General features: G+C 52.0%; 105 protein-coding genes, 1 other RNA gene and 1 other annotated feature (2 of these 107 cut by a window edge). Of the genes, 52 read left to right on the top strand and 54 right to left on the bottom strand.

Going from position 1 to position 115,343, the window contains the following annotated elements; genetic code table 11:
- A protein-coding gene (gene cysS / locus HGO41_RS05700) for a cysteine--tRNA ligase (RefSeq protein WP_013576574.1) crosses the window boundary here: on the bottom strand, positions 1-1,196 show its 5' portion. The gene continues 196 nt to the left of window position 1, outside the view; only the first 1,196 of its 1,392 coding nucleotides appear in the window; its start codon is at positions 1,194-1,196; the stop codon falls past the left edge of the window.
- Positions 1,197-1,423: 227 nt separating this feature from the next.
- Between cysS and ppiB the strand changes: the two genes are divergently transcribed.
- A complete protein-coding gene (gene ppiB, locus HGO41_RS05695; protein ID WP_013576575.1) occupies positions 1,424-1,918 on the top strand; it encodes a peptidylprolyl isomerase B in 495 nt (164 codons plus the stop codon).
- Positions 1,919-1,929: 11 nt separating this feature from the next.
- Positions 1,930-2,652: a UDP-2,3-diacylglucosamine diphosphatase gene (gene lpxH / locus HGO41_RS05690; protein ID WP_013576576.1), complete on the top strand. Its 723-nt coding sequence runs from the start codon at positions 1,930-1,932 to the stop codon at positions 2,650-2,652.
- A 111-nt stretch (positions 2,653-2,763) separates the two neighbouring features.
- Here the strand turns inward: lpxH and HGO41_RS05685 are convergent, their stop codons facing one another.
- Positions 2,764-3,396, bottom strand: a complete 633-nt coding sequence (locus HGO41_RS05685; protein ID WP_013576577.1) for a MiaE family protein — start codon at positions 3,394-3,396, stop codon at positions 2,764-2,766.
- Positions 3,397-3,576: 180 nt separating this feature from the next.
- Between HGO41_RS05685 and purE the strand changes: the two genes are divergently transcribed.
- Both purE and purK read left to right on the top strand, forming a co-directional pair.
- Positions 3,577-4,086 carry a 5-(carboxyamino)imidazole ribonucleotide mutase gene (purE, locus tag HGO41_RS05680; protein ID WP_013576579.1) on the top strand — a complete coding sequence of 170 codons (510 nt, stop codon included), beginning with the start codon at positions 3,577-3,579 and terminating at the stop codon, positions 4,084-4,086.
- A complete protein-coding gene (gene purK / locus HGO41_RS05675) occupies positions 4,083-5,147 on the top strand; it encodes a 5-(carboxyamino)imidazole ribonucleotide synthase (protein ID WP_250980849.1) in 1,065 nt (354 codons plus the stop codon). Before purE ends, purK begins: the two co-directional genes overlap by 4 nt.
- Before the next feature lie 145 nt (positions 5,148-5,292).
- Here the strand turns inward: purK and ybbP are convergent, their stop codons facing one another.
- Both ybbP and ybbA read right to left on the bottom strand, forming a co-directional pair.
- Positions 5,293-7,725: a putative ABC transporter permease subunit YbbP gene (gene ybbP / locus HGO41_RS05670; protein ID WP_250980862.1), complete on the bottom strand. Its 2,433-nt coding sequence runs from the start codon at positions 7,723-7,725 to the stop codon at positions 5,293-5,295.
- A complete protein-coding gene (gene ybbA, locus HGO41_RS05665; protein WP_015690299.1) occupies positions 7,722-8,408 on the bottom strand; it encodes a putative ABC transporter ATP-binding protein YbbA in 687 nt (228 codons plus the stop codon). Before ybbA ends, ybbP begins: the two co-directional genes overlap by 4 nt.
- On the opposite strand from ybbA, the gene tesA reads away from it, so the two are divergent.
- The 5 genes from tesA (at position 8,379) to HGO41_RS05640 (ending at position 12,585) form a co-directional block, all read left to right on the top strand.
- Positions 8,379-9,008: a multifunctional acyl-CoA thioesterase I/protease I/lysophospholipase L1 gene (gene tesA / locus HGO41_RS05660; RefSeq protein WP_015690300.1), complete on the top strand. Its 630-nt coding sequence runs from the start codon at positions 8,379-8,381 to the stop codon at positions 9,006-9,008. The two genes, ybbA and tesA, sit on opposite strands and share 30 nt — an antisense overlap.
- Before the next feature lie 122 nt (positions 9,009-9,130).
- Positions 9,131-9,907 (top strand): SDR family oxidoreductase, encoded by a 777-nt coding sequence (locus tag HGO41_RS05655; RefSeq protein ID WP_037036898.1) that lies wholly within the window; start codon positions 9,131-9,133, stop codon positions 9,905-9,907.
- A gap of 208 nt (positions 9,908-10,115) precedes the next feature.
- On the top strand, positions 10,116-10,973 hold the full coding sequence (locus HGO41_RS05650; RefSeq protein ID WP_217244361.1) for a co-chaperone YbbN: 858 nt from the start codon (positions 10,116-10,118) through the stop codon (positions 10,971-10,973).
- Positions 10,974-11,209: 236 nt separating this feature from the next.
- The gene (locus tag HGO41_RS05645) at positions 11,210-12,130 is read left to right on the top strand and encodes an SPFH domain-containing protein (RefSeq protein ID WP_037036893.1); all 921 of its coding nucleotides are present in this window, start codon (positions 11,210-11,212) and stop codon (positions 12,128-12,130) included.
- Entirely contained in the window at positions 12,130-12,585 is a 456-nt protein-coding gene (locus HGO41_RS05640) for an NfeD family protein (RefSeq protein WP_013576587.1), read from the top strand. The genes HGO41_RS05645 and HGO41_RS05640 overlap by 1 nt, the downstream gene beginning before the upstream one ends.
- Here HGO41_RS05640 and cueR read toward each other — a convergent pair.
- On the bottom strand, positions 12,582-12,986 hold the full coding sequence (gene cueR, locus HGO41_RS05635) for a Cu(I)-responsive transcriptional regulator (protein ID WP_013576588.1): 405 nt from the start codon (positions 12,984-12,986) through the stop codon (positions 12,582-12,584). The genes HGO41_RS05640 and cueR overlap by 4 nt on opposite strands.
- Positions 12,987-13,077: 91 nt before the next feature.
- Here cueR and copA point away from each other — a divergent pair, with 91 nt between their 5' ends.
- The 5 genes from copA (at position 13,078) to ybaL (ending at position 20,419) form a co-directional block, all read left to right on the top strand.
- Complete coding sequence (gene copA, locus HGO41_RS05630) at positions 13,078-15,621, top strand: copper-exporting P-type ATPase CopA (protein WP_250980848.1); 2,544 nt, start codon at positions 13,078-13,080, stop codon at positions 15,619-15,621.
- Positions 15,622-15,670: 49 nt separating this feature from the next.
- Positions 15,671-16,477, top strand: coding sequence for a TraB/GumN family protein (locus HGO41_RS05625; RefSeq protein WP_013576590.1), 807 nt, complete (start codon positions 15,671-15,673; stop codon positions 16,475-16,477).
- A gap of 276 nt (positions 16,478-16,753) precedes the next feature.
- On the top strand, positions 16,754-17,233 hold the full coding sequence (gene ybaK, locus HGO41_RS05620; RefSeq protein ID WP_013576591.1) for a Cys-tRNA(Pro)/Cys-tRNA(Cys) deacylase YbaK: 480 nt from the start codon (positions 16,754-16,756) through the stop codon (positions 17,231-17,233).
- A gap of 45 nt (positions 17,234-17,278) precedes the next feature.
- Entirely contained in the window at positions 17,279-18,490 is a 1,212-nt protein-coding gene (locus HGO41_RS05615) for an MFS transporter (RefSeq protein ID WP_013576592.1), read from the top strand.
- A 237-nt stretch (positions 18,491-18,727) separates the two neighbouring features.
- On the top strand, positions 18,728-20,419 hold the full coding sequence (gene ybaL, locus HGO41_RS05610) for a YbaL family putative K(+) efflux transporter (protein ID WP_013576593.1): 1,692 nt from the start codon (positions 18,728-18,730) through the stop codon (positions 20,417-20,419).
- 130 nt (positions 20,420-20,549) lie between these two features.
- Here ybaL and HGO41_RS05605 read toward each other — a convergent pair whose 3' ends face one another.
- The 7 genes from HGO41_RS05605 to dnaX all read right to left on the bottom strand — a co-directional run bounded on the left by HGO41_RS05605 (position 20,550) and on the right by dnaX (position 29,032).
- Entirely contained in the window at positions 20,550-21,869 is a 1,320-nt protein-coding gene (locus HGO41_RS05605) for an inosine/guanosine kinase (RefSeq protein ID WP_037036883.1), read from the bottom strand.
- Between the two features lie 38 nt (positions 21,870-21,907).
- Positions 21,908-22,870: a ferrochelatase gene (hemH, locus tag HGO41_RS05600; RefSeq protein WP_037036882.1), complete on the bottom strand. Its 963-nt coding sequence runs from the start codon at positions 22,868-22,870 to the stop codon at positions 21,908-21,910.
- Between the two features lie 271 nt (positions 22,871-23,141).
- Positions 23,142-23,786, bottom strand: a complete 645-nt coding sequence (gene adk / locus HGO41_RS05595; protein WP_013576596.1) for an adenylate kinase — start codon at positions 23,784-23,786, stop codon at positions 23,142-23,144.
- Between the two features lie 287 nt (positions 23,787-24,073).
- Positions 24,074-25,939 carry a molecular chaperone HtpG gene (htpG, locus tag HGO41_RS05590; RefSeq protein ID WP_250980861.1) on the bottom strand — a complete coding sequence of 622 codons (1,866 nt, stop codon included), beginning with the start codon at positions 25,937-25,939 and terminating at the stop codon, positions 24,074-24,076.
- A gap of 167 nt (positions 25,940-26,106) precedes the next feature.
- Complete coding sequence (recR, locus tag HGO41_RS05585; protein ID WP_112197396.1) at positions 26,107-26,712, bottom strand: recombination mediator RecR; 606 nt, start codon at positions 26,710-26,712, stop codon at positions 26,107-26,109.
- The gene (locus tag HGO41_RS05580) at positions 26,712-27,041 is read right to left on the bottom strand and encodes a YbaB/EbfC family nucleoid-associated protein (protein WP_013576599.1); all 330 of its coding nucleotides are present in this window, start codon (positions 27,039-27,041) and stop codon (positions 26,712-26,714) included. The genes recR and HGO41_RS05580 overlap by 1 nt, the downstream gene beginning before the upstream one ends.
- A 41-nt stretch (positions 27,042-27,082) precedes the next feature.
- Positions 27,083-29,032, bottom strand: a complete 1,950-nt coding sequence (gene dnaX / locus HGO41_RS05575) for a DNA polymerase III subunit gamma/tau (protein ID WP_119261882.1) — start codon at positions 29,030-29,032, stop codon at positions 27,083-27,085.
- Positions 27,683-27,747: a sequence feature (DnaX frameshifting element), on the bottom strand. Its footprint overlaps the gene before it by 65 nt.
- A gap of 322 nt (positions 29,033-29,354) precedes the next feature.
- Here dnaX and HGO41_RS05570 point away from each other — a divergent pair.
- On the top strand, positions 29,355-31,418 hold the full coding sequence (locus HGO41_RS05570) for an alpha-amylase (RefSeq protein WP_250980847.1): 2,064 nt from the start codon (positions 29,355-29,357) through the stop codon (positions 31,416-31,418).
- 62 nt (positions 31,419-31,480) lie between these two features.
- On the opposite strand, the gene apt is transcribed toward HGO41_RS05570, so the two are convergent.
- Complete coding sequence (gene apt / locus HGO41_RS05565; RefSeq protein WP_013576602.1) at positions 31,481-32,032, bottom strand: adenine phosphoribosyltransferase; 552 nt, start codon at positions 32,030-32,032, stop codon at positions 31,481-31,483.
- Between the two features lie 183 nt (positions 32,033-32,215).
- Entirely contained in the window at positions 32,216-32,584 is a 369-nt protein-coding gene (locus HGO41_RS05560) for a DUF454 family protein (protein WP_121019778.1), read from the bottom strand.
- A gap of 114 nt (positions 32,585-32,698) precedes the next feature.
- Here HGO41_RS05560 and priC point away from each other — a divergent pair, with 114 nt between their 5' ends.
- Positions 32,699-33,235, top strand: a complete 537-nt coding sequence (gene priC / locus HGO41_RS05555; RefSeq protein ID WP_013576604.1) for a primosomal replication protein PriC — start codon at positions 32,699-32,701, stop codon at positions 33,233-33,235.
- 95 nt (positions 33,236-33,330) lie between these two features.
- Complete coding sequence (gene rsmS, locus HGO41_RS05550) at positions 33,331-33,504, top strand: pleiotropic regulatory protein RsmS (protein WP_015690305.1); 174 nt, start codon at positions 33,331-33,333, stop codon at positions 33,502-33,504.
- A gap of 60 nt (positions 33,505-33,564) precedes the next feature.
- On the opposite strand, the gene mscK is transcribed toward rsmS, so the two are convergent.
- Complete coding sequence (gene mscK, locus HGO41_RS05545; protein WP_013576606.1) at positions 33,565-36,960, bottom strand: mechanosensitive channel MscK; 3,396 nt, start codon at positions 36,958-36,960, stop codon at positions 33,565-33,567.
- A 169-nt stretch (positions 36,961-37,129) separates the two neighbouring features.
- Positions 37,130-37,768, bottom strand: coding sequence for a multidrug efflux transporter transcriptional repressor AcrR (gene acrR / locus HGO41_RS05540; RefSeq protein WP_013576607.1), 639 nt, complete (start codon positions 37,766-37,768; stop codon positions 37,130-37,132).
- 141 nt (positions 37,769-37,909) lie between these two features.
- On the opposite strand from acrR, the gene HGO41_RS05535 reads away from it, so the two are divergent.
- The 4 genes from HGO41_RS05535 to ykgO all read left to right on the top strand — a co-directional run bounded on the left by HGO41_RS05535 (position 37,910) and on the right by ykgO (position 42,791).
- Positions 37,910-39,085 carry an efflux RND transporter periplasmic adaptor subunit gene (locus HGO41_RS05535; RefSeq protein WP_250980846.1) on the top strand — a complete coding sequence of 392 codons (1,176 nt, stop codon included), beginning with the start codon at positions 37,910-37,912 and terminating at the stop codon, positions 39,083-39,085.
- A 16-nt stretch (positions 39,086-39,101) separates the two neighbouring features.
- Positions 39,102-42,254 carry a multidrug efflux RND transporter permease subunit AcrB gene (acrB, locus tag HGO41_RS05530; RefSeq protein ID WP_013576609.1) on the top strand — a complete coding sequence of 1,051 codons (3,153 nt, stop codon included), beginning with the start codon at positions 39,102-39,104 and terminating at the stop codon, positions 42,252-42,254.
- 121 nt (positions 42,255-42,375) lie between these two features.
- Positions 42,376-42,630, top strand: coding sequence for a type B 50S ribosomal protein L31 (locus tag HGO41_RS05525; RefSeq protein ID WP_013576610.1), 255 nt, complete (start codon positions 42,376-42,378; stop codon positions 42,628-42,630).
- Positions 42,631-42,650: 20 nt separating this feature from the next.
- Positions 42,651-42,791 (top strand): type B 50S ribosomal protein L36, encoded by a 141-nt coding sequence (gene ykgO, locus HGO41_RS05520; RefSeq protein WP_013576611.1) that lies wholly within the window; start codon positions 42,651-42,653, stop codon positions 42,789-42,791.
- 124 nt (positions 42,792-42,915) lie between these two features.
- Here the strand turns inward: ykgO and HGO41_RS05515 are convergent, their stop codons facing one another.
- The 3 genes from HGO41_RS05515 to HGO41_RS05505 are packed head-to-tail and all read right to left on the bottom strand — an operon-like array spanning position 42,916 to position 45,420.
- Positions 42,916-43,794 (bottom strand): metal ABC transporter substrate-binding protein, encoded by an 879-nt coding sequence (locus HGO41_RS05515; RefSeq protein ID WP_013576612.1) that lies wholly within the window; start codon positions 43,792-43,794, stop codon positions 42,916-42,918.
- A gap of 43 nt (positions 43,795-43,837) precedes the next feature.
- The gene (locus HGO41_RS05510) at positions 43,838-44,695 is read right to left on the bottom strand and encodes a metal ABC transporter permease (RefSeq protein ID WP_013576613.1); all 858 of its coding nucleotides are present in this window, start codon (positions 44,693-44,695) and stop codon (positions 43,838-43,840) included.
- Positions 44,692-45,420 (bottom strand): metal ABC transporter ATP-binding protein, encoded by a 729-nt coding sequence (locus tag HGO41_RS05505; protein WP_173362112.1) that lies wholly within the window; start codon positions 45,418-45,420, stop codon positions 44,692-44,694. Before HGO41_RS05505 ends, HGO41_RS05510 begins: the two co-directional genes overlap by 4 nt.
- A 376-nt stretch (positions 45,421-45,796) precedes the next feature.
- Here HGO41_RS05505 and HGO41_RS05500 point away from each other — a divergent pair, with 376 nt between their 5' ends.
- The 3 genes from HGO41_RS05500 to hha all read left to right on the top strand — a co-directional run bounded on the left by HGO41_RS05500 (position 45,797) and on the right by hha (position 47,003).
- Positions 45,797-46,156 carry a hypothetical protein gene (locus tag HGO41_RS05500; RefSeq protein WP_015690306.1) on the top strand — a complete coding sequence of 120 codons (360 nt, stop codon included), beginning with the start codon at positions 45,797-45,799 and terminating at the stop codon, positions 46,154-46,156.
- A gap of 229 nt (positions 46,157-46,385) precedes the next feature.
- Positions 46,386-46,754 carry an Hha toxicity modulator TomB gene (gene tomB / locus HGO41_RS05495; RefSeq protein ID WP_013576616.1) on the top strand — a complete coding sequence of 123 codons (369 nt, stop codon included), beginning with the start codon at positions 46,386-46,388 and terminating at the stop codon, positions 46,752-46,754.
- Positions 46,755-46,799: 45 nt separating this feature from the next.
- A complete protein-coding gene (gene hha, locus HGO41_RS05490; RefSeq protein WP_013576617.1) occupies positions 46,800-47,003 on the top strand; it encodes a hemolysin expression-modulating protein Hha in 204 nt (67 codons plus the stop codon).
- A gap of 75 nt (positions 47,004-47,078) precedes the next feature.
- Here hha and HGO41_RS05485 read toward each other — a convergent pair whose 3' ends face one another.
- Positions 47,079-48,035, bottom strand: a complete 957-nt coding sequence (locus HGO41_RS05485; protein ID WP_217192332.1) for a LysR family transcriptional regulator — start codon at positions 48,033-48,035, stop codon at positions 47,079-47,081.
- A 139-nt stretch (positions 48,036-48,174) separates the two neighbouring features.
- On the opposite strand from HGO41_RS05485, the gene HGO41_RS05480 reads away from it, so the two are divergent.
- Together HGO41_RS05480 and HGO41_RS05475 are read left to right on the top strand one after the other, a co-directional pair.
- Positions 48,175-49,962: an adenine deaminase gene (locus HGO41_RS05480; RefSeq protein ID WP_121019776.1), complete on the top strand. Its 1,788-nt coding sequence runs from the start codon at positions 48,175-48,177 to the stop codon at positions 49,960-49,962.
- Positions 49,963-50,038: 76 nt separating this feature from the next.
- Complete coding sequence (locus HGO41_RS05475) at positions 50,039-51,388, top strand: NCS2 family permease (RefSeq protein WP_250980845.1); 1,350 nt, start codon at positions 50,039-50,041, stop codon at positions 51,386-51,388.
- A 126-nt stretch (positions 51,389-51,514) separates the two neighbouring features.
- Here the strand turns inward: HGO41_RS05475 and ffs are convergent.
- An RNA gene (gene ffs, locus HGO41_RS05470) (signal recognition particle sRNA small type) lies at positions 51,515-51,611 on the bottom strand.
- Between the two features lie 192 nt (positions 51,612-51,803).
- On the opposite strand from ffs, the gene HGO41_RS05465 reads away from it, so the two are divergent.
- Complete coding sequence (locus HGO41_RS05465) at positions 51,804-52,112, top strand: MGMT family protein (RefSeq protein ID WP_037036827.1); 309 nt, start codon at positions 51,804-51,806, stop codon at positions 52,110-52,112.
- A gap of 68 nt (positions 52,113-52,180) precedes the next feature.
- Here HGO41_RS05465 and HGO41_RS05460 read toward each other — a convergent pair whose 3' ends face one another.
- Complete coding sequence (locus HGO41_RS05460) at positions 52,181-52,762, bottom strand: YbaY family lipoprotein (protein ID WP_250980844.1); 582 nt, start codon at positions 52,760-52,762, stop codon at positions 52,181-52,183.
- Between the two features lie 271 nt (positions 52,763-53,033).
- On the opposite strand from HGO41_RS05460, the gene tesB reads away from it, so the two are divergent.
- Complete coding sequence (tesB, locus tag HGO41_RS05455; protein ID WP_013576623.1) at positions 53,034-53,900, top strand: acyl-CoA thioesterase II; 867 nt, start codon at positions 53,034-53,036, stop codon at positions 53,898-53,900.
- Positions 53,901-54,040: 140 nt separating this feature from the next.
- On the opposite strand, the gene amtB is transcribed toward tesB, so the two are convergent.
- The 5 genes from amtB to HGO41_RS05430 all read right to left on the bottom strand — a co-directional run bounded on the left by amtB (position 54,041) and on the right by HGO41_RS05430 (position 60,252).
- The gene (gene amtB / locus HGO41_RS05450) at positions 54,041-55,330 is read right to left on the bottom strand and encodes an ammonium transporter AmtB (RefSeq protein ID WP_013576624.1); all 1,290 of its coding nucleotides are present in this window, start codon (positions 55,328-55,330) and stop codon (positions 54,041-54,043) included.
- An 85-nt stretch (positions 55,331-55,415) separates the two neighbouring features.
- Positions 55,416-55,754: a P-II family nitrogen regulator gene (glnK, locus tag HGO41_RS05445; protein WP_009639071.1), complete on the bottom strand. Its 339-nt coding sequence runs from the start codon at positions 55,752-55,754 to the stop codon at positions 55,416-55,418.
- A gap of 341 nt (positions 55,755-56,095) precedes the next feature.
- Positions 56,096-57,928 carry a SmdB family multidrug efflux ABC transporter permease/ATP-binding protein gene (locus HGO41_RS05440; protein ID WP_370447488.1) on the bottom strand — a complete coding sequence of 611 codons (1,833 nt, stop codon included), beginning with the start codon at positions 57,926-57,928 and terminating at the stop codon, positions 56,096-56,098.
- Entirely contained in the window at positions 57,888-59,660 is a 1,773-nt protein-coding gene (locus tag HGO41_RS05435; RefSeq protein WP_013576628.1) for a SmdA family multidrug ABC transporter permease/ATP-binding protein, read from the bottom strand. The genes HGO41_RS05440 and HGO41_RS05435 overlap by 41 nt, the downstream gene beginning before the upstream one ends.
- Positions 59,661-59,796: 136 nt before the next feature.
- Positions 59,797-60,252, bottom strand: a complete 456-nt coding sequence (locus tag HGO41_RS05430) for an Lrp/AsnC family transcriptional regulator (protein WP_013576629.1) — start codon at positions 60,250-60,252, stop codon at positions 59,797-59,799.
- Positions 60,253-60,372: 120 nt separating this feature from the next.
- Between HGO41_RS05430 and HGO41_RS05425 the strand changes: the two genes are divergently transcribed.
- The gene (locus tag HGO41_RS05425; protein ID WP_013576630.1) at positions 60,373-61,416 is read left to right on the top strand and encodes a PLP-dependent cysteine synthase family protein; all 1,044 of its coding nucleotides are present in this window, start codon (positions 60,373-60,375) and stop codon (positions 61,414-61,416) included.
- A gap of 170 nt (positions 61,417-61,586) precedes the next feature.
- Here HGO41_RS05425 and cof read toward each other — a convergent pair whose 3' ends face one another.
- On the bottom strand, positions 61,587-62,408 hold the full coding sequence (cof, locus tag HGO41_RS05420; RefSeq protein ID WP_013576631.1) for an HMP-PP phosphatase: 822 nt from the start codon (positions 62,406-62,408) through the stop codon (positions 61,587-61,589).
- Positions 62,409-62,600: 192 nt separating this feature from the next.
- Between cof and HGO41_RS05415 the strand changes: the two genes are divergently transcribed.
- The gene (locus HGO41_RS05415; protein WP_250980843.1) at positions 62,601-64,313 is read left to right on the top strand and encodes an SgrR family transcriptional regulator; all 1,713 of its coding nucleotides are present in this window, start codon (positions 62,601-62,603) and stop codon (positions 64,311-64,313) included.
- A 110-nt stretch (positions 64,314-64,423) separates the two neighbouring features.
- Positions 64,424-65,122 (top strand): 7-cyano-7-deazaguanine synthase QueC, encoded by a 699-nt coding sequence (gene queC / locus HGO41_RS05410; RefSeq protein ID WP_112151714.1) that lies wholly within the window; start codon positions 64,424-64,426, stop codon positions 65,120-65,122.
- A 97-nt stretch (positions 65,123-65,219) separates the two neighbouring features.
- Here queC and HGO41_RS05405 read toward each other — a convergent pair whose 3' ends face one another.
- From HGO41_RS05405 to bolA, 9 genes are all read right to left on the bottom strand, one after another.
- On the bottom strand, positions 65,220-65,609 hold the full coding sequence (locus HGO41_RS05405) for a YbgC/FadM family acyl-CoA thioesterase (protein ID WP_112151715.1): 390 nt from the start codon (positions 65,607-65,609) through the stop codon (positions 65,220-65,222).
- A 118-nt stretch (positions 65,610-65,727) separates the two neighbouring features.
- The gene (locus HGO41_RS05400) at positions 65,728-66,111 is read right to left on the bottom strand and encodes a ComEA family DNA-binding protein (RefSeq protein WP_112151716.1); all 384 of its coding nucleotides are present in this window, start codon (positions 66,109-66,111) and stop codon (positions 65,728-65,730) included.
- Between the two features lie 139 nt (positions 66,112-66,250).
- Positions 66,251-68,131, bottom strand: coding sequence for a peptidylprolyl isomerase (ppiD, locus tag HGO41_RS05395; protein WP_153374577.1), 1,881 nt, complete (start codon positions 68,129-68,131; stop codon positions 66,251-66,253).
- Positions 68,132-68,295: 164 nt separating this feature from the next.
- Positions 68,296-68,571, bottom strand: a complete 276-nt coding sequence (hupB, locus tag HGO41_RS05390) for a nucleoid-associated protein HU-beta (RefSeq protein ID WP_013576637.1) — start codon at positions 68,569-68,571, stop codon at positions 68,296-68,298.
- Positions 68,572-68,787: 216 nt separating this feature from the next.
- Positions 68,788-71,142 (bottom strand): endopeptidase La, encoded by a 2,355-nt coding sequence (gene lon, locus HGO41_RS05385; RefSeq protein WP_013576638.1) that lies wholly within the window; start codon positions 71,140-71,142, stop codon positions 68,788-68,790.
- Between the two features lie 191 nt (positions 71,143-71,333).
- The gene (clpX, locus tag HGO41_RS05380) at positions 71,334-72,608 is read right to left on the bottom strand and encodes an ATP-dependent protease ATP-binding subunit ClpX (RefSeq protein WP_013576639.1); all 1,275 of its coding nucleotides are present in this window, start codon (positions 72,606-72,608) and stop codon (positions 71,334-71,336) included.
- 205 nt (positions 72,609-72,813) lie between these two features.
- Complete coding sequence (clpP, locus tag HGO41_RS05375; RefSeq protein WP_013576640.1) at positions 72,814-73,437, bottom strand: ATP-dependent Clp endopeptidase proteolytic subunit ClpP; 624 nt, start codon at positions 73,435-73,437, stop codon at positions 72,814-72,816.
- A 413-nt stretch (positions 73,438-73,850) separates the two neighbouring features.
- The gene (gene tig, locus HGO41_RS05370) at positions 73,851-75,155 is read right to left on the bottom strand and encodes a trigger factor (RefSeq protein ID WP_013576641.1); all 1,305 of its coding nucleotides are present in this window, start codon (positions 75,153-75,155) and stop codon (positions 73,851-73,853) included.
- A 432-nt stretch (positions 75,156-75,587) separates the two neighbouring features.
- Positions 75,588-75,902: a transcriptional regulator BolA gene (bolA, locus tag HGO41_RS05365; protein WP_112151718.1), complete on the bottom strand. Its 315-nt coding sequence runs from the start codon at positions 75,900-75,902 to the stop codon at positions 75,588-75,590.
- 328 nt (positions 75,903-76,230) lie between these two features.
- Here bolA and HGO41_RS05360 point away from each other — a divergent pair, with 328 nt between their 5' ends.
- The 9 genes from HGO41_RS05360 (at position 76,231) to HGO41_RS05320 (ending at position 86,668) form a co-directional block, all read left to right on the top strand.
- On the top strand, positions 76,231-76,809 hold the full coding sequence (locus HGO41_RS05360) for a lipoprotein (RefSeq protein ID WP_013576643.1): 579 nt from the start codon (positions 76,231-76,233) through the stop codon (positions 76,807-76,809).
- A 148-nt stretch (positions 76,810-76,957) separates the two neighbouring features.
- Positions 76,958-78,436: a muropeptide MFS transporter AmpG gene (gene ampG / locus HGO41_RS05355; protein ID WP_037036815.1), complete on the top strand. Its 1,479-nt coding sequence runs from the start codon at positions 76,958-76,960 to the stop codon at positions 78,434-78,436.
- A gap of 433 nt (positions 78,437-78,869) precedes the next feature.
- On the top strand, positions 78,870-79,829 hold the full coding sequence (gene cyoA / locus HGO41_RS05350) for a cytochrome o ubiquinol oxidase subunit II (protein ID WP_013576645.1): 960 nt from the start codon (positions 78,870-78,872) through the stop codon (positions 79,827-79,829).
- Between the two features lie 3 nt (positions 79,830-79,832).
- The gene (gene cyoB, locus HGO41_RS05345; protein WP_013576646.1) at positions 79,833-81,824 is read left to right on the top strand and encodes a cytochrome o ubiquinol oxidase subunit I; all 1,992 of its coding nucleotides are present in this window, start codon (positions 79,833-79,835) and stop codon (positions 81,822-81,824) included.
- Positions 81,814-82,428, top strand: a complete 615-nt coding sequence (locus HGO41_RS05340; RefSeq protein WP_013576647.1) for a cytochrome o ubiquinol oxidase subunit III — start codon at positions 81,814-81,816, stop codon at positions 82,426-82,428. The genes cyoB and HGO41_RS05340 overlap by 11 nt, the downstream gene beginning before the upstream one ends.
- The gene (locus tag HGO41_RS05335) at positions 82,428-82,760 is read left to right on the top strand and encodes a cytochrome o ubiquinol oxidase subunit IV (RefSeq protein ID WP_013576648.1); all 333 of its coding nucleotides are present in this window, start codon (positions 82,428-82,430) and stop codon (positions 82,758-82,760) included. Before HGO41_RS05340 ends, HGO41_RS05335 begins: the two co-directional genes overlap by 1 nt.
- Positions 82,761-82,778: 18 nt before the next feature.
- Entirely contained in the window at positions 82,779-83,663 is an 885-nt protein-coding gene (gene cyoE, locus HGO41_RS05330; protein ID WP_013576649.1) for a heme o synthase, read from the top strand.
- Between the two features lie 172 nt (positions 83,664-83,835).
- Complete coding sequence (locus tag HGO41_RS05325; protein ID WP_013576650.1) at positions 83,836-85,200, top strand: MFS transporter; 1,365 nt, start codon at positions 83,836-83,838, stop codon at positions 85,198-85,200.
- Positions 85,201-85,369: 169 nt separating this feature from the next.
- Entirely contained in the window at positions 85,370-86,668 is a 1,299-nt protein-coding gene (locus tag HGO41_RS05320; protein ID WP_015690310.1) for a Gfo/Idh/MocA family protein, read from the top strand.
- Positions 86,669-86,726: 58 nt separating this feature from the next.
- Here the strand turns inward: HGO41_RS05320 and HGO41_RS05315 are convergent, their stop codons facing one another.
- Positions 86,727-87,218 (bottom strand): YajQ family cyclic di-GMP-binding protein, encoded by a 492-nt coding sequence (locus HGO41_RS05315; protein ID WP_013576652.1) that lies wholly within the window; start codon positions 87,216-87,218, stop codon positions 86,727-86,729.
- Between the two features lie 240 nt (positions 87,219-87,458).
- Here HGO41_RS05315 and panE point away from each other — a divergent pair, with 240 nt between their 5' ends.
- Both panE and yajL read left to right on the top strand, forming a co-directional pair.
- On the top strand, positions 87,459-88,370 hold the full coding sequence (gene panE, locus HGO41_RS05310) for a 2-dehydropantoate 2-reductase (RefSeq protein WP_112151721.1): 912 nt from the start codon (positions 87,459-87,461) through the stop codon (positions 88,368-88,370).
- Complete coding sequence (yajL, locus tag HGO41_RS05305; protein WP_013576655.1) at positions 88,333-88,941, top strand: protein deglycase YajL; 609 nt, start codon at positions 88,333-88,335, stop codon at positions 88,939-88,941. The genes panE and yajL overlap by 38 nt, the downstream gene beginning before the upstream one ends.
- 66 nt (positions 88,942-89,007) lie before the next feature.
- Here the strand turns inward: yajL and thiI are convergent, their stop codons facing one another.
- The gene (thiI, locus tag HGO41_RS05300; RefSeq protein ID WP_013576656.1) at positions 89,008-90,456 is read right to left on the bottom strand and encodes a tRNA uracil 4-sulfurtransferase ThiI; all 1,449 of its coding nucleotides are present in this window, start codon (positions 90,454-90,456) and stop codon (positions 89,008-89,010) included.
- 276 nt (positions 90,457-90,732) lie between these two features.
- Here thiI and xseB point away from each other — a divergent pair, with 276 nt between their 5' ends.
- From xseB to HGO41_RS05280, 4 genes are all read left to right on the top strand, one after another.
- Positions 90,733-90,975 (top strand): exodeoxyribonuclease VII small subunit, encoded by a 243-nt coding sequence (gene xseB, locus HGO41_RS05295; RefSeq protein ID WP_013576657.1) that lies wholly within the window; start codon positions 90,733-90,735, stop codon positions 90,973-90,975.
- A gap of 5 nt (positions 90,976-90,980) precedes the next feature.
- Positions 90,981-91,910 carry a (2E,6E)-farnesyl diphosphate synthase gene (gene ispA / locus HGO41_RS05290; RefSeq protein WP_112151723.1) on the top strand — a complete coding sequence of 310 codons (930 nt, stop codon included), beginning with the start codon at positions 90,981-90,983 and terminating at the stop codon, positions 91,908-91,910.
- 18 nt (positions 91,911-91,928) lie between these two features.
- The gene (dxs, locus tag HGO41_RS05285) at positions 91,929-93,791 is read left to right on the top strand and encodes a 1-deoxy-D-xylulose-5-phosphate synthase (RefSeq protein WP_250980842.1); all 1,863 of its coding nucleotides are present in this window, start codon (positions 91,929-91,931) and stop codon (positions 93,789-93,791) included.
- A 152-nt stretch (positions 93,792-93,943) separates the two neighbouring features.
- Positions 93,944-94,918, top strand: a complete 975-nt coding sequence (locus HGO41_RS05280; protein ID WP_013576660.1) for an aldo/keto reductase — start codon at positions 93,944-93,946, stop codon at positions 94,916-94,918.
- A gap of 69 nt (positions 94,919-94,987) precedes the next feature.
- On the opposite strand, the gene pgpA is transcribed toward HGO41_RS05280, so the two are convergent.
- From pgpA to nrdR, 6 genes are all read right to left on the bottom strand, one after another.
- Positions 94,988-95,482: a phosphatidylglycerophosphatase A gene (gene pgpA / locus HGO41_RS05275; protein WP_015690311.1), complete on the bottom strand. Its 495-nt coding sequence runs from the start codon at positions 95,480-95,482 to the stop codon at positions 94,988-94,990.
- Between the two features lie 62 nt (positions 95,483-95,544).
- Positions 95,545-96,531 (bottom strand): thiamine-phosphate kinase, encoded by a 987-nt coding sequence (thiL, locus tag HGO41_RS05270; RefSeq protein WP_013576662.1) that lies wholly within the window; start codon positions 96,529-96,531, stop codon positions 95,545-95,547.
- A gap of 165 nt (positions 96,532-96,696) precedes the next feature.
- Positions 96,697-97,110: a transcription antitermination factor NusB gene (gene nusB, locus HGO41_RS05265; RefSeq protein ID WP_013576663.1), complete on the bottom strand. Its 414-nt coding sequence runs from the start codon at positions 97,108-97,110 to the stop codon at positions 96,697-96,699.
- A gap of 20 nt (positions 97,111-97,130) precedes the next feature.
- On the bottom strand, positions 97,131-97,601 hold the full coding sequence (ribH, locus tag HGO41_RS05260; RefSeq protein WP_013576664.1) for a 6,7-dimethyl-8-ribityllumazine synthase: 471 nt from the start codon (positions 97,599-97,601) through the stop codon (positions 97,131-97,133).
- 123 nt (positions 97,602-97,724) lie between these two features.
- Entirely contained in the window at positions 97,725-98,861 is a 1,137-nt protein-coding gene (ribD, locus tag HGO41_RS05255; protein WP_013576665.1) for a bifunctional diaminohydroxyphosphoribosylaminopyrimidine deaminase/5-amino-6-(5-phosphoribosylamino)uracil reductase RibD, read from the bottom strand.
- Positions 98,862-98,870: 9 nt separating this feature from the next.
- Positions 98,871-99,320 carry a transcriptional regulator NrdR gene (gene nrdR, locus HGO41_RS05250; protein WP_013576666.1) on the bottom strand — a complete coding sequence of 150 codons (450 nt, stop codon included), beginning with the start codon at positions 99,318-99,320 and terminating at the stop codon, positions 98,871-98,873.
- A 160-nt stretch (positions 99,321-99,480) separates the two neighbouring features.
- Between nrdR and HGO41_RS05245 the strand changes: the two genes are divergently transcribed.
- Entirely contained in the window at positions 99,481-100,044 is a 564-nt protein-coding gene (locus HGO41_RS05245; protein WP_013576667.1) for a DUF3251 domain-containing protein, read from the top strand.
- Positions 100,045-100,125: 81 nt separating this feature from the next.
- Here HGO41_RS05245 and secF read toward each other — a convergent pair whose 3' ends face one another.
- The 5 genes from secF to queA form a co-directional block, all read right to left on the bottom strand.
- The gene (gene secF, locus HGO41_RS05240) at positions 100,126-101,037 is read right to left on the bottom strand and encodes a protein translocase subunit SecF (RefSeq protein ID WP_049804364.1); all 912 of its coding nucleotides are present in this window, start codon (positions 101,035-101,037) and stop codon (positions 100,126-100,128) included.
- A gap of 73 nt (positions 101,038-101,110) precedes the next feature.
- Complete coding sequence (gene secD, locus HGO41_RS05235; protein WP_015690312.1) at positions 101,111-102,958, bottom strand: protein translocase subunit SecD; 1,848 nt, start codon at positions 102,956-102,958, stop codon at positions 101,111-101,113.
- Between the two features lie 27 nt (positions 102,959-102,985).
- On the bottom strand, positions 102,986-103,318 hold the full coding sequence (yajC, locus tag HGO41_RS05230) for a preprotein translocase subunit YajC (protein ID WP_013576670.1): 333 nt from the start codon (positions 103,316-103,318) through the stop codon (positions 102,986-102,988).
- 161 nt (positions 103,319-103,479) lie between these two features.
- Positions 103,480-104,604 carry a tRNA guanosine(34) transglycosylase Tgt gene (tgt, locus tag HGO41_RS05225; RefSeq protein ID WP_013576671.1) on the bottom strand — a complete coding sequence of 375 codons (1,125 nt, stop codon included), beginning with the start codon at positions 104,602-104,604 and terminating at the stop codon, positions 103,480-103,482.
- 114 nt (positions 104,605-104,718) lie between these two features.
- Positions 104,719-105,789 carry a tRNA preQ1(34) S-adenosylmethionine ribosyltransferase-isomerase QueA gene (gene queA / locus HGO41_RS05220; protein WP_112198140.1) on the bottom strand — a complete coding sequence of 357 codons (1,071 nt, stop codon included), beginning with the start codon at positions 105,787-105,789 and terminating at the stop codon, positions 104,719-104,721.
- Between the two features lie 134 nt (positions 105,790-105,923).
- Between queA and HGO41_RS05215 the strand changes: the two genes are divergently transcribed.
- From HGO41_RS05215 to ggt, 3 genes are all read left to right on the top strand, one after another.
- Entirely contained in the window at positions 105,924-106,505 is a 582-nt protein-coding gene (locus HGO41_RS05215; protein WP_013576673.1) for an ACP phosphodiesterase, read from the top strand.
- Positions 106,506-106,729: 224 nt separating this feature from the next.
- Positions 106,730-107,332: a peroxiredoxin C gene (locus HGO41_RS05210; protein ID WP_013576674.1), complete on the top strand. Its 603-nt coding sequence runs from the start codon at positions 106,730-106,732 to the stop codon at positions 107,330-107,332.
- A gap of 257 nt (positions 107,333-107,589) precedes the next feature.
- On the top strand, positions 107,590-109,341 hold the full coding sequence (gene ggt / locus HGO41_RS05205; RefSeq protein ID WP_250980841.1) for a gamma-glutamyltransferase: 1,752 nt from the start codon (positions 107,590-107,592) through the stop codon (positions 109,339-109,341).
- Between the two features lie 127 nt (positions 109,342-109,468).
- Here ggt and proY read toward each other — a convergent pair whose 3' ends face one another.
- The 3 genes from proY to HGO41_RS05190 all read right to left on the bottom strand — a co-directional run bounded on the left by proY (position 109,469) and on the right by HGO41_RS05190 (position 113,923).
- Complete coding sequence (gene proY / locus HGO41_RS05200) at positions 109,469-110,893, bottom strand: proline-specific permease ProY (protein ID WP_015690313.1); 1,425 nt, start codon at positions 110,891-110,893, stop codon at positions 109,469-109,471.
- A gap of 162 nt (positions 110,894-111,055) precedes the next feature.
- Positions 111,056-112,375 (bottom strand): branched-chain amino acid transport system II carrier protein, encoded by a 1,320-nt coding sequence (gene brnQ / locus HGO41_RS05195; RefSeq protein ID WP_013576677.1) that lies wholly within the window; start codon positions 112,373-112,375, stop codon positions 111,056-111,058.
- A gap of 444 nt (positions 112,376-112,819) precedes the next feature.
- Positions 112,820-113,923, bottom strand: coding sequence for a cobalamin-independent methionine synthase II family protein (locus HGO41_RS05190; RefSeq protein WP_013576678.1), 1,104 nt, complete (start codon positions 113,921-113,923; stop codon positions 112,820-112,822).
- A gap of 270 nt (positions 113,924-114,193) precedes the next feature.
- On the opposite strand from HGO41_RS05190, the gene HGO41_RS05185 reads away from it, so the two are divergent.
- Entirely contained in the window at positions 114,194-114,589 is a 396-nt protein-coding gene (locus HGO41_RS05185) for a type II toxin-antitoxin system RelE/ParE family toxin (protein WP_037036797.1), read from the top strand.
- Positions 114,582-114,914 (top strand): helix-turn-helix domain-containing protein, encoded by a 333-nt coding sequence (locus HGO41_RS05180; protein WP_013576680.1) that lies wholly within the window; start codon positions 114,582-114,584, stop codon positions 114,912-114,914. Before HGO41_RS05185 ends, HGO41_RS05180 begins: the two co-directional genes overlap by 8 nt.
- A gap of 33 nt (positions 114,915-114,947) precedes the next feature.
- Here HGO41_RS05180 and phoR read toward each other — a convergent pair whose 3' ends face one another.
- Positions 114,948-115,343: the final stretch of a phosphate regulon sensor histidine kinase PhoR gene (gene phoR / locus HGO41_RS05175; protein WP_112151727.1), read on the bottom strand. Its footprint extends 924 nt past the window's final position; 396 of the gene's 1,320 nt are visible here — the last part of the coding sequence; its start codon lies beyond the right edge, outside the window; its stop codon occupies positions 114,948-114,950.

Raw genomic sequence — 115,343 nt, 5'->3', positions numbered from 1 at the left:
GGATCCTGCTCCAGCAGGCCAAGTACACCTGCCAGTTGCCGCAGTTCCGCTGCCAGACCGTTGGCCGCAGACAGGTCTTCCGTTTTCAGACGGTTGATGTCACGTGCCATATCGAACAACACGGAATAAGCTTCCGGTGTGTTGAAATCATCGTCCATAGCCGCACGGAAGCGCGTAACGAAAGCCTCACCACCGGCTGGCGTTGCAGCGGCGTCAGTGCCACGCAGTGCGGTGTACAGACGCTCCATTGAGGTACGCGCCAGTTTCAGGTTCTCTTCGCTGTAGTTTAGCTGGCTGCGATAGTGACCCGACATCAGGAAGTAACGCACGCTTTCAGCGTCATAATATTTCAGCACATCGCGCACGGTGAAGAAGTTATCCAGTGATTTGGACATCTTTTCGCGGTCGATCATCACCATGCCGGAGTGCATCCAGGTATTCACATACGGGCCGTCATGGGCACAGCTTGACTGCGCAATTTCGTTCTCGTGGTGCGGGAACATCAGGTCAGAACCGCCACCGTGAATATCGAAATGCGCACCGAGCTGTTTGCAGTTCATCGCAGAACATTCGATATGCCAGCCCGGGCGACCTTCGCCCCACGGAGATGTCCAGCTCGGTTCGCCCGGCTTGGACATTTTCCACAGTACGAAATCCATCGGATTGCGTTTCACGTTGGCTTCGACTTCGACGCGCGCACCCGCCTGTAACTGATCCAGATCCTGACGGGACAACAGTCCGTAATCCGGATCACTTTCCACCCAGAACATCACATCACCGTTCGACGCGACATAGGCGTGGTCACGGTCAATCAGCTTCTGCACGATATCGATAATTTCGTGAATGTGCTGCGTGGCGCGCGGTTCGGAGTCCGGCGGCAGAATGTTCAGTGAAGCAAAATCAGCATGCATCTCGGCGATCATACGGTCGGTCAGCGCCATAAACGTTTCGCCATTTTCAGCGGCACGTTTAATGATTTTATCGTCGATATCGGTGATATTGCGCACGTATTTCAGGTCATAACCGAGGTAACGCAGGTAACGCGACACCACGTCGAAAGACACAAAGGTGCGACCGTGGCCGATATGACACAGGTCGTAAACAGTGATCCCACACACGTACATCCCGACTTTACCGGCATGAATTGGCTTGAATTCCTCTTTTTGGCGACTCAGGGTATTAAAAATCTTCAGCATCAGGCTATTCCGTGTGTTGGGCGTAGAAAATGACGTTGGCGCGTTTAAGCGACACTAACGCGTATAATATAACGAAAATGATTTCACCGAAACGGCATAAGGCCGCCGGACGGGCTTTAGTCGTCACAAAGCCGCTGCTGACGGCAACTTTTGAGTTATGGTATAAGAAAAGGCTATAGTAGCCGCTCTTACTAAGAGCACACATCAACATTAGCAGGATGATAATTATGGTCACTTTCCACACCAACCACGGCGACATCGTCATTAAAACTTTCGCTGACAAAGCGCCAGCCACGGTTGAAAACTTCCTGAACTATTGCCGTAAAGGCTTCTACGACAACACAATTTTCCACCGTGTGATTAACGGTTTCATGATCCAGGGCGGCGGTTTTGAGCCAGGCATGAACCAGAAAAACACCGATGCGCCTATCAATAACGAAGCAGACAACGGCCTGAAAAACACCAAAGGCACGCTGGCGATGGCGCGTACCAACGATCCGCATTCCGCCACGGCACAGTTCTTCATCAACGTAACTGACAACGACTTCCTGAACCACAGTGGCAAAAACGCACAGGGTTGGGGCTACTGCGTATTCGCAGAAGTGGTTGAAGGTCAGGACGTGGTTGACGCGATCAAAGCCGTCAAAACCGGCCGCAGCGGTATGCACCAGGACGTTCCAAAAGAAGATGTTGTGATCAAAAGCGTCACAGTCAGCGAATAATCAACGTCGGGATGACCACGTTTTTTATCGCAGATATCCATCTTTGCGCACAGGAACCGGCAATCACTGCCGGTTTTCTGCGTTTTCTACGTGAAGATGCGCCGCAGGCCGACGCCCTGTACATTCTCGGTGACCTGTTCGAAGCCTGGATTGGCGACGACGATCCGCAGCCGCTTCACGCTGAAATCTCGGCGGCACTGAATCAGTTACACCAGCAAGGTGTGCCCTGCTTCTTCATTCACGGCAACCGCGATTTTCTGCTCGGCAGACGTTTCGCCCGCGAGAGCCTGATGACGTTGCTGCCGGAGAAAAAAGTGCTGGAACTGTACGGACGCCGCGTCCTGATCCTGCACGGCGATACACTGTGCACCGACGATGTCGCGTATCAGAACTTCCGCAAAAAAGTCCACAACCCGCTGATCCAGAAACTTTTCCTGATGCTGCCGCTGAAATGGCGACTGGCGATTGCCGCCAGAATGCGCGCCAACAGCAAGGCGTCAAACCAGGGCAAATCACTGGAAATTATGGATGTGAACCCGCAGGCGGTGGTCAGCGAAATGCAGATGGCAGGCGTGGAGTGGATGATTCACGGTCACACCCATCGTCCGGCAATTCACGATGTGCCGCTGGGGAATAAAACCGGCCACCGCGTGGTACTCGGCGCATGGCACGAAGAAGGCTCGATGGTGAAAGTCACCGCCGATAACGTCGAGCTGATCAGCTTCCCGTTTTGAGTCACCTCAAAGTTACCCAAAATAATTTGAGTTGCTGGAAGGCGACAAGCTCATGAATCCCTGGGAGCTTAGCTGACTAAGTGACCGGGGTGAATGAGCGCAGTCAACGCATCAGCAGCCCGAAGTATGAAGGGTAACGGGTACGCCTGAATGGAAGCGGAATTGTTCGTCCGGCGTGAGGATCAGTTCCGCTTCAATCCTGCCAAACTCCTCTACCCGCTCACTGATATCCGTTCCGGCATATTGCTCCGCCAGCGCCAGATAATCGGCAAAATGCCGTGATTCTGAACGCAGCAATGAGGTGTAAAAACGCGACAAGGTTTCGTCGAGATGCGGCGCAATTTTGGCAAAACGCTCACAGGATCGCGCTTCTATGTACGCCCCGATAATCAGCCGGTCGACCAGAATATTCAGATCATCGTGATGACGGGTATGTTTGATCATACCGCTGGCGTAGCGCGAGGGGGAAAGCTGGGTATAAGTAATATTGCGCTTTTGCATGATTTCCACCACTTGTTCGAAGTGATGAAGCTCTTCACGCGCCAGACGCGCCGCACAAAACAGCAGCTCGGTGCGATCCAGATATTTGGTCATCAGGCTCATCGCCGTGGCCGCCGCTTTCTTTTCACAGTTAGCGTGGTCGATCAGCATCACCGTCTGATTTTCCAGCGCCACATCCACCCACAGAGCGGGTGTTTCACAGTGAAGAAAATCATAAATCGGTGCCAGTAAAGCCTGCGTCATAAATCAGTTTCCAATGAAGTTTGTCATTAATATATTGGTTTGGATTATACAAATCTGCCGCCAACTTCTCATCAAAAATGCGCCGTTTTCCGGCGACGCAACCGTTTTCCTCCCTCACGGAGCGTGCTATCATTTGCGCCCTCGCAGTTTCTATTTCCGAATCACAGGAGCTTTACAGACATGTCATCCAACGTTACCCCGGCAAAAATCGCCATCGTTATGGGGTCTAAAAGTGACTGGGCGACCATGCAGTTCGCCGCCGACGTCCTCACAACGCTGAATATTCCTTTCCATGTCGATATCGTCTCCGCTCACCGTACGCCGGACAAATTGTTTACTTTCGCTGAGCAGGCTTCCGCTAACGGTTTTGATGTGATCATCGCGGGTGCCGGTGGCGCAGCGCATTTACCGGGCATGCTGGCGGCGAAAACGCTGGTGCCGGTGCTGGGCGTGCCGGTGCAAAGTGCTGCACTCAGTGGCATCGACAGTCTCTATTCCATTGTGCAAATGCCGCGTGGTATTCCGGTCGGTACGCTGGCGATCGGTAAAGCCGGTGCCGCAAACGCCGCATTGCTGGCGGCACAGATTCTTGCACTGCACGATGCTGAGATTGCCAAAAACCTGGCCGCGTGGCGCACCGCACAAACTGACGAAGTGCTGAATAACCCCGACCCGCGGGAGGAAGCATGAAACCGGTTTGCGTACTCGGAAACGGCCAGTTAGGCCGAATGCTGCGTCAGGCCGGTGAACCGCTGGGCATCGCCGTCTATCCTGTCGGCCTTGATGCTGAACCGGAAGCCGTGCCGTATCAGCAAAGCGTGATCACCGCTGAAATCGAACGCTGGCCGGAAACGGCGCTGACCCGCGAACTGGCGACGCACAATGCGTTCGTTAACCGCGACATTTTCCCGCGTCTGGCCGATCGCCTGACGCAAAAACAGTTGCTCGACCAGCTCGGTCTGGCGACTGCGCCGTGGCAATTGCTGGCCGATGCCGCCGAATGGCCGCAGGTATTCTCCCGGCTTGGCCAACTGGCGATTGTGAAACGTCGCGTCGGCGGGTACGACGGCCGGGGTCAGTGGCGTCTGCGTTCTGGTGAAGAAAATACCCTGCCGCAGGATTGCTATGGCGAATGCATCGTTGAGCAGGGTATCAACTTCTCCGGTGAAGTTTCGCTGGTGGGCGCGCGAGGTCACGATGGTAAAACCGTGTTTTATCCGCTGACCCATAACCTGCATCAGGACGGCATTCTGCGCACCAGTGTTGTGCTGCCGCAGCCGGATGCCGCCCTGCAACAGCAGGCAGAAAACATGCTGTCAGCGATCATGAACGAACTGAATTATGTCGGTGTGATGGCAATGGAGTGTTTCGTGGTCAGCGAAGGTTTGCTGATCAATGAGCTGGCACCGCGTGTGCATAACAGCGGGCACTGGACACAGAACGGCGCCTCTTACAGTCAGTTTGAAATGCATCTGCGCGCCATCCTTGGTCTGCCGCTGCCGAAACCGGTGGTGAGCACACCGTCAGTGATGGTGAATCTGATTGGCACGGATGTGTCAGAAAAATGGCTGAGCCTGCCGCTGGTCAATCTGCACTGGTACGAGAAAGACGTGCGTCCGGGTCGTAAAGTCGGACACCTGAATCTCAACGACGCCAGCGCCAGCCTGCTGAAAGACAATCTCAACGCACTGGTCCCGATGCTGCCGGAAGAATACGCCAGCGGGATTGAATGGGCGATTGAAAAGCTTTGATTTGATCGGCTCCCTCCCCTGCGAAGGGGAGGGTTGGGGTGGGGTATTAAGGTCAAAATCTCATAGTTAAAGTGTGCTTTGACAAACAGTTAGCCATTAAAACCCCCTCCCTGCCTCCCCCTTCGCAGGGGGAGGAGTTTAGAAACTACGAGTCGTATTGCCGGAACAACGCCCGCCCCCGCAGCAACCGCACACCCAGCCAACCGCCGCAAACCGACAGCAGCACCGCGCTGACCACCGGTACCGCAATCCACATCAGATAATTCGGTTCCCATGGGAAATCGAAAACCTGGCGTTGCAGTAGCCACAATGCAGCTTCCGCGCCGATGGCGGCGGCGATCCCCGCCACCAGCCCGAGCACGGCAAATTCACACCACAATGTCCGGTGCAGCATTTTTTTGCTGGCACCCAGCGTGCGGTAAACAATCAGCTCCTGACGGCGCTGACGCATGCCGACCTGAATTTGCGCCAGCAGCAGCAATCCGCCGCACAGCATCACCAGGATCACCATCACTTCCAGCGCCCGACTCACCTGCTGTAATACCTGGCCGACCTGACGCAGGATCGAGCCGATATCCAGCAAACTCAGCGTCGGGAACTGACGGTTAAGCTGCGTGATGGTGCTGACATCACCGTGATAACGGAAGCTGGTCAGCCAGCTTTGCGGTTGTGCATCCAGCGCACCCGGCGGGAAGATGAAGTAGAAATTCGGCTTCAGGCTGTCCCAGTCCACTTTACGCAGGCTGGTGATTTTGGCGCTGAATTCCTGCGTATCACCGCTGAACGTGACGGTATCGCCCAGCTTCAGTCCCAGACGCCCCGCCAGCCCTTCATCTACCGACACCTCACCGACTTTCGGCGGTCCGTTGCCTGCAACCAGCGGATTGTGATCCGGCAGTCCCTGCATCCAGGTCAGATTCAGTTCACGGTTGACCGCCTCTCCCCCTGCGTCATCCGGTTTGATGATATCAGTGGCAACTTTGTCGTTAATCTTCGTCAGACGTACCCGCACAATCGGGTAGAAGGTTTCCGGTTGCGCGTTATGCTGATGCAGGAAATCCGTCACCTGCGGGATTTGGTCTTTGGTGATATTAAGCAGGAAGTAATTCGGGCTGTCCGGCGGCAGTTGTTGCTCCCAGCGATCCAGTAAATCCCCGCGCATCACCAGCAGCAACGCCAGCAACATAAATGACATCGAGAATGCCGCCAGTTGGCTGAGCGTCACCCACGGCTGACGCAGCAGACGGTTGACCGCCAGACGCAGCGGTAACTGACGGAATGTCAGCTTGCGTAACAGCAGCAGCGCCCCCCAGCCAATCAGACCAAGCAGCAGCGAAAGTACCAGTACGCCCGCCAGCAATGACCAGAGCAGCGAACTGCCGCCCATCAGCGCCGCCAGCAAACCCACCACTACCACAACCATCACCGGCAGGAAATAACGCAGCGGCCAGACATTTGCCACCACATCATGGCGCAGCACCCGCAGTGGCTGGGTCGCAAGCAACTGGCGATACGGACGAATGCCGATCAACAGCGAGATCACCACCATCGCGCCCATCGACCACACCCACGGCCAGCCACCGGCAGGCGGTAATTCTGCAGGCAAAACCGGCGCCAGCACTTTCATCAGGATGGCTTCAAATGCCAGACCAACCACGCTGCCGCACAACCCCGCCAGCGCCAGCACCGCCAGCCACTGACCGATAATCAGCTTTTGCAGCGCCTTTTTCCCGGCACCCAGCGTTTTCAGGACCGCAACCAGATCATAACGGCTCCGGCAGTAATGCCCCATCGACACGGCAATCGCGGCGATTGACAGCATCAGGGTCAGCAGTGCCGACAGCGTGAGGAATTGCTGAGAGCGCTGTAATGATTTGCCCAGCGCCCCGTCGGAATCTTCCATCCCGCTCCAGCGCTGATCAGGCTTAAGCAGCCCTTTTATCGCTTCGCCGTAACTTTGAATCGCTTGCGGCGAACCGGCAAACATATAGCGATAGGTCAGACGACTGCCCGGCTGAACAGCCCCGGTTTTCGGCACGTCTTCCAGATTCATGATCACACGGGGCGCAGTCTGGAACGGGTTAAAGCCCGAATCCGGCTCCTGAACAATCACACCGGCGATTTTCAGCGTGGTATCTCCGACATCCAGATTGTCGCCGACTTTTACGTTCAGCAGTGCCAGCAGGCGCGGCGCGACCAGCACCGTTCCCGGTTCAGGTTTCAGTCCTGCCGGTTCGGTTTGTAACGCGCCATACAGCGGATATGCCAGATCGGTGGCTTTCACCGCCGCCAGTTGCGGCGTTTCGCCGGCAAACGTCATGGTCATAAAAGAGAGCTGACGGCTGACTTTCAGCCCCTGCGACTGTGCATCCTGCAACCAGGCTTCCGTAATCGGATGCGCGGAACGCAGGACGCGATCCCCGGCGATAAACTCACGGCTTTGCTGACTCAGCCCTTTGTCCATGCGGTCGCTGATACTGCCAAGCGCCAGCACACAGGCCACTGCCAGGGTCAGCGCCAGCCAGACGATCAGCAGCGAAGGCGAACGCCATTCCCGCCAGAACCAGCGCCAGATCATGCTTCCTCCCATAATTTCCCGTCACGCAGACGCAACCGCCGCTGACAGCGCGCCGCCAGCTGTTCGTCATGGGTGACCAGAATCAGCGTCGTTGCCGCATCGCGGTTCAGTGAAAACAGCAAATCGACAATACGCTCGCCGGTCACGCGATCCAGATTGCCGGTCGGCTCATCGGCAAACAATAATTTGGGCTTGCCGATGAATGCCCGCGCCAGCGCCACACGCTGTTGTTCGCCGCCGGAAAGCTGCGCCGGAAGATGATGCAGACGCCCGCCCAGCCCGAGACTTTCCAGTAACTGCACGGCCTGCTGACGACTGCTGCTGTCGCTTTCACCGCGCAACAACGCAGGAAGCTGGACGTTTTCCAGTGCGTTGAGTGTCGGCACCAGCATGAAAGACTGGAACACGAAACCGACATTTTTTGCCCGTAGCGCCGCGCGCCCTTCCTCATTGAGTTCGCTGAGGGATTTGCCCAGTAATTTCACATCACCCCGGGTGCCATCATCCAGCCCGGCAAGAATGCCCAGCAAGGTGGATTTACCGGAACCGGATTCGCCAATCAGGGCAATTGTCTGGGCAGGTTTGACAACCAGCTCCACACCGGACAGGATGGTGAGCTGACCTTCACCCTGACCGACGTGCTTACTTAGATGATGAACTTCAAGAACATTTTCCGCTGGCATCTCCCCTTCCTTATGTTGTTAGGATTATTGAGTTTTCGCGCCGTTGCTGCTGATAACTTGCTGATTATTGGCGACAGTTTGAGTGCAGTCTATCGCCTTCCGGTAGCCGAATCCTGGCCGACATTACTGAATAACACATGGCAAAAAGAAGGTGGCAAGCCCACCATAATCAACGCCAGTATCAGCGGCGATACCGCTGAACAAGGGCTGGCACGCCTGCCATCCTTGCTGCAACAACATCACCCCCGCTGGGTGCTGATTGAACTGGGTGCCAACGACGGATTGCGGGGTTTCCCGCCACAAACCCTTTCCCGGACGCTGCAACAGGTGATTGAACAGGTAAAACAGAGCAATGCCCAACCGTTGCTGATGCAAATCCGTCTGCCACCCAATTATGGCCGCCGCTACGGCGACGCGTTCTACGCCATTTATCCGGCGCTGGCAAAGCAGGAAAACATCCCGCTGGTGCCGTTCTTTATGGAGCAGGTCGCCGTGAAACCTGAATGGATGCAGGACGACGGTTTACATCCTGCGCTGGCAGCACAATCCTTTATTGCCGGATGGATGTCAGAAAAACTCACGCCGCTGCTGACGCATTAGGGTTAAAATACGACGAATAAAAATAATACCGGGACGTGAGTAAAACCAAGACGTTACCTTTTTCACCCGACTCCCTAGTAAATCACAGTCATAAAAAATAGGGACACCTCACAGGTAAAGTTATGCAAAAAGCAGTATTAATCACCGGTTGTTCCAGCGGTATCGGGCTGGTTGCCGCACAGGATTTGCGCGCACGCGGTTATCGGGTACTGGCGGCATGTCGGAAAACGCAGGATATCGACACGCTGCAGCAGATGGGGTTTGAAACTATTCAGTGCGATCTTGATGATAAACAGAGCGTCGAACTTGCGGCCGCCGAGGTCATTGCGCTGACAGGCAACCGTCTGTATGGCTTGTTTAATAATGCGGGTTACGGCGTTTATGGCCCGCTCAGCAGCATCAGCCGTGAGCAGTTCGAACAACAATTTTCCACCAATTTATTTGGTACACATCAGCTGACGCAGCTTCTGTTACCCGCCATGTTGCCACACGGCGAAGGCCGTATTATCCAGACCAGCTCGGTGATGGGGCTGATTACTACGCCGCGCCGGGGCGTGTATGCTGCCAGTAAATTTGCACTGGAGGCCTGGTCCGACACACTGCGCATGGAGCTGCACGGCACCGGTATTCAGGTCAGCCTGATTGAACCCGGCCCGCTGAGCAGTAATTTCACCGCCAATGTGAGTCAGTCGCAGACCGACCAGCCGGTCGAAAATCCGGGTATTGCCCGTCGTTTTACACTCAAGCCGGAGGCGGTTTTGCCCAAACTGCACCATGCTTTAGAACATCCGCGCGCGCGCCTGCGTTATCCGGTCACACTGGTCGCCCATGCACTGACGGTGCTGAAACGCCTGTTGCCCGCGCGCATGCTGGACAAAATATTACGCGGAAACAGCTAAGTAAAAGCGATTCGGGGTTGAAGCGGCAAGAGTCGCCCCCATTTGTTCTTAAATACTTTAATTTTCTATACCCTAAATAATTCGAGTTGCGGGAAGGCGGCAAGCTCACGAAGACCCGGGAGCTTAGATAACTAAGTGACCGGGCTGAATGAGCGCAGCCAACGCATCAGCAGCTCGAAGTATGACGGGTAGCGGAGAGACAGAATTCATGCTTGCACAACCTACAGTAATCGATATCAACGAAACCAACCTGCACCAGACGCTGGAACAATCCATGTCTGTGCCGGTGATGTTCTATTTCTGGTCTGAACGCAGCCAGCATTGCCTGCAACTGGGTCCGGTTCTCGACAAACTGGCCGTCGAATACGCCGGTCAGCTAATCCTGGCAAAAGTGGACTGCGATGCCGAGCAGATGATCGCCCAGCAGTTTGGTCTGCGCTCGATCCCTGCCGTTTATCTGTTCAAAGACGGTCAGCCGGTCGATGGTTTCCAGGGTCCGCAGCCGGAAGAAGTGATCCGCGAACTGCTGCAGAAAGTGTTGCCGAAAGAAGAAGAGCTGAAACTGGCTCAGGCGCAGGAAATGTTGCAAGCGGGCGATGTGAATGGTGCCCTGCCGTTGCTGAAAGAAGCATGGCAGTTGAGCAATCAGCGCAGTGACATCGGTTTGTTGCTGGCGGAAACACAAATTAATCTGCACCGTACTGACGATGCCGAAGCCGTGCTGGCGACCATTCCGTTACAGGATAAAGATTCCCGTTATCAGGGGCTGATTGCGCAGATCGAGTTACTGAAACAGGCCGCCGATACGCCGGAAATTCAGCAACTTCAGCAGGAGTTGTCGCAGGATCCTGAGAATGCCGAGCTGGTGGTCAAACTCAGCCTGCAACTTCATCAGGTCGGGCGTAATGAAGAAGCGCTGGAACTGCTGATGGCTCCGCTGAAGAAAGACTTAGGGGCGGCGAACGGTGCGGCACGTAAAACGCTGATGGATATTATGGCAGCACTCGGCACCGGCGATGCGCTGGCCGCCAAATACCGCCGCCAGTTATATTCCCTGCTCTATTGATTCATCCGGTTTCACCGTAAACGCCCTGCGCACGTCACTTCTCCGGACGTGCGTTTTTTTTAGCATTTCCCCCGTCTTTTATCCTCTGAACTATCCTTTTATTAATACGATGACTTAACGATTTGTGCGACAATTGAACACGCGCCTGACCGGTCGGTGAGTGCGCCAGGGACATGTTTTTATTCGATTATTCCCCCGTGAATAGTCAGAACACAGTTTTACAGGAGTTTCATACTATGTTTGACCTTATTCCCATCCCTATCCTTATTCTGATCGTACTGGCGCTGCTGATGGTGTACGCCGGGATCAAGATCGTGCCCCAGGGCTACCAGTGGACCGTCGAACGTTTTGGCCGCTATACCAAAACCCTGATGCCGGGGCTGAACCTGGTGGTGCCGTTTGTCGACCGCATCGGTCGCAAAATCAATATGATGGAACAGGTACTGGATATTCCTTCTCAGGAAGTGATTTCCCGCGATAACGCCAATGTTGCCATCGATGCGGTGTGTTTCATTCAGGTGATTGACCCGGCGCGCGCCGCCTATGAAGTCAGCAATCTGGAGCAGGCGATCGTTAACCTGACGATGACCAACTTCCGTACCGTTCTCGGCTCGATGGAACTGGACGAAATGTTGTCACAACGCGACAACATCAACGCACGTTTGCTGCATATCGTCGATGAAGCTACCAATCCGTGGGGCGTGAAAATCACCCGTATCGAGATCCGTGATGTGCGCCCACCGGCTGAACTGATCTCTGCGATGAACGCACAGATGAAAGCCGAACGTACAAAACGTGCCGACATTCTGGAAGCCGAAGGTGTACGTCAGTCCGCCATTTTACGTGCTGAAGGTGAAAAACAGTCGCAAATTCTGAAAGCCGAAGGTGAGCGTCAGTCAGCATTCCTGCAGGCAGAAGCGCGTGAACGTGCGGCGGAAGCGGAAGCCCAGGCCACCAAAATGGTGTCCGAAGCGATTGCGGCCGGTGATGTGCGGGCGATTAACTACTTCGTGGCACAAAAATATACCGATGCCCTGACGAAAATCGGTTCTGCCAATAACAGCAAAATCATCATGATGCCGCTGGATGCCACCAGTCTGATGGGCTCCATTGGCGGAATTGCTGAGTTGCTGAAAGAAACCAAAGGCGGCAAATAATGCTGCATGATTTCATGGCAAATCCGCACGTATTCTGGCTGTCTCTGGGTGGCCTGTTACTGGCAGCTGAGCTGGTGGGTGCGAGTGGTTACTTGCTGTGGAGCGGCGTGGCGGCGGCCCTGGTGGGTGCTGTCACGTGGATCCTGCCGCTGCCGTGGGCATGGCAGGGCACGGCATTTGCCCTGCTGACCATTCTGGCGGCGTGGCTGTGGTGGAAGTGGCTGAACCAGCGGGTGGATAAATCTTCCGGCAATGCCGCACTCAATCAGCGAGGCCAGCAATTAGTGGGCACTTACGCTACGGTGCTGGAACCGGTAACTAACCAGTTCACACGGGTACAAATCGGTGACAGCAGCTGGCGTGCGATCTGCAGCTCCCCTCTGAACGTCGGGGACAAAGTCGTTATCACCGGCGTGGAAGGGGCGACGCTGCGCGTAGAACCCGATGCGCGTTAATGTTTGTTATGACAGCAGCCGCTGAGATTATCGATGATCGGGCAATCCGCACCCTCGTCGCCGGGGCAGGATTCCGCCAGCGTCAGTAAGCGCTCACGCATCACTTTCAGTTCTTCAATGTGCCGCGCAATTTCGGCGGCCTTTTCTAATGTCCGCGCTTTTACGTCAGCACTGTGCCTGTCAGGATTGTGGAATAATGCCACCAGCTCCTGACACTCTTCCAGCGTAAAACCAACCTGCCGCGCCTGGCGCAACAACGTCAGTTCTTCGATATGTTTTTGTGCATAGCTGCGGTAGCCGTTTTCACTGCGAGCCGGTGCGGTGACCAGCCCTTTCTCTTCATAAAAACGAATCGCTTTGCTGGTCAGCCCGGTTTTTTTCGCCACATCACTGATGTTCATTTTGCCTCCTTGACCTTACCCTTGCTGGAAGGTTTATGCTCTATAACTAGTGAAATTTGACAATCAGGTCAAGGCAAAAAGGAAATTCATCATGACGACTACCGTATTATCCCTGCAAGGCTTGTCCTGCGGGCACTGTGTCGCTTCAACGCGTAAAGCGCTGGAAGCGGTTGAAGGCACCACCTCTGTAGAAGTCTCTCTGGATAAAGCCATCGTCAAAGGCGATGCCAGCAGCCAGAGCCTGATCGACGCCGTAGTGAACGCCGGTTACGACGCGCAGGTTGCAGGAGATACATCCCCAAAATCTGAGCCGCTGACCGATAAGGCGAGTGTTTTGCCGGAACCCCTGTCAGCGGCTGCGTCACCTGTTCCGGCTGAGACTCACGCCCCGCAAGCCGCTGATGACAGCGTGCAATTATTGCTCAGCGGCATGAGCTGCGCCAGTTGTGTCAGTAAAGTGCAACGGGCGCTGGAAGGCGTGAATGGTGTCGAGCAGGCACGGGTCAATCTGGCGGAACGCAGTGCGCTGGTCAGCGGCAAAGCTGATCAAAACGCACTGATTGCCGCCGTTGAACGTGCCGGTTATGGCGCTGAAATTATTATCGACGAAACCGAACGCCGTGAGCGCCAGCAACAAACCTCACGCAAAAGCATGATCCGCTTTAGCTGGCAGGCAGCGCTCGGCCTGGCTGCCGGTATCCCGATGATGTTATGGGGATTGCTCGGCGGCGAAATGATGGTCACCGCCGGTAATCAGACCGGCTGGCTGATTATCGGCCTGCTGACATTGCTGATTATGATTGTCGCTGGCGGGCATTTTTACCGCAGTGCATGGAAAAACCTGATGCACGGCAGCGCGAATATGGACACGCTGGTGTCACTCGGTACCGGCGCAGCATGGATTTTCTCCTTCGCTGTCAGCCTGTGGCCGGACGCGTTCCCGGTGCAGGCGCGCCATCTTTACTATGAAGCCAGTGTGATGATTATTGGCCTGATTAATCTGGGTCACGCGCTGGAACAACGCGGACGTCAGCGTTCATCAAAAGCACTCGAACGCTTGCTGGACCTGACCCCACCGACCGCACGCGTTGTCACCGCAGAAGGCGAAAAAACCCTGCCGCTGGCTGAAATACAGCAAGGCATGACGCTGCGGCTCACCACCGGTGATCGTGTGCCGGTTGACGGTGAAATTCAAAGCGGCGAAGCCTGGATGGATGAAGCTATGCTGACCGGCGAACCCATCCCACAGCAGAAATCCCAGGGTGAAAAAGTGCATGCGGGGACGCTGGTCAAAGACGGCAGCGTGCTGTTCCGCGCTGACGCTATCGGCAGCCAGACGACCCTTTCGCGGATCATCAAACTGGTGCGCGAAGCCCAGAGCAGCAAGCCTGAAATCGGTAAGCTGGCAGATAAAATATCTTCTGTCTTCGTGCCCGCCGTGGTGCTGATTGCTTTGTTCAGTGGCGCAATCTGGTACTTCTTTGGTCCGCAGCCACAACTGATGTATACGCTGGTGATCGTCACTACCGTGCTGATTATCGCCTGTCCTTGTGCGCTGGGATTAGCGACGCCGATGTCGGTTACCGCGGGCGTCGGCCGTGCGGCGGAATTCGGCGTACTGGTGCGTGATGCCGATGCGCTGCAAAAAGCCAGTACCCTCACCACGCTGGTATTTGATAAAACCGGGACGCTGACGGAAGGCCAGCCGAAAGTGACGGATACATACACCTTTGGCGGTATCCGTGAACAGCAGGCGCTGCGCTTTGCCGCCGCGCTGGAAAAAGGCTCGCACCACCCGCTGGCGCAGGCGATTGTTGAAAAAGCTGGCGGGCTGGACATTCCTGACGTGCTGAATTTCCGTACCCTTGGCGGTCTGGGTTTACGCGGCGATGTTGACGGTACGGCGTTATTACTGGGTAATCAGGCGCTGATGCAGGAAAATGGCGTGGATACCGTGGATGCCAACACTCTGCTGGAAAGCATGGCAGGCGAAGGCGCGACGCCGGTATTGCTGGCGGCAAACGGACAACTGGCGGCGCTGTTCGCGCTGCGTGACCCATTACGTGAAGACAGCGTCAGCGCCTTACAACGTCTGCATCAGCTTGGGTATCAGCTGGTGATGCTGACCGGCGACAATCCGCGTACCGCTCAGGCAATTGCCGCACAAGCAGGAATCGATAAAGTGATTGCCGGTGTGCGTCCCGAAGGCAAAGCCGATGCCATTAAAGCGTTGCAGGACAAAGGCCAGCAGGTCGCCATGATCGGCGACGGCATTAATGATGCCCCGGCACTGGCGCAGGCCGATGTCGGGATTGCGATGGGCGGAGGCAGCGATGTGGCGATCGAAACAGCGGCCATTACCCTGATGCGTCCGAGTCTGCACGGTGTCGCCGATGCGCTGGCGATGTCTCAGGCGACGCTGCGTAACATGAAGCAGAACCTGCTGGGCGCTTTTATCTATAACGTGATTGGCATTCCCGTTGCGGCCGGTGTGCTTTATCCGCTGACCGGTACCTTGCTCAGCCCGGTCGTGGCAGGTGCAGCGATGGCACTGTCATCCATTACCGTCGTCGCTAACGCAAATCGCCTGTTGCACTTTAAGCCGAAAAAACAAGACGTTTCCCCTGTTCGCTAAAACGATGACGCGTTAGCATGGTCTCTCATTTTTCGGGAGACCATGCACTATGGCGCATTTTTTCAACCGGGTATTAAGCGGGTTCCGCAAGTTGTTTCCCGTCGAGTATTCTTATCCCGCCATTGATATTCAGCTTCCCGGCAACCGCTCCCTGCATCTGGTCGGCAGCATTCATATGGGCACGCAGGACATGCACCCCCTGCCCGCCCCCCTGTTGCGCCGCCTGCAAAAAGCCGATGCACTGATTGTCGAAGCCGATATCAGCGGCACGGAATCTCCCTTCAGCATGACCGGCGAATTTCCGCCACTGGCCGAACGTCTGCCCGAATCCCAGTATCTGCACGTCGAACGTTTATGCGAAGAACTGGGCGTATCCATGTGGACGCTCAATCCGCTGCCCTCGTGGCAGGTGGCACTGATGTTGCAGGCCACGCAGGCGCAGCGCCTCGGGTTGCGCGGAAATTACGGCATTGATTATCAGCTGTTGCAGACCGCCAAAAAGCAGGGGACGAAAATCATCGAGCTGGAAGGTCCGCAGGAACAGTTCGAATTATTGCAGCAGTTGCCAGATGGCGGACTCACGCTGCTGGAAGATACCCTGACGCACTGGCACACCAATGCCCGCTTGCTGCAAACCATGATCAGCTGGTGGCTGGATACCAAACCGGGGCTGGCGACAGAGCAACTGCCTAACACTTTCAGCAGCGATTTGTACGATATCCTGATGAATCAGCGAAACATTCGCTGGAAACAACTGTTGCTGGATCTCCCGGCGGGAAACTATGTGGTCGCAGTAGGTGCGCTGCATTTGTATGGCGAAGGGAATCTGCCGGAATTACTCGCAAAGAAGAGATAGCCTGAAGGATGACGGAGATTAAAAAAATGGCCGATATTTCTATCGGCCAGTCAAAGAGGAATTTCATTTTATTAGTTATAGCTTCAGTGTCAGCCTTTACAGGCGCAACACCGGCTGGCACAGGGTAGCAATCTGTGTTGGGTCTTGGCAATAACCATTCATTGCTCTACTATTTCTCCTTCGCTTATTAAGTGCACTTTATTGTTTAATTTCATCAGATTGAACAGGTGATGAAATTTCGAACAACAACATAAAATAAAACAGAGGAGACAGGCTATGACCCCTGCCGTATTACTCCTGGAAAAGAATAAAGTCAGCTTCACCCTTCATCCGTATGAACACAGCAGCGATGAAACCAATTTTGGCGATGAAGCCGTAAAAAAACTCGGTCTGGACGCCCGTCAGGTTTATAAAACCCTGCTGGTTTCGTTGAATGGTGATGCTAAAAATCTGGCCGTGGCGGTCACGCCGGTGGCATCCCAGCTGGACTTAAAAAAAGTCGCGAAAGCGCTGGGGGCGAAAAAAGCCGATATGGCGGATCCTATGATTGCACAACGCGTTACCGGTTATCTGGTCGGTGGCATCAGTCCGCTCGGACAGAAAAAGCTGCTGCCCACGGTGATCGACAGCCCGGCGCAGACGTTCAATACCATTTATGTTTCAGGCGGTAAACGCGGCCTTGATATTGAACTGGCGGCAGGCGATCTTTGTCGCTTACTGAAAGGTCAGTTTGCTGAGATCGCGAAAATCAGCTGACAGGCCGGTACTCTGCACCTCTACAATAAGAAGGCCTCCTCTGCTATGACAGACACGACGTCAACGCCAGCCAGCCCGCAGAAAGACGCAGTCAAAAAGACTGCGTTTTCTATTCTGGCGGCGATCAGCGTTTCTCACCTGCTTAATGACATGATCCAGTCGCTGATACTGGCGATTTATCCGTTGCTGCAAAACGAGTTTTCCCTGAGCTTCACACAGATCGGGCTGATCACGCTGACGTATCAGATCACCGCATCACTGTTGCAGCCGCTGATCGGCTATTACACCGACAAACATCCGCAACCCTATTCTTTGCCGGTCGGCATGGGCTTTACGCTCTCCGGGCTGCTGCTGCTGGCTGTGGCGCAGAGTTTCCCTGTCGTGCTGCTGGCGGCGGCGCTGGTCGGGACGGGTTCTTCGGTTTTCCACCCTGAGTCTTCGCGCGTGGCACGCATGGCTTCCGGCGGTCGTCACGGGCTGGCGCAATCGCTGTTCCAGGTGGGCGGTAATTTCGGCGCTTCCCTCGGCCCGCTGCTGGCTGCACTGATTATTGCGCCTTACGGTAAAGGCAATGTAGCGTGGTTCTCACTGGCGGCGCTGCTCGGCATTGTGGTGTTACTGCAAATCAGTAAATGGTATCGCCAGCAAAACCTGATCGCCAAAACGCACGGGCCGGTGAAAAGTCATGTGACCCTGTTGCCACGTAAAACAGTGGCGATGTCACTGGGTATTTTGCTGATCCTGATATTTTCCAAGTACTTCTACCTGACCAGCCTGAGCAGCTATTACACCTTTTACCTGATCCATAAATTTGGTGTATCGGTGCAAAGCGCACAAATCCATCTGTTTGTTTTTCTGTTTGCAGTGGCTGCGGGCACCATTATCGGCGGGCCGGTGGGTGATAAGATTGGGCGCAAATACGTCATTTGGGCTTCAATTCTCGGCGTCGCGCCATTTACGCTACTTTTGCCGCACGCCAGTCTGATGTGGACCAGCGTGCTTAGCGTGATTATCGGCGTGATCCTCGCCTCGGCATTCTCAGCCATTCTGGTGTTCGCGCAGGAGCTGATGCCGGGCAAAGTCGGCATGGTTTCCGGCCTGTTCTTCGGTCTGGCCTTTGGCATGGGCGGGCTGGGGGCTGCGGTGCTCGGCTATGTGGCCGATAAAACCAGTATCGAACTGGTGTATCAGATTTGTGCCTTCCTGCCGTTGCTCGGGATCCTGACAGCATTCCTGCCAAATATAGAACGCAAATAGCCTTTAACCTTTCCTTCCCGGCTGCCGATAGTTAAATATCGGCAGCGTCTGAACCCTTATTCCCTTGATATCTGCCTGATAAAACCCATTTAAATCCCGCGTTGGAATTTTTTTTATCGTCTGCTGATGATTTTAAATAAAAAAGGCCAAAATTCCCCAACGTGAAAACGATTTTTACCATAAACTTAGAAACAATCAGCAACATATTTGCTTTATGCATAACCAGAAGGAGTCTGAATGCATCATTCTACGCCTCTCATCACTACCATCGTTGGCGGTCTGGTCTTAGCGTTCCTGTTAGGAATGCTCGCCAACCGCCTGCGAATTTCTCCTCTGGTTGGCTATCTCGCTGCTGGCGTGCTGGCCGGTCCGTTTACACCGGGCTTCGTTGCAGACACTTCACTGGCACCGGAGCTGGCAGAAATCGGCGTCATCCTGCTGATGTTTGGCGTAGGTTTGCATTTTTCTCTGAAAGATTTACTCGCCGTAAAGTCGATAGCCATTCCCGGCGCTGTAGCGCAAATCGCGGTTGCAACACTGCTTGGAATGGGATTATCAAGCCTGATGGGCTGGGATCTGGCCACCGGACTGGTGTTCGGGCTGTGTCTGTCCACCGCCAGTACCGTGGTGTTGCTGCGGGCGCTGGAAGAACGGCAACTGATTGAAAGCCAGCGCGGGCAAATCGCCATCGGCTGGCTGATTGTTGAAGACCTGGTGATGGTGCTGACGCTGGTTCTGCTGCCTGCGTTCAGCGGCATGCTGGAAAGCCATCACTCCAGCCCGGTAGAACTGCTCACCGGGCTTGCCGTGACGATTGGTAAAGTGATCGCGTTTATGGTGCTGATGATGGTGGTGGGCCGCCGTGTAGTGCCGTGGATCCTCGCCAAAACCGCCAGCACCGGTTCACGTGAACTGTTTACGCTGTCAGTTCTGGCACTGGCGCTGGGCATCGCTTACGGCGCCGTGGAATTCTTTGATGTGTCGTTCGCGCTGGGCGCGTTCTTCGCCGGTATGGTGCTCAATGAATCCGAACTCAGCCAGCGTGCGGCGCACGACACGTTACCGCTGCGCGATGCCTTCGCGGTGCTGTTCTTCGTCTCGGTTGGCATGTTATTCGACCCGATGATTCTGGTGCGTGAACCGCTGACCGTGATCGCCACGCTGGCGATTATCGTGTTCGGTAAATCCATTGCCGCGTTCCTGCTGGTGAAGATGTTCGGGCATTCCAAACGCACCGCGCTGACGATTTCCGTCAGTCTGGCGCAGATCGGCGAATTCGCCTTTATTCTCGCCGGTCTGGGGATTTCGCTGGGACTGCTGTCTGAACATGGCCGTAATCTGGTGCTGGCGGGGGCAATTCTGTCGATTATGTTTAACCCGCTGCTGTTCACGCTGCTGGAAAAATATCTGGCAAAAACGGAAACCATCGAAGACCAGAGCGTTGAAGAAGCGGTTGAAGACGAGAAGCAAATCCCGTTCGATTTGTGCAATCACGCACTGCTGGTGGGTTACGGACGCGTCGGCAGCCTGCTCGGCGAGAAACTTCAGGCTGCGGGGATCCCGCTGGTGGTGATTGAAAATTCGCGTCCGCGTGTCGAGGCGCTGCGTGACCAGGGCATTAGTACGGTGCTGGGCAATGCCGCCAATCAGGAAGTGATGGATCTGGCGCGTCTCGACTGCGCCCGCTGGCTGCTGGTGACCATTCCCAACGGTTATGAAGCCGGTGAAATCGTCGCATCAGCCCGCGTCAAGCGGCCAAATATCGAAATTATCGCCCGTGCGCATTATGACGATGAAGTCACCTATATCCTGGAGCGCGGTGCGGATCGCGTGGTGATGGGCGAGCGGGAAATCGCCAACAGCATGCTGAGTATGCTGCAAATCGATATTATGACCGAAGACGAAAAGCGGCCGTTTTGCCCGATCTGATCATCTGTTAGTGATTAAAAAAATAAGGGCGCAGTTCATCACTGCGCCCGCTTAAGTGGCTTTATAAAAAATGGCTTCTATCTCAACGCCCTTCTGATTTTCATCAAAATGTTGACAGCCGCCTGACTCCCTAGCGCTCCCAGTAACTCTCTTCCAGGCTGTCTTCACGTTCCGGCAGGCCACGCGTCAGACGCGGAGAATGCTGGTTCAGCACCTGATAGCTGACGCGGTTGGCGTATTTACACACCTGCGCCAGCGAGGAATAGGTCAGATACTCGCGGGAATGTTTGCTGGAATTCGGCACAGAAGTCCGGTGGAAACCGTTGGCGGCGATATCATGCAGCAGCGCCGATAATGCACCGTCACCTGCTCCGTTGGTGTTCATGATTTTCTCCGGCCCGCCCATATACGGCGCGATGTGGGAATAAATCTTCAACGGTTGCTGACAACAGTCACGACGCATCGCGCGGCTGAATTCGTACTGATTGAATTCGGCAATCGTCCCCGGCAGCAGCGGATGCTGGGTGGTGCGTTTGAATTCGTCTTCGGTATAACTCGCCATAAACAGGCCGTTCGGCCCGGCGGTACACAGCACCAGATCGACCCAGTCCAGCGCCTTATCCGCTGCCATCAGCGGATCTTTCAGGCCAGTCAGCGCAAAACCTTCATCTTCGTTCATCGCCAGAATCGACACGTTATCACGGATGAAATCACGCCATGCCTGCGGATCTTCGGCGATAACGTATTGTGTGCCCAATGTTAAGACCACCGGCACATGGTACTTCTTCGCGTACTCAATCGCCTGCATGGTGGCTTCCGGCATCGGTTCGCCCGGCTTGCTGCGCAGCAAATACGAGGTCAGTAACAGCGCGGAGGCTCCTGCTATCACATCTTCCGGCACATTTTCCGCACGCAGACCGTTCATTTTGCCCGGACTGATGGCAAAGGTGCGCTCGCCGGTATCGCTGATCAGCGTAAAGCAACGACCTATCGCGCCATCCACGCCCTGCAGGAAGTTAAGATCTACGCGGCTGGAGGTGTTGCAAAGATAACGGTAAGCATAATCGCCAATTTTAACGTTATTACACATCACGCCGAGCAGCACCGAACGGTCATCGGCCAGCACAGAATAGTTGTGCAGTGTGTTACCGACAGTACCGCCCGCAAACTGGTGCGTGATCAGGGCGTTGCTCATCAGTTCCTGATACAGCGTTTCCGACATCTCATCATCAAGAATATTGGATTCACCGGGCGTCAGCCCGTAGCGGGCAACAAAATTCTCATCAACACGCGCTTCGATATCGACCATCGTCTGGTCAATGCCGGCGATGTACGAGGCACCGGCTTCTGACTCCGGCTGCATTGCCTGCAACATAGAATCACGCAATAAAGGGTCGCGTGCGCTGACCGGAAAATAGTGTTTGGACTTACGTTTACCAGGAAATTTCATGCATTATTCTCGGGAGATTCAAAAAACTCAGGCTTCAGTCAGAAGTGCTGAGTGACCAGCTGTTGCAGCAAATCAATATGTTCCGGCTGGTCGTTTAAGGCGTCAATATATTCGAAGCGCTCGCCGCCTGCATGAATAAAAATCTCGCGGTTCTCGCCTTTGATTTCCTCCAGTGTCTCCAGACAGTCTGCCGCAAAGCCAGGGCAGAGGATCTGAATATGCTTAACACCCTGAGCCGGAAGGCCTTTCAGCGTTTCATCGGTGTAAGGCGTCAGCCATGGTTCGCGACCAAAGCGAGACTGGAAGGTCAGCATAATTTTGCCCGCAGGCAGTTGCAGCGCATCGGTCAGCGCCTGCACTGTATCGCGGCAACGCTGTTCGTAGTCATCACCCTGCGCGACAAAACGCTTTGGAATGCCGTGGAAGGACAACACCAGACGGTCCGGTTCGCCATGCTGAGCGAACGAACGTTCGATGCTGGCTTTCAGCGCGGAAATATAAGCCGGATGCGTGGCGTAATCACGGATAAAGCTCATTGAAGGCAGGCGACGCTGCGATTTCAGCACACGCGCCACGCCGTCAAATACCGCGGCGCTGGTTGAGCAAGAGTATTGCGGATACAGCGGCAGCACCACCATTTTGGTCACGCCCTGCGCCAGCAGTTTTTCAATCGGTTCTTTCATGCCCGGCTTGCCGTAACTCATCGCCAGTTCAACCGGCGTACCCGGCAGGCGTTCTGCCAGCGCTTTCTGCTGACGACGGCTGTAAACCATCAGCGGTGAGCCCTCTTCCATCCACACGGCTTTATACAGTTTGGACACGCGCGGGGAACGCAGCGGCAGGATCACCAAATTCAGGATCGGCCACCACAGCCAGCGGGGGGTATCAACCACACGGATATCACTCAAAAATTCAGCCAGATATTTTCTAACGGCCTGCGGGGTCGGAGCTTCCGGCGTCCCGAGGTTGACCAGGAGAACACCGAATTTGGTCTGCGTCATGCTGAATTTCCTAAATTGAAGGCACTGAAGCCAGTGCGAAAAGTTATGGGCGCCACCGTTTATTTGTGATGCGGCAAAGAGGCGCAGGTCATTGTAACGAAAACAAAGACGATGGGAACAACGGCAGAAACTATCAATGCGAATTGTTATTATTAATCCCCGTCACGCTCGCTTGCCGCCGCTCGAATTATTTTGGGTATTGGAAATGGAGACCCTAAAAAAACAAACGGGGCGACCGTAGTCACCCCGTGATAGTGCGCAGAACAGACGATCAGCTCAGAATAGCAGCCAGTTCGTCACGCACTGCAGAGACCTGTTGTGTACCGTCAATTTTGACGTACCTGGTATTGCCCGCTTCAGCTTCTTTGCTGTAGTAGGACACCAGCGGCTCAGTCAGCTCATGGTATTCCACCAGACGTTTACGCACGGTTTCTTCCTGATCATCTTTACGGGTGATCAGTTCTTCGCCGGTGACATCGTCTTTACCTTCCACTTTAGGTGGATTGTAATGGATGTGGTACACGCGGCCAGAGCCAGGGTGTACGCGACGACCTACGATGCGATCGACGATCAGTTCGTCAGGCACGTCGAATTCCAGCACGTAATCCACTTTGATGCCCGCGTCTTTCATGGCATCAGCCTGCGGAATGGTACGAGGGAAACCGTCTAACAGGAAACCGTTGCGGCAATCTTCCTGCTGAATACGTTCTTTCACCAGTGCGATAACCAGTTCGTCGGTTACCAGTTTACCGGCATCCATAATCTCTTTTGCTTTCTTGCCGAGTTCACTTCCGGCCTTCACAGCGGCGCGCAACATATCACCGGTAGAAATTTGCGGAATACCAAATTTCTCCATGATGAATTGAGCCTGAGTACCCTTACCTGCGCCCGGAGCGCCCAGCAGAATGATACGCATTGCGTAAATCCCCTTGCATGTAATTTTTATGAATCTCGAAAAACGGTCAACCATACCATTCTGAGCACTTTTGCTCAAGGAACAAGCCCTGCTGAAATTGGGGTTAAGCCTGCGCCATCCGTCGTTCCACCCGCCAGTTTGCGGGACCACGACCAGCGAGAACATCACGCTACCGGCATGATTGCTGAACTTTACTCACAGGCTTTCAGGGAATGGAAACGGGAAGAAGCAAAGCAATAAAAAAGGGTGTCGCTTTCACGACACCCTTTTCGTTTTACGCCAGCTGATTACGCCTGTAACAGCGTATTCATGCGACGGATGAACAGGTTTGGATCTTCCAGCGTGCCGCGTTCTGCGAACAGCGCCTGATCCAGCAGCAGCTCAATCCACTCGCTGAACTGATCTTCATCAGCCACATCAGAAGCACGTTTCACCAGCGCGTGTTCCGGGTTCAGCTCAAAGATGTATTTCACTTCCGGCGCATCCTGACCGGCAGCGGCAAACAGTTTTGCCATCTGCGTGGTCATTTCGTCGGCACCGGTGGTAACGATGGCTGGCGTGTCAGTCAGACGGTGCGTCAGACGCACTTCTTTCACACGATCGCCCAGCAGCGTTTTCACGCGCTCAACGAACGGCTCCAGCGCTTTTTCAGCTTCTTTCTGCTCTTCGCTTTCGTCAGCCAGTTTGTCCAGTGTATCATCTGACTTGCTGACGGACTGGAAGACTTTGCCATCAAACTCAGTCAGATAGCTCATCATCCATTCGTCGATGCGATCAGACAGCAACAGGACTTCAATGCCTTTTTTGCGGAACAATTCCAGATGCGGGCTGCTCTTCGCGGCCGCATAGCTGTCGGCAGTGATGTAATAAATTTTGTCCTGGCCTTCGACCATCGACGCTACATACTCTTCCAGCGACAACGTCTGCTCGCTGCTGTCGTTGCGGGTGCTGGCGAAACGCAGCAGTTTGGCGATCGCTTCTTTGTTCGCACCGTCTTCTGCCGGACCTTCTTTCAATACCAGACCAAACTGTTTCCAGAATTGCAGGTATTTTTCGTTGTCGTCTTTCGCCAGTTTTTCCAGCATTTGCAGAACACGTTTGGTCAGCGCACTGCGCAGGTTCTGGGTGATGCGGCTGTCCTGCAGAATTTCACGGGACACGTTCAGCGGCAGATCGTTGGAATCTATCAGACCACGAACAAAACGCAGGTAGTTCGGCATGAACTGCTCGGCTTCGTCCATGATAAACACGCGCTGAACATACAGTTTCAGGCCGTGTTTATGGTCGCGGTTCCACATATCCCACGGTGCCTGTGAAGGGATGTACAGCAGGCTGGTGTATTCCTGCTTACCTTCAACGCGGTTGTGGCTCCAGCTCAGCGGATCGCTGAAATCATGGGAAATGTGTTTGTAGAATTCTTTATATTCGTCGTCGGTGACTTCCGCTTTACCGCGGGTCCACAGGGCCTGTGCCTTGTTGATTTGTTCCCAGGTGACGGTGTCGTCTTCTTCGTTACGGGTTTCGACTTCAACCGGCAACGCAATATGGTCGGAATATTTACTGATGATGGAGCGCACGCGCCAGTCATCCAGGAATTCGTCCTGATCTTCGCGCAAATGCAGGGTAATTTCAGTCCCGCGACCGGCTTTCTCGATATCCGCCAGGGTGTATTCACCTTCACCGGCAGATTCCCAGAATACGCCTTCTTCAGCACTGGCACCGGCTGCGCGGGTGCGCACGGTGACTTTGTCTGCCACGATAAAGGCAGAGTAGAAGCCCACACCAAACTGACCAATCAACTGGCTGTCTTTCGCCTGCTCAGAACCGACAGATTGCAGGAACGCTTTGGTGCCGGATTTGGCGATGGTACCGAGGTTATCGATAACTTCGTCACGGCTCATGCCGATACCGTTATCACTCAGCGTCAGGGTGCGTTTTTCTTTATCAAATGCCAGACGGACATGCAGCTCGCCATCACCTTCATAAAGTTCAGGCGCAGACAATGCGCGGAAACGCAGTTTATCAGCGGCATCTGAGGCGTTGGAAATCAGCTCACGCAGGAAAATTTCTTTGTTTGAATACAGGGAATGGATCATCAGATGAAGCAGTTGTTTTACTTCAGACTGGAATCCGCGTGTCTCTTGTCCTTTCATACTCATCAAATTACCTCAATCCAGATACTGTTATTGACCAAATCAGACGTTGAGGAATAAGTGGGGTTACGTGTCAGGCTTTTCAAGCACAGGGAGAAAATTTTAAGAAGAAATGCAGAGGGATAGCTGAATAAAACGGGGCGCAGAGAACCGCGCCCGCATAACAGTCAGAACCGAAAGGGATGACGTCCGGCAAGGGAATGCGACAGCGTGGTGCCGTCGACCATATCCAGTTCGCCTCCGACTGGCACACCGTGCGCAATGCGGCTAGCCAGTACGCCATACTGGCCGCACATTTCAGCGATGTAGTTGGCGGTCGCTTCACCTTCAACCGTCGGGTTAGTCGCCAGGATCACTTCCTGAATATTTTCACTTTCAAGACGCTCTTCCAGACGGCCTAAACCGATGTCGTCCGGCCCGATGCCATCGAGTGGTGACAGGTGTCCCATCAGCACAAAATAGCGACCAGAGAACTGACCGGTTTGTTCTATCGCATGAATGTCCGCCGGGCTTTCCACCACACAAACCTGACCGTTTTCTTTACGCCGTGGATTGGCGCAAATCGTACAGACTTCCTGCTCGGTGAAGGTACGGCAATCGGCACAATGGCCGATCTCAGACATGGCACGCGTTAAAGACTGCGCCAGCCGCATTCCGCCGCTGCGATCACGTTGCAGCAACTGGAATGCCATACGTTGCGCGGACTTCGGGCCGACGCCCGGCAGGCAACGCAACGCCTCCATTAAAGATTCAAGGAGAGGGCTGGTTTGCATCAGAATGGCATCTTGAAGCCTGGTGGCAATTGCATGCCGCCAGATACGGCTGCCATTTTTTCTTTCTGAGTTTCATCGATACGACGTGCAGCATCGTTGAACGCCGCAGCGATCAGATCTTCCAGCATGTCTTTATCGTCTTCCAGCAGGCTTGGATCGATTTCAACGCGACGCACGTTGTGCGCACCGTTGATGGTGATTTTCACCAGGCCAGCGCCTGACTCACCAGTCACTTCCAGCTGAGCGATTTCCGCCTGAGCCTGTTGCATTTTTTCCTGCATTTGCTGGGCCTGTTTCATCAGGTTACCAATGCCGCCTTTTCCAAACATAGTCTTCTCTCTCAGCAATGGCCGCGTCACAATCGCGGCGTTTAAATTGGGCGGATACTTTCCTCATCCAGCTCAGCGTCGAAGAAACGGCGCAAAGTCTGAATGTTGTTATCCGCAATAATAGACTGACGCGCCTGCGCCAGTTTTTCTTCATAAATGGCCTGTCGCCATTCCAGCGGCGTCTTCACCGCCAGATTATCATCTTCCAGCACGGTCAGTTCAACCGGCGTCTGATGCAATGCCGATAAAGCATCCGTCAGCACTTTCTGCGCGGACGGCGAATTCAGGTGCTTTTGCGAGGAACGCAGGTGCAGGCAGATTTTGCCTGGTTCCGGCTGCTCACGATACGCATTCAGCGCCAGTTGCTGCACCAGTTTCGGAATGGTCATCCGGCTGATCTCAGCCGCCCATTCATCACGTTCAATCGCTTCTTCCGCCAGGCGGGAAGCCAGTTCCGGCGATTTTTCATGTTCCAGCGCGGTGCGCAGCGCTTTCGGTGTCGCCACCGGTTCCGGTGCGACTTCCGGTTCCATCATCGCTTTCCAGCGATACGCTTCTTCTTTTATCGGCGCGGCAGGTTCTTTCTTCACAGCCAATGTCTGCGCACGCTCAGTCACCGAAGCGAGACGCTCCAGTGCTGAGGTTGCCGGCCGCGCTTTTCCTGGCGCTGCCGGCTCAGCTTTTTTTGGGGTGGTACTCCCCTGCCTGAGCAATTGTGTTCGTGCCTGTAAAAGTTGCGCGGTGGAATCCGGCATTGACGCCGGTTCTGCATTTCCCTGCGGCGCAGGCGCATTATCGTTTTGTTGCGGCGGTGCGTTACGCGGTGCCGCCGGTTGTGATGGAGCCTGCGGCGCCACATAAGCTGGGGCTGCGACTGGCTGGGGAGCCGGTTCAGCAATAATCACTTTCGGATGGAAGGCCAGCGCGCGCAGCAGCGTCATTTCAACACCCATACGTTTGTCCGGCGCATAGGCCAGCTCTTTGCGGCCAATCAGTAAGGTCTGATAATAAAGCTGTACGTCCGCAGGCGGAATGACACGCGCCAGTTCGCGCAGGCGTTGTTCAATCGCCGCGTAATGATTATCGAGAACCGACGGTAACAACTGAACCATTGCAATGCGGTGCAGCAACGCCAGCGTTTCCACCAGCAAATTTTCCCAGTCCACGCCACGGGACGCGGCCTGTTCGACCTGCGCCATCATCTGTCCGCCATCGGCGCTGACCAGCGCTTCCAGCATTGCCAGCGGTTGTTCGTCATCCAGTGTACCGAGCATTTGTGCCACGGTTTCGGTCGTCACCGCGCCCTGCCCCATCGCGATCGCCTGATCGGTCAGGCTCAGCGCATCACGCATACTGCCGTCGGCAGCGCGCGAAAGCAGCTGTAAAGCGCGCGGTTCCGTGGCGATGGTTTCCTGGGTTAATACATGTTCGAGCTGTTTACGGATCTGTTCAGCGTCCAGCGCTTTGAGATGGAACTGCAAACAACGCGATAAAATGGTGACCGGCAGTTTTTGCGGATCCGTCGTTGCCAGCAGGAATTTGACGTGTGCGGGCGGCTCTTCCAGCGTTTTCAACAGCGCATTAAAACTGTGACGCGAGAGCATGTGCACTTCGTCAATCAGGTAAACTTTGAAGCGGCCCCGCGCCGGTGCATATTGCACGTTATCCAGCAGCTCGCGGGTGTCTTCGACTTTGGTACGGGAAGCGGCATCGATTTCAATCAGATCGACAAAACGGCCCTGCTCGATCTCGCGGCAGTTATCACACACGCCACAAGGGGTGGAGGTAATGCCAGTTTCGCAGTTAAGGCCTTTCGCCAGCAGACGGGCGATGGTGGTTTTCCCTACGCCACGGGTACCGGAAAACAGGTAGGCGTGATGGATGCGCCCGAGCGACAAGCCATTGGCCAGCGCGGTCAGCACATGTTCCTGTCCGACGACGTCGGCAAAAGTTTGGGGGCGCCACTTACGGGCAAGAACCTGATAGCTCATTAATACTTCATCGTTGATTTATAATGAATAATTTGACGATACACGAAAAAACATCGTTTAACCCGTCTTTCTGCGCTGGTCTGCGAAACGGAGACTGAAGACTCAGCATAATGATGCCGGAGCCAGACTGCCACTTCTTAGTGTACCAGCAGGGTCGCCATCATTCCTATTACTTTACTTTTTGCGCAGCGCGCCGCAGTTTCTCCACCTTCCTCCTCCTCCTGACAATTCGCCTCACGGGATGAGGGCAAATTTTGCCCACTCATTACACTTAAATTCACCTCTGTTCTGATAATGCTTCCTGCCTTTCGTAAGGAGAGCCATGAAACACCTGACACTGCCTTTATTATTGCTCATTTCTCCCGCCGCACAGGCCGACTGGACGCTGCAAGGCTTCCCCGGTTTCGCCGAACCGGTCAGCGGAATATTCACCAGCCACGCCACATTACCTAAGGGACAACGCACACTGGAATTACATCAGGATAATCAGTGCTGGCAACCCACGGGTGCGGTAAAGCTTAACGAAATGCTGTCGCTGCAACCTTGTGAAAGCCAGGTGCCGGTTAACTGGAAACTGTTCCGCGCGGGGGATTATCAGGTTCGAATTGATACCCGCAGCGGCACACCCACGCTTCAGCTCAGTTTGAAAACGGTGGAGGAAACCGTCGCCCCGGTGGCGAAAACCTGTCCGCGTGGAGATGGAAAACCGCTGACCGTCGATGTCTCCGGCACTTTTGCTGAGGGTGAAACTGTTCGCGATTTTTATTCTGGTCAGAGCACACAGGTCAGCGGCAGCCACATCACCATGATGCCGGATCCGGCCAGCGGCGGCCTGTTGTTACTGGAAACAGCAGAGCGCAAAGCGCCCGCGGCGTTTAGCTGGAAAAACGCCACGGTGTATTTCGTACTGACCGATCGCTTTGAAAACGGCAATCCGGATAACGATCACAGCTATGGCCGTCACAGTGACGGAATGCAGGAAATCGGCACTTTCCACGGCGGTGATCTGGCCGGGCTGACCAGCAAACTCGACTATCTGCAACAGCTCGGCGTTAACGCACTTTGGATCAGTTCGCCGCTCGAGCAGATCCACGGTTGGGTCGGCGGCGGCACCAAAGGCGACTTCCCGCATTATGCCTATCACGGCTATTACACGCTCGACTGGACAAAACTCGATGCCAATATGGGCACCGGCGAAGATTTACAGAAACTGGTCAGCGAAGCGCACAAACGTGGGATCCGCATTTTATTTGATGTTGTCGTCAATCACACCGGCTACGCCACGCTGGCAGACATGCAAACCTTCCAGTTCGGCTCGTTATATCTGAAAGGTGATGACATCGGAAAAACACTCGGCAAAAGCTGGACTGACTGGAAGCCCGGTCCAGGCCAGAACTGGCACAGCTTTAATGATTATATTAATTTCGGCGACAAAGAGGGCTGGAGCACCTGGTGGGGGAAAAAATGGATCCGCACCGACATTGGTGACTATGACTCGCCCGGTTATGACGATCTGACGATGTCATTGGCCTTCCTGCCGGATATTAAAACGGAATCGACGCAAGCCAGCGGCCTGCCCGTTTTCTATCGCAACAAACCCGATACGGCCGCACGTGAAATTCCCGGTGCAACACCGCGTGATTATCTGGTCACCTGGCTCAGTCAGTGGGTGCGGGATTACGGCATAGACGGATTCCGTGTGGATACCGCCAAACACGTCGAAAAAGCGACACTGGCATTACTCAAAGACCGTTCAGCCGAAGCCCTGAAACAATGGAAAACGGCCAATCCTGCAAAGGCACTGGATGGCGCACCATTCTGGATGACCGGCGAGGCATGGGGCCACGGCGTGATGAAAAGCGATTATTACGCCAATGGTTTTGACGCAATGATTAATTTTGATTTTCAGGATCAGGCCGCGGCGGCGCTGAGTTGTTTTGCCAGCATCGATGCAACTTATCAGCAGATGGCGGAGAAAATGCAGGATTTCAATGTCCTCAGTTATTTGTCATCGCATGATACCCGGCTGTTTTTCGCTGCCGATGCCAAAGGTTCTCTACCGTTACAGCAGCGCGCCGCAGATTTGTTGCTACTGGCACCCGGCGCGGTGCAGATTTATTACGGCGATGAAAGTGGTCGCCAGTTTGGCGCGACGGGTTCAGATCCTTTACAGGGAACGCGTTCTGACATGAACTGGAGTGAGCTGACCGGCCCGAAACAGGCTTTACTGAAGCATTGGCAAAAACTGGGAACTTTCAGGGAACAACATCCGGCGGTTGGCGCAGGCGTGCAGAAATCGCAGCTGACGGCGCAATATTATGCCTTCAGCCGTCAGCAAGGTGACGATAAAATAATGGTGGTCTGGGCAGAAGAAAGAGGGAAATAACGGCGCAGAAAGCAAAAGGCCTCGCGTTAACGGCGAGGCCAGTTCACATCAACGCGCATGAATCAGTGGCCGTCGAAACAGACCAGGCTGTAGCAGTTGATATTTGAATCGTTCAGGCGTTTTTCACCGCCCAGTTCCGGCAGGTTAATGATGAATGCAGCATCAGTCACTTCTCCCCCCAGACGACGGATCAGTTTCGCGGTGGCTTCAATCGTGCCGCCTGTTGCCAGCAAATCGTCGATCACCAGAATTTTTTCGCCAGGTTGAATCGCATCAACGTGGATTTCAAGACTGTCAGTGCCGTATTCAAGATCGTAGGTTTCGCTGATGGTTTCACGCGGTAATTTGCCCGGTTTACGCACGGGAACAAAGCCCACGCCCAGAACCAGCGCAACCGGTGCGCCAAACAGGAAACCTCGTGCTTCAGTGCCCACCACTTTGGTGACGCCAGCATCGCGGTAACGGTCGGCCAGTAACTGAATGCTTGCAGCGTAAGCTTTTGGGTCTTCCAGCAAGCTGGTGACGTCACGGAACAGTATGCCTGGCTTAGGATAGTCAGGGATGGTTTTGATACTGTCTTTAATAAACTGTAGCTGCTGTGCGGTAGCGGTCATAATGTAATTGCCTGATAAAGCTGCTGTTCATACTTAAACGCGGGCGGTCAAATGTCCCCCGCCATGCCTGTATAAAGCATGTCGTTCAAGGAAGGAAATTGGGAGCGCACCGACGTACGAGATGCCCAAATCTATGCAAAGCTGCTTTAAAAAGCAACCCGCAGCCGGACATGATCGCCTGTTTTATTGCTCAAGGTCAACCACAGGTAATCGCCACATCATGATCAGCAGCGAAAACATCATGCAAACCAATAAAATACGCACCCACCATAATGGTACGAAATAAATCGAAATCGCGAAAGTCACCACAATCAGCGCAACCGCTTTCGGTTTTACACCTTTCGGTAACGCGCGATGTGTCTGCCAGTGGCGCAGATAGCTGCCAAACCATGAGCGGTACAATAACCACTGATGGAAACGGGGTGAGGACCGGGCAAAGCACCAGGCCGCCAGCAGTAAAAAGGGGGTTGTCGGCAACAACGGTAACACCACGCCGAGCGTCGCCAGCACCACACACAACCAGCCAACGGTAATCAGTAGTACGCGTTTCATGCATTTCCTTCAGCTTAAAACAGGCTGCATAGCCGATTTACGGTTTCTCAGTGTAAACAAGTGCGCAGAGGCTGTCATACCGGTAAGCTACGCCAGAGTTTAAGGGAGATTATCGTGAGCACAGAACGAATTTTACATGTCCTCGATCAGCAGATCGAAACACTGGCTCGGGAAATTGAACCGATCGGCCATGTTTCCGCCTCACAGGCACGGTTTGATGTCGCACTTTTCTCAACCAAAGGCACCCGGTTGCGCGATTATCTGGCAGAAATTAAAACCAATTTGCGGCAACTGAATCAGGAAGTACTCGAAAAACGCTCTGCGCAGGTGGCGTTTATCGCCGAACGGCTGGTGGCACAAATTACCGCCATGCAGCGCGAACTGGCGACCCAGTCTCTGCGCAAAACGCACCAGACACCGGAACGCAAAAGCCATGATAATTACACCAAACTGGCGGAAACTCAGCAGTTCGAGCGACGTCTGATTGCGATGATTGAAGATCGGGAAACCACGCTGGGTCAGCTGGCGACATTCAGCGATCAGCAGCGGGTGCAGAAGGAACTGGCGGCGCTCGAAGGACGTTTAATGCGTTGTCGTCAGGCGCTGGCCAAAATTGAGAGACAAATCGAGCGGCAGGAAAAAGGTTTTTGAATCTTTATCACATTTTTTTAATCCGGCATTCAGGCCGGACCTTTTCTTATCTATAATAGTAAGTCCAAAACCTGCTAATCATAATGTTGGCCTATATGTCCGTAGAAAATGCGCCCCCCGAACTTCAGCTTGCTGTCGATTTGATTTACCTGCTTGAGTGCAATGAAATTGCCCCTGAAACCGCGCTTGCGGCGCTGGAAATCGTACAACGCGATTATCAGGAAAAGTTGAAAAACAGTAAGAGTACGCTTTCGATCAGTTACCTTTAAGCTGACCGGCTGCCTGCTTCAGGGGAACCCGTCAATTTCCCCTGAATGGCACCGAATTTCTCAGCTCTGTGGCAATGCATCCGGTTCATCGCCCGGTTGTCGCATTACACGTTTCACTTCCTGCACTTCACTGCCGTCCTGATTATGCAGATACACCTCCAGCTGATTGAACGCGATATTAATGCCGTTTTCGCGGCAAAGCTTATCAATGCTGCGGTTAAGTTCATCCACGGTATAACTGCGATCCCCCAGCTCACGCACATACACTCGCAGTTCGTGATCGAGCGTGCTGGCCCCGAAATTCAGGAAGAACACCAATGGCGCGGGGTCACTCATCACACGGGCATTTTCATGCGCCGCCTGCAATAAGATCTCTTTCACTTTGTCGAGATCGGAACCATACGCCACACCGAGTTTGATCAACACGCGGGTGACGGTGTCGCTCAACGACCAGTTGATCAGCCGCTCGGTCACAAACGCTTTATTCGGGATGATCACTTCTTTGCGGTCGAAATCGATAATCGTAGTCGCACGGATACGAATGCGGCTGACGGTGCCTGAGAATGTCCCGATGGTCACGGTATCGCCAATACGCACCGGGCGTTCGAAGAGAATGATCAGCCCTGAAACAAAGTTCGCGAAGATCTCCTGCAAACCAAAGCCCAGCCCCACCGACAGCGCGGCCACCAGCCATTGCAATTTATCCCACGAGACACCGAGCGATCCGAGCGCTGTCACTGCGCCAATCACCGTAATCGAATAGGTCAGAATGGTCGTAATGGCGTAGGACGTCCCCTGCCGCAATTGCAGCCGCGACAACACGACAACCTCAAGCAATCCCGGCAAATTTCGCGTTAATACATACGCCACAATCACCGCGAGGAAACCGAGCAGGAAATTCCCCAGCGTCACCGTTTGCTGAATGACCGCGCCCGCCACCGTGCTGGAGTAATGCCACAAGGTAATGCTGTCCAGATACGAAATCACCGTCAGCAAATCCGACCAAATCCAGTAAAACACTGTCGCGAAGATAAAGAACAGGCCCATCGTGGTCAGGCGTAATGACTGCTGGTTGATCTGATCCAACCCGATCTGCGGCTCTTCGACTGGCTCGTTGCCCTCCGCGCCATCTTTCGCCGCTATGGTCTGGCGACGCGCCAGCGCTCGGCGATAAGCCAGGCGCCGCGCGGCAACACTGAGTCCGCGCAATGCCGCAAGATAGGCAATGTTCCAGAAAATCAGCAGATACAGGCTGTCAATCCAGCGACCTGCCAGTCGCAACGTGGTGTAAAAATACCCGCTGACCACCAATCCGACGAAGAAAATCGGTGCCAGGGCAATCGCCGTCACCACCACTAGCCGAATACTGTGCGAATCTTTTTCACGCCAGCCATCGCGCGCAATCGGGAAAACCAGAACAGTCAGGGCTAGCATCGTCAGGAAAATCACGACCTGACCGATGATGTCATCCACCAGCCCGAGCGGCGCTTTCTCACCGCGTACCGACCAGAAAATCAGCGGTAACATCACCAGACTCAGACGAATGACAGAACGACGATAGTGAGCACAAGTGGCCGCCGGCGTATTGAAGTGCCGTTCATTTATGCCGCCCGGTTTGAGAATTCGATAACAAAAGCCCATCACCAGCTGGAAAACCGCCAACCGTTGCGCCAGTGTCCAGAAGAAATCACTCGGCTCGATATCACACACTGAAAGCCAGTAGCCGATGCCGAGCATCAGCAGGACGCCGGGCAAAACATTCAGCGCCATTAATGCCAGCGCCTGCGGCGTATGCAATTGGCTGTCCCGCTTGAGCTGTCCGACATCATTGCTCAACATTTCAATCCGCTGGTTAATATATTTCCTGCGCCACAGCAGCAACAAAATTACGGTTAACAGCGGAATGGTCACCGGCAGGGAATGCAGTGCACCCAGCATCAGCTCACCCGGCGGAATACTGACATGCAGGCTGCTCAGCTGATTTTTCACTTCATCTGGCAATGACTTGATGAACTCCCAGTTCATCGGTTTATTGCTGCTCACCCAAAAAATTTGCTGGGTCAGCGTTTCGGTCAGCGACTGGTTGATGCTCAGCAATTGTTGCTGGTTAATCTGCAAACTGATGGCCAGCGACAGCTGATTACCGAGCTGTTTATTCAGTTGATCAAGTAGCTCACGTCGCATGTCGACAATCTGATCCAGTGCATCACTGATATCGCCGTTAATCGTCTCTTTGCTGTTGGCCACTACGCCCTGAATGTAGCTGTCGCCCTGGAATAAGGCATCACGCTGCTGATTGATCTTGAACTGTTCGAGACGCAGATCGGCAATGTGCGTGCTCATGTCCGTTATCAGGCCGGAAGGCGGGATGGTATTTTGTTGTTGCTGATATAAAATGCGCGACAGCAATAAACTGCCCTTCAGTACAGTGATTTGCTCTTTGAGGTCATGCTCAGCCTGCGCCGAACGGTCGAGCCAGTTTTTCACCGTGATGTTTTTCTGCACCAGTTGGTTGCCCTCTTCCGTGGCGGCAATCAGGCGTTCACTGAGCTGGCGGTTAATCCCCAGTTCCTGCGCAACAAGCGGATCATTTTGGATGTCCGAGGTGTCGTCCGGGGTCTGTGCTTCTTTTGCCGTGCGTTCAGACAAAATCAGCCGTTTTCCGTTGACCACTTCCTGCAACAGCTGCGCGGTATGTTCCAGCTGGCTGATGTGCGCATTGGTGTAATCGCGTTGTTTTTGCAGTAAATCCTGTAACGTAGTGTTGGCCTCGAGGCTCTTACGTTGCAGATCAATCTGCGCAGTCAGCAAAGCCTGCTGCGTCACGAGCATATTTTGCTGAGTAGTTCGTAAATCTTGCTGACCAGGCGACATGCCATTGAGCTGATTGCGGATTTTCTGGATAGCCAGCGAATAGGTGTACATCGCGTTCTGCACGCGTTCCGGCTGGGTTTGCAGGGAAATCAGCTGGGTATTGAATGTGGATAAATCTTCCTGAGAAGACTGAAGATCATCGAGGGTATCGTTAAGACGATTTTCCAGCTGACGCAGCGATAAAGCGCCAAGTTGCGCTTTGTTGACGTCATCTTTGGGGTTGTTTTTGATTTGCTCGAGGCCATCCATCGCCACCCGTAACTTCTGCGGTGCTTCTGCGACCTGTTTTTGCAGCTGATTAACTTCCTGTTTCACCCGATCGAGCGCATCAAGGTATTCCAGCGTGTGGATCAAATCCTGTTGCGATAGCTTATCGACCGGCGTCAGGTTTTTTTGGCGATTTAACGCATCAAGCTGGTTTTGAACTTCATTACGGCCCGGAATATCATTACTGGCAGCATGACCGGGGAAGGAGAAAAGAAACAATGCAACGCATATCACAAACGTAAAAAAACCTGCCATTCCCTTTTTTTTCAGGAGAGAAATTACGTCAGAAGCGGCGGCCAGAAACCAGATAAACATACGTCGGTGTCAACTCATACCAAATGAATAATAGGTGATGACAATAGCAGCGTTCACGATGAAAGGAAGGAGAAAAGCGTATCTGAATACAACATCAGTGTGTTTATTTTGTCGCCAAAATGGAGAACAGATTTGCAGGCTTATTAATACAGCGGAAAGCAGTAAGACGTTATTTTATCATGGTAAGAAAGGATGAGTGGCGGAGCATATCTATATACGTATCCACAAACCTTCCGGCATTGCCTTCTAAATCAAAGCTTTCAGGAATAAATAACCAGTTTTCCATTAAACCGGAGAGATAGGCGCGTAAAATAACTGCGGCCTGGCGGGTATCGAGATTGGCCGGGAGTTGCTTTTCTTCTATGCAGCGTACGAGAATACGCTCAATTTTACCGTATCCTTCCATATAGAGCGCTTTGCGCGCTTCATGAACCGATGTCATCTCCCCAACAAATTCACATTTATGGAATATAATCTCCATCAATGCTTTACGCTGGCTATCTGTGACGGTGGCGACCAGTATGTAAATAAGGATTTCGCGCAAAATACGCAGTGGATTATTCGGAAACTTTGTCTGATACTCTACTTCGAGCACTTTTATCCGGGATTCATAAGCTTCCCAGATCGCGTTAAACAGTTCCACTTTGTTCCTGAAATGCCAATAAATTGCGCCCCGCGTCACACCGGCTGCATTTGCAATATCAGTCAGTGATGTCGACGATACTCCACGGGCAGAAAATTCACGCACAGCAGCATCCAGAATCTGTTGTCTGGTTTCCAGTGCCTGTGATTTGGTTTTTCGTGCCATAGGTTTATCTTTATGGGGAGTTTGATTTACATACATTCTTGAATGTATGTAACATAGCACGCACATACTAAAAGCGCAGCAATGGATTTGGGATGTTGTGATCCATTGGACAATTTGAAATCGGACACTTGAGGTTTATTTATGAACAAAAACAGAGGGTTAACGCCTCTGGCGGTAGTTCTGATGCTATCCGGAAGCTTAGCACTTACAGGATGTAACGATAAAGAAGCTCAGCAAGGTGCGCCACAGGCTCCGCAGGTTGGCGTCGTTACCCTGAAAACTGAACCGCTTAATGTGACTACCGAACTTCCTGGTCGTACTGCTGCTTTTCGCATTGCTGAAGTGCGCCCGCAGGTTAACGGTATCATTCTCAAACGTAACTTCGTTGAAGGTAGCGACATCAAAGCCGGTACCTCCTTATATCAAATTGATCCTGCCACTTATCAGGCCGCGTATGACAGCGCTAAAGGCGATCTGGTAAAAGCTCAGGCGAATGCACAAATTTCCCGTCTTACCGTGACACGTTACAAGCCTCTGCTCGGTACCAGTTACATCAGCAAGCAAGATTACGATACGGCTGTCGCAACTGCGGCACAGGCTGATGCTGCAGTAGTCAGTGCGAAAGCAGCCGTTGAGTCTGCACGCATCAATCTCGCTTACACCAAAGTGACCTCCCCGATCAGCGGACGTATCGGTAAATCGTCTGTGACAGAAGGTGCACTGGTGTCTAACGGCCAGGCCACTGCGCTGGCAACCGTGCAACAGCTCGACCCTATCTACGTTGACGTAACACAGTCCAGCAATGATTTCCTGCGTCTGAAACAGGAACTGGCTGACGGTTCACTGAAACAGGCTGACGGTAAAGCGCAAGTCAAACTGCTGATGGATAACGGTAAAGAATATTCACAGCCGGGTACATTAGAATTCTCTGATGTGACTGTTGATGAAACCACCGGTTCCATTACTTTACGAGCCATCTTCCCGAATCCAAATGATTCCCTGCTGCCGGGTATGTTTGTGCGCGCACGTCTTGATGAAGGTGTTAACAACAACGCACTGCTGGTTCCGCAGCAAGGTATCACCCGTAACCCGCGTGGTGATGCAACAGCGATGGTTATCGGCGCTGACAATAAAGTTGAACTTCGTACTGTGACCACAACACAAGCTATTGGCGACAAATGGATTGTTACTGACGGTTTAAAAAGTGGCGATAAAGTTATCGTGACAGGACTGCAAAAAATTAAGCCAGGCGTACAGGTTACTGCACAGGAAGTCGATCAAAACGCAGCAGCGCCCGCTACAGCGACGAAGTCTTAATAGGAGCCGGTAATTCATGGCTAAGTTTTTTATAGATCGTCCCATCTTTGCATGGGTGATCGCCATCATAATCATGTTGGCGGGGGGATTGGCAATTCTTAAATTGCCAATTGCGCAGTATCCAACCGTTGCGCCACCGGCTATCCAGCTGACCGCAACCTATCCGGGCGCGGATGCGCAGACGGTACAGGATACCGTTACTCAGGTTATTGAACAGAACATGAACGGTATCGACAACATGATGTACATGTCGTCGACCAGTGATTCATCCGGTACTGTTCAGATTACCCTGACCTTTGCTTCAGGTACTGACGCGGATATCGCACAGGTACAGGTTCAGAACAAACTGCAGCTCGCAACGCCGTTGCTGCCGCAGGAAGTTCAGCAACAGGGTATCTCCGTTGAGAAATCGAGCAGCAGCTTCCTGATGGTGGCCGGTTTTATTTCCAACAATGGTTCAATGACTCAGGATGACATCGCCGACTACGTCGGTTCCAACGTCAAGGATCCTATCAGCCGTACCGCCGGTGTGGGTGACGTTCAGCTGTTTGGTGCTCAGTACGCGATGCGTATCTGGATGGATCCGAACAAACTGAACAACTTCCAGCTGACGCCGGTGGACGTGATTAACGCCATCAAAGTTCAGAACAACCAGATTGCAGCCGGTCAGTTGGGTGGTACGCCACCGGTTCCGGGCCAGCAGTTGAACTCCTCTATCGTGGCCCAGACCCGTCTGAAGTCACCGGATGAATTCGGCAAAATCATTCTGAAAGTGAATCAGGATGGTTCTCAGGTTCGCCTGAAAGATGTGGCTAAAATCGAACTCGGTGGTGAAAACTACGACGTTATTGCCCGTTTTAACGGACAACCTGCGTCAGGTTTGGGTATCAAACTGGCAACGGGTGCGAACGCCCTGAACACCGCAGCGTCAGTAAAAGCCACGCTGGCTAAACTTGAACCGTTCTTCCCGGCTGGCTTAGAAGTTGTTTACCCATACGACACTACGCCGTTCGTAAAAATCTCGATTAAAGAAGTCGGTAAAACGCTGTTCGAGGCCATCGTCCTGGTATTCCTGGTGATGTTCCTGTTCCTGCAAAACTTCCGCGCAACCCTGATCCCAACGATCGCGGTTCCTGTGGTCTTGCTGGGCACCTTTGCAATCCTGGCGGCATTCGGTTATTCGATAAACACCCTGACGATGTTCGGGATGGTGCTCGCGATAGGCTTGCTCGTCGATGACGCCATCGTCGTCGTCGAGAACGTCGAACGCGTCATGGTCGAAGAGGGGCTGCCGCCTAAAGAAGCCACCAAAAAATCCATGGAGCAAATCCAGGGTGCATTGGTCGGTATCGCGATGGTGCTGTCCGCAGTATTCATTCCGATGGCCTTCTTCGGCGGTTCAACCGGTGTTATCTACCGTCAGTTCTCCATCACCATCGTTTCTGCCATGGTGCTGTCGGTTCTGGTGGCGATGATCCTGACGCCTGCGCTTTGTGCGACCATGCTTAAGCCGGTTGCCAAAGGCGAGCATCACGAGAAGAAAGGTTTCTTCGGCTGGTTTAACAAGAAATTCGAGCAAAGTACGCACCACTACACCGACAGCGTAGGCAACATTCTGCGCAGCACCGGTCGTTATCTGGTGATTTATCTGTTGATCGTTGTCGGCATGGCATTCCTGTTTATCCGCCTGCCAACCTCCTTCCTGCCGGAAGAAGACCAGGGTGTATTCCTGACCATGGCGCAATTGCCAGCAGGTGCAACCCAGGAACGTACGCAGAAAGTGCTCGATGAAGTTACCGATTACTATCTGAACAAAGAAAAAGCTAACGTGAACTCGGTGTTTACGGTTAACGGCTTTGGCTTCGCAGGTCGTGGTCAGAATACCGGTATCGCGTTCGTCAGTCTGAAAGACTGGTCTGAGCGTAGCGGCGCTGAAAACAAGGTTCCTGCGATTGCAGGCCGTGCAATGGGTGCGTTCAGTACCATTAAAGATGCACTGGTGTTCCCGTTCAACTTACCCGCGATTGTTGAGTTGGGTACGGCGACAGGCTTCGACTTCCAGCTGATTGACCAGGCTAACCTTGGGCATGACAAACTGACACAAGCACGTAACCAGTTGCTGGGCATGGTGGCTCAACATCCTGACTTGCTGACTCAGGTTCGTCCGAACGGTCTGGAAGATACACCACAGTACAAAATCGAGATTGATCAGGAAAAAGCAACGGCACTTGGCGTTTCAATTTCCGACATCAACACCACATTGGGTGCCTCGGTTGGTGGTAGCTACGTCAACGACTTCATCGATCGTGGTCGTGTGAAGAAAGTGTACGTTCAGGCTGAAAATAAATACCGTATGTTGCCATCAGACATCAACAATCTGTATGTCCGTGGCAGCGCAGGCCAGATGGTGCCGTTCTCCGCGTTCTCAAGTGCGAAATGGGAATACGGCTCACCGCGTCTGGAACGTTATAACGGCCTGCCATCAATGGAAATTCTGGGTCAGCCAGCTCCGGGTAAAAGTTCGGGTGCTGCCATGGCGATGATGGAGTCTCTGGCTTCTAAACTGCCAAACGGTATCGGCTATGACTGGACTGGCCTGTCTTATCAGGAACGTTTGTCAGGTAACCAGGCTCCGGCCTTGTACGCTATCTCCCTGATCGTCGTCTTCCTGTGTCTGGCAGCGTTGTACGAAAGCTGGTCAATACCGTTCTCGGTTATGCTGGTGGTTCCGCTCGGTGTTGTCGGTGCACTTATTGCAGCTACGATGCGCGGTTTGAGCAACGACGTATACTTCCAGGTGGGTCTGCTGACCACTATCGGGCTGTCTGCGAAGAACGCCATATTGATTGTTGAATTCGCCAAAGACCTGATGGATAAAGAAGGCAAAGGTCTTATCGAATCAACGCTTGAAGCGGTTCGTATGCGTCTGCGCCCGATCCTGATGACATCGCTGGCGTTCATCCTTGGTGTTATGCCGCTGGTTATCAGTTCCGGTGCAGGTTCCGGCTCACAGAACGCTGTAGGTACCGGCGTAATGGGCGGGATGATCACGGCGACCCTGCTGGCGATCTTCTTTGTTCCGGTCTTCTTCGTGGTGGTTCGTCGCCGCTTTGGTAAGAAGAACGAGGATATCGAACATACGCACAAAGTAGAGCATCCGACGCTGTAACCGGATCTCCCATCTAAACGAAAGGCCGCTTATGCGGCCTTTTTTTTCGCCTGAGACTTGAACCGGAAAAAGGATGAGTGCATAATTAATGTTATAGTATAACATAACACTTAGAGGCATTATGAAACCCACTATCCATCCTGCGTACCGCACCGTGGTTTTTCACGACACCAGTGCTGACGAATACTTCAAAGTTGGCTCGACTATCTCGACGGACCGCACCATTGAACTGGAAGGGGCTACCTACCCGTATATCAGCATTGAAGTGTCTTCAGCCTCTCACCCTTACTACACCGGTAAGCAGAAAGAGTATTCCAAAGAAGGCAGTACCGCGCGCTTTAACCAACGCTTCGGCAGCTTCCTCGGTAAGAAATAAATGACATCAGGGAAATCGTTATGCAGGTTCTGAGTTCATTACGTTCAGCGAAAAATCGTCATCCGGATTGCCGCGTAGTCCGCCGCAAAGGCAGGGTTTATGTGATTTGCAAAAGCAATCCACGTTTTAAAGCCGTACAAGGTAAGAAGAAAAAGCGTTAACACCTCGTCTTCTCATTCCTTCTGTACTAAAAACAAAAGCCCCGTCGCTTGCCCGACAGGGCTTTTTCTTATGCTAAGACATGATGTAAAGCTCCCCACAGCATAGCCGTGAGGAGCGAAGATCTTATTTCATGCTGGCGACAATCGTCTCAACGTTATGCTTAAACGCTTTCACGTAAGTTGTCGCTGGTCCTTTCGGGCCGGACAATGCTTCAGGGTACAACTCCCCCCCTGGCTCAGCACCGCTGGCTGCTGCTATCTGTTTAACCAGACGCGGGTCGGTCTGATTTTCGATGAAGTAAGTTTTCACCTTCTCTGCTTTAATCTGCTTAATCAGAGAAGCCACACCACTGGCACTTGCTTCAGCTTCCGTAGAAAAACCAACGGGCGCCATAAAGCTGACGTGATATTCCTGACCAAAATAGCCGAAGGCATCATGGCTGGTCAGCACTTTACGTTTCGACTGTGGGATACCGGTAAATTCAGTTTTTGCCCACGCATCCAGCTTTTGCAATTGTTCAATATAAGCAGTGCCGCGCTGACGGAAATAATCCGCATCTTCTGGATCCACTTTGATCAGCGCATTCATCACGTTAGTGGCATAAATCACGCCATTCGCCATACTGTTCCATGCATGAGGATCGGTGATTTGCTTACCGTCTTCTTCCATTTTGCGGGAATTTACGCCTTCCGATGCTGTTACCAGATGACCTTTATAACCCGATGCAGTCACCAGGCGATCGATCCACCCTTCCAGGCCCAGACCGCTGACAAAGACAACATCAGACGCATTGATGGCTTTGCTGTCTTTAGGTGAAGGTTCGAAGCTATGCGGGTCACCGTCCGGTCCGACTAACGTCGTGACTTTCACATGCTCCCCCCCCACTTCCTGAACGATATCTCCAAGAATTGAAAAGCTGGCTACCGCATTGACGGTTTTAGCCATCGCCAGCGGACTCGACAGCAGGGCAGCTACTGCGAGTGATACAGGTAATAATTTCATCATGTCCCCTTAATTGTGGTACTGCTTATTAACGTATTGCTGCTTAACTTCGCGAGGCGGTTAACATGCCGCCCCGCTTTCCGAATAAAACCGAAATGAAGAAGATCACTGTCGCACTCAGCACTATCGCGGGCCCGGCGGGCAACGAAGCATAATAAGACCAGATGAGTCCTACAACGCTGGCAATCACACCAATAATCATCGCGCTCAGTAAGGTATGAGGCAGGTCGCGAGCCCAGAAACGGGCACTGGCGGCAGGCAACATCATCAGCCCGACAGACATCAGAGTGCCGAGGATCTGGAAACCCGCCACCAGATTGATCACCACCAGCGCCAGAAACATTCCATGGATCGCTGCCAGCCATTTTCCGGCGCTGACACGCAGAAATAGCGAATCAAATGACTCAATGACCAGTGCACGGTAAATGCATGCCAAGACCAGTAAAGAAAGACTGGCGATAATACCGACCATAATCATGGCGGATGAATCGATGGCAAGAATTGAGCCAAACAGCACATGTAAAAGATCCACGCTCGAACCGCGCAGGGAAACCAGCGTGACCCCAAGTGCCAGAGAGCCAAGATAGAAACCGGCGAAACTGGCGTCTTCTTTCAATTGTGTACGACGACTCACCAGCCCGGACAGCATCGCAACAGCCAGGCCTGCGATAAAACCACCAATCCCCATGGCGACCAGCGACATCCCCGAGATCAGATAGCCAATCGCTGCGCCGGGTAAAACAGCATGCGAAAGTGCATCACCCACCAGACTCATCCGGCGTAATAACAGGAAAACGCCCAATGGCGTGGCGCTGATTGATAATGCGATGCAGGCAATCAAAGCGCGCCGCATGAAACCGAATTCAATGAAAGGATCGGCAAGCAGATGAAAAAGCATCATGAATTTGCGACTCCCGTCGTCAGGGAGAAAGGTTCTGTCGAAATGCAGGCATGCGCCTGATGAGGAAAATGCCCGAGGACATCCTGTGCGCTTCCCCATAAATTCTGCTGTCCACTGAGGTAAAGCACGTGCGGAAAGTGTCGTGCAACCATCGAAATATCATGCAAAACCGCGATGACAGTTTTTCCTTCCTGATGCCATTGCGCGATGACTTTTAACAGTAAATCGATGGTTTGAGTGTCGATACCTGTGAACGGTTCATCAAGCATAATGAGGGGTGCCTGTTGCACCAGTAAGCGGGCAAACAGCGTACGTTGCAATTGCCCGCCAGAAAGCGATCCTACGGGCAGATGCGACATTTCCGTCATCCCCACCGTCTCCAGCGCCTTATCGACGGCTATCGCAGACTGTTGGTTTATGCCACCGAATAACCCGCTTTGCGGCCAGCATCCCATCGCGACCAGATCAAACACGCTGATAGGGAAACTGCGATCCAGCTCAGCCTGCTGTGGCAAATACGCCAGTCGGGGGCGTTTCCCGCCCGTGAAAGTTATATTCCCTGCCACAGCCTGCTGCAAACCGGCTAATGTTTTGAGAAAGGTGGATTTCCCGGCACCGTTGGCACCAATGACAGCTGTCAGGGAACCCGGACAAAACTGTCCGTTAAGGGGCATGGCCACCGCCTGACGGTCATACCCCACTTCGAGGTCATTAACAAAAATCATGGTAGTGAAATTGCCCAGTAAATAGCTGCCCATAACAAAGCGAGCACAGCCAGTACAGCGACGCAGCGTACCGGCGAAGAAAGTGTAAAGAGTGTTTTTGTCATACCCCCTCCAAAAAGTTATAATATAACATCACAATAGGGTATGAGTATCAATACATGAACTGTTTCAGTTTTTTACGGCAGAAGGGATAGCAGGCCGTTTTTGAGAGAACACGGATCTTAACTGTTAAAAAAGAGTAAAAATTGATGAATGAGTTGTAATTTGCACTACAATCAAAAAGTTATGGAATTTTGGTTTGGAAATTTTTTTCTCTGCCCAAAACACATCCTGATGAAAATATGCGATAATGAAGGGATATGTGCTTAAGAGGTAAATGCCTTTGAAGAAATTGATCCATTGTGATATTAATGGGAATATTCTTACGGTTGATGAGTTACAACAGATTATTGAACCTGCTTTGTCTGAAATTGAAGAGTCCTTAATTGGAGATTTAACTTATTTTTCAGAAAATGCACGTTATGAAACAAATTCTTTGCAGATCGTGTCAATAACACAAATTGGCAAAAACTATTATTCAATGACTTACCAGTTCAAATGGACGATTTTCAATGGTTGTCTGGACATTAATGCTGATGAGTTAACGAAGCAAAGTGTCAGATTCTGGGTTAAACCTGACGGATTGGAGTTTGATATTATTGAGTCCTTCAAAGGCTCAACGGCTGAAGAATTGTAAGTTTGAGTAATACGTTTGCACAGCTTTCTAAAAATGAATTATATTTAAAATACCGGCTGTATATTAAATCCTTTAAACCTCATCCCGAACACTGTTCATTGTGATTGTCTTTGATGTTTAAGCCAGTTCATAGCGTTTTAGTGAGAGCCGTTTCCTGTAAGCCATTAAGTTTTGTTGTTTACTCACAGAGTGTTATCAACACCGAATAAACCATTACGGAGGGGATGATATGGATGAGTACTCGCCTAAGCGGCACGATATCGCTCAGTTACGCTACCTGAATGAAATGCTGTATGATGAAGGGATTGCGACACTGGGTGACAGTCATCATGGTTGGGTTAACGATCCGACTTCGGCTGTTAACTTGCAGCTCAATGAACTGATTGAGCACATTGCATCCTTTGTGATGAGTTTTAAAATTAAGTATCCAGACGATAACCATTTAAGTGATCTGGTTGAAGAGTATCTGGATGATACCTACACGCTGTTCAGTAATTATGGAATTAACGATTCTGATTTACGCCAATGGCAAAAGACCAAGAAGCGGTTATTCAGAATGTTCTCAGGGGACTACATCTGTACCCTAATGAAGACTTGAGTAATAATTTATATGCAGTCATCAGATAAAAATCAAAAGGCTAAGATGAACAAAATCGACTATTTGATGCGTTTACGAAAATGCACCACTATCGATACACTTGAACGTGTTATTGAAAAAAATAAGTACGAACTTTCCGACGACGAGCTGGAATTGTTTTACTCGGCAGCTGACCATCGTTTAGCGGAGCTAACGATGAACAAGTTGTACGATAAAATCCCGGTATCAGTGTGGAAATTTGTACGCTGATCTATAAAGCCAGGCCGGAATATCCCCCGGTCTGGCTGGTTAATATTTAACCATATTATCGTTAATATTATTTAACTATATCTTTGAGTTAAGTTTTTCTACTTTCTCTTTGATCTGCCGATGAAATGTTTGCAACAGAAACTGAAAACATTGTTCCGTTTTCGGTGAACGCAATGGTGCGGGTTTGCGCATCATCGCCACTGTTCTGCTTAATGTGGGCTGCTGCAAGTGAATCACTGTTAATTCATTATCGTTAAGTGTTGCAGTATATAACTCTGGTAATATTGCTAATGCCAGACGCGAACGCACCAGTCCATATAACGTCTCCTGAAAATCTACGCGATAACTCACCCGTAAATTCAAACGATGACTCTCACTCAGTGATGTCACCAGCCTGCTAACATTCCCCTTTGAGAACAAGGCAATATCTCTTTTCAGCAGTTGTCGCCAGGGAATATTGTGATCCTGAGAAAGCGGATCGTCGCGTCTGATAACCGCCACAAAAGGATCTTCCAGCAGTGGATAAACAGCTATGGATTCCGGCACTGTACTGTCTGTTGCACCGATACCAAAATCCACTGATCCCTTCTCCAGTTCCAGTAATAATGCATCGTTTGTCAGGTCATGAAATTCCACACGCATATCAGGGAAATATTCCGCCAGTAATTGTGGAACGGCCGGAAATAACAATGTACTCACCGAAGGTACTAATCCAATGCGTAATGTGCCATCCCCGCCCTGACGCATAATTTGCTGCATATCATCGAAAACACTAAGCGCGGTATTCAATAAACGTTCTGCATATGGCAGAACAGCCTCACCCTGTTCAGTCAGACTCACACCTTGTGCCGTCCGGTTGAGTAGTTTGCCCCCTAATACCGATTCAATTTGCCGAAGCGCGCTACTCAGCGCGGGCTGACTGATCGCCAGACGATTCGCCGTATCGGTGAAACTGCGCAGTTGTGCCAGCGTCACAAAGTATTGAATTTGCTTGAGGGAAAGGGCAGGTAACCGGCGCCAGGGTTCAGACATATGAGCAGCTATTCCGCGAAAAATAGAAAACGTTTGCTCAGCATAACCGTATCTTATAAACGGATAAAATAATTCATCTGTGCAAAGCCCCCCCTGCTCCCTACATTAGCCTCACCATTGTTTAAATCCGGACACTGATATGACCGACGGCATCACCTCCCAGCCCCTGCGCCAGCGGGCTATAAACGCAGCACTGGGGAACATCCCTTTCGACCGTCTGCTGATTAATGCCCGTGTCATCGACATGGTCACAGGGGAAATTCGCGAAGCCGATGTCGGCATCACCGGCAATATGATTGCCAGCGTTCATTCACGCGGGAAATTCACGCAGACTGAAAACGTTGATGATTTATCAGGAAATTACCTCTCTCCCGGCCTTATCGACACGCACGTTCACATCGAAAGCTCGCATTTGCCACCCGAAAAATACGCCGAAATCGTCGTCGCTCAGGGCACAACAACGGTGTTTTGGGATCCGCATGAACTGGCGAATGTGCTGGGCGTTGCCGGGGTGCAGTACGCCATCCAGTCCAGCCGTAATCTGCCATTACGCGTGATATGCGCTGCGCCTTCCAGCGTGCCGTCAACACCGGGCTTAGAGATGTCCGGTGCGGATTTCACAGGCCAGGAAATGCAGACAATGCTTAGCTGGCCGGAAATTGCAGGTGTCGCCGAAGTGATGGATATGCATGGCGTGCTCAATGGCAGCGGGCGAATGCTGGAAATCCTCGAAGCCGGACTAAACAGCGGAAAGCTGATTGAAGGCCACGCACGCGGCCTCAAAGATGAACAATTGCAGGCGTATCTTGCCGCAGGTGTGACATCAGATCACGAACTGACCTCGGCTGATGATGCCCTGGAAAAGCTGCGTGCCGGTCTGACGCTGCAAATTCGCGGCTCACATCCTTATCTTCTGCCCGATATCGCAGCCGCTTTGCTCGCACTTCCCCATCTTTCATCACAAATAACATTGTGTACTGACGACGTACCGCCCGATCATCTGCTGGAAAAAGGCGGGCTGATCGCCTTAATCAAACTCCTGATTTCCTATGGATTACGTGCAGAAGATGTACTACGCATGGCGACGTTGAATGCCGCTATTCGCATGCAACGTTCTGATTTAGGGCTGATTGCCGCAGGCCGCACGGCTGATCTTATCGCGTTTGACTCGCTGGAAAATCTTCTTCCGCGTGCAGTATATGTCGGCGGAACCTGTGTAGCTCAGCAAGGCAAGCTCCTATTTACACCTGCCGCCGCGCGCGGAGTGGTTCCACCACGAGACACCATGCGCTTAACGCCGCTTAATGCCACTGATTTCAGGCTAAAAATTCCGGGGCTGAACAACGGCAAAGCGCGTCTGCGCAATATTAAAGGCGCACGCTTTACACAATGGAGTGAAGTAACCGTGAATGTGCGGGATGGCGCCGTACAGATACCCGACGGCTTCAGCCTGATTTGGGTTCAGCATCGCCATGGCCGCCACGACGCCACACCGAAAATGGCATTACTTGAAGGCTGGGGAGCATTGCGCGGTGCCATCGCGACCTCTTACTCTCACGACGCCCATAATCTGGTGATTATCGGCCGGGATCCTGTCGACATGATGATAGCGGCCAATCAGCTGATCGCCAGCGGCGGCGGTATGGCGTTGAGCCAGCATGGCAAGTTGCTGGCCAATATCGATATGCCGATTGCCGGAATGCTGTCTGATTTACCGGCCACGGAACTGGCGAAGCAGTTTAAAAACCTGCGCGACCTCAGTGCACAGGTCGCAGACTGGGAACCGCCTTATCGCGTTTTCAAAGCTATCGAAGGAACGTGCTTAGCCTGTAATGCAGGCCCACATCTGACTGATTTAGGGCTGACAGATGGCGGTTCACGGGAAATCGTCAACCCGGTTCTGGAAATCTGGCCAGAAGAAATCTGAAGCATTCTCAAAACCACCAGACGTAAAAAGATAGCAAACACAACATTATAAAAATTATTTTCAGGGGAATTTAAGCATGTCCGAAAGTTCTGTGAAAAATGTTACCGTCTCAGCAGACGAAAGCTGGTTACAACGCCGCTTCCATCTGCACCAGCGCCAGACCAAGATTAAAACGGAATGTCTGGCTGGCATCACCGGGGTTCTGGCGGCAGCGTATTTACTGGTGGTGATCCCGGGCTTACTGGCCGTCAGTGGTATAGATAAAGGCGCAGCCACCACCGGCGTGATCCTGGTGTTTGTACTGGGCTCTCTGCTGATGGCTTTTTACGCCAACCTGCCCTTTATGGTCGGGCCTGGCATTGGCGGCTCGGTACTGGTCGGTATTACGCTGGCGGGCGACGGAGTTACCTGGCCCGTCGCGCTGGGGATTGCATGCTGGTCGGGGATTTTATTTTTCGTGATGACAGTGTTTGGCTTACGCGAAGTAGTCACCCGTTCTGTTCCGCAGTCGATCAAGCTTGGGCTGACCGCTTCTATTGGCATTTTTGTCGCCCTGCTCGGCTTCCGCAATGCCGGGCTGGTAATGGCAAATACCAAAACACATGCGCTGGCTCTGGGAGATTTTACTGCGCCGGGTGCGTTAATTGCGCTTCTTGGTCTGCTGGTCGCCGTGGGGTTACAGGCTCGTAAAGTACCGGGTGCCATTTTATGGGCCATTTTGCTGGCGACGGTGGCGGGTATACCGTTTGGCGTAACGCATTTACCTGAGCAATGGATCTCGCTGCCTCACTCGGTTGCTCCGTTATTGGGCAAAGTCGATCTTATCGGTGCTATCAACATCGCCTTTCTGCCATTCCTGTTTATCTTCTTCGCCTCGGAGTTCTTCTCTACGATGGGCACCACACTGGCTGTCGGTGGTGAGGCTGGATTGCTCGATGAACACGGCGATATGAAAAACATCAACCGGCCTTTCATGGTGGATTCCATTGCAGCAGCGCTGGGCCCGATCGTCGGTATTCCTGCAGCTACAGCATTGATCGAATCCTCTGCCGCCGCTGAAGCAGGCGGTAAAACGGGGCTGACGGCACTTACCGCTGCAGTCATGTTTCTGCTGATGCTGTTATTTACTCCGATTGCGCTGATGATCCCGAAAGAGGCGACCGCACCGGCACTGATTCTGATTGGCCTGAACATGTTCAGTAATTTGCGAAAAGTGGACTTAGCGAATTTTACCGACGCGCTGCCGGTACTGATGATGGTAATGATTACGCTGATTTCCAACAGCTTCGGCACCGGTATCGCCGGCGGCCTGCTGTTTTACGTCATCATTAAAGTGGTCGCAGGAAAAGCACGTGAAGTGCCTGTAGGCCTTTATATTCTGGCAATCCCGCTGGTGTATTATTTTGCGACGCTGGTTCATCACTGAAACTTGCGGGTTAACAGAGGGCGCGTGAAAACGTGCCCTTTTTTATGGGCGCAGCCTGGCTTTGAAGATATTTTTAGGAGGAAATCAAAGAGAAGAGATAATTCCGGAGGCCTGAAATGGTGGAGGCCCTGCCAGCTACATCCCGGCACACACGACACCTGCCATGGCTGCTTCCTTCCGGACCTGACCAAGTTGACAAGTTAGCGTTGCGGGAGAACCAACAGGGCCCCCATTGACGTTGTCAGCTTCATTTCTCTGCTAAGAGAATCGAAGCGGTGGGCATTATCTGTGATGGCCGAAACAAAAGCAAGTTAACTGCCGACAACCGTTGTTTTCTTAAACAATACGCCTGAATCAGAGCCTACAAAACCTTAATTTTTGCGTCATACTGGCGCAAATCACTGTGGAGGATGTCATGTCGGAACCCGATAACTTTCGCCAGCGCGTATTTCAGATTATCGCCGCCATCCCGGTCGGGCAGGTCACAACTTACGGGAACGTCGCGCAACTGGCCGGTTCACCCCGCGCGGCACGTCAGGTCGGGGGGGTACTCAAGAAATTGCCGGAAGGCAGCACTCTTCCCTGGCACCGGGTGATAAACCGGCACGGTGAAATCTCTTTGCAGGGCGAAGACTTTAAACGTCAGCGTCAGGCACTGCTGGCCGAGGGCATCACGTTTAAGAAAGGCAAAATCGATTTAGAGAAATACGGCTGGAAATGGTGAATGCCTGCCTTCAAAACGCACATAAAAAAGCACCGCAAGAGCGGTGCTTAGCCATCATAAGTGATGAATTAATAGGTCGTTGGTTGTGCAGGTACCATACTAACCGGTGCAGGCGAAGTGCCCAGTCCTGGATTTGACGGGTTAGTCATTGGTCCCAGGGCACTGGGTTTGGTCGCTACAGGGACGGCGACAACCGGGACAAGTTGCAGATCGGCACGTGTACCCTGACCGTGATTAATCACTTCTTTAATGGAGTCAGTGATGAAGGTCATCTGACCATTGATGGTTACCGCCGCACTCAGCAGAATACGCGCGTTAGGGGCAATTTCCTGCGGGTTATACGGCAGGATGAAGGTAAACGGTGCCTGTTTACCCTGAGTTCTCGCCACCTTTTGCGAAATCACGCGGGATGGCGCATCCGCCACCGAAGCATCAGACAATGTCACCGTCAGGACAGCATCCGGTGGCAAGACTACACGCTGATTGATAAACACGCTACCCGATACATTCGGGCCAGTGATCGCAGGTCCGGTGTCCGGGCTAGCCGCCGTATTCACAGGAGGTTGCTGCGCTGGTGCCTCATGATGCTGTGCGCACCCGGCAAGAGTCAGAGACAGCGCGGTTCCACCTACTATCTGCCAAAGTTTCATTGATCGTACTCCCTTTTTTATTAGTCGCTTGTCGACAAGCTGTAATAAACGCCGACGATGAATTTAGTGACTTTAACCAGCTTACCTACTAATCATGGCACAAAAGTCTGAGGTTTTCCTGTCAGCGGCCAAACAGATCTTCTGACAAAACGTAAGATCCACTATGATTAACAGGTTAGACCTGTCGGTTAAGGCGTATTTCAGAAAATTCCTGCCTGCATTACCCCGAACAACTTAGGTCGATTTCTCCGGTAACTTTCATGAGGCCACTATGAGTCAGGCATTAAAAAATCTGCTGGATCTGCTTGATCTGGAAAAAATTGAAGAAGGGCTGTTTCGTGGTCAAAGTGAAGACTTGGGTTTACGTCAGGTCTTTGGCGGTCAGGTCGTAGGCCAGGCATTATATGCCGCCAAACAGACTGTCCCGGCGGAACGTGGTATCCATTCTTTCCACAGCTACTTTTTGCGCCCGGGTGACAGCAGCAAGCCGATTATCTATGACGTGGAAATCCTGCGCGATGGCAACAGTTTCAGCGCCCGCCGCGTAAAAGCGGTGCAGCATGGCAAGCCGATTTTCTATATGACGGCGTCGTTCCAAAGCCAGGAAAGTGGTTTTGAGCATCAGAACACCATGCCGGATGTGCCGCCGCCGGAAACACTGGTATCAGAATCAGATATTGCTAAAAATCTGGCGCATCTGATACCGGAAAAATTCCGCGAAAAATTTATTGGTCATAAGCCTATTGAAATGCGTCCGGTGAAGTTTCATAACCCGATGAAAGGGAGTGTCGAAGAGCCTAACCGTGCAGTGTGGTTCAGGGCCAACGGTGAAATGCCAGATGATTTGCGAATTCATCAGTATTTACTGGGCTATGCGTCTGACTTCAATTTCCTGCCTACGGCGCTGCAACCCCATGGCATTGGCTTCCTTGAACCGGGAATGCAGGTCGCGACCATCGACCATTCGATGTGGTTCCACCGCCCGTTCCGCATGGATGACTGGTTGCTGTATGCCGTCGAAAGTACCTCTGCATCCGGTGCGCGTGGTTTTGTGCGTGGACAGTTTTATACCCGCGATGGCGTGCTGGTCGCCTCCACGGTACAGGAAGGGGTTATTCGTCAGCGAAAGCCTGAATAATCATCATTAAAGAGCGCCCTGTAAAAATGGCGCATTAAAAAGGGGCGATATCATTATCGCCCCTTTTGCATATCATCATTATTTTATTATTTTTAACTCATTAATGAGAGAGTTAGCGCACTACTTTCTCTGAAATCTCATTATTGGTTGTAAGCGTTTTCGCCGTGGCTATTAACATCCAGCCCTTCGCGTTCTTGTTCTTCAGGAACACGCAGACCTACGATCATGTCCGCCACTTTGTAACCGATGAAAGCAACAACACCAGACCAGACCAATGTCACGCACACGCTGAAGAACTGAACCCAAACCTGATGGCCCATGGTCACACCTTCTGCATAACCTACGCCGCCGAGTGAGCTGGAAGTGAATACGCCAGTCAGCAGACAACCTACGATACCGCACACACCATGAACACCGAACACGTCACAGGTGTCATCAACACGCAGCCATTTTTTCAGGGTAACCACACCCCACAGGCCAGTGATACCGCCTACGAGACCGATGATGAGAGCACCACCCACGCCGACCGTACCACATGCAGGTGTGATAGCGACCAGACCTGCGATAGCACCGGAGCTTGCGCCAAGCAGTGAAGGTTTACCACGCACCATCCATTCAACCAGTGTCCAGGACAGGATTGCACCAGCCGTTGCAATCACCGTGTTCAGGAAAGCCAACGCGGCAACAGGGCTTGCTGCACTTGCAGAACCTGCGTTGAAGCCGAACCAACCCACATACAGGATTGATGCACCAGTGAAGACCATTGGCAGGTTGTGTGGTTTGAAAGCTTCTTTACCGAAACCGGCACGTTTACCCAGCAGATAAGCCCCCACCAGACCTGCGATAGCGGCGTTGATGTGAACAACGGTACCACCGGCAAAGTCCAGCGCACCATCAGCAGCCAGGAAACCGCCTGCCCACACCATGTGAGCCATCGGGATGTAAGAGAAAGTCAGCCAGATCACAGTGAAAATCAGAACCGCTGAGAAACGTACACGTTCAGCGATACCGCCCACGATCAGCGCCACAGTGATACAGGCAAATGAGCACTGGAAAGCAACGTGGATCATCTGGGAGAAGGTGCCTGTCACGGAGTCCAGGCCGATGCCTTTCATCATGACGTTACTGAAACCACCGAAGAACGCGTTACCTTCGCTGAAGGCCAGACTGTAGCCGTAGAGGATCCACAACACGCAGACCAGAGCAAAGGTGACAATAACCTGAGTCAGCATGGACAAAACGTTTTTAGAACGCAGTAAGCCACCGTAGAACAACGCCACGCCCGGTACGGTCATGAACAATACCAGCGCGGTACAAATCATCATAAAGGCGTTATCAGCACCGTTTGCCGCTGCTGGCGCTGCTGCCATGGCAAGCGAAGGCAGCAAAGCCACGGCACCAAGCCCCATCATGGATAAAAGTTTTTTCATTATTAACCCACCCCTGTTTCTCAAAACTGTTTTTTCTAATCTGATTTATCTCAAACCGATTGGTATGAGAGATAAAAGCCTGAAATTACAGTGCTGCTTCGTCGGTTTCACCAGTACGAATACGGATAACACGTTGCAATTCAGCAACGAAAATTTTGCCATCACCGATCTTGCCGGTATAGGCCGCTTTGCTGATCACATCGATCACTTCATCAAGCTGATCGTCTGCAATAGCAATGTCGATTTTTACTTTTGGCAGAAAGTTCACGCTGTATTCCGCGCCACGGTAAAGTTCGGCATGACCTTTCTGACGGCCAAAACCTTTAACTTCCGTTACGGTCAGCCCCTGAATTCCAACAGCAGACAGCGCTTCACGCACGTCTTCCAGCTTAAAAGGTTTGATCACCACAGTAACCAGCTTCATTGTGCCACTCCTCGAATTAAGGGCTTGCCGCGAGAGGATTCGCGCCCGATACGGATTGGATAAAGCAAAGGATGTGCCAGAGTTGAAATCGGACGCAGATTCATGCAATTCCCGCGTAATACGGCATTTTCAGAATAATCGTGACCAGGCGCACAGTTGTCATGCCATATGCAGCACAGCAGCACACGCACCATTTAAGTGCTCACCGCTGCTTTTTAGTGCACCCGAATTGAAAAAGGGTTCTGCCTGCATGAATACAGTGCGGGGAAAAGAAAAACAGGAAATGAAAAACGGAGAAAGAAGAAAGCCGGTGCCGCAGGGATACGGCACCGATGCAAAGATTATGCGTTTTCTGTTGCAGGCATAATCTGTCCGGCAGAAGCCAATTGCTGTCCGGCAAGTTGCAACTGATACATCTGATAATACCGGCCTTTTTCTGCCAGCAGTTGCAAGTGATTACCCTGCTCAACAGCCTGGCCACGGTGCAATACCAAAATATTATCGGCATCCACAATCGTCGAAAGCCGATGTGCGATAACCACAAGCGTAGTCTGCTGCCTGATAGCCCGTAATGCACGCTGAATAGCCTGCTCGGTGCCGGAATCAATATTGGCCGTTGCCTCGTCAAGGATCAGAATTTCCGGTGCCTGCACCAAAACGCGCGCCATCGCCAGTAATTGTTTCTGCCCGACAGAAAGATTATTGCCCTGCTCTCCCAGACGCGTATTCAAACCTTCGGGCATTTCGCGTACCAGCGGTGAGAGCTGCACAATGTCCAGCGCGTGCCACACCTGCGCTTCATCAATATCACGGCCTAACGTGACATTAGCGAACACGGATTCTGCCAGAACCACCGGATCCTGCTGAACCATTGCAATACCTTTGCGCAGGCTGGTGTGCGATAAGTCGGCGAGGTTACGTCCGTCAACCCTGACCTCACCTTTGTTTAACGGGTAATAACCCATCAGCAGATTTGCCAGCGTACTTTTACCACTGCCGGTATGTCCAACCAACGCCACAAAACCGCGCGAAGGCACGTGCAGGGAAATATTTTCCAGCACCCATTTATCCGGGAGGTAAGCAAAGCTGACGTCTTTGATGTCAATCTCGCCGCTGGTGAGCAACTTTTCGTCTGGCCCGTATTGCTGTTGCGTCCTGTCCATCAAATCAAAGATACGTTCACCGGCAACGACTGCCTGCTGCATAATCGATTGTTGTGAGGTCAGTTCAATCAGAGGCTCGTTGAGCCGTCCGAGATAATTGATGAAGGCGTACAGAACCCCAACGCCCACAGAACCTTCGGCACTGAATCCAAAGAGAATGAGCAGACCGCATAAAATCAACGACGAGAATAAGCTGAGCAAAGGACGCAACAGAAATCCTTCCAGTCGCAGCGTTTGCATGCGGGCCAGGTAGTGCGACTGGCTGGCGCGGGCAAGTCGTTCGCCAAACCTTTTCTGCTGACGGAATTGCTGAATCACATTCATACCGTTGATGACTTCATTGAAGCCATCATTAATATCCGCCAGATAAGCGCGTACTTTGCGCACCACCGGCGTACTGTAAATCTGGTACAGCCCCATCACGACAAATACGGCCGGGAAGATACAAATTGCCACCGATGCCAGTCGCCAGTCGAGGCTGAACATCGCCACCAGCATCGCACCAATCAGGGCGATGCTGCGTAAGACTGTCGACACCACGGTCACATACAGATCACGGATAACTTCCGTGTCATTAGTCACGCGGGAAATCAGCTGACCTACAGGCTGTGTATCAAATGCGCTCAACGGTTGCCGTAATGCCGCATCCATGACTTCGGTGCGCAAGCATTGGACGACCCCCACCGCAGCACGGTTGAACAACAGTGCCTGAAAATAGTGCAGGCTTGCTGCCAGGAATTGCAGGAAGATAAAACTCAGCGCGAGCAAACTGACTTTCCCCCACGGCATTTCACCTTTAGCCACGTAGTGATCGATAAAGAAGCTGATTAATATAGGGCCGGTCACTTCCGCTGCCGCTGCAATCCACAACATCAGAACCGCATAAGACAACGGCTTGCGGTAAGGTTTCCCGTATTTCAACAGGCGCTTTAGCGTTGGCCAAAGCTTCTGAATTTTAATTTTTTTGGGTTCAGCCACGGTGTTCCGGCTCCTTTTCCTGTGACACATCATCCAGCGCAGCTTCTAATTGCTGATAACGGAACATATCGCGGTACCAGCCGGCTTCGGCAGCAAGCTGGTCATGATTGCCACGCTGCGAAATACTCCCCTGGCTGAAGACCAGAATCTCACTGGCTTCGGTCAGTGCAGAGAGACGATGTGCGCTGATGATCACCGTACGGTCACTTCCCCACTGACGCAGATTGTGCAGAATCTGGTGCTCCGTCCGGCCATCAACGGCGGATAAAGCATCATCCAGGATCAGAATTTCGGCTTTGAGGAGCAATGCGCGCGCAATCGAAATACGCTGCTTCTGACCACCCGATAACATGACGCCGCGCTCGCCGACTTCAGTTTCATATCCCTGAGGCAATCGCAGAATGTCATCATGAACGCTGGCGAGACGCGCGGCTTCTTCAATCTCTTCCTGCGTGGCATCAGGCCTTCCGAGCGCAATGTTCTGCGCGACAGTGTCTGAGAACAAGAAAGGCGTCTGACTGACAACTGCCAGCCGGGCACGCCAGTCATCAAGCTGGATTTCTTTAAGGGATAACCCGTGATAGGACACGTCACCGTCAGTGACATCGAACTGGCGCTGAAGGAGTGAAAGCAGCGTACTTTTACCGGAACCTGTCGGACCGCATAACCCCAGCATTTGCCCTGGTTGCAGGGAAAAAGTAACGGTCGTTAAAGCAGCGTGGCTATTTTCCGGATAATGGAAATCGTTGATGTGAGCCTCAAGCGTCGCGCGGCCTGCCGGTAACGGTGTTGTGCCATCAACAACAGCCGGGGCTTCCTGTAACAGGCTACGGATACGGCTGTAAGCCGCGCTGCCACGTTCGACAATGTTAAACATCCAGGCGAGCGCGAGCATCGGCCAGATCATCAGGCCAAGGTACATCACAAAGCTGGTGAGTTCACCCAGCGTCAGGTGGCCATTGACTACCATCCAGCTACCGCCGCCGATGGCCAGCAGGTTTGCCATACCGATAGAGACATAGATGGTCGGATCAAAGCGGGCATCAACACGCGCGACACGCATATTTTTTGCACCGGTATCCGCAGCCACATCAGCAAACTGCGATGACTGATGATTCTCCAGGCCAAAAGCTTTGATCATACGGATACTGGTCAGGCTTTCCTGCGCCTGATCGTTAAGCGAGGAAAACGCCGCCTGTGCGGTTTTGAAACGGGAATGAAGTTGATCGCCATATCGCTTGATGATGATCGCCATTACCGGCATCGGCACCAGCGACAATAACGTCAGTTCCCAGCTGATCTGGGTTGCCATAACGATAAGTACCGCCAGCCCCATGACCAGCGAATCGACCAGCGTCAGCACGCCCTCTCCCGCAGCGAACACCACCCGGTCGACGTCATTAGTCGCTCGGGCAATCAAATCACCGGTGCGATGGCGCAGATAAAAAGCGGGATGCTGACGGCTCAGCTGACGGAAAAAATCCTGTCGTAGTTCAACAGCAAGCTGATAAGACGCGCCGAACAGCAGCACGCGCCAGACATAACGCAGCAGATACACCACAACAGCCGTGCCGAGCATCAGGCCAAGCCACGCAAAAAGCACGCCGTAAGACATTTGTTTTGACGTAACACCATCGATAATTACGCCCACCAGTTTTGGCGGCAGTAATTGCAGAACGGCGATAATGACCAGTAAGGCGACGGCACCCAAATACCGGCGCCATTCACGCCGGAAGTACCAGCCTAATTGTGCAAACAATCTCACGCAGTGTTTTCCATACAAATAATAATAATTTTATTGAGTTAAACCGGCGACAGAAAGACCAATTTTCTCTTCAGGCCGACAAGGATACCAGAGTTAACAGGGGTTTCTGATGAAACTTTTTACTGCAACTTTTGCATTAAATCGGCAATGCGGTGGTCGATTTTATGCGCTCCATCGCAAAACTTGAGGTCACGTCGTTCAGTCCTGGAATGCCATTCACAAGTCGCTTGTAAAAGTTATCGTAGCTTTTCATATCGGAGACCTGAACTTGCAGCAAATAATCGTACTCGCCCGCCATCCGGTAAAAACCCAGCACCTCTGGAAACGCTTCGACTTGCTGAACAAATCGCTGATACCACTCACTGTTGTGATGCTGGGTCTTAATCAGCACAAATGCTGTCAGGCTAAGTCCCAGTTTCTCAGCGTCAAGTAACGCCACTTTTCCGCAAATAATCCCGTCATCTTCAAGGCGCTTTATTCTTTTCCAGCAGGGGGTGGTGGTGAGGTTGACGGCCTCAGCCAGCTCGTTCAGAGAAAGGGTGCAATCCCGCTGTAGCAGCGATAAAAGCCTGAGGTCAATTTTATCTACCATACCGCACTCCAGGAGAAAGTATTTCTCCAAATAAGATGATCCATGGGTCAAAGAGTAACTTATTTCTCTGGTGATTACGTTATTCTTTATCTCATCAAAACACTTAAATGAGCCTGCAACATGCGCAATTCCTGGGTCACTCACGCCATTAAAGAAATCGACGCCGATTATCAACGTTCAGCCGACACACATTTAATTCGTCTCACGCTGAACGACTTTCCTGGAATTTCGTTGTATCTCAAAGATGAAAGCACGCATCCTTCCGGCAGCCTGAAACATCGTCTGGCACGCTCATTGTTTTTATATGGCCTGTGCAATGGCTGGATCCGCGAAAATACGCCGATTATTGAAGCGTCTTCGGGCAGTACCGCTGTCTCCGAAGCCTATTTCGCGCGTCTGCTGGGCCTGCCCTTTATTGCCGTAATGCCCGCCTGTACAGCCCCGCGCAAAATTCAGCAAATTGAGTTTTATGGTGGTCGCTGCCACTTTGTCGAAAACTCAGGTCAGATTTATGCTGCCTCAGAGCAGCTCGCTAAAGAGCTGAACGGCCATTATATGGATCAGTTCACCTACGCAGAACGGGCCACCGACTGGCGCGGAAACAACAACATTGCAGACAGCATTTTCCGTCAGATGTCCCGCGAACCGTATCCGGTGCCGCGTTATCTGGTGATGAGTGCGGGTACCGGCGGAACGTCCGCAACGCTAGGCCGCTACATCCGCTATCAGGGGCACGATACCGAACTGGTCGTGGTGGATCCGGAAAACTCTGTCTTTTACGATTACTTTCAGCAACGTGATGCCAGCGTTACCGCTCAATGCAGCAGCCGCATTGAAGGCATTGGCCGCCCGCGCGCCGAACCCTCATTTATCCCCGACGTCATTGACAGCATGATGCAAGTACCTGATGCTGCAAGCATTGCTACCGTTCGCTGGCTTGAACAGGTACTGGGGAGAAAAGTCGGCGGCTCGACGGGAACCAATATGTGGGGGGCATTGCAACTGGCAAAACAAATGCGCGAGAAAGGTGAAACCGGCTCGATCGTTACCCTGCTTTGCGACAGCGGTGAACGTTATCTGAATACCTACTTTGATGACAACTGGGTAGCGAAGAATATCGGGGATATTTCCGTTTACGCTGCACAACTGGAAGGTCTCAACTGAATATCCTCGAAATCATTCGAACTACAACAAGGCAGCAAATGAATGAATCCCGATGAGCTTACAAGAGTAAGTGATTCGGGTGAAAGAATGCAGCTAACGCAGTTGTAGTTCGAAGGATGAAGGGGAAAAAAGCCGGGACAGTTAAAGTGAACCCGGCTTGCTGCAATACCTTAATATTCGGGGGAATAGGTGAGGTGTGGAGTGTGCAGCCAGTGTTGCAAAAAGTGAGACACAGCCTGATTACGGCAATGTCCGATGATTTGTAAATGAGAGGCCTGTTCTTTCAGCACCGGCAAAGCGTTGCCCATAATCAGCCCCATCCCGACACTTTCCAGCATTTCCTTGTCGTTCATGGCATCGCCGAATGCCATGCATTCAGACATATCGATCCCCAGACCTGCAGTGAGAAGCGCCAGAGCACTGCCTTTATTACTGCCTGCGGGCTGCACATCCAGACAATCTGCCGCTGAAAAACACAGGTCAAGACGCGGGCCGAAATGCGCTTCCAGTTGGGGTACCAGCGCCAGCAAGGTTTCATGCGGTGCGCAGAAACACACTTTGCTGTTACCAGAATCAGGCAATAAACGCAGATCCTGTAACTGATAGCGGAAGCCGCTGAACTGATGCGGGATCAGCAAATCCGGATCGTCCAGAGACGTAAACCAGCCATCATCACGGAATACATGCTGGCTGGCAGGTGTATCCCATTGCGTGTGCAAAAGCTCGTGTGCACAATCTTCGGACAAGTCACTGGCATGCAACCGGTGCCCGGACAAGTCATGAATTCGCGTGCCGTTTCCGGTGATCAGAAAACCGTCCAGTCCGATGTTCGCCAGAATATCTTTCATTTCGAGATAATGACGGCCGGTGGCAAACGTCAGTTTTACCGGCTTTTCAGCCAGCTGACGCAATGTTGCCAGTGTTTTTTCGCCCAGCGTGTGATCGGGTAAAAGCAGAGTGCCATCCATATCAAATGCAGCTAAACGGAACATATTTTCTCTCAGAAAAGGAATGATTTTCACCCTCAAAGTATGGACTGCGATTTGCGGAACTAATAGTGAACAGTTTGTGAATACTGTTCCGGTTTTAGCTCACACTCTGGCTCTTCGCTGCAAGCCAGCGCGCCATACGCACGATATGATGAACAGGATAATTCACAGCAAAAATAAGGTTCCGTATTTACCGTGCGCCTGCAAAACCGGCTTAATCAATTTCAGCGTTTATACCTGAAGACCGGACAAGTTCCGGTTCAGTTTACCGTGGCCGAACTGGCTGAGATTTTCTGTTGCAGTGAACGTCATACCCGAACGTTGCTGAAACACTTTCAGGATGCGGGCTGGATTGACTGGCAATCCCAAGCAGGTCGCGGGAAGCGTGCGTCACTTTGCTGCCTGAAAACCCCCGAAGAATTGCGGGGAGCCTGTTTGCAGGAGTTGCTGAAAAATGGCGAACATTCGGCCGCGTTGCAGCTAAGCCAGCTGGATCCGAGCCATCTCAATGCACTGCTGGCGCCGCATTTGGGCGGGCAATGGCAGGAAGATGCGCCCACGCTGCGTATACCCTATTATCGCCCTCTCCAGCCTTTAGATCCGCTGACGTTGACCGGCCGTGCCGAGCAACATCTTGCCCATACTATTCATGCAGGACTGACGCGTTTTATTCCGGGAAATTCAGCCCCCCAGCCCGATCTGGCCCATCACTGGCAAATCAGTAATAACGGCAAAACCTGGCAATTTTTCCTGCGTAGTCAGTTGTTCTGGCATAACGGAGAACCACTGAAGACCGCGCAATTAATGGCGCGCTTTGAACAACTGCAAAACTCACCGCGCAGTAAACATAATCTGGCTTGCGTGAGCAAATTGTCTCAGCCGCACGCACTTTGTCTGCAGTTTGATCTCGATAAACCCGATTACTGGCTGGCGCACCGGTTTGCCGACCTTAACTGCCTGTTATCCCATCCCGATAATCCACATATCGGCGCGGGTCCTTTTCGTCTGACTACCTTTTCACCTGAACTGATCAGGCTTGAACAACATACGTTGTACGCCTTACAGCATCCTTATCTGGCGGCTATTGAATTTTGGATCACACCGCAACTCTTTGCACAAAAAAGCAATGTCAGCTGCCAGCATCCGGTCAGGATCATTTTGGGTGAACAGGATGAATTATCGCGCGTGAAACCGGTCAGACGCAGCACCAGCCTGGGATTTTGCTACATCGCCGCCAATCTGAAACGTGGCGTATTGAATGAGGCTCAGGCGCGTAAAATCGTCCGTCTGATCCAGCGCAGCGGCATGCTGGATAATTTGCCTATCGATCATGATCTGGTGAAAGCCAGCAAAGAAATGCTGCCTGGCTGGCCAATACCTTTGCATGACGATGCTGATGTTCCATTGCCTGAAAAGCTGACATTGCTGTTTCACCCGCCGGTTGAATTTGAGCTGGTGGCGCAGGCACTAAAGGAAAAGCTGGCGGAAGAAGATTGTGCACTGGAGGTTAAATATCATGCCGGGCGACTTTGGGAAGATGATGCGCTGCTGGGCTGGGCCGATCTGCTTCTCGGTGATCGTTTGATTGGCGAATCTCCCGATGCCTCCCTGGAGAACTGGTTACAGCAAGATCCGCTTTGGCCGGGGATCCTGCGCGAAAAAGATTATGTTTGCCAGCAACAGCGCCTGGCCGCTATTCAGCAAATCCCGCTGGAGAACCATCGCTCGGACGAACTGCGCGATCATTTATTTCAGTGGATGCAGTCGGCCATCGTCACACCGTTGTTTAACTATCAGTATCAGGTCAGCGCACCACCGCGCATCAGCGGTGTGCAACTCACCGCATGGGGCTGGTTCGATTTCTGTCAGGCATGGGTTCCGCCGCCGCTGCCAACGGAAAGTGTCTGAAGGAGCTGTTTCACTACACTCCGGGGGTAAAGGAAAGTAACATTAGGGCACTTTTACTGCCCGATGCGCAGTGAATTTCAGATAATGGTTTCAAACAACAGGTAATCAGAATGAAAAGAGCAGTGGTAGTTTTTAGCGGCGGACAAGATTCAACAACCTGTCTGATTCAGGCTCTGAAGCAATATGACGAAGTCCATTGCGTTACTTTCGATTATGGTCAGCGTCATCGTGCAGAAATCGAGATTGCACAAAAACTGTCTGTGGAACTGGGCGCACGTGCCCATAAAGTGCTGGATGTCGGGTTGTTAAACGAACTGGCTGTCAGCAGCCTGACCCGCGATAACATTCCGGTGCCTAATTTTGGTGATGAAAACAACGGGGGCTTGCCGAGTACGTTCGTTCCCGGTCGTAATATTCTGTTCCTGACGCTGGCGGCCATTTATGCCTATCAGATCCAGGCAGAAGCCGTCATCACCGGCGTGTGTGAAACTGACTTCTCCGGTTATCCGGATTGCCGTGATGAATTCGTCAAGGCGCTGAACACGGCTGTGTCGCTGGGTCTGGCGCGCGATGTGCGTTTCGAAACGCCGCTGATGTGGCTCAATAAAGCCGAAACCTGGGCGCTGGCCGATTATTACCAGCAGTTGGATCTGGTTCGCCATAAAACGCTGACCTGCTACAACGGCATTGCTGGTGATGGTTGTGGTGAATGTGCAGCCTGTCATTTACGCGCTAATGGTTTGCAGCAATACCAGCAGGATAAAGCGGGCGTGATGACCAGCCTGAAGAAGAAAACCGGACTGCGTTAATTTTTCAGTTTTAATGTTTTGCCGGTAACGGGCGGCTTTCAACCGCCCGTTGGCGTATTCTTTTGACGGGAAAGTGATCTTGCGTAAGGGGAAACGATTATTCCAGTTCACGTAACCGCTCGAGCAATTCCCCTTCCAGCGGCAGCGCTTTTTGCGTACGCAAATCGATACACACGAACGTCAGCGTCGCATCCGCAACCACATCACCTTCACACGTGACAACCTGCTCCAGAACACCACTGCGCCCGTTCAGCTGTTGCAAACTGCTGTCAATGCGCAATACATCCCCCAATACCGCAGGCTTGCGGTAATTGATGTTGATATTCACCACGATGAAGGCAATCTTGTTCTGGCTCATCCACTGGAAACCTGACTGATTGTCGAGCCATTCCCAGCGCGCTGTTTCAAGAAATTCCAGATAACGCGCGTTGTTTACGTGCTGATAAACGTCAATGTGGAAACCGCGAACTTTAATGAACGTATGCATAATCGTTAAGAAACTCCTGATAGTCGTCTGAGGCTTACAACCAAACTGGTCAGATGTCTCTAGAGATTAGCAGAAGAAAACGGCGGCAACCGTTAAGGGATCACCGCCGCGACATCCGTCACAATTTCAGACGGTCCTTGTTACGTTCAAACAATGCAGCACCAATTCCCGGAACTTCACGCAATTGTTCGATATCCGTAAATTGCCCAAGATCTTCGCGGTAACTGACGATGGCTTGCGCTTTTTTCATCCCTACCCCGTTCATCACATTGGCAAATTCTTCCGCAGTCGCCGTGTTGATGCTTACGGTACTTTCATCGGTCACTGCCACTTGTTCCTTTTTCACTTGCGGGCCAGTGACTTTGCTGGCTGCCGTCGCTGGCGCAGTCGTCGTGGTCGCCACGCTGCTGGCCGCATTGGGCGCGGCCTGCAACATGACCGGTAGTGTGGAAAGTCCCAGAGCGAGAGCTAACGAAAGTGAGGTGATGCCTAATTTTTTCATGCTGTATCCTCCATGTGTTTGACAGCACGGAGAGAATGCATCAGGCAGAGAAAGCGGACAATGGGCAACATTCAAATGTGGAAAAGGCCGCGGAAGCGGCCTTTTGTTTGTTGCAACGCGTTGCAAAACTTTGCGGCGTTTACTGGTTTTGTGCAGCAGAACCGTATTTGATTTTCGCTTCCTGACGCAGGTTGGTCAGCAGCGAATCAAAGGCCACATTCGAGGACGTCTGTTGCATTTCCTGATTGAAACGTGCTGTATCAGCGGCAGGAATGGTACCCGGCGTCACCGCATTCAGTTTGACCAGTACACTGTTGCCTTTATCGTCCTGAGTCAGCCCATAAACCGGTTGGTCTTTCTGAGGATGAGGCAGTGCGTAAACGTTTTCTTCGAATGCAGAAGGCTGCTGGCTACGCTGTACTTTCTGGACGGCACCAAATGTCAGGCCGGCAGCTTTGATGGCGTCATCGCCTTTGCCTTCTTTCAACGCGGTCAGCAGTTTCTCACCTTCCATACGCGCCTGATCCTGTGCTTTCTGCCGTTTCACCAGCGTCGTCACCTGATCTTTCACGTCAGCGAAAGGTTTAACCCCTTCAGCTTTGTGCGCATCCACGCGAACTACAAAGGCGCGGTCACCATCAACGGTAATAATGTCTGAGTTACTGCCAGAAGAACCGTCCTGACCAATCAGGCCGCCGTCGAAAATCGCCTGTACGACAGGTTTGAAATTGATACCTGCCGGGATTTGATTCTGAGTGAACCAATCTGTGTGAACCGCTTTCGTACCGGCAACATCTTCAGCAGAAGCCAGAGATTCGTTGTCATTGGTTGCCGCTTCGCTGACTTTCTGTTGCAGCGCGTAGTAGGCATCCAATGATTTCTCTTGTTTGAGCTTGTCGGCAATCGTGTTGCGAACGTCAGCTAACGGTTTGACCTGCTCAGGCGTCACGTCATCAAGGCGCAAAATGAAGAAACCGCTGTCCGATTTAATCACACCAGACACCTGACCTTTGGTGGTCAGATTGGCATTTTTAAATTCTGGTAACGTCGTTTCAGGCTCCATCCAGCCGAGGTCACCACCTTGTCTGGCACTCAGCGCATCGGTCGATTTGGTCTTAGCCAGTTCCGCGAAATCGGTGCCTTTTTTCAGCTCGGCAGCCACTGCGTCAGCATCGGCCTGAGATTTCAGAACAATGACACTGTAGCGACGGCGTTCAGGCTGACCAAATTCGCTTTTATGCTGGTCGTAATAGGCGCTGATATCCGCATCCGTCACGTTAGTTTTCCCCTGCATGGCCGCTGCATCCATTTCGATGTAGCTGACTTTCACCTGTTCAGGCGAGAGGAAACTGTTTTTATTCTGGTCGTAGAATGCCTGCAATTCAGCGTCAGTGACCTGCTGTTTAGCTGCCAGCGCATCGGTATCCAATGTGGCAGTCTGCACATCACGACTTTGCAGAATCAACCCACCTAGAGATTTACTTTCCACTGGCAAAACGAAATCGGACTGACCGTAGGCTTGCTCAAGTTGCTGACTGATTAACTGTTGTTTCATCAACTGCGCAAAGTTATCCGCGGTGTATCCCATACCCTGGATGCTTTGCAGATATTTAGCATTGTCGAAACGGCCATCAGTCTGGAATTGCGGGGTCGCAAAAATCGCATCTTTGATCTGCTGATCGCTGACGGTAATGCCTAATTTTTTGGAATACTGATCCAGCAACGTGACGTCAATCAGGTTGCTCAGGGATTCCTGGCGTAATTGCTGCATATAACCGTCGCTGCCCGCAAGCGCAGAGAATTGATCTCCAAGCTGCTGTTGCAAGCGGCTACGCTGGTTTTGAACTGCCTGTTCCAGCTGAGCACGTCCTATTTCCTGACCATTCACTTTCGCTGCATAGTCGCCTGAACCGCCGATCAGGTAGTTGCCTACCCCTGTCAAAATAAAGGACAGAATAATCAGGGCCAGAATGATTTTGAGCACGACGTGATTGGCGGCCGCGCGTAAATTGTCCATCATAGTGTGGCAACACTCCGCTGTAATAAAAAAAGCGCACCGTTTTCGATGCGCCTTGTATCTTACCTTACCAGCCCGATGACGTCAGGTTATTGTTTAACAACCAGACCTGAATGAAAAGCATCAGTGATGCGCCTCACACAGTTTCGACGTCAGTCTGCGGGTAATTAACCGTTAACGGCATCTTTCAGCGCTTTACCTGCACGGAAGCCCGGCACTTTAGCGGCTGCAATGCTGATTTCTTTACCGGTCTGTGGGTTACGACCAGTACGTGCTGAACGCTCGCGAACGGAGAAAGTACCAAAACCAACCAGAGCTACTTCATCCCCAGCTTTCAGGGTGTCAGTGACAGATGCAAGAACAGCATCTAAAACACGTCCCGCTGCGGCTTTAGAAATATCAGCACCGGCAGCAATTTTGTCGATCAATTGTGACTTATTCACTCTTATCATCCCCTCTTAAAATTCGTTCATCACGGCGCATTTTCCCTGCAGACGTGACCGCGCTGCTGTTATATCAATCTTGTCAGAGTGATGCAAGCGACTGAAAGCAGCCTGAAACCCTTTGACCGTTCACTAAGTTAACGGCACAAAAAAAAGCTGGCAAGTGAGATTTCACCTGCCAGCCTGAGTTTTATTCAACTGTGTAAGCTGAGGTCACTATTTTGCTGCCACCGGCAATGCACCGTAAGCCGGATTTTGCAGTGCGATGTTGAGAACATCATCAATGCGTTTTACCGGATGGATCTCAAGATCTGCCAGCACGTTCGCCGGAATTTCTTCCAGATCACGTTTGTTGTCGTCCGGGATCAGAACCACTTTGATGCCACCACGATGGGCCGCCAGCAGCTTTTCTTTCAGACCACCGATTGGCAGAACCAGACCACGCAGTGTGATCTCACCGGTCATCGCAACATCCGCACGAACCGGGTTACCCGTCAGACAAGACACCAGCGCGGTACACATGGCAATACCGGCACTCGGGCCATCTTTCGGCGTTGCCCCTTCGGGTACGTGAACGTGAATATCACGTTTTTCGTAGAAGTCAGGGTTGATACCCAGTTTGTCTGCGCGTGAACGGACAACCGTCAGTGCAGCCTGAATGGATTCCTGCATGACTTCACCGAGAGAACCGGTGTAAGTCAGCTTACCTTTGCCCGGTACGCAGGCCGTTTCGATGGTCAGCAATTCACCGCCCACTTCGGTCCACGCCAGACCAGTAACCTGGCCCACCCGGTTTTCGGTATCAGCACGGCCATAATCGACCTTCTGCACGCCGAGGAAATCTTTCAGGTTGTCGCCGTTAATTTCAATGTGCTTGATGTCTTTATCCATCAGCAATTGCTTAACCGCTTTACGGCACAGTTTCGACAACTCACGTTCCAGACTACGTACACCCGCTTCACGGGTATAGAAACGGATGATGCCAGTTATTGCGCTGTCATCCACAGTCAGTTCGTTCTTCTTAAGCGCATTACGTTCAAGCTGTTTCGGCAACAGGTGCTGTTTGGCGATGTTCAGTTTTTCGTCTTCGGTATAACCGGAAAGACGGATCACTTCCATACGGTCCAGCAGCGGAGCCGGGATGTTCATCGAGTTCGAGGTCGCCACAAACATCACATCTGACAGGTCGTAATCGACTTCCAGATAGTGATCGTTGAACGCCACGTTCTGTTCCGGATCCAATACTTCCAGCAAGGCAGAAGCCGGATCGCCACGCATATCCGATGACATCTTGTCGATTTCATCAAGCAGGAACAGCGGGTTTTTAACCCCCACTTTCGCCATTTTCTGGATCAGTTTGCCCGGCATGGAACCGATATAGGTACGACGGTGACCACGGATTTCCGCTTCATCACGTACGCCACCCAACGCCATACGAACATACTGACGGCCAGTCGCGCGTGCGATTGACTGACCCAGTGAGGTTTTACCCACACCCGGAGGCCCGACCAGACACAGGATTGGGCCTTTGATTTTGCTGACGCGACTCTGCACGGCGAGGTATTCCAGAATGCGGTCTTTGACACGCTCCAGACCATAATGGTCAGTATCCAGAACTTCCTGTGCTTTGATCAGGTCTTTTTTCACTTTGCTGCGGGCATTCCATGGCACCTGAAGCATCCAGTCGATATATCCACGGACAACCGTAGCTTCGGCGGACATCGGCGACATCATTTTCAGTTTTTGCAGCTCAGCTTCGGTTTTTTCACGCGCATCTTTCGGCATTTTGGCCGCTTCGATTTTGCGTTTCAGCGCCTCGTGCTCGTCAGGCGTGTCATCCATTTCGCCTAGTTCTTTCTGAATCGCTTTCATTTGCTCATTCAGATAGTACTCGCGCTGACTTTTCTCCATCTGTTTTTTGACACGATTGCGAATGCGTTTCTCAACCTGCAACAGGTCAATTTCCGATTCCATCATCGCCATCAAATATTCCAGACGCTCGGTGATATCAAACATTTCCAGTACAGATTGTTTGTCAGCGAGTTTCAGTGGCATATGTGCCGCGATGGTGTCAGCCAGACGTGCAGCATCTTCAATGCTGTTCAGCGAAGTCAGCACTTCCGGCGGGATCTTTTTGTTCAGCTTGATGTAGCCTTCAAACTGATTAATTGCAGTACGCACCAGAACTTCCTGCTCGCGTTCATCCACGGCCGGAGATTCCAGGTACTCCGCCTGGGCAGCAAAATGCTCGCCACTGTCAGAAAGTGTCGTAATACGCGCGCGTTGTAACCCTTCCACCAGCACTTTTACCGTGCCATCCGGGAGCTTCAGCATTTGTAATATTGAGGCAACCGTACCCACGGAGAAGAGATCATTAACGCCCGGCTCATCTGTTGAGGCTTCTTTCTGCGCCACCAGCATGATTTTTTTGTCGTGATCCATCGCAGCTTCGAGGCATCGAATCGATTTTTCCCTGCCAACAAACAACGGGATCACCATGTGCGGATAAACCACCACATCGCGCAGAGGCAATACGGGGATTTCTATGCGTTCAGAACGCTCAGGGTTCATAGAGCTCTCTCTTAGTTTAGCTTCCGCCAGGTTAAGGAAATCTCGTGAAACACGAGTCAGACGGGTTTCAGCAAGTCGTTAACTGAGTATATGGGGATGAATGTCCGACATTCAACGATAAGAATGTGCGAAAAAAAAATGGGGGACAAAATCCCCCATTTCGTGGCTAACTCTCTGGATAGATTGGCTAATTATTCGCCAGATGCTTGTTGTGCTTCCGGCTTGCCATAAATCATCAGAGGCTCTGACTGACCCGCAATCACGGATTCATCAATAACCACTTTCTCGACATCTTCGAGAGACGGCAGATCATACATGGTATCCAGCAATGCCGCTTCCACAATGGAACGCAGGCCACGCGCACCGGTTTTACGGATCATGGCTTTTTTGGCAATGGCCGTCAGCGCTTCATCCCGGAATTCCAGTTCAACGCCTTCGAGATTAAACAATGCCTGATATTGCTTAGTCAGGGCATTTTTCGGCTCTTTCAGGATTTGAATCAGGGCTTCTTCATTGAGCTCACTCAGAGTCGCCACCACTGGCAGACGACCTATGAACTCTGGGATCAGACCAAATTTAATCAAATCTTCGGGTTCAGCCTGAGCCAGTAACTGACCTTCAGTCGCTTTCTGCTCTTTGCCTTTCACTTCAGCGCCGAAACCGATACCGGTATTCGTATTGATACGCTGTCCAATCACTTTATCCAGGCCGGCAAAAGCACCGCCACAGATAAACAGGATTTTCGAAGTATCAACCTGCAAGAATTCCTGCTGCGGATGCTTACGTCCGCCTTGCGGTGGAACAGCAGCCACGGTGCCTTCAATAAGTTTCAGCAGTGCCTGCTGTACACCTTCACCGGACACATCACGCGTGATCGATGGGTTGTCAGACTTGCGGGAAATCTTGTCAATTTCATCAATGTAAACAATGCCGCGTTGCGCTTTCTGTACGTCGTAGTCACATTTCTGCAGCAGTTTCTGAATGATATTTTCGACGTCCTCACCCACATAACCGGCTTCGGTCAGCGTGGTAGCATCGGCCATGGTAAATGGCACATCCAGGAAACGCGCCAGGGTTTCAGCCAGCAGCGTTTTGCCGCTACCGGTCGGCCCGATCAGCAGGATGTTACTCTTGCCTAATTCGATACCGTTGCTGGTATCGCCATTACGCAGGCGCTTATAGTGGTTGTAGACCGCCACTGCCAGCACTTTTTTTGCAGGTTCCTGGCCGATAACATAATCGTCAAGGTGCTGACGGATTTCATGCGGCGTCGGTAATGCACTGCGTTCACGGTGTGGCGCGACTTCTTTGATCTCTTCGCGAATAATGTCATTACATAAATCGACACATTCATCGCAGATATACACTGACGGCCCGGCAATCAGCTTACGAACTTCATGCTGGCTTTTGCCGCAAAAAGAGCAGTACAGCAGCTTTCCTGAACCGTCTTTGCGCTTATCTGTCATCAGTAAACCTCTTCTCTGGTATCAGTCCCGCAGCGTAACAATAACACCACGACACGACTATATTACACAACAGCCGCATGATTGGCTGATGTCTGTTCATTCCTGTTATGACTCATTGCTTGCAGGACTTCAGTAACTCAAGCCCTGCCTTTGAGACGTCCGTATGAGTATAACTATAGACCATCAGCCCGGCAGAAATAAGCCGTCAGGCGCGATGGGTAAATACGGAGTCTACTAACCCGTACTGTACAGCCTCATCAGCGGACAGGAAACGGTCACGCTCAGTGTCACGCTCTATTTCTTCAAGAGATTTGCCCGTATGTTTCGCCATCAGCTCATTCATACGAGATTTCACTTTCAGAATTTCTTTAGCGTGGATCTCAATATCCGTCGCCTGGCCCTGGAAACCGCCCAGTGGCTGGTGGATCATCACACGGGAATTTGGCAGGCAGAAGCGTTTGCCTTCGGCACCGGCTGTTAACAGGAATGCGCCCATTGAACAGGCTTGTCCCATACAAATCGTGCTGACATCCGGTTTGATGAACTGCATGGTGTCATAAATCGACATACCGGCAGTGATCACGCCGCCCGGTGAGTTGATATACAAATAAATGTCTTTTTCCGGACTTTCTGCTTCCAGGAACAGCATCTGGGCAACAATCAGGTTAGCCATATGGTCTTCAACCTGACCGGTCAGGAAGATGATACGTTCCTTAAGCAGACGGGAGAAAATATCGTATGAACGCTCGCCCCGTGAAGTTTGCTCAACCACCATGGGTACCAACGCCATGTTTGGTGCAAATTGCTCTCTTTCACCACTGTATGACATAACCGTCTCCTAATAGATTCTGTTTGGCGCTATTTAAAATCGATTCTACTTGAGATAGGCACACATGACTATGCTCAAGCGGCCAAGTCGCCATTTACACGCCTGACGGTGTTTATCAGTCAGATTTTAACTACAAATTTACCTGGGTTAGCTCTTATCAATTGGGGGAATTGCCCCCTTTTTCAAGCCTGCAGTGATATTTCTTTTTTGGCGTGCCCCCTGAGCCAGTAAAAAGCCATCCTGAGGGTGTCAGTCAACAGTTTCTACGTGGGCTGTGCTTTATATTGATAAATATAGTGCAAAAACAACAGCCAAAACAAAAATACCTGATTTTCAGGAAATAAAAAGCCCGCAGTAAAAACCGCGGGCTTTGGAAGCAAACCTGTAAACAGGTTCAGCAACGTGCATTACAATTATGCAGGTTGAGTCTGGTTCATCAGTTCAGTAAAGGTAGTGGCTTTTTCAGTCACTTTCGCTTTAGACAACAGAGTTTCGACCGCTTGTTCTTCCAGTGCGACGTTACGCATGTTGTTCATCAGCTCTTTGTTTTTGCTGTAGAACTCAACAACTTCCTGTGGATCTTCGTACGCAGAAGCCATTTCTTCGATCAGTGCTTTAACGCGATCTTCATCAGCTTTCAGTTCGTGCTGGCTGATGACCTCGCCCAGCAACAAACCAACAACGACGCGACGTTTAGCTTGCTCTTCAAACAATTCGCGTGGCAGTTCCAGCGCTTGTTTTTCGTTGCCGCCAAAACGTTGTGCAGCCTGACGACGCAGAACATCCACTTCGCCGTCGATCAGTGCAGATGGCACGTCGATTTCGTTAGCGCTGACCAGACCGTCGATTGCCTGAGTTTTGATGCGGTTACGAACAGCACCTTTCAGCTCGCGTTCCATGTTTTTACGCACTTCAGCACGCAGACCTTCAACAGAACCATCAGCCACGCCGAAACGTTTGATGAATTCAGGGGTCAGTTCTGGCAACTCACGCTCTTCTACTTTCTTCAAAGTAATCGCGAACTTAGCCGCTTTACCTTTCAGGTTTTCAGCATGGTAATCTTCCGGGAAGTTCACGTCGATGGTGAATTCTTCACCGGCTTTGTGACCCACCAGACCGTCTTCGAAGCCTGGGATCATGCGGCCCTGGCCCATAGCCAGTACGAAATCAGAAGCTTTGCCGCCTTCGAATTCTTCACCGTCGATGGAACCGGAGAAATCTACAGTCACGCGGTCTTCAGCAGTGGCCGCAGCATCAGTTTCTTTCCAGTCCGCTTGTTGCTTACGCAGAGTTTCCAGCATGGTATCAACATCAGCGTCGTTAACTTCAACAACCGGTTTTTCAACCTCGATGTTTTCCAGATCTTTCAGCTCAACTTCCGGGTACACTTCAAATTCTACGGAGAAGTTAAAGTCTTCACCCTGCTTGTACTCACCCGGGATGTAGTTAGGTGCGCCAGCTGGATTGATTTTTTCTTTGATGATCGCATCAACGAAATTGCGTTGCATCAGATCACCCAGTACGTCCTGACGTACTGACGCGCCGTAACGCTGTTCAATGATGTGGCTTGGTACTTTGCCTTTACGGAAGCCGTCAATACGTACTTTTTTAGAGACGTTGATCAGTTCACTGCTCACTGCTTTTTCAATGCTTTCAGCAGGAACAGTAATCGTTACGCGGCGCCCAAGGCCTTGAGTGGTTTCAACAGAAACTTGCATCTTGTTACCTCAAAAAAAAATCACAGTGCTCGGTCAACTCCAGAAGTCGTTCTCAAGATGAGCGCAAACTTACCTTGAAAACGACTTCTAAGAACCGGGACAGTTCTGTATCAGAACGTAGCCCTGTATTCGAGAGCGTCCGAAACCATTCCGGAAAAATTAGACGCGACATTATAGCGGCGCATACGCATTGAGTCGAGGACGGTCTCTGTTGCGCGGGAGGGAAACTCACACGGGACTCGATCCTTCGAAAAATGCGGTCATTCAGAGGCATAAACCTCGTGCCGTCAGTCCGTCAGAAGAAAAACAAAAACGGCCCGCAGGCCGTTTCTTGAAATTCGCATCTACTAATACCGCATCTGGCAAGGAAAGTTCCAGTGTTACCGCGTCAAATGCCGATATTTATGCCTTTTGTGAATCAGATCGCGACTGTCAGGCCATGGTGCCCGCGCCGCGACACGGCGGTGAAGCTGGCACCGTATCCTGTAAGCCTTCCCATTCTTTCAGGGTATACGTGTGCAAAGCCAGCGCATGCACGCTGCCTGCCAGCTCCTCCGTTAATTTCCCATAGATGGCACGATGACGCGCCAGGAAACGCTCCCCGATAAACTTATCCGACACCATGACCACTTTAAAATGGCTCTCGGAGCCTGCCGGGACATTATGACGATAGCTTTCGTCAGTCACTTCCAGAAACGCAGGTTCAAATGCTTCAACTAATTTTGCTTCTATTTGCTCACGAATCATAGCAATCTCCTTACACCGCATCAGCAGAGAACTGCGCCTGTCTGGTACACCTATCTCTTTATAATGATAGGCGGCTTTCCAGATTCTACGCACGCCAGAACAATAAATTTCTGCTGCAGATTGATAAAAATGGCGCTCAGTCTGTCAAAGAAACTGCCGCTTCGCTACGGATGGCGTCAGCAGCCCGCAGCTTTACTGCGACTTTGCTGAAAAAAAACGCGAAAAACACGCTTTTCCGGATTGTTGGGACTTCCCCCGGCAAATGGCAATGTTATGATGTCGGCAAATTTTTGAGCACTATTCCCTTATTAATATTGAGAAAATACACATGCTAAAGAAAATTATTTTCCCTGTTCTGGCACTGTTCATGCTGGCCGGTTGCGCCACCAGCACTAACACCCTGGACGTTTCACCGAAAATTGTTCTGCCTTCACAAGATCCAACGCTTCAGGGCATCACTATCAGCATCAACGGTGCTGACCAGCGTCAGGATCAGGCACTGGCAAAAGTGAACCGCGATGGGCAGTTGATTTCCCTGACACCGTCACGCGATCTGCGTTTCCTGTTGCAGGAATCACTGGAGAAACAAATGACCGCCAGAGGTTACATGGTCGGGGCTGACGGCGCGGTTGATTTGCAAATTGTAGTGAACAACCTGTATGCAGATGTTCAGGAAGGTAACCTGCGTTATAACATCACCACTAAAGCCGACATCTCCATCATCGCGACGGCGAAGAACGGCAGCAAGCAGGTGAAAAACTACCGCTCGACATATAACGTTCAGGGCGCACTGTCTGCGACTAACGCAAAAATTACCAACGCAGTGAACACCACACTGGGCGATGTCATCAGTGACATGGCGTCAGACACCAGCATCAGTGACTTCATCAAAGCGAATGCCCGTTAAGTTCAGCTGAAGTTTGCGTGATGAATTCTGCCCGGCTCGTCCGGGCAGAATGCTTTTTAAGGCCAGTGATTATCTTTCCTGAAATGCATCCCTTCCTTTATTATGCGTATGCGCCACTCTCTCAACGGTTCGCAGGAACACAATTTTCATGATCAGTCAGTACTTTAAAATTTTCACGCAACGCAATACGGTCATTTTACTGCTTCTGGGCTTCGCTTCCGGTTTACCCCTGGCGCTGACGTCCGGCACGTTGCAGGCGTGGATGACGGTCGAAAATGTTGACCTGAAAACCATCGGTATTTTTTCGCTGGTAGGTCAGGCCTACGTGTTCAAGTTCTTATGGTCACCGATGATGGACCGTTACACGCCTTCTTTTCTCGGGCGCAGACGCGGATGGCTGATCCTGACGCAGTTGTTGCTGGTCGTGGCGATTTTCGCGATGGGTTTTATGGACCCTTCAAAAGATTTATTCTGGCTCGCCGCGCTGGCCGTACTGATTGCATTCGCCTCGGCGTCGCAGGACATCGTTTTCGACGCGTATAAAACCGATTTACTGCCACCGGAAGAACGCGGAAATGGTGCCGCCGTGTCAGTTCTGGGTTACCGCCTGGCAATGCTGGTCTCCGGCGGACTGGCATTATGGCTGGCTGATCGGTATCTCGGCTGGCAGCATATGTACTGGCTGATGGCAGGTATGATGCTCATCGGCGTTCTCGCCACCCTGTTGTCGCCGGAGCCTGAAAACACCCAACCAGCTCCGCGTACCATGGAGATGGCCGTCGTCGCACCGCTGAAAGACTTTTTTGGCCGCAACAATGCCTGGCTGATTTTGCTGCTCATCGTGATGTACAAGATGGGCGATGCGTTTGCAGGAAGCCTGAGTACAACATTTTTGATCCGTGGCGTCGGTTTTGATGCGGGGGAGGTCGGGCTGGTAAATAAAACGCTCGGGCTAATGGCAACCATCATCGGTGCATTGTTTGGCGGAATGTTAATGCAGCGTCTGAGCTTGTTCCGCGCCCTGATGTTATTCGGGATTTTGCAGGCTGTTTCTAATGCCGGTTACTGGATCCTCGCCATCACCGATAAAGATTTAACCACTATGGGCGCGGCGATTTTCTTTGAAAACCTGTGTGGCGGTATGGGGACGGCAGCGTTCGTGGCACTCCTGATGACGCTGTGTAATCGCTCATTCTCTGCCACCCAGTTTGCGCTGCTTTCAGCATTGTCTGCCGTGGGCCGCGTGTATGTCGGGCCGATTGCCGGATGGTTCGTTGAAGCTTATGGCTGGCCGTGGTTTTATCTTTTCTCGATTGTAGCAGCGGTGCCCGGTTTACTGCTGCTGGCAGTTTGCCGGCAGACCCTCGAATACACCCAAAATACAGACAGTTTCCTGCCGCGCATTCACTTTGCCGCCCCATATCGCTGGGCATTACGTTGCATGCTGACGGGAAGCTTGTTATTGATACTCTGGCTGATCACGCTGATTGTCGACAGTATGGGCTGGGCATCCTGGCAAAGGCTGGCGACAACCTTGTTAGAAACGGGAGCAGTTATTTGCCTGACTGGCGTTATTTTAGGCAGTCTGCTCGATTTTTTATCTCTGCGCCGTACTGCACGTTCCTGATTTACCGCCATTCATTCGAAATGAATGGCGCGTTTCATTTAACAAATGATCTATAAATAGGACGCAATAAATTAAATTCAGAAAAAATAATATTTTCCGGGATAGTTTTTCTTTCGGGCTTTTCATGCATTTTATTTCACCTGCTTTATACATTAATTTAACATTAATTAAACGTATCGATGAGATATCGCACGACAATTATAATGTCAAAATCTGTCACCCCTTGTTTTTCATCACTATAGAAAAAAATCCATACGCAACATATTGTTGCCCACTGTAAATTGTCACGATCCGTGACATGTGTGACTGCGTTAACATAAAGTGTCAACAGCGCTTTGACACTTGTTTAAGCGTGTTTACAGTCCTGCAACCTTCCCGTAAAATGCCCGCACACCTGAAGCGACAATAGAGCCCTAGTTATTGAGGTCGTTAGATGAGACTTAAGAAATACAATAAAAGTATTGGGATGTTGTCCTTATTTGCCTCCGCGGTAATGTTGAGCGGTTGCAATACGGCATTGATGGATCCCAAGGGAGCAATTGGACTTGAGCAGAGAACGCTGATTTTAACCGCTATCGGTTTAATGCTGATCGTTGTTATACCAGTTATTATCATGGCGTTTGCCTTTGCCTGGAAGTATCGCGCTTCCAATACAAAAGCAAAATACAGTCCTGATTGGTCCCACTCCAACAAAATTGAAGCCGTCGTCTGGACAGTTCCAATTATTATCATTGCCATCCTGGCAACGATTACCTGGAAAACCACCCACTCGCTTGATCCGTTCAAGCCAATCGTGACTGACCAAAAACCGATGACGGTTGAAGTCGTTTCTCTGGACTGGAAATGGTTGTTCATTTATCCAGAACAAGGCATCGCGACCGTTAACGAACTGGTTATTCCTAAAGATGTGCCTGTTCAGTTCAAAGTCACTTCAGACTCTGTGATGAACTCGTTCTTCATTCCTCAGTTAGGCGGGCAGATTTATGCGATGGCCGGTATGCAAACTCAGCTGCATTTGATTGCAAATGAAGCGGGTACGTATAAAGGCATTTCAGCAAGCTTCAGCGGCCGCGGCTTCTCAGGTATGAAGTTCAACACAATTGCGACTCCAACCCGTGCCGATTTCGACACCTGGGTAGCAAAAGTGAAAAGTGCACCGAACCAGCTGGCTACCACTGATGACTTCAACAAACTGGCTGCACAGAGCATCGACAACCCGGTCGAATACTTCTCTGTTGCAAAACCTGGTTTGTTTAAAGAAATCATTGGCAAATACTCCATGCATGACATGAAGGCAGCGCCAGAAGGTCACACCATGCCAATGCCGGCAGGCGCTGACATGAAAGGCATGGATATGGGTGGACAGTCTCACGCAGCCGGAGCCGAGGAATAAACGATGTTCGGAAAATTAACGCTTGATTCGGTTCCGTATCATGAACCGATTATCATGGTCACAGTTGCCGCGATTATTATCGGTGGCCTGGCAGTAGTTGCCGGCATCACCTATTTCGGTAAGTGGAAATATCTGTGGACCGAGTGGCTGACCTCCGTCGACCACAAAAAATTAGGTATCATGTATATCATTCTGGCCTTCGTCATGCTTCTGCGTGGCTTTGCCGATGCCATCATGATGCGTAGCCAGCAGGTGCTTGCCTCTGCGGGCGAGCCGGGCTTCCTTCCTCCTCATCACTACGACCAAATCTTTACCGCGCACGGCGTGATCATGATCTTCTTCATGGCGATGCCTTTCGTAATCGGTCTGATGAACGTGGTTGTTCCTTTGCAAATCGGTGCGCGCGACGTTGCGTTCCCGTTCCTGAACAACGTGAGCTTCTGGTTTACCGCCGCGGCTGTTGTGCTGATCAACATCTCTTTGGGTGTGGGTGAGTTCGCACAGACCGGCTGGTTAGCTTATCCGCCACTGTCAGGTAAGGAATACAGTCCGGGGGTCGGGGTAGATTACTGGATCTGGAGTCTCCAGATATCCGGTGTCGGGACCTTGCTGACCGGTGTTAACTTCTTTGCGACCATCCTGAAGATGCGCGCACCCGGTATGCCGCTGATGAAAATGCCGGTATTTACCTGGGCCGCACTGTGCACCAACGTGTTGATTATCGTGTCCTTCCCGATTCTGACCGTGACTGTTGCACTGCTGACTTTAGACCGTTATCTGGGCACCCATTTCTTCACGAATGATATGGGCGGCAACATGATGATGTACATCAACCTGATTTGGGCCTGGGGCCATCCGGAAGTGTACATTTTGGTTCTGCCAGTATTCGGTGTGTTCTCAGAAGTTACCGCAACCTTCTCCAAAAAACGTCTGTTCGGTTACACCTCGCTGGTATGGGCAACCATCGCCATCACGGTGTTGTCGTTCATCGTTTGGTTGCACCACTTCTTCACCATGGGTTCTGGCGCCAACGTCAATGCCTTCTTCGGCATCATGACGATGATCATTTCTATCCCGACCGGGGTAAAAATCTTCAACTGGCTGTTCACCATGTATCAGGGCCGTATCACGCTCAACGCAGCGATGCTGTGGACTGTTGGCTTCATCATCACCTTCTCTGTGGGTGGTATGACCGGTGTTCTGCTGGCGGTTCCGGGTGCTGACTTCGTGCTGCACAACAGCCTGTTCCTGATTGCCCACTTCCATAACGTTATTATCGGTGGTGTGGTCTTCGGTTGCTTCGCAGGTCTGACTTACTGGTTCCCTAAATCCTTCGGCTTCACGCTGAACGAAAAATGGGGTGTGCGTTCATTCTGGTTCTGGATCATCGGCTTCTTCGTTGCGTTCATGCCACTGTACGTCCTCGGCTTCATGGGCATGACCCGTCGTGTCAGCCAGAACATCGATCCTGAGTTCCACCCGCTGCTGGTTGTTGCGGCATGCGGTGCTGCACTGATTGCCTGCGGTATCCTCTGCCAGCTGATCATGATCTTTGTTTCCGTTCGCGACCGCGACCAGAACCGTGATCTGACCGGTGACCCATGGGGCGCACGTACTCTGGAGTGGTCAACCTCTTCTCCTCCTCCGTTCTACAACTTCGCTATCGTGCCGCAAATTCACGACCGTGATGAGTTCTGGGACATGAAAGAGAAAGGCACCGCTTACAAGCAGCCTGCTAAATATGAACCGATTCATATGCCACGTAACAGCGGCGCCGGTTTCATCATCGCTATGCTGAGTCTGGTTTGTGGTTTCGCGTTAATCTGGGATATCTGGTGGCTGGCAGCGGTGAGCTTCATTGCACTGGCTGCGACCTGGATTGCGAAAAGCTTCGACGAAGATGTTGATTACTACGTGCCAGTTGAAGAAGTGGAACGTATTGAAAACCAACATTATGAACAAATCCGTAAAGCAGGTGTGAAACATGGCAACTGATACTCTGACTCACCACGATGAGGCCCATGCTGAGCATGGGCACCACGATGCAGGTGCAACCAAAGTCTTCGGCTTCTGGATCTACCTGATGAGTGACTGCATATTGTTTGCGAGCCTGTTCGCAACTTATGCAGTACTGGTAAACGGGACCGCTGGCGGTCCCTCTGGTAAAGACATTTTTGAACTGCCGTTCGTACTGGTAGAAACCTTCTGCCTGTTGTTCAGTAGTATCACTTACGGCTTTGCGATGCTGGGCATGAACAAAGGTAACAAAGCAGCGGTTAACGGCTGGTTGTTCCTGACTTTCCTGTTCGGTTTAGGCTTCATCGGGATGGAACTCTATGAATTCCATCACCTGATTGCTGAAGGCTATGGTCCGCAGCGCAGTGGTTTCCTGTCTGGCTTCTTTGCGCTGGTCGCCACCCACGGTCTGCACGTGACCTGTGGTCTGATTTGGATCCTGACCATGATGGTTCAGGTTTCACGTCGCGGTCTGACTGAAGTCAACAAAACCCGTCTGATGTGTCTGAGCCTGTTCTGGCACTTCCTGGACGTGGTGTGGATCTGCGTGTTTACCGTTGTTTATCTGATGGGAGCAATGTAATGAGTCATTCTGCTACTTCCCATGGTGGCGCAAGCCACGGCAGCCTGAAGTCATACGCTATTGGCTTCATCTTGTCGGTTATCCTGACGGTGATCCCGTTTGCCATGGTCATGACCGACACGGCGTCACATTCACTGATTCTGGGTACTGTGGTTGCTTCCGCGATCATCCAGATCGTTGTCCATCTGGTGTTCTTCCTGCACATGAATACGTCGTCGGAAGAGCGCTGGAACCTGGTGGCACTTCTGTTCACCGCTGTGATTATCTTTATCGTCGTTGTGGGCTCATTGTGGATTATGTATAACCTCAACCTCAATATGATGGTCAGTTAAAGAGCCGAGCTGCACGTGATGATTAAGCAATACCTGCAAGTAACGAAACCAGGAATTATTTTCGGCAACTTAATTTCTGTCATCGGGGGATTTCTCCTTGCTGCCAAAGGCAGCATCGACTTCCCACTCTTTCTCGCCACACTGGTGGGTGTTTCGCTGGTTGTCGCATCGGGTTGTGTCTTTAACAACTTTATCGACCGCGACATCGACCGGATCATGGAAAGAACGAAGAACCGGGTCCTGGTGAAAGGGCTTATTCCGCCGAAAACAAGCCTGGTTTACGCGACCATTCTGGGTATTGCGGGCTTTGCGTTGTTGTATATCGGAGCAAATCCGCTGGCCATGTGGCTGGCAGTGATGGGCTTTGTGGTTTATGTCGGCGTTTACAGCCTGTACATGAAACGCAACTCGGTATACGGCACGTTGATCGGCAGCTTGTCTGGCGCAGCGCCACCGGTTATCGGTTACTGTGCCGTTTCTGGCCAGTTTGATACCGGTGCCCTGATCCTGCTTCTGATTTTCAGCCTGTGGCAGATGCCGCATTCGTACGCGATTGCCATCTTCCGCTTCAAAGATTATCAGGCAGCAGGTATCCCGGTTCTGCCAGTAGTGAAAGGCATCTCCGTCGCCAAGCATCATATTATCGTCTACATTCTGGCGTTTATGATTGCGACGCTGATGCTGACCCTGAGCGGTTATGCAGGTTATAAATACCTGATTGTCGCCGCCGCTGTCAGTATCTGGTGGCTGGGCATGGCACTGAAGGGGTATAAAACGGAAAATGACGTGGTGTGGGCGAGAAAACTGTTTGGTTTCTCCATCATCACCATCATGTCGCTGAGCTTCATGATGTCCGTGGATTTTAATTCTGCACCGACATCCTTGCTGACCTACGTTTGGTAACACGCACCTTCAGTGTAACCCGCTGAAATCACAGCTAAAGGCCAGTAGCAATACTGGCCTTTTCTTTTTCTCAGTCTGACAGGCAAACATCGTAATATCTGCTAAAGATCCATCGTTTTACCCAGGCCGGCTTAATCATTAAAATGTCGGATTGTTATTTTGAGGTAGTAATGTGAACGATAACCAGATGACCCCGCAGGAAAGTCGGGCTACATGGGGACTAGGGACAGTATTTTCTTTGCGCATGCTCGGCATGTTCATGGTTCTGCCGGTGCTGACCACCTACGGCATGAAATTATCCGGCGCCAGCGAAACACTGATCGGCATCGCCATCGGCATTTACGGCCTGGCACAGGCTGTTTTCCAGATCCCATTCGGACTGCTTTCTGACCGCGTTGGCCGCAAGCCACTGATCGTCTTTGGTCTGGTCATCTTCTGCATCGGCAGCATTGTGGCTGCTTCCACCGAATCTATCTGGGGCGTGATCATTGGTCGTGCCCTGCAAGGCTCTGGCGCGATTGCTGCCGCCGTGATGGCCCTGCTGTCTGACCTGACCCGTGAGCAAAACCGCACCAAAGCGATGGCGTTTATCGGCATCAGTTTCGGTATTACCTTTGCTATTGCGATGGTGCTCGGCCCGATCATCACCCACGCCTGGGGTTTACACGCCCTGTTCTGGGCGATCGCAGTACTGACCGTTCTCGGCATCATCATTACCGTGGCCGTGGTGCCCTCCCCTGCTACGCACATTCTTAATCGCGAATCAAGCATGGTAAAAGGCAGCTTCGGCAAAGTGATGGGCAACGCCAAACTGCTGAAACTGAACTTCGGCATTCTGTGTCTTCACGTGTTACTGATGTCGAGCTTCGTGGTGTTGCCGCAAGTGATGGAACATGCGGGCTTCCCGCCGAGTGAACACTGGCGGGTGTATCTGATCACCATGCTGACGTCTTTCGTCGCTGTCATTCCGGTGATTGTCTACGCTGAGAAAAAGCGCCACATGAAACAGGTGTTCATGGGTTGCGTGGTTGTGTTGCTGCTGGCTGAAATCGTACTGTGGGCAGCGGGGCTACATTTATGGGCGGTCATCGCCGGTATCCAACTGTTCTTCCTGGCTTTCAACGTGATGGAAGCGATTCTGCCTTCGCTTATCAGTAAAGAATCACCCGCGGGCTACAAAGGCACGGCGATGGGGCTTTATTCCACCAGCCAGTTCATCGGCGTGGCGATTGGCGGCAGCTTAGGCGGTTATGTTTACGGACACGTCGGGGCCGGTGCCGTATTCCTGGTTTGTGCGGCCATTGCCGTCGTCTGGTTGCTGGTCAGTTCTACCATGACCGAACCCCCGTATGTCAGCAGCCTGCGTATTACGCTGTCTGAACTGGCGGTGAAAGATTCCGCCCTGCAGGCACGGATCCTCGCACAACCGGGCGTGGCCGAAGCCGTTGTCGTTCCGGAAGAATTCAGCGCCTACGTAAAAGTCGACACCAAACAGACCAACCGTAAAGCGCTCGAACAACTGGTCAGCGCTGCCTGACGCCTTCTGACATAAGTAATCAGCTGTGTCTGGAAACTGGCACAGCGTTTCATTTTTATCCCCACTGCGTGACACCCTTCACTTAAAAAATTCCCTCAATCGTTATCCTCAAGAATTCCTTAACAAAATTTTGTCAGTGATGACGGCTCTCGGGCCTTTTGAGGATCTCATGAAAACATATGCTCTCGTTGGCACCGGCGGACGCTCAGGTTTATACATTGAAGCGATCACCGGTAAATACCGCCACAACGCAAAATTTGTGGCCTTCTGTGATACAAATCAGACGCGAATGGATTATGCGAACCGCCAGCTTGAGCAGAGCGGCATCGCACGGGTATCTACCTGGAAATCTGCTGATTTCAATACGATGCTCGACGAAACCAAACCGGATATCGTGATTGTCACCAGCATGGATCGCACACATGACGATTATATCGTCCGCGCCCTGCATGCCGGTTGTGACGTCATTACTGAAAAGCCGATGACCATTGATGAACAACGCGCGCTGCGCATTCTGGATGCCGTCGATGCAACTGGCTATCAGGTGCGTGTGGCGTTCAATTACCGCTACGCGCCGCATCACAGCAAAATGCGTGAACTGCTGATGCAGGAAACCATCGGTGAAGTACTTTCGGTGCACTTTGAATGGCTGCTGAATACCGAACACGGGGCTGATTATTTTCGTCGCTGGCACCGTGAAAAACGCAATTCCGGCGGCCTGCTGGTGCACAAATCGACCCACCATTTTGACCTGATGAACTTCTGGCTCAACAGCACGCCGGAGAAAGTTTATGCGCAGGGCGACCTGCGTTTTTACGGTAAAGAGAATGCAGAAAAGCGTGGCGTGACAGAGTTTTATCCGCGTACACATGGCTATCCGCAGGCACAGAATGATCCGTTTGCACTGCATATGGGCGATAACGCCCAGCTCAAAGCGCTGTATCTGGATGCGGAACATGAAGATAACTATTTCCGTGACCAGAGTGTCTTCAGTGACGGCATCAGCATTGAAGATACGTTGTCGGTGCTGGTGAAATATCAAAACAAAGTACAGCTAACCTATTCGCTCAATGCGTATCTGCCGTGGGAGGGTTTGAACGTGGTGTTCAACGGCACCAAAGGCCGCATTGAAATGAAAAGCGTCGAGATGTCGTACGTCAACGCAGGCGGAAAACGCGAGAACGAAGGCAGCATTGAGAAAGCAGAAATTACTGTTTATCCGTTATTTGCCGAACCCTGGAAGGCGGAGTTCCAGATGGGAGAAGGCGGCCATGGCGGCGGTGATAATGCCATGCTGGAAGACCTGTTCGGCGAGCGCAAAGACGACCCGTTAAAACGCGCCGCCGATCACCGCGCTGGCGCGATGTCGATCCTGACAGGAATTGCCGGAAATCTCTCGATGCAGTACGACAAACCGATTTACTTTAAAGACTTCGAACTGGTGAAAAGGCTGCGCCAGCGGAAGTAATCGCCATAAAAAAGGGGACGCAATGCGTCCCTTTAAAATAACCGTAGTACGAAGGCTATCAGTCGCGGAAATTCTTAAACTGGAACGGCTGCCCCAGATCACCGTTGCGGATCAATGCCATTACGGCCTGCAAATCATCACGCGCTTTGCCGGTAACACGGACTTCGTCGCCCTGAACCTGTGCCTGCACTTTAATTTTACTGTCTTTGATCAGCTTGACGATTTTCTTCGCCAGGGCGGATTCAATGCCGGAATGCAGTTTGGCATCAACGCTGTAGGTTTTACCGCTGTGCTCCATCTGCTCAGGAATTTCCAGCGCCCCGCCTTCAATGCCACGTTTGGCTAACTTCTCACGCAGAATATCGACCAGCTGATTTACCTGAAAATCTGATTCGCTGGCCACTTTGATACTCTCGTTTTTTTCATTGAGATCGAAGCTGGCAGGAATGTTGCGGAAATCCCAGCGGGTTTGCAGTTCACGGCTGGCATTTTCCACGGCATTGCGCACTTCCTGCATGTCGATTTCGGAAACAATGTCAAAAGACGGCATAATCGCTTCTCCCTGTAGTTTTTGTGTTGCACGTTATATGGCGTGCATAATACCGCCTTCAACCCCCGATGCCAAACGACAGCAAAGTACCGGACATAAAATGCTCAGAGGGTCAAAAAGTGCAGGTGAAAATGTGATCTACAGCACAAATGTCTATACTAATAAGATAACCGGACAGCAGAATATTCTTTCAACAAACTATTTCATGGCCCTGTTTCGCCACAATTCCCGGGAGGCACAATGAAAATAACAGTATTGGGTTGCGGTGCGCTGGGACAACTTTGGCTTTCGGCCCTCTATCAGCAAGGCCACGACGTTCAGGGCTGGATCCGCATTGCGCAGCCATTTTGTGCCGTTAACGTTATTTCGCCGGAAGGCATTGCTTTTAATCGCAATATGCCTACTAACGACCCGGAACATCTGGCACAAAGCGAATTACTGCTGGTCACGTTGAAAGCGTGGCAGGTTTCCGGCGCAATAAGCACGCTGATGCCGATGCTTAATGATAATTGCGCGATATTACTGCTGCATAATGGCATGGGCACTGTTGATGAATTACCCCCTAACCGTCTGGCGATTTTGCAGGGCGCAACGACCCATGCGGCGCGTCATGAAGGCAACGCAATTGTCCATGTGGCTGCCGGAGCGACGCACATCGGTCCGGTGACTCCGCGCGGTGCGGCGCTGAGTTCACTGGCGGATACGCTGCATAATGCCTTACCGGACGTGGCCTGGCATGACAACATCAAGCCGTCACTGTGGAATAAGCTGGCGGTGAACTGCGTGATTAATCCGCTGACAGCTTTGTATGATTGCACCAACGGCGACCTGCTGGCGTATGCCGATCAGATTGAGCAAATCAGTCAGGAGGTCGCGCAGGTGATGGCGATTGAAGGCGTCGAAATTCACAGAGAATCTTTGCTCAGCTTCGTCTATCAGGTGATTGAATCCACCTCCGCTAACCATTCGTCGATGCTGCAGGATATCCGCAATCAACGTCATACCGAAATCGATTACATTACCGGCTATGTCCTGCGCCGCGGGCGTAAGTTTGGCCTGATGTTGCCGGTGAATACCCGCCTGTTTGAACAGATTAAGAGAAAGGAAAACGATTATGAGCGCGTCAGTTCTGGTCTGCCTGGCACCTGGTAGCGAAGAAATAGAAGCCGTTACCGCAATTGACTTGCTGGTGCGGGCGGGCATTAACGTCACCACAGCCAGTGTCGCAGGCGATGGCAACCTGGAAATCCGCTGCTCGCGCGGCGTGCGTATTCTGGCCGATGTCGCACTGGTAGATGTTGCAGATGATGAGCATGACGTGATCGTTCTGCCCGGTGGCCTCGGTGGCGCAACCTGTTTCAGCGAAAGCCCGCTGCTGGTAGAGAAAGTGCGCCAGATGCATGTCAGCGGTAAAATTGTTGCGGCTATCTGCGCCGCACCGGCGCTGGTGCTGGAGTATCACGATTTATTCCCGGTCGGGAATATGACCGGTTTTCCGGGCTTAAAGGATAAGATTGACCCGAATAAATGGTCCGATCGTCGGGTGATTTTCGATCCGCGCGTTAATCTTCTGACCAGTCAGGGGCCGGGCACGTCAATGGAATTTGCCCTGAAAATTATCGATCTGTTGCTGGGCAAAGCCAAAGCAGCGGAAATTGCCGCGCAACTGGTTCTGGCTCCGGGGATTTATAACTATACTGATGAAGGTGCCCGGGAGTCGTGATCCGATTACCGCCAGTAAAAAGGGGCTCAGCGATGCTGAACCCCTTTTTTACATCCGGAATATCGTTTACGGACGATAGACTTTCACGTTGTTAAAGCCCTGTTCTTTCAGATACAACGCCTGTAAACGACTCATCACGCCACGGTCGCAATACAACAGATAGGTTTTGTTCTGATCCAGATCGCCAAACTGAGTGGCCAGTTTGTAGAACGCCAGCGGCTTCACTTCAACGTTTTCCAGTGCCAGCGGCTGGGCTTCCACTTCATCCGGTGCCCGGACATCCAGAACGACGTCTGTTGACACGAACTCAGCCACAGTTTCCACTTCCGGTACCACTTCCGCCGCCTGTGTAGCAATTTCGCGAATATCGACATTGCGCGCTTCGCTGACCACTTTATCCAGCACGTCAAAATCGAACATCGCTTCTTCGGCTTCGATTTTTGCTTTCACCGCTTTCACCGTCGGGCTTTTCGAAATCACACCGCAGTATTCCGGCATGGTTTTCGCAAAATCTTCCGTACCGATTTCACGGGCAATCTTGATGATGTGCTCTTTATCGTGAGAAATCAGCGGACGCAAAATAAGCGTGTCAGAAACATTGTCGATTAAACGCAAATTGGTCAGCGTCTGGCTGGAAACCTGCCCCAGCGCTTCACCGGTGACCAGTGCCTGCACGCCATAGCGCTCAGCAATGGAAGACGCCGCACGCACCATCATACGTTTCAGGACAACGCCCATCTGACCGTCTTCAACTTTTTCGAGGATTTCACCGACGACCGGTTCGAAATCAACCGCGATAAAACGCACCCGGTGCGAGCTGCCGAAACGGTTCCACAGATAATGCGCCACCTGTTTCACACCGATTTCATGCGCTGCGCCGCCGAGATTAAAGAAGCAATAATGCACACGACAGCCGCGACGCATCAGCATATAACTGGATACACCGGAGTCGAAACCACCAGAAATCAGTGACAGCACATCTTCCTGCGTGCCAATCGGGTAACCGCCCTGACCCTCGAGGCGGCTTTTCACCAGCACCAGCTTATCGTCGTTAATTTCCAGTTTCACCGTGACCTGCGGATCTTTCAGGCTGACCTTCGCTGATTCAATGTGCTGATTCAGGCCACCGCCGACATAGCGTTCAACCTCGGTAGACGTAAAATCATGTTTACCACGACGTTTAACACGCACACAGAAAGTTTTGCCTGCCACTTCATCACGGTAAGCTTCCAGCGCTTGCTCGAAGATGTTGTGGACATCGGTGTAAGGACGGTCTTCAACTTCTTCAACATAACGGATACCTGGAATGCGGCAGAGCAATTCCTGAATCAGGTCGTGTTTGCTTTCGTCTTTGCTGCGAACTTCGATATGATCCCAGTGGCGGACCACCGCCAGCGTCTCATCATGCGGTCGCACGATATTGCGAATGCTGCTCGAGAGGATCTTAATGAAGCGCAAACGCACAGATTGGCTCTTGATGGTGATTTCAGGGAACAATTTAATGATAAACTTCATGGCAGTCTTTTGTTAGCAGGTGAAAAAACGGGGTAGTAAGTCGCTGAATAAGGATCTAGGATCCTATTATTGCTAAGCCAAATGTTCATTTTGTGTCACATTGGGCTTAGCAATAATATCTGCGGCGCAGAGTATATCACTTAAAATGGGTACTCTGTGCACAAAACCCTGCAGCAGATGTCATGCTGGACAGGAATGTCTCTTGAGGCTGAGCGCTGACTCTGCCGCCTCAGTACTTCGATCATCCATTCTGATCAACGATATTAAAAGAGAATTATGCCAAAAAAATCTGCACCACCTGCCAATTTTGAAACGGCTCTGGCCGAACTGGAACAGATCGTTTCCCGCCTCGAATCAGGCGAGTTGCCTTTAGAAGACGCACTCAACGAATTTGAGCAAGGCGTCCAGCTGGCGCGTCAGGGGCAGCAAAAGCTGCAACAGGCAGAACAGCGCGTTCAAATCCTGCTCGACAGCGACAACGACGCTCCGCTGACCCCGTTCACCCCGGAAGCCGAGTAACTGTCATGTCTGAAGCGATCTCCCTTTCCAGCGCTGACGGATTTACGCATGAACTGCGCGCAATGCAACAGCGAGTCGATGAGGTATTAACAGCCTATATCAGCGCACTGCCGCTGGCCGACTTACCGCTGGTTGAAGCCATGCGTTACGGTGCGTTGCTGGGCGGTAAACGTCTGCGTCCGTATCTGGTTTACGCCAGCGGCCAGTTGTTCAGTCTGGATCTGAAAAATCTCGATGCGCCTGCGGCTGCCGTGGAATGCATCCATGCGTATTCGCTGATACACGATGATTTACCGGCCATGGACGACGACGATTTGCGCCGTGGTCAGCCGACCTGTCACATTAAATTTGGCGAAGCCAATGCGATTCTGGCGGGCGATGCTCTGCAAACACTGGCATTCTCGATTCTGGCTGACAGTGAAATGCCGGATGTTGCGGTAAAAGATCGTCTGGCGATGATTTCCGAACTGGCCCTCGCCAGCGGATCCAGCGGGATGTGTGGCGGTCAGGCCCTGGATTTAGCCGCTGAAGGTCAGCAGGTTGGCCTCGACGCACTGGAACAAATTCATCGCCATAAAACCGGTGCGCTGATCCGCGCCGCCGTACGCATGGGCGCGCTGGCTGCCGGTGAAACCGGACGTGCTGTTTTACCGATACTGGATAACTACGCGCAGGCTATTGGTTTAGCATTTCAGGTTCAGGACGATATCCTGGACGTGGTTGGCGATACCGCTACGCTCGGCAAACGCCAGGGCGCTGACCAGCAACTCGGAAAAAGTACCTATCCTGCCCTGTTGGGGCTGGACGGCGCAAAGGCTAAGGCCATGGACCTGTATCAGGAAGCCGTTTCCGCACTGGATCAGTTGGCGGCACTTTCTTACAACACAGCGCCACTTCTCGCGTTAGCCAGCTTTATCATTGAACGCGATAATTAAACTTACTATGAGCAACTGATGAGCCTTGAATTAGCCAAATACCCGACACTGGCGCTGGCGGAGAATCCTGAAGATCTCCGTTCACTTCCTAAAGAGAGCTTGCCTAAGCTCTGCGATGAGCTGCGCCAATATTTATTGGCCAGCGTCAGTCAGTCCAGCGGACATTTTGCGTCCGGTCTGGGGACGGTTGAACTGACCGTGGCGATGCATTATGTCTATAACACGCCGTTCGACCACGTTGTCTGGGATGTCGGCCATCAGGCCTATCCGCACAAAATTCTGACCGGTCGTCGTGATCGTATTTCCACCATTCGTCAGAAAGGCGGTCTGCACCCATTCCCCTGGCGTGGTGAAAGCGAATACGACACCTTATCCGTTGGTCACTCATCGACCTCCATCAGCGCAGGCCTCGGCATGGCGGTGGCTGCTGAACGTGAAGGTAAAGGTCGTCGTACCGTTTGTGTAATTGGCGATGGCGCGATCACCGCAGGTATGGCGTTTGAAGCGATGAACCACGCAGGCGACATCAAACCTGACATGCTGGTTATCCTCAACGACAATGAGATGTCGATTTCCGAAAACGTCGGCGCGCTGAATAATCATCTGGCACAGTTGCTCTCCGGCAAGCTGTATTCGCGTCTGCGTGAAGGCGGCAAGAAAGTCCTGTCTGGCCTGCCACCGATTAAAGAACTGGTGCGCCGTACCGAAGAACATCTGAAAGGCATGATGGTGCCGGGCACGCTGTTTGAAGAGCTGGGCTTTAACTATATCGGGCCGGTCGATGGTCACGACGTGGTGGCGCTGGCGCAAACGCTGAAAAACATGCGTGACCTGAAAGGCCCGCAGCTACTGCATATCATGACGAAAAAAGGCAAAGGCTACGCCCCAGCCGAAAAAGATCCGATCAGCTTCCATGCCGTGCCTAAATTCGATCCGGCTTCCGGCACGTTGCCGAAAAGCAAAGAAGGTCTGCCAACCTATTCGAAGATTTTCGGCGACTGGTTGTGCGAAACCGCGGCTAAAGACAGCAAGCTGATGGCTGTCACGCCAGCGATGCGTGAAGGATCCGGTATGGTGCGTTTCTCGCGTGAATACCCGCAGCAGTATTTCGACGTGGCCATTGCCGAACAGCATGCGGTCACCTTTGCGGCAGGCCTTGCGATTGGCGGATACAAGCCGATTGTGGCGATCTACTCGACGTTTCTGCAACGCGCCTATGATCAGGTGATCCACGATGTGGCGATCCAGAATCTTCCGGTACTGTTTGCTATCGACCGCGGTGGTATCGTCGGAGCGGATGGTCAGACACATCAGGGCGCGTTCGATCTCTCCTTCCTGCGCTGCATCCCAAACATGACCATCATGACGCCGAGCGACGAAAACGAATGTCGTCAGATGCTGCACACCGGTTATCACCATAACAGCGGGCCGGTTGCCGTGCGTTATCCACGTGGTAATGGTACCGGCGCCACCAGTAAACCGCTGGCTTCACTGCCAATCGGTAAAGGCGTCGTGCGTCGTGAAGGCGAGAAAGTTGCGATTCTTAACTTCGGTACATTGTTGCCTGAAGCGCTGGCTGCAGCGGAAAAACGCAACGCGACCGTCGTGGATATGCGCTTTGTGAAACCACTCGATGAAGCACTGATTCAGGAACTGGCGTCAAGCCATGAAGTGCTGGTCACACTGGAAGAAAACGCCATCATGGGGGGGGCGGGCAGTGGCGTGAATGAACTGCTGATGTCCAGACGTATTCTGGTGCCGGTGCTGAATATCGGTCTGGCGGACAGTTTTGTGCCACAAGGCACGCAGGACGAAATTCGTCACGATTTAGGACTGGATGCCGAAGGCATTGACCGTCAGATAACCGACTGGCTGGCCTGATTCCCCTCCCCTCTTTCTACCTGAAAGAGGGGATTTTCCTCTCCATTTTCCCCTTCAGTCACACGAGCTCCCCCTGCTTTAAGCTACAGTTATAGCGTGCTAATCATTTTCAATGATTTTCTGTTATCACTTCATGATTACCAGGAGATGCCATGCAATACACCACATTAGGAAAAACCGGACTAAAAGTATCGAAACTGTGTCTCGGTTGTATGACTTTTGGCGAACCAGATCGCGGCACTCATGCATGGACGTTACCGGAAGAGAGCAGTCGCCCGATCATCCAGCAGGCCCTGGATGCCGGCATTAACTTCTTTGACACCGCCAACAGCTATTCCGACGGTAGCAGTGAGGAAATCGTTGGCCGCGCCCTGAAGGATTTCGCCAGACGCGATGAGATTGTCGTGGCGACCAAAGTGTACAACGCCGTCACCGGCTTAAAACCGGGGCTTTCACGGGCTTCGATTATGCAATCCATCGATGACAGCCTGCGCCGTCTCGGCATGGAGTATGTCGACCTGCTGCAAATCCATCGCTGGGATTACGAAACACCCATTGAAGAAACCCTTGAAGCGCTGAATGACGTCGTCAAAGCCGGTAAGGCGCGATTTATCGGCGCGTCATCGATGCATGCGCATCAATTCAAACACGCGCTGGATGTCTCTGCGCAAAACGGCTGGGCGAGTTTTGTGTCGATGCAGGATCAGTACAATCTGATCCAGCGTGAAGAAGAAAACGAGATGTACCCGCTGTGTCTGGAAAAGAACATTGCAGTATTGCCGTGGAGTCCGCTGGCTCGCGGCAAACTGACGCGTCCGTGGGGAGAAACCACCGTACGTTCAGTTTCCGATAATTTTGCCAAAACGCTGTATGACGCCACCGATGAAGCTGATGGTAAAATTGCTGAACGTGTCGGGAAAATAGCGGAAGATCACGGCGTGCCACGCGCACAGATCGCACTGGCGTGGATCCTGAGTAAACACGTCGTGACCGCGCCAATTATCGGCGCTTCGCGCCCCGCTCATCTGGAAGATGCCATTGCCGCGCTGGAGGTGAAACTTTCGATTGAAGAGATCGCCGAGCTGGAAATGGCTTATGTGCCGCATCAGGCGACCGGCTTTCAGTAATATAAACGTGTAAAAAAAGCGTTGTCAGGGAAAACCCGGCAACGCTTTTTTATTACTATCTGAAACGGATCAAAACAGGCCCAGCGGCCAGTGATGTCCGACCAGATAGATAATGGCCGCGCCAAGCACACCGGCGACCACATCATCGATCATGATACCCATTCCGCCCTGCACGTTGCGGTCAAACCAGCGGATCGGCCACGGCTTCCAGATATCCAGCACGCGGAAAACGATAAAGCCAATCAATACCCAGCGCCAGTCGTTGACCGGGATCGCCATCAGGGTGATCCACATGCCAACAAATTCATCCCATACAATACTGCCGTGGTCATGAACCCGCATGTCGCGCGCGGTCTGTCGGCAAAGATAAACCCCGATACAAATACTGAACATGACGATCATGGAATACACTTGCCACGGCAGGTAGGTCATGACAATCCAAAACGGGATCGCAGCGATGGAGCCCGCAGTGCCCGGACCAACAGGGAATAAACCGCTGCCAAAACCGGTCGCCAGTAAATGCCACGGATTACGCAAATCAAGACGCTTTTTAGCCGCAGCCATGTCCTGAACCGGATCACCGGTTTTTCCCTTGTACCCCGCCGGGCGTTTTTTACGGCCAATATTCACAACAATTCCTCTCCGGCAAAGTGGTCAAAACCTTGCCATTCAAGTTCTACCGGTACGCCAGAACGCATAAACTTAATACCTTCTGAAAGCGGCGCAATCTGGCCAACACAGGTAAAGTTGACACCCAGATGGCTCAGTGCCACATCCAGCGCACCGCGGTTAATTTCCGGCACAGTGAAGCAAAGTTCATAATCTTCGCCTCCGGTCAGCGCCCATTTCAGCGCCTGCTCAGGATCGGCAACTTTATTCAATGCAACCGATAATGGGATCGCATCAAGATCGAGCCGCGCGCCACATTCACTGGCAGTCAGTATATGTTTAAGATCCGACATCAACCCGTCAGAAAGATCGATAGCAGATGTTGCTAAATCGCGCAGCGCCTGCCCTTGCAGAACGCGTGGCGAAGGCCGCAGATGGCGTTTGAGCAGAAATTCGCGGTTATCGGTATCAGTCACATTCAGCTGTTCCAGCAGAATAGCGAGCCCCGCAGCACTGTCACCGAGGGTACCGGTGACGAAGATCCAGTCACCAATGCCTGCACCGGAACGGGTTAATGCACGCCCCACAGGCACCAGCCCCTGAATGGTTAACGTCATGCTCAGCGGGCCACGCGTGGTGTCGCCGCCAATCAACTGCATACCGTAATAATTGAGTTGTTCAAACAGACTGTCGCTGAATGCCTGCAACCAGTCGGTGTTCACTTCCGGCAGCGTCAGGGCCAGCGAAACCCAGGCAGGATCGGCGCCCATCGCGGCCAGATCGCTCAGGTTAACCGCCAGCGCTTTATAGCCCAGGTCGGAAGGTGAAATAGTTTTTAGAAAATGGATACCTTCGACCAGCGTATCGGTACTGACTGCTAATAGCTGCTTCTCGCCAACCGTCAGTAAGGCACAATCATCACCAATGCCTAAATGCACATCCTGCCGGGCAGTTCTGAACCGGTTAAAGTAGCGAGTGATGACATCAAATTCGCCGCATGCCATAGTACATTTCCAAATCGTTAGAATGACTTAAGGCCGGAAATCCGGCCTTAAGAAGGGTGTCACACAAAGGATAAACGCAGTGACATCACCAGATTATCAACAGAGCCAGAAATCAACCGAAAATGACTGTCGCCATTTGTGAACGAGGCTGACCCTTTTTGACGATCACTTTTTACGAATATGTGGGCCTGCTTTATCCAGCACACCATTGACGAACTTATGACTGTCTTCAGCCCCAAAAGTTTTGGCCAGTTCGATAGCTTCGTTGATCGCCACTTTATAAGGAACGTCCTGGCGTTTGCTCAGCTCAAACAGAGCCAGACGCAAAATAGCTCTTTCCACCTGGCCCAGTTCATCCAACTGGCGGGACAGGTATGGCGCCATCAGTGCATCGAGTTTCTCAGCACTGTTTGCTACACCAGCCAGCAGTTCGCGGAAATAGGCAATGTCTACGTCTTTGACATCCTGCTCGGTCAGGAATTCTAATTCAACATCGGCGATGTCATTTTTCGACAACTGCCAGGAGTAAAGCGCCTGAACGGCACATTCACGGGCGCGGCGACGAGCAGCAGGTTTCACGGATTTCCCCTTAACTAGATTCAGGCCTTAATAGCCTTGATAACATTAATCATTTCAAGCGCGGTCAGTGCAGCTTCTGCACCCTTGTTACCGGCTTTTGTCCCTGCGCGTTCGATGGCTTGTTCAATGCTTTCTGTCGTCAGCACACCAAAGGCCACCGGGATTTCGCTGTTCATGGCAACGCTGGACAGGCCAGAGCTGCATTCGCCCGCTACAAATTCAAAGTGGGCAGTGCCCCCGCGGATCACGGTGCCAAGTGCAACAACCGCATCATACTTACCGCTTTCAGCCAGTGCGCGGGTTGCCAGAGGCAATTCGTATGCGCCCGGGACCCAGACTACGGTGATGTTGTCATCGCTGACCTGACCAATACGTTTCAACGCATCAACAGCGCCAGAGAGCAGGCTGTCGTTGATAAAATTGTTAAAACGAGCAATCGCGATCGCTACGCGCGCGTTAGGCGTGGCTACAACACCTTCGATAACGTTCATAGTTTTCCTTAAAGTGGGTTCAGGAGTTTCTCAACCCCAGCCGCAGGGGGGCGGATTCTATCATAAAATTACCCTGTCTGGACATGCGCTTTTAAAGTCATTCCGCAGGGAGGAGTAAAATTCTCAATACACCGGTTTCAGGCGCAAACGTAAGTCAGAGCCGACCTGACGGATATCATTGAAAACAAATTCAGGGGCATCCGCCAAATGCTGCAATCCTGGCAGTTCACACAGTGCGCGGCCATTATCGCCCAATAACTTAGGCGCCATATAAACGATTAATTCATCAACCAGACCGGCTTGTAATAAGGCACCGGCCAGTTGTGCACCGGCTTCCACCCAGATGGAATTTATCTGCCGTTTCGCCAGTTGCATCATCAGCAGAACCAGATCAATACGGTTGTCGCGCCCGGCCACACGCCATTGCTCGACGGATCCCGGCCAGACTTGCGTGTCAGCTTCCAGCCGCGCCAGCCAGACTTCACCGGGTAAATTCACCACCTGATGCTGTGGCGTCACGCGATTCTGACTGTCGAGAATAACCCGCAGCGGTTGACGCAGATTTTCCTCGGGATAAATCGCCTGCACCTCACTGCCCAGTTCGCTCCAGCGTACATTCAGCGAGGGATTGTCCGCGAGAACAGTGGCACTGGTGCTCAGAATCGCCGAGCTTTCAGCGCGAAAACGCTGAACATCAGCACGGGCGGCAGCCGAGGTGATCCACTGGCTTTCGCCCGAGGCCATCGCAGTTCTGCCATCTAAAGACGCGCCCATTTTGAGCTGAACATACGGGAAACCGGTCCGCATTCGTTTCAGGAACCCCAGATTCACGGCTTCAGCCTGCGGATGCATCAGCCCGTGACTGACATCCACGCCGTTTTGTTTGAGGCGGTATAAACCACGCCCCGCGACTTCCGGGTTAGGATCCTGCATCGCGGCGACAACACGGGCAACACCTGCTGCCAGTAATGCATCGGCACACGGCGGCGTGCGACCATGATGACTGCACGGCTCCAGCGTCACGTAGGCTGTCGCCCCTTTCGCTTTCTCACCTGCCATGCGTAATGCGTGGACTTCAGCATGCGGTTCACCGGCACGCAAATGATAGCCCTCACCGACGATTTCGCCATTTAATACAATGACACAACCGACGTTGGGATTAGGTGTCGTGGTGAAACGCCCGCGACGCGCCAGCTCGAAAGCCCGCGCCATGTAGTGTTCATCGGTAGGGTTTTCGGCAACTTGTTGGTCAGGCGACATCAGCTTTCCTTAATCCTGAAGACGGGCGATTTCTTCACCAAACTCACGAATATCTTCGAAACTGCGATACACCGATGCAAAGCGGATATAGGCGACTTTATCCAGCCCTTTCAGGGCGTCCATTACCAGATTGCCGATCATTTTGGCCGGAATTTCACGCTCACCGGTCGCGCGCAATTGCGACTTAATGTGGCTGATGGCCGTTTCGACGTCATCGGAACTGACCGGGCGTTTTTCCAGTGCTTTCAGAAAGCCACTGCGAAGTTTGTCTTCGTTGAACGGTTCACGAACTTCATTGCTTTTAATGACGCGAGGCATCACCAGTTCCGCCACTTCAAACGTGGTGAAACGTTCATGGCACACCAGACACTGACGGCGACGGCGAACCTGCGATCCATCGCCTACCAGACGGGAATCGATGACTTTAGTATCAACAGCGGCACAAAATGGGCAATGCATAGCACTTCCTGATCGCGAACTCAATTGGACATTAGTTTAACCCGAAGTTTGCCGACAACAAAGGCTGTCGCTACTTTCATCGACATCGGGTTAAACTTAACTATCAATATTGGTGCCCGGACGGAATGTTTCAACGGGCAGATGAAAGGAAGTCTCTGATATGACAAAACACCCACGCCTTTTGCTGGTCTGCGCCGCATTGTTCAGCCTGACGGGTTGCGCGACGCAAAATTCACAAATCCCGGAGCTGAAAACAGAAGTCGGTCAGCTCAATCAAAAACTGCAACACCTGACGGATCTGGCCATCGCGCTGGAGCAGCAAACCACGCTCAACCGCCAGTCAAATAATGGTGTCTATTTGTTACCTGCAGCCAAAAGTGCCGCCTTGCTGAAAAGTAATATTGGTGAATTAAGTGTGCAGTTGATCCGCGTCGCCCCGGATGCCAGCGGCGTACAGGCCGTGCTGGAAATCAAAAACACTGCGGGCCAGCCATTGCCGCCGTTTACGGCTTCCCTGAGCTGGGGGCAGCTCGACCCGGTCACGGGCAAACCGCTGACTGTTGATATGCAAACCCAGACCATTAGCGTCGAGCCAGATCTCTTGCCAGGCCCGGTGAAAACGGTCGATGTGAAATTTAATCAGGTCACTGTCGAAACTCTGGGATTTGTTCACCTGCATAATATTGTGGCGACACCGCAGGCACAGCCCGTCGTTACCAGGTAAAGACAACGAGTTGCAGATGAAAAAAAACCCCGCATTGCGGGGTTTTTGTTTTCTTTTCCGAACGGGACAACCATCGGCAACTTACGGAAGAATGGAAGGCTGATCAGCGCCCTCTTTTTCCACTTTCTGCTGCAGCATGTGTTCACGCTTCATGCCCAGTTTCAGAGCCAGCGCGGACGCCACGTAGATGGACGAAACCGTACCAATCGACACACCAATCAGCATGGTCAGTGAGAAGCCTTCCAGCAACGCACCGCCAAAGATATAGAGCATCAGTACCACCATCAGCGTGGTCGCTGAAGTCATAATGGTACGGCTTAACGTCTGGGTCAGGGACACGTTCATGATTTCGTAAGAGTTCCCGCGACGAATTTTGCGGAAGTTTTCACGAATACGGTCCGATACCACGATGGAGTCATTCAGCGAGTAGCCGATAACTGACATCAGGGACGCGATGATGGTCAGATCAATTTCGATCCTGAACAGTGACAATACGCCCATGGTGATGATCACGTCGTGCGCCAGTGCGATTACCGCCCCCAGCGCCAGCCGCCATTCAAAACGGAAACCGACGTAAATCAGGATACAGATCAACGCCATCAGCAGGGCCATGCCACCAGCCTGCGCCAGATCACTCCCCACGCTCGGGCCGACAAACTCGACACGTTTCACGGTCGCGTCTTTATCGATATCCGCGTTCACCAGGCTAAGGACTTTATTTCCCAGTTCCTGACCGGCATTACCCGATACAGGTGGAAGACGAACCATCACATCACGGCTGCTACCGAAGTTCTGAACCACAGGATCCTTGAATCCTGCTTTTTCCAGATCGGCACGCATTACGTCCAGGTTAGCGGGCTGGCTAAGGCTGATTTCAATGACGGTACCGCCGGTGAAATCCAGACCCCAGTTGAACCCGCGAACACCCATAATCGCAACGGATGCGATAAACAACAGGCCTGAAATACAGAAGGCCACGTTGTCCCAGCGCATAAAGTCGATGACTTTACGGCCGTAGTTCAGTTGTTCAACAGTATATGGTTGTTGCTGTGCCACAACGCACTCCTCAGATAGACAGCTTTTTAATGCGTTTGCCGCCGTAAACCAGGTTCACGATGGCACGGGTCCCCACGATCGACGTAAACATCGAGGTTGCCACACCGATAGCGGTGGTGATAGCAAAGCCTTTAATCGAACCGGTACCCACTGCATAAAGAATAATTGCCGTGATCAGGGTCGTAATGTTGGCATCAACGATACTTGAGAACGCGCCTTTATAGCCTTCATGAATCGCCTGCTGAACGGAACGTCCGTTCTTCAGCTCTTCTTTGATACGTTCGTTTATCAGTACGTTGGCGTCGACGGCCACCGCCAGCGTCAGGACGATACCGGCAATACCCGGCATGGTCAGCGTCGCACCAGGCAGCAGAGACATGATCCCGACAATCAGGATCAGGTTAGCGACCAGCGCTGTCGTGGCGATAATGCCGAACTTACGGTACCAAACCACCATGAACAGAATGGATGCCACCAGACCCCACAAGCACGCTTCCAGACCCTGAGTGATGTTTTGCATCCCTAAGGTCGGGCCGATAGTACGCTCTTCAACTATCTGAATTGGCGCGATCAACGCACCGGCGCGCAACAGAAGGGACAACTGGCGGGCTTCATTCGGATCGTTCACCCCGGTGATACGGAAGCTGTTACCCAGGCGTGACTGAATGGTCGCCACGTTGATAACTTCTTCCTGCTTCGCCAGAATCGCACGGCCATTGGCATCTTTCTTACCGCTGTCTTTGTACTCCACGAACAAGGTTGCCATCGGTTTACCGATGTTATCCTTAGTGAAGTTAGACATGGCGTTACCACCAGCGCTGTCGAGAGAGATGTTAACCTGCGGCTGATTGTACTCATCCATGCTGGATGTGGAATCAGTGATGTGGTCACCGGTCAGGATCACGCGTTTGTACAGAACAACCGGACGGCCATCACGCATGTTTTTCACTTCGCTGTCGCCCGGCACACGACCGGTTGAAGCAGCAGAAGCATCTACATTGGTGTTAACCAGACGGAATTCCAGTGTCGCGGTCGCGCCCAAAATTTCTTTAGCGCGCGCAGTATCCTGAATACCCGGTAACTCAACCACGATACGGTCAGCACCCTGACGCTGTACCAGCGGCTCGGCCACACCCAGTTGGTTTACACGGTTACGCAGGATGGTGATGTTTTGCTGAACGGCATACTCGCGGGCTTCACTCAGGCGAGCATCAGTCATCACTACACGGATAGCATTGTCGCCACTGTTAGTGATCACTAAATCGCGGTGACGTGGGCTCAGGTAGCTGACCGCAGAATCACGGGTAGCAGCATCGCGGAAACGCACTTCAACGCCATAGTTGTCGAGCTTACGCACCGTGGCATAAGGAATATTCTTGTCGCGCAGGTCGCTGCGCATATTGTCCATCGTCTGCTCTTGCAGCTTACTCAGCGCGGTATCCATATCCACTTCCATCAGGAAGTGAACACCCCCACGCAAGTCGAGGCCCAGCTTCATCGGCTCAGCGCCCAGCATGCTCAACCAGCGCGGCGTTGCCGGCGCGAGGTTCAGTGCAATAACAAACTTGTCGCCCAACGCTTCAGTCAGCGCTTCACGTGCACGAAGCTGTACATCCGTGTCGTTAAAACGGGCAAGAATAGCGCCATTCTCCAGAGCAACTGATTTGATCTGGATTTTGCTTTGATCTAATACGTTACGGACTTGGTCCAGCGTTGCTTCACTGGCGTCGGAACCCCGAGCACCAGTGATTTGAACAGCCGGATCCTCACCATAAAGGTTGGGAAGTGCATAAAGCAGCCCGACGATGACCACAACGATCAACATCAGATACTTCCACGCAGGATAACGGTTTAACACGGCAGTTCCCTTCGGGAAAATCGAAAATTAGATAGACTTCATCGTGCCTTTTGGCAGAACTGCTGCCACGAAGTCACGTTTGATCATCACTTCGTTAGTGTCGTTCAGTGCGATAACCACATAACCGGTTTCGGCTACTTTGGTTACGCGACCAATCAGGCCACCCGTGGTCATGACTTCGTCACCTTTACCGATAGAGTCCATCAGTTTTTTGTGTTCTTTAGAACGTTTCTGCTGCGGGCGCAGGATCATGAAATAGAAAATCAGACCAAAAACCACCAGCATGATAACCAGAGAGTAAGGACTTCCCTGTGACGGTGCGCCGGTCGCTGCGACTGCATCGGAAATGAAAAGACTCATTTAAATTCCCTCATTGTTGTTGTGAAGCAAATTGATGTAAAACAAACCGAGAATCCGACCCGGAGTCTGCGATGAAACGTCTCGCACAATACCCCATAATGCCGGTCCAAGAAATTATAAAATCGGCACCCTCTTTCGAAGATGCCGACACGAGAAAGAAATCAGAAGTTTAAAGGCGGAACAGGCTTGCCTTTACGCTCATAGAAGTCTGTCACAAACGCTTCTAATTTACCCTCTTCGATAGCCTGGCGTAAACCGGCCATCAGACGCTGGTAATAGCGCAGATTATGGATCGTGTTTAGCCGCGCACCGAGAATTTCGTTGCAACGGTCAAGATGATGCAAGTAGGCACGGCTATAATTGCGACATGTGTAACAATCACAATGTTCATCCAGCGTCGACGTATCATCTTTATGCTTGGCATTACGGATTTTTACGATGCCGTCAGTGACAAACAGGTGACCGTTACGCGCGTTACGCGTTGGCATCACGCAGTCAAACATATCGATACCGCGACGCACGCCTTCAACCAGATCTTCCGGTTTACCGACACCCATCAGATAGCGAGGTTTGTCTTCCGGAATTTGCGGACAAACGTGCTCCAGAATACGGTGCATGTCTTCCTTCGGCTCGCCCACTGCCAGGCCGCCCACAGCGTAACCATCAAAGCCGATATCTACCAGCCCTTTTAATGATACATCTCGTAAATCTTCGTAAACGCTGCCCTGAATAATCCCGAACAAAGCATTCTTATTATTCAACTCGTTGAAGCGATCGCGACTGCGTTTTGCCCAACGCAAAGACATCTCCATCGAGCGTTTTGCATAATCCCAGTCAGCAGGATATGGCGTACATTCATCGAAGATCATTACGATGTCGGAACCCAGATCGTTTTGGATTTCCATGGATTTTTCCGGACTAAGGAACACCGGGTCACCGTTGATCGGGTTACGGAAATGCACACCCTCTTCTTTGATTTTACGCATCGCGCCCAGGCTGAACACCTGGAAGCCACCTGAATCGGTGAGGATCGGGCCATGCCAGTTCATAAAATCATGCAGATCGCCATGCAGTTTCATGATTTCCTGCCCCGGACGCAACCACAGGTGGAAAGTGTTGCCCAGCAAAATCTGTGCACCGGTGTCTTTGACTTCTTCCGGGGTCATGCCTTTTACGGTGCCGTAAGTGCCCACTGGCATAAATGCCGGGGTTTCGACCACGCCACGTTCAAAGATCAGACGCCCGCGACGTGCGCGGCCATCGGTCGTGCTTAATTCGTACTTCACATTGCCTCCAGCATCAGAGAAACAGTCTGATGAGGTTAAATCCGTGGCATGACGCCCGGAAGAGAAAGCCCGGATGCACCGGGTGCGACCAGGCCGGTAATTATTAACTCAAGGTTACTGGCCGACCACTTCCTGCGGCGCCAGCGGGTTACGGTTGATGAACATCGCATCACCATAACTGAAGAAACGGTACTGCTCAGCCACCGCCTGATGGTAAGCATTCATGGTATTTTTATACCCGGCAAACGCCGACACCAGCATGATCAGCGTCGATTCCGGCAGATGGAAATTCGTGATCAGGGAATCAATTACCTGATAGTGATAGCCCGGATAAATGAAAATCTTGGTATCGCCGAAGAACGGCGCAATCAGTGCATCTTCACTGGCCTTCGCTGCACTTTCCAGCGAACGCACAGATGTTGTCCCCACGGCCACCACGTTATTGCCACGCGCTTTGCAGGCCAGCACCGCATCCACAACGTCCTGAGGCACTTCGGCATACTCAGCGTGCATGATGTGGTCTTCAATGGTGTCCACACGAACCGGCTGGAAGGTGCCTGCCCCCACATGCAGCGTCACAAAAGCGAACTCCACGCCTTTGGCTTTCAGCGCATCCATCAGCGGCTCATCGAAATGCAAGCCAGCGGTGGGCGCAGCTACCGCACCCGGGCGTTCGCTGTAGACGGTCTGATACAGTTCACGGTCGGCATCTTCATCAGGACGGTCGATATACGGCGGCAGCGGCATATGGCCGATTTCGTTGAGCAGAGTAAAGACATCACGATCTTCATTAAATTCCAGCTCAAACAGCGTATCGTGGCGCGCCACCATCGTCGCTTTAATATCTTCTTTATCACCGAGCAGCAGTTCTGCGCCCGGTTTTGGCGATTTGGACGCACGCACATGGGCCAGAACGCGGTGTGAATCCAGCACGCGCTCAACCAGCACTTCAATTTTACCGCCGCTGACCTTGCGGCCAAACACACGAGCCGGGATCACGCGGGTATTGTTAAATACCAGCAAATCGCCGGGATGAATTTTATCGAGAATATCAGTGAACACGCCGTGCGTTAACTCACCGCTTGGCCCGTCCAGAGACAACAAACGACAGCCGCTGCGCTGGGTCTGCGGATAGCGGGCAATCAGGGATTCAGGGAGTTCAAAAGAAAAATCGGCAACACGCATGGTTTTTCACTTCACTTAACGACAAAAACAGGCGGCTTAGTCTAGTGGGACGGGGCATCCCCTGCAAGCTTCTGCGCGAATAAAGGCATCCGCTGCCCTGTCGGAGATCAACTTTCCTGCGTTATACTTCGCGAATGAATTTTTTAGCCCACCTCCATCTGGCCTCACTGGCCAAAAGTTCACTGACCGGAAATCTGCTGGCAGACTTCGTTCGCGGCAATCCTGACGGTCAGTTCTCTGATGAGATCGTCAGCGGCATCCGCATGCACCGCCGCGTGGATGTCATGACCGATTCACTGCCGGAAGTGAAAATTGCCCGCAGTTATTTCCGTGAAGATTTTCGCCGCGTCGCACCGATAACGCTCGATGTCGTCTGGGATCACTTCCTTTCCCGTCACTGGGCCAGCATTCATCCGCAGCAATCACTGGAAGATTTTCTTGACGGCTGTCAGCAGGAAATTGAACCTCAGTTACCTGAAATGCCGGAACGTTTCCAAAATCTGAACGCTTATCTCTGGCCTGAACGCTGGATGGAACGTTACGCGGTGCTGCCTTTTATTGGCGACGTATTGCGCGGTATGGCTAACCGGCGGCCAAAACTTGCCGCCCTGACCGGCTCTTTCCATGATATCGAACTCAATTACGACGCCCTCGAGCAACTGTTCTGGCAGTTTTATCCGGTGATGATGCAACAGGCGAGAGACCGGCAAATCTGACAAATACCCTTCATTTTGTGGATTACCCCGCAATTCTCTGCAAGACAAAAAGTAGTTGTTAAAAAGTTTGAGACTTACTTCAAAGACTGATAGCCGGATGCTATCTGATTGATTGGTGCGATGGGGTTTATTCACCCGAAGGTTGCCCCTATACTGGCAGTCGTTTTGTTCACCCTTTCCTTCTCACCTACGACGCCCGGAAGGGTTTCATAAGGAGTAATAATATGGTTCTGGTAACTCGTCCAGCCCCTGACTTCACCGCAGCAGCAGTACTGGGCAGCGGCGAAGTAGTTGAAAACTTCAACTTCAAAAAACACACTGCAGGCAAACCTACTGTTATCTTCTTCTGGCCAATGGACTTCACTTTCGTCTGTCCTTCTGAACTGATCGCTTTCGATCACCGTTACGAAGAATTCCAGAATCGTGGCGTAGAAGTGGTAGGCGTCTCCTTCGACTCCGAGTTCGTTCACAACGCATGGCGTAACACCCCTGTAGAGAAAGGCGGCATCGGTCCTGTTAAGTACGCGATGGTTGCTGACATCAAACGCGAAATCCAGAAAGCCTACGGTATCGAACATCCGGACGCTGGCGTTGCACTGCGCGGCTCTTTCCTGATCGACAAAGAAGGCGTTGTTCGTCACCAGGTCGTTAACGATCTGCCACTGGGTCGTAACATCGACGAAATGCTGCGTATGGTTGACGCACTGCAATTCCACGAAGAGCACGGCGAAGTGTGCCCGGCTCAGTGGGAAAAAGGCAAAAAAGGCATGGGCGCATCCCCGGATGGCGTGGCTAAATATTTGTCTGAAAACGCATCAAACCTGTAATCCTTCAGCGGATTTCACGGTCAATAACGGTCAGCCTCGCTGGCCGTTTTTTTTTGCCTGCTATCCGGCACGATCACATTTTCCCGCCTTCCCTTCCCGCTCCCGGTCATTTACGTCTACGCTGAAAAATAGTCTGACCGTCTCATTATGGCGTGCCGTTTGCATAAAGAGTGTCAGACTGAAAAAACAAAAAAGCGTTATCACACAATAACCTGAAGGTTATGACTCAAAAGACAGGGTAATAGACAGGAGCCCCTATGTTACGGAAATCACTCATCGCGCTGGCCATGCTGACCAGCCTGCCGTTGTACGCCGCATCGAATCCCGCGGTGGAAGCCAAAAATGGCATGGTCGTCACCTCGCAATATCTGGCGTCTCAGGTCGGCGTCGATATTCTGAAAATGGGCGGCAACGCCATCGATGCTGCCGTGGCTGTCGGCTACGCGCAGGCCGTCGTCAACCCATGCTGTGGCAATATCGGTGGCGGAGGCTTCATGACGGTGCATCTTGCCGACGGTAAAGACACCTTCATCAACTTCCGCGAAACCGCCCCGGCCGCCGCCAGTGCCAATATGTATCTGGATGCCGACGGCAACGTGAAGAAAGGGGCCAGTCTGTATGGCTATCTCGCCGCAGGCGTGCCGGGTACGGTATTGGGCATGGATACCGTGCAGAAAGAATACGGCAAACTGACGCGCCAGCAGGTAATGGCACCGGCGATTAAACTCGCCCGTCAGGGATTTGTACTGACCCGTGCTGATACCGATATTCTTGATACCACCGTCAAACGCTTCAAAGAAGATCCCGAAGCCGCGCGCATTTTCCTGCGCAAAGACGGCAGCCCGCTGCAACCCGGCGACAAACTGGTACAAACCGATTTAGCCAACACGCTGGAGTCCATATCGAAACATGGCCCGGATGCGTTCTACAAAGGCAAAATCCCGGCAGCGGTCGAAGCGGCCTCTAAAAAAGGTGGCGGAATCCTGACCGCAGCGGATTTCGCGAATTATAAAGTCACCGAAGACGCCCCGATCGCCTGCAGCTATCGCGGTTATAAATTTGTCTCAGCGCCACCGCCAAGCTCCGGCGGTGTTACGATGTGTGAAATCCTTAACATCGTTGAAGGCTATGACCTGAAGAGCATGGGCTTCAATTCAGCGGCATCGATTCACGTCCTCACCGAAGCCATGCGCCATGCGTATATGGACCGCAATACCTATCTCGGCGATCCGGAATTCGTGAAAAACCCGATCGACCGGCTGGTCAGTAAAAGCTATGCCGAAGAAATCCGTAAGAAAATAGAAGCGGACAAAGCCACGCCGTCCACTGCCGTTCAGCCGGGTATGGAACCGCACGAGAAACCGGAAACCACGCATTATTCCATCGTCGATAAAATGGGTAACGCGGTGTCCACCACCTACACAGTGAATGGCCGCTTTGGTTCTGTCGTGATTGCACCGGGCACCGGTTTCTTCCTGAATGATGAAATGGATGACTTCACCACCAAAGTCGGCGAGAAAAACCTGTACGGTCTGGTGCAGGGAACCAAAAATGTCATCGCCCCCGGTAAGCGCCCACTATCCTCTATGAGCCCGAGTCTGGTGACCAAAGACGGTAAAATCTTCATGGTTCTGGGATCGCCTGGCGGTTCGCGCATCATCACCATTACCCTGCAGGCGGCGCTGAATGTCATCGATTACGGCATGGCACCACAGGAAGCCGTGGATGCGCCACGTATTCATCATCAGTGGTTGCCGGATGAAGTGTATTACGAGCAGCGCGGCGTTTCTCAGGACAGCCTGAATATCCTGCAGAAGATGGGTTATAAAATGGTGGAACAGACGCCATGGGGTGCGACGGAGCTGATTATGGTGGGGTTACCGGGTGCGGCCGGTGTGACATCGGCGAACTCAGGTAATGACTCGGCGGTGTCAGGCAAGGTTCGCGAAGGTTATCTGTATGGCGCGAATGATGTGCGACGTCCCGCAGGAGCCGCCATCGGTTATTAACTGGCATCCTTCAAGCTATCTCTGCATTGGCTGCCTTCATTCACCCCGATCACTTACCTGTAGTAAAAAGCCCCCGATATCATCTGATATCGGGGGCGTTAAAATTTACCGAAAGGTAAGTGCTTGCTTACGCTTTATTGCTCAGCGCCAGTGCTTCTTTCTTACGGTCGTTGCGGCGTTTAAAGGCATAACCGACCAGTAGCGCCACCACCCAAACCATCCCCACATACAACGAAATACGGGTATCCGGGAAGTAACCAATCAGGCCGATGATGAACACCAGGAAAATAATACCGAACACCGAGGTATAAACGCCGCCACGCAGCGGAAACTCCAGCTCTTTCACCTGTTGTTTGCTCAGTTTGCGACGGAAACCAATCTGCGAGAACAGGATCATAATCCACACCCAGACCGTTGCGAAGGTCGCCAGAGACGCAATCACCAGAAACACAGCCGATGGCATGACGTAGTTCAGATAAACCGCCACCAGCAGTGCCGCCATCATCACCAGAACGGTGACCCACGGCGTGCCCAGACGCGATACCTTGCTGAACATTTTCGGTGCCTGCCCCTGCTCTGCCATTCCGTGCAGCATACGGCCCACGCCGAACACATCACTGTTAATGGCAGAAAGCGACGCGGTAATCACCACAAAATTCAGGATCGTCGCCGCAGCAGTAATGCCCATGTGCTGGAAAGTCAGCACGAACGGACTGCCCTGCGTCCCCACCTGATTCCACGGGAAAATAGACATGATCACAAACAGCGTACCCACATAAAATACCAGAATACGCAGCGGTACTGAGTTGATGGCTTTCGGAATAGATTTCTTTGGGTCTTCCGCTTCACCGGCCGTGATCCCGATGATCTCGATGCCGCCGTAAGCAAACATCACCAGTTGTAAGGACAAAATCGTCCCCATGATGCCCTGACTGAAGAAGCCACCATGACTCCACAGATTGTGGATACCGGTCGCCTGCCCGCCATTGCCGATACCCCAGAAGATAATCCCAAAGCCTGCCACGATCATGATGATGATGGTCAGCACTTTAAAGAAAGAGAACCAGAACTCCAGCTCGCCGAAGACTTTCACGCTGACCAGATTGATCGCGCCGATGATCAACACCACGCTGAGCACCCAGGTCCATTGCGGCACATCAGGGAACCAGACGCCCATATAAATGCCGAACGCGGTTACATCAGCGATGGCGACGATCAGGATTTCGAAACAGTACGTCCAGCCGGTGATGTAACCCGCCATCGGCCCGAGGTAATCTTGCGCATAACGCGAAAATGAACCGCTCTGCGGGTTGTTAACCGACATCTCACCGAGAGCACGCATGATGATAAACGCGATAATCCCACCGACCAGATACGCCAGCAATACGCTCGGTCCGGCCATTTTAATCGCATCTGCCGAGCCATAAAACAGACCAGTTCCGATGGCTGAGCCCAGTGCCATAAAGCGGATATGGCGCGTTGTCAGGCCACGTTTTAACTTCGTGCCCGGCGCTTCGTTCTGCGCTATTGGTTGTTCAGCTTCTTGCTGCATGTGCATTAACCCGTGTTGTTTTTTTAAATATCAAAAATCGTATTCTAAAAAATGACTTTTAGCCTGCCAATGAAAAAGCCACGGAAGGGTTCTCCGTGGCCTGATTGGCGAAACATTCGTCAGACGATCATGCTTTTATGTCTTCGAACATTCACCCGATGATCATTGGTGCGCGGTAACGCTGCGCGGGCCGCTGATTTTGTCATAAATCCCGACCAGTACCAGCATTAATAATGACGGGGGTAACCAGGCAAGACCTTGTGCAGCCAGGGGCAGGTTTGCGGTCCAGGCTGGCATCAGGTCAACAAAAGCAGACGCCTTGATACCATCAACAATGCCGAACACCAGGCTTACCAGCATGACCGGCGCCACGATACGCGTGGTGCTGTTCCACCAGCGCAGGGTGAAACTCAGCACAACCAGCGCGATACAAGGCGGATAAATCGCCGTCAGTACCGGTACTGAAATCGCAATCAGATGGCTCAGACCCAGGTTGGACACCAGCATGGAGAACAGACCCAGAATGAAGACCAGTGTTTTGTAAGACAGCGGCAGATACTGAGCAAAGAATTCCGCACAGGCGCAGGTCAGGCCAACCGCCGTCACCATGCAGGCGATGAAAATCAGCGCACCAAGGAAGAAGCTGCCCACACCGCCGAAGGTATGTGCCACATAGGCATGCAGAATAATCGCACCATTGGTCGCATCAGGCACCAGTGAAGCGCTGTTTTCGCCGAGCTTGAACAGGCTCAGGTAAACCAGCATCAGACCCAGACCGGCAATCAGCCCTGCCAGCACGGTATAACGGGTCAGCAGTTTGGCATCAGATACACCACGGGAACGCGCGGCATTGACGATAACAATACCGAACACCAGCGCGCCCAGCGTATCCATGGTCAGATAGCCGTTAACGAAACCGCTGGAGAACGGCACTGTCTGGTAAGCATCCACCGCTGGCATCGGAGAACCGGCTGGCCAAAGTACGGCAGCAATACCCAGTGCAGCCAGCGCCACCATTTTCAGCGGCGCGAGGAAATGGCCGACAGTATCAAGCAAACGTCCCGGATACAGGGAAATGCCGATGACTAGGGAGAAATAGATCACGCTATAAATCAGCAGAGGCAGCGGGCCGTCACCGGTCATCGGTGCGATACCCACCTCAAAAGAAACGGTTGCCGTGCGTGGCGTGGCAAACAGCGGGCCAACAGCCAGATAACACACAGTGGCCAGAAGAATACCGGCACCACGACCAATTGGCGTACTCAGGGCATCCACACCGCCGCCAACGCGTGCGAGTGCAATTACCGTCATCACCGGAAGTCCGACTGCGGTGATCATAAAGCCGGCAGCAGCCCACCAGACGTCATGACCTGCCTGCAAACCAACCATTGGCGGGAAAATAATATTCCCCGCCCCGACGAATAAGGCGAAGGTCATGAAACCCAGCGCCAGAATATCTTTATTTGTTAAACGAGTACTCATGATGGGTGTCGTGTTGCCTGTTCAAATGAATAAAGTGTCCGATGCTGCCGTCGTGCCACGTCGTCAGAAAGATGAATGGCATATAACAGCCAGAGAGCACCCATGTGAGGAGCGAAGTGAGCAAAAACGCCTGATGATATGCAGATGATTACGTTGTTATGCAGGGAGTATCGAGCGACAGCGGGGGCTAAGGTAATCTTTTATAGCGTATAAAGGCAAGCCGGGATCCAAAAAGCAGAGTGTTTAACCAAATTAATGTTACAAGGCAGGTATATTCACTAAATACTGCGATAAACACACCATATGATATGTATGATTTTTGAACTAATGAAGCACAAGATATGCTCTGATAAGATTAAAAATGCGTGAAATCACCACTTTCAGGTTATTTCACGCACAGTTTACAGCATATTTACAAGGTCATCATTTGACCTCTTTCAGGGGTTACCAGACGCGGGCAGCAATATCGACCACCAGTTTTAGTTTTTCCCACTGCTGCGCTTCGGTCAGGCTGTTGCCCTCTTCCGTTGACGCAAAACCACATTGCGGGCTGAGGCAAATCTGGTTGATATCCAGATATTCCGCCGCCTCGGCCAGACGTGATTCCACGGTTTTTGCCAGTTCAAGCTCACCGGACTTGGTGGTGATCAATCCCAGAACCGCCTGCTGATGGCCTTTCTTAATGAAACGCAGCGGTTCGAAGCCACCGGAGCGCTCGTTGTCATATTCCAGGAAGAAGGCATCGATGTTCACGCCACCAAACAGGATCTCCGCGACAGGTTCATAGCCGCCTTCAGAAATCCAGGTGGAACGGAAGTTCCCGCGACAAACATGCAGACCAATCACCAGATCATCAGGTTTACCGGCAATCGCTTTATTCAGCACGTCAGCGTAAGTACGTGCTAACTCTTCCGGAGAATCGCCACGTTCGCGGATCTGCTTCTTCTGATCTTCAGAACACAGATAAGCCCAGACGGTGTCATCGAGTTGCAGATAACGGCAACCGGCATCGTAAAACGCTTTAATCGCATCCCGGTAAACCTGCGCCAGATCGTCAAAATACGCTTTCAGATCCGGATACACTTCTTTGCTGATGGCGTTACGGCCACCGCGGAAATGCATCACACTCGGGCTTGGAATGGTCATTTTCGGCACAGCACTTCCGCTGATGCTTTTCAGGAAACGGAAATCTTCCAGCATCGGGTGCGAGCCGAAACCGAGCTTGCTGACCACTTTAATGCTGCGCGCTTTAGTCTGTACGCCGTTGAACTGGATCCCCTGCACCGCATCGTAACCTTCGACACCTTCCAGACCTTCGAAGAAATCGAAGTGCCACCAGGCCCGGCGGAATTCACCATCAGTGACCACTTGCAGACCCGCTTCGCGCTGCAAGTCCACCACGCGGCGAATTTCGGTGTCTTCCACGGCTCGCAGTTGCGCGGCATCAATCTCACCCGCCTGAAACTGCTTACGGGCTTCTTTAATCGCCGCCGGACGCAGGAAACTGCCAACGACGTCTGCACGGAATGGAGGGGTTGTACGTTGCATGAAGAACTCCTTAATAACATCCCGCCGGTGGCGAAATGCGAATGATTCACAAAGTAAATAATTACGCTGCGTTATATTTAGACATCTGGATGTCTAAACGTCTTTAAGAAGATACTGTCATGCAGGGTGTTAACGGGCAACAGAGGAATTTTCATGGGACATGAAAGAAATTCATGATCGCTTCATCATTTTTCATGATGCTGGACAATATTCGCCCCATTGCGATCTGTAGTAATAAATACTATAGTTTATTTTACCAGGGACGATGACATGAACTGTTTACGTATTTTTGTTACAGAGGATTTTCACGACTTCATGACCGCCAGCAAACTGTCGGAAAAGGATATCCTCAAGTCAGCACATGAACTGGCAAACGGACTTTTTGATGCGGATTTGTCCGGCAACGTTTACAAGAAGAGAATTGCACCGTCAGGGAGATCGAAGTCAGGGTTTGGCCGGGCAGTCATCGCTTTTCGTTTTGAAGATAAGATCTTTTATATCGACGGGTGGCTGAAAAATAGTGTCCGCAAGAAAGGCAATGAAATTCCCGACAAACTTCTGTCTTTATATAAAGCAATTGCTAAAGATTTGCTCAACTTCACAGAGCTTCAACTCGAAACAGAACTTCGAAATGGATTAATTAAAGAGGTGATTTCTAATGGTTGATGAACGTTTGCTAAAAATGCAGCGGATGGCTCAACGCTTCCATGATTCATCTGGCGTGGTAACCCAAACCACGATGCGTGAAATTAACAAAATAGTTGATGAAGCCGTTCAGGAGGAAAGACTGAAAGCCTTCGCAGAAAGCTCTGCTGAACGCATTCGCGCTTTGCGTGAAAAAGAAAAAATCAGTCAGGGCGTACTGGCAAGACTCATCAATATGTCCGCCAACAGCATTCAAAAATGGGAGCGGGATGAAACCAAACCCACCGGAGCGGCGCTGATCTTACTGATGCTAATTGAAGAAAAAGGTTTACAGATCATCTGCTAAAAGAAGCCACAGCTTGTTGCTGTGGCTTGATTTTTATCCCTTTACGCCGCTTTGGCTGGCCTGTTCCTGAGGAACAATCAACTTCGGCGCCAGCATAAACATAAACCGGGTACCGACGCCGACTTCACTCATGACTTCAAGTTTCGTGTGGTGATGGCTGAGCGCATGTTTGACGATTGCCAGTCCCAGTCCGCTGCCGCCGGTCTGACGTGAACGGGCTTTATCGACGCGGTAGAAACGTTCGGTCAGGCGCGGCAGGTGCTGCGGCGCAATGCCCGGTCCGTTGTCGCTGATCTGGAACTGTGCGCCATGCGGCGTTTGTTGCCAGCTGACTTCAATCCGTGTCCCCGCTGGCGTGTGGTTAACCGCGTTATACACCAGGTTCGACACCGCGCTGCGCAGTTGATCTTCATTACCAAAGACCTTCAG

Source organism: Rahnella sp. CG8, assembly GCF_023701875.1.
In the GTDB taxonomy this organism is placed as follows: Bacteria; Pseudomonadota; Gammaproteobacteria; order Enterobacterales; family Enterobacteriaceae; genus Rahnella; species Rahnella aceris.
The sequence above is the reverse complement of the archived record's forward strand: the minus strand, read 5'-3'. Positions and strand labels throughout refer to the sequence as shown.

Coding starts and splice junctions, on each gene's coding strand:
- ppiB (WP_013576575.1), top strand. CDS start 1,424: ATGGTCACTTTCCACACCAACCACGGCGACATCGTCATTAAAACTTTC.
- lpxH (WP_013576576.1), top strand. CDS start 1,930: ATGACCACGTTTTTTATCGCAGATATCCATCTTTGCGCACAGGAACCG.
- HGO41_RS05685 (WP_013576577.1), bottom strand. CDS start 3,396: ATGACGCAGGCTTTACTGGCACCGATTTATGATTTTCTTCACTGTGAA.
- purE (WP_013576579.1), top strand. CDS start 3,577: ATGTCATCCAACGTTACCCCGGCAAAAATCGCCATCGTTATGGGGTCT.
- purK (WP_250980849.1), top strand. CDS start 4,083: ATGAAACCGGTTTGCGTACTCGGAAACGGCCAGTTAGGCCGAATGCTG.
- ybbP (WP_250980862.1), bottom strand. CDS start 7,725: ATGATCTGGCGCTGGTTCTGGCGGGAATGGCGTTCGCCTTCGCTGCTG.
- tesA (WP_015690300.1), top strand. CDS start 8,379: ATGAACTTCAAGAACATTTTCCGCTGGCATCTCCCCTTCCTTATGTTG.
- ybbA (WP_015690299.1), bottom strand. CDS start 8,408: ATGCCAGCGGAAAATGTTCTTGAAGTTCATCATCTAAGTAAGCACGTC.
- HGO41_RS05655 (WP_037036898.1), top strand. CDS start 9,131: ATGCAAAAAGCAGTATTAATCACCGGTTGTTCCAGCGGTATCGGGCTG.
- HGO41_RS05650 (WP_217244361.1), top strand. CDS start 10,116: ATGCTTGCACAACCTACAGTAATCGATATCAACGAAACCAACCTGCAC.
- HGO41_RS05645 (WP_037036893.1), top strand. CDS start 11,210: ATGTTTGACCTTATTCCCATCCCTATCCTTATTCTGATCGTACTGGCG.
- HGO41_RS05640 (WP_013576587.1), top strand. CDS start 12,130: ATGCTGCATGATTTCATGGCAAATCCGCACGTATTCTGGCTGTCTCTG.
- cueR (WP_013576588.1), bottom strand. CDS start 12,986: ATGAACATCAGTGATGTGGCGAAAAAAACCGGGCTGACCAGCAAAGCG.
- copA (WP_250980848.1), top strand. CDS start 13,078: ATGACGACTACCGTATTATCCCTGCAAGGCTTGTCCTGCGGGCACTGT.
- HGO41_RS05625 (WP_013576590.1), top strand. CDS start 15,671: ATGGCGCATTTTTTCAACCGGGTATTAAGCGGGTTCCGCAAGTTGTTT.
- ybaK (WP_013576591.1), top strand. CDS start 16,754: ATGACCCCTGCCGTATTACTCCTGGAAAAGAATAAAGTCAGCTTCACC.
- HGO41_RS05615 (WP_013576592.1), top strand. CDS start 17,279: ATGACAGACACGACGTCAACGCCAGCCAGCCCGCAGAAAGACGCAGTC.
- ybaL (WP_013576593.1), top strand. CDS start 18,728: ATGCATCATTCTACGCCTCTCATCACTACCATCGTTGGCGGTCTGGTC.
- HGO41_RS05605 (WP_037036883.1), bottom strand. CDS start 21,869: ATGAAATTTCCTGGTAAACGTAAGTCCAAACACTATTTTCCGGTCAGC.
- hemH (WP_037036882.1), bottom strand. CDS start 22,870: ATGACGCAGACCAAATTCGGTGTTCTCCTGGTCAACCTCGGGACGCCG.
- adk (WP_013576596.1), bottom strand. CDS start 23,786: ATGCGTATCATTCTGCTGGGCGCTCCGGGCGCAGGTAAGGGTACTCAG.
- htpG (WP_250980861.1), bottom strand. CDS start 25,939: ATGAAAGGACAAGAGACACGCGGATTCCAGTCTGAAGTAAAACAACTG.
- recR (WP_112197396.1), bottom strand. CDS start 26,712: ATGCAAACCAGCCCTCTCCTTGAATCTTTAATGGAGGCGTTGCGTTGC.
- HGO41_RS05580 (WP_013576599.1), bottom strand. CDS start 27,041: ATGTTTGGAAAAGGCGGCATTGGTAACCTGATGAAACAGGCCCAGCAA.
- dnaX (WP_119261882.1), bottom strand. CDS start 29,032: ATGAGCTATCAGGTTCTTGCCCGTAAGTGGCGCCCCCAAACTTTTGCC.
- HGO41_RS05570 (WP_250980847.1), top strand. CDS start 29,355: ATGAAACACCTGACACTGCCTTTATTATTGCTCATTTCTCCCGCCGCA.
- apt (WP_013576602.1), bottom strand. CDS start 32,032: ATGACCGCTACCGCACAGCAGCTACAGTTTATTAAAGACAGTATCAAA.
- HGO41_RS05560 (WP_121019778.1), bottom strand. CDS start 32,584: ATGAAACGCGTACTACTGATTACCGTTGGCTGGTTGTGTGTGGTGCTG.
- rsmS (WP_015690305.1), top strand. CDS start 33,331: ATGTCCGTAGAAAATGCGCCCCCCGAACTTCAGCTTGCTGTCGATTTG.
- mscK (WP_013576606.1), bottom strand. CDS start 36,960: ATGTTTATCTGGTTTCTGGCCGCCGCTTCTGACGTAATTTCTCTCCTG.
- acrR (WP_013576607.1), bottom strand. CDS start 37,768: ATGGCACGAAAAACCAAATCACAGGCACTGGAAACCAGACAACAGATT.
- HGO41_RS05535 (WP_250980846.1), top strand. CDS start 37,910: ATGAACAAAAACAGAGGGTTAACGCCTCTGGCGGTAGTTCTGATGCTA.
- acrB (WP_013576609.1), top strand. CDS start 39,102: ATGGCTAAGTTTTTTATAGATCGTCCCATCTTTGCATGGGTGATCGCC.
- HGO41_RS05525 (WP_013576610.1), top strand. CDS start 42,376: ATGAAACCCACTATCCATCCTGCGTACCGCACCGTGGTTTTTCACGAC.
- ykgO (WP_013576611.1), top strand. CDS start 42,651: ATGCAGGTTCTGAGTTCATTACGTTCAGCGAAAAATCGTCATCCGGAT.
- HGO41_RS05515 (WP_013576612.1), bottom strand. CDS start 43,794: ATGAAATTATTACCTGTATCACTCGCAGTAGCTGCCCTGCTGTCGAGT.
- HGO41_RS05510 (WP_013576613.1), bottom strand. CDS start 44,695: ATGATGCTTTTTCATCTGCTTGCCGATCCTTTCATTGAATTCGGTTTC.
- HGO41_RS05505 (WP_173362112.1), bottom strand. CDS start 45,420: ATGATTTTTGTTAATGACCTCGAAGTGGGGTATGACCGTCAGGCGGTG.
- HGO41_RS05500 (WP_015690306.1), top strand. CDS start 45,797: ATGCCTTTGAAGAAATTGATCCATTGTGATATTAATGGGAATATTCTT.
- tomB (WP_013576616.1), top strand. CDS start 46,386: ATGGATGAGTACTCGCCTAAGCGGCACGATATCGCTCAGTTACGCTAC.
- hha (WP_013576617.1), top strand. CDS start 46,800: ATGAACAAAATCGACTATTTGATGCGTTTACGAAAATGCACCACTATC.
- HGO41_RS05485 (WP_217192332.1), bottom strand. CDS start 48,035: ATGTCTGAACCCTGGCGCCGGTTACCTGCCCTTTCCCTCAAGCAAATT.
- HGO41_RS05480 (WP_121019776.1), top strand. CDS start 48,175: ATGACCGACGGCATCACCTCCCAGCCCCTGCGCCAGCGGGCTATAAAC.
- HGO41_RS05475 (WP_250980845.1), top strand. CDS start 50,039: ATGTCCGAAAGTTCTGTGAAAAATGTTACCGTCTCAGCAGACGAAAGC.
- HGO41_RS05465 (WP_037036827.1), top strand. CDS start 51,804: ATGTCGGAACCCGATAACTTTCGCCAGCGCGTATTTCAGATTATCGCC.
- HGO41_RS05460 (WP_250980844.1), bottom strand. CDS start 52,762: ATGAAACTTTGGCAGATAGTAGGTGGAACCGCGCTGTCTCTGACTCTT.
- tesB (WP_013576623.1), top strand. CDS start 53,034: ATGAGTCAGGCATTAAAAAATCTGCTGGATCTGCTTGATCTGGAAAAA.
- amtB (WP_013576624.1), bottom strand. CDS start 55,330: ATGAAAAAACTTTTATCCATGATGGGGCTTGGTGCCGTGGCTTTGCTG.
- glnK (WP_009639071.1), bottom strand. CDS start 55,754: ATGAAGCTGGTTACTGTGGTGATCAAACCTTTTAAGCTGGAAGACGTG.
- HGO41_RS05440 (WP_370447488.1), bottom strand. CDS start 57,928: ATGATGTGTCACAGGAAAAGGAGCCGGAACACCGTGGCTGAACCCAAA.
- HGO41_RS05430 (WP_013576629.1), bottom strand. CDS start 60,252: ATGGTAGATAAAATTGACCTCAGGCTTTTATCGCTGCTACAGCGGGAT.
- HGO41_RS05425 (WP_013576630.1), top strand. CDS start 60,373: ATGCGCAATTCCTGGGTCACTCACGCCATTAAAGAAATCGACGCCGAT.
- cof (WP_013576631.1), bottom strand. CDS start 62,408: ATGTTCCGTTTAGCTGCATTTGATATGGATGGCACTCTGCTTTTACCC.
- queC (WP_112151714.1), top strand. CDS start 64,424: ATGAAAAGAGCAGTGGTAGTTTTTAGCGGCGGACAAGATTCAACAACC.
- HGO41_RS05405 (WP_112151715.1), bottom strand. CDS start 65,609: ATGCATACGTTCATTAAAGTTCGCGGTTTCCACATTGACGTTTATCAG.
- HGO41_RS05400 (WP_112151716.1), bottom strand. CDS start 66,111: ATGAAAAAATTAGGCATCACCTCACTTTCGTTAGCTCTCGCTCTGGGA.
- ppiD (WP_153374577.1), bottom strand. CDS start 68,131: ATGATGGACAATTTACGCGCGGCCGCCAATCACGTCGTGCTCAAAATC.
- lon (WP_013576638.1), bottom strand. CDS start 71,142: ATGAACCCTGAGCGTTCTGAACGCATAGAAATCCCCGTATTGCCTCTG.
- clpX (WP_013576639.1), bottom strand. CDS start 72,608: ATGACAGATAAGCGCAAAGACGGTTCAGGAAAGCTGCTGTACTGCTCT.
- clpP (WP_013576640.1), bottom strand. CDS start 73,437: ATGTCATACAGTGGTGAAAGAGAGCAATTTGCACCAAACATGGCGTTG.
- tig (WP_013576641.1), bottom strand. CDS start 75,155: ATGCAAGTTTCTGTTGAAACCACTCAAGGCCTTGGGCGCCGCGTAACG.
- bolA (WP_112151718.1), bottom strand. CDS start 75,902: ATGATTCGTGAGCAAATAGAAGCAAAATTAGTTGAAGCATTTGAACCT.
- HGO41_RS05360 (WP_013576643.1), top strand. CDS start 76,231: ATGCTAAAGAAAATTATTTTCCCTGTTCTGGCACTGTTCATGCTGGCC.
- ampG (WP_037036815.1), top strand. CDS start 76,958: ATGATCAGTCAGTACTTTAAAATTTTCACGCAACGCAATACGGTCATT.
- cyoA (WP_013576645.1), top strand. CDS start 78,870: ATGAGACTTAAGAAATACAATAAAAGTATTGGGATGTTGTCCTTATTT.
- cyoB (WP_013576646.1), top strand. CDS start 79,833: ATGTTCGGAAAATTAACGCTTGATTCGGTTCCGTATCATGAACCGATT.
- HGO41_RS05340 (WP_013576647.1), top strand. CDS start 81,814: ATGGCAACTGATACTCTGACTCACCACGATGAGGCCCATGCTGAGCAT.
- HGO41_RS05335 (WP_013576648.1), top strand. CDS start 82,428: ATGAGTCATTCTGCTACTTCCCATGGTGGCGCAAGCCACGGCAGCCTG.
- cyoE (WP_013576649.1), top strand. CDS start 82,779: ATGATTAAGCAATACCTGCAAGTAACGAAACCAGGAATTATTTTCGGC.
- HGO41_RS05320 (WP_015690310.1), top strand. CDS start 85,370: ATGAAAACATATGCTCTCGTTGGCACCGGCGGACGCTCAGGTTTATAC.
- HGO41_RS05315 (WP_013576652.1), bottom strand. CDS start 87,218: ATGCCGTCTTTTGACATTGTTTCCGAAATCGACATGCAGGAAGTGCGC.
- panE (WP_112151721.1), top strand. CDS start 87,459: ATGAAAATAACAGTATTGGGTTGCGGTGCGCTGGGACAACTTTGGCTT.
- yajL (WP_013576655.1), top strand. CDS start 88,333: ATGAGCGCGTCAGTTCTGGTCTGCCTGGCACCTGGTAGCGAAGAAATA.
- thiI (WP_013576656.1), bottom strand. CDS start 90,456: ATGAAGTTTATCATTAAATTGTTCCCTGAAATCACCATCAAGAGCCAA.
- xseB (WP_013576657.1), top strand. CDS start 90,733: ATGCCAAAAAAATCTGCACCACCTGCCAATTTTGAAACGGCTCTGGCC.
- ispA (WP_112151723.1), top strand. CDS start 90,981: ATGTCTGAAGCGATCTCCCTTTCCAGCGCTGACGGATTTACGCATGAA.
- dxs (WP_250980842.1), top strand. CDS start 91,929: ATGAGCCTTGAATTAGCCAAATACCCGACACTGGCGCTGGCGGAGAAT.
- HGO41_RS05280 (WP_013576660.1), top strand. CDS start 93,944: ATGCAATACACCACATTAGGAAAAACCGGACTAAAAGTATCGAAACTG.
- pgpA (WP_015690311.1), bottom strand. CDS start 95,482: ATGGCTGCGGCTAAAAAGCGTCTTGATTTGCGTAATCCGTGGCATTTA.
- thiL (WP_013576662.1), bottom strand. CDS start 96,531: ATGGCATGCGGCGAATTTGATGTCATCACTCGCTACTTTAACCGGTTC.
- ribH (WP_013576664.1), bottom strand. CDS start 97,601: ATGAACGTTATCGAAGGTGTTGTAGCCACGCCTAACGCGCGCGTAGCG.
- ribD (WP_013576665.1), bottom strand. CDS start 98,861: ATGTCGCCTGACCAACAAGTTGCCGAAAACCCTACCGATGAACACTAC.
- nrdR (WP_013576666.1), bottom strand. CDS start 99,320: ATGCATTGCCCATTTTGTGCCGCTGTTGATACTAAAGTCATCGATTCC.
- HGO41_RS05245 (WP_013576667.1), top strand. CDS start 99,481: ATGACAAAACACCCACGCCTTTTGCTGGTCTGCGCCGCATTGTTCAGC.
- secF (WP_049804364.1), bottom strand. CDS start 101,037: ATGCGCTGGGACAACGTGGCCTTCTGTATTTCAGGCCTGTTGTTTATC.
- yajC (WP_013576670.1), bottom strand. CDS start 103,318: ATGAGTCTTTTCATTTCCGATGCAGTCGCAGCGACCGGCGCACCGTCA.
- queA (WP_112198140.1), bottom strand. CDS start 105,789: ATGCGTGTTGCCGATTTTTCTTTTGAACTCCCTGAATCCCTGATTGCC.
- HGO41_RS05215 (WP_013576673.1), top strand. CDS start 105,924: ATGAATTTTTTAGCCCACCTCCATCTGGCCTCACTGGCCAAAAGTTCA.
- HGO41_RS05210 (WP_013576674.1), top strand. CDS start 106,730: ATGGTTCTGGTAACTCGTCCAGCCCCTGACTTCACCGCAGCAGCAGTA.
- ggt (WP_250980841.1), top strand. CDS start 107,590: ATGTTACGGAAATCACTCATCGCGCTGGCCATGCTGACCAGCCTGCCG.
- proY (WP_015690313.1), bottom strand. CDS start 110,893: ATGCAGCAAGAAGCTGAACAACCAATAGCGCAGAACGAAGCGCCGGGC.
- brnQ (WP_013576677.1), bottom strand. CDS start 112,375: ATGAGTACTCGTTTAACAAATAAAGATATTCTGGCGCTGGGTTTCATG.
- HGO41_RS05190 (WP_013576678.1), bottom strand. CDS start 113,923: ATGCAACGTACAACCCCTCCATTCCGTGCAGACGTCGTTGGCAGTTTC.
- HGO41_RS05185 (WP_037036797.1), top strand. CDS start 114,194: ATGAACTGTTTACGTATTTTTGTTACAGAGGATTTTCACGACTTCATG.
- HGO41_RS05180 (WP_013576680.1), top strand. CDS start 114,582: ATGGTTGATGAACGTTTGCTAAAAATGCAGCGGATGGCTCAACGCTTC.